This is a genomic window from Thermosulfurimonas sp. F29, assembly GCF_019688735.1.
Classification (GTDB): Bacteria; Desulfobacterota; Thermodesulfobacteria; order Thermodesulfobacteriales; family Thermodesulfobacteriaceae; genus Thermosulfurimonas_A.
In genome coordinates, this window is the sequence record NZ_JAIFYA010000001.1 from 724,970 (window position 1) to 838,680 (window position 113,711).

105 protein-coding genes, 4 tRNA genes and 1 pseudogene (2 of these 110 running past the window's edge) are annotated in these 113,711 nt (G+C 59.6%); 63 read left to right on the top strand and 47 right to left on the bottom strand.

Annotated features, from left to right (window positions below):
• On the top strand, positions 1-49 hold the final stretch of the coding sequence (locus K3767_RS03800) for a Crp/Fnr family transcriptional regulator (RefSeq protein WP_221172220.1). The gene continues 617 nt to the left of window position 1, outside the view; 49 of the gene's 666 nt are visible here — the last part of the coding sequence; the start codon falls outside the window, past its left edge; its stop codon occupies positions 47-49.
• On the top strand, positions 36-665 hold the full coding sequence (locus K3767_RS03805; RefSeq protein WP_304941222.1) for a TrmH family RNA methyltransferase: 630 nt from the start codon (positions 36-38) through the stop codon (positions 663-665). Before K3767_RS03800 ends, K3767_RS03805 begins: the two co-directional genes overlap by 14 nt.
• On the opposite strand, the gene K3767_RS03810 is transcribed toward K3767_RS03805, so the two are convergent.
• Positions 662-943 carry a hypothetical protein gene (locus K3767_RS03810; protein WP_221172221.1) on the bottom strand — a complete coding sequence of 94 codons (282 nt, stop codon included), beginning with the start codon at positions 941-943 and terminating at the stop codon, positions 662-664. The genes K3767_RS03805 and K3767_RS03810 overlap by 4 nt on opposite strands.
• Before the next feature lie 82 nt (positions 944-1,025).
• Between K3767_RS03810 and K3767_RS03815 the strand changes: the two genes are divergently transcribed.
• The 5 genes from K3767_RS03815 (at position 1,026) to K3767_RS03835 (ending at position 7,009) form a co-directional block, all read left to right on the top strand.
• Positions 1,026-2,762, top strand: a complete 1,737-nt coding sequence (locus K3767_RS03815; RefSeq protein ID WP_221172222.1) for an SLC13 family permease — start codon at positions 1,026-1,028, stop codon at positions 2,760-2,762.
• A gap of 9 nt (positions 2,763-2,771) precedes the next feature.
• Complete coding sequence (locus K3767_RS03820; protein WP_221172223.1) at positions 2,772-3,710, top strand: universal stress protein; 939 nt, start codon at positions 2,772-2,774, stop codon at positions 3,708-3,710.
• Between the two features lie 62 nt (positions 3,711-3,772).
• Positions 3,773-4,747 (top strand): sulfite exporter TauE/SafE family protein, encoded by a 975-nt coding sequence (locus tag K3767_RS03825; RefSeq protein ID WP_221172224.1) that lies wholly within the window; start codon positions 3,773-3,775, stop codon positions 4,745-4,747.
• Between the two features lie 23 nt (positions 4,748-4,770).
• Positions 4,771-5,181, top strand: a complete 411-nt coding sequence (locus K3767_RS03830) for a hypothetical protein (protein WP_221172225.1) — start codon at positions 4,771-4,773, stop codon at positions 5,179-5,181.
• A 97-nt stretch (positions 5,182-5,278) separates the two neighbouring features.
• On the top strand, positions 5,279-7,009 hold the full coding sequence (locus K3767_RS03835; RefSeq protein ID WP_221172226.1) for a chloride channel protein: 1,731 nt from the start codon (positions 5,279-5,281) through the stop codon (positions 7,007-7,009).
• On the opposite strand, the gene K3767_RS03840 is transcribed toward K3767_RS03835, so the two are convergent.
• The 3 genes from K3767_RS03840 to trpD are packed head-to-tail and all read right to left on the bottom strand — an operon-like array spanning position 7,006 to position 10,054.
• The gene (locus K3767_RS03840) at positions 7,006-7,665 is read right to left on the bottom strand and encodes a TrkA family potassium uptake protein (RefSeq protein WP_221172227.1); all 660 of its coding nucleotides are present in this window, start codon (positions 7,663-7,665) and stop codon (positions 7,006-7,008) included. The genes K3767_RS03835 and K3767_RS03840 overlap by 4 nt on opposite strands.
• Positions 7,665-9,017, bottom strand: a complete 1,353-nt coding sequence (locus K3767_RS03845) for a TrkH family potassium uptake protein (protein ID WP_221172228.1) — start codon at positions 9,015-9,017, stop codon at positions 7,665-7,667. The genes K3767_RS03840 and K3767_RS03845 overlap by 1 nt, the downstream gene beginning before the upstream one ends.
• On the bottom strand, positions 9,014-10,054 hold the full coding sequence (gene trpD, locus K3767_RS03850) for an anthranilate phosphoribosyltransferase (RefSeq protein WP_221172229.1): 1,041 nt from the start codon (positions 10,052-10,054) through the stop codon (positions 9,014-9,016). Before trpD ends, K3767_RS03845 begins: the two co-directional genes overlap by 4 nt.
• Positions 10,055-10,200: 146 nt before the next feature.
• On the opposite strand from trpD, the gene K3767_RS03855 reads away from it, so the two are divergent.
• From K3767_RS03855 to K3767_RS03910, 12 genes are all read left to right on the top strand, one after another.
• A complete protein-coding gene (locus tag K3767_RS03855) occupies positions 10,201-11,904 on the top strand; it encodes an FAD-dependent oxidoreductase (protein WP_221172230.1) in 1,704 nt (567 codons plus the stop codon).
• A 2-nt stretch (positions 11,905-11,906) separates the two neighbouring features.
• Positions 11,907-12,281, top strand: a complete 375-nt coding sequence (gene crcB, locus K3767_RS03860) for a fluoride efflux transporter CrcB (RefSeq protein WP_221172231.1) — start codon at positions 11,907-11,909, stop codon at positions 12,279-12,281.
• A complete protein-coding gene (locus tag K3767_RS03865; RefSeq protein WP_221172232.1) occupies positions 12,278-12,619 on the top strand; it encodes a DUF190 domain-containing protein in 342 nt (113 codons plus the stop codon). Before crcB ends, K3767_RS03865 begins: the two co-directional genes overlap by 4 nt.
• Positions 12,612-13,874 (top strand): histidine--tRNA ligase, encoded by a 1,263-nt coding sequence (gene hisS, locus K3767_RS03870; protein WP_221172233.1) that lies wholly within the window; start codon positions 12,612-12,614, stop codon positions 13,872-13,874. The genes K3767_RS03865 and hisS overlap by 8 nt, the downstream gene beginning before the upstream one ends.
• Positions 13,874-14,587 carry a sulfite exporter TauE/SafE family protein gene (locus K3767_RS03875; RefSeq protein WP_221172234.1) on the top strand — a complete coding sequence of 238 codons (714 nt, stop codon included), beginning with the start codon at positions 13,874-13,876 and terminating at the stop codon, positions 14,585-14,587. The genes hisS and K3767_RS03875 overlap by 1 nt, the downstream gene beginning before the upstream one ends.
• A gap of 67 nt (positions 14,588-14,654) precedes the next feature.
• On the top strand, positions 14,655-15,251 hold the full coding sequence (locus K3767_RS03880) for a CBS domain-containing protein (RefSeq protein WP_221172235.1): 597 nt from the start codon (positions 14,655-14,657) through the stop codon (positions 15,249-15,251).
• A 15-nt stretch (positions 15,252-15,266) separates the two neighbouring features.
• The gene (locus K3767_RS03885) at positions 15,267-16,466 is read left to right on the top strand and encodes a homocysteine biosynthesis protein (RefSeq protein WP_221172236.1); all 1,200 of its coding nucleotides are present in this window, start codon (positions 15,267-15,269) and stop codon (positions 16,464-16,466) included.
• A complete protein-coding gene (gene larE, locus K3767_RS03890) occupies positions 16,463-17,263 on the top strand; it encodes an ATP-dependent sacrificial sulfur transferase LarE (protein ID WP_221172237.1) in 801 nt (266 codons plus the stop codon). The genes K3767_RS03885 and larE overlap by 4 nt, the downstream gene beginning before the upstream one ends.
• Positions 17,264-17,352: 89 nt before the next feature.
• The gene (gene phoU, locus K3767_RS03895; protein ID WP_221172238.1) at positions 17,353-18,675 is read left to right on the top strand and encodes a phosphate signaling complex protein PhoU; all 1,323 of its coding nucleotides are present in this window, start codon (positions 17,353-17,355) and stop codon (positions 18,673-18,675) included.
• Positions 18,676-18,685: 10 nt separating this feature from the next.
• Positions 18,686-19,883 (top strand): peptide chain release factor 2 gene (gene prfB / locus K3767_RS03900; protein WP_370630430.1). Its coding sequence is split into 2 segments (ribosomal slippage): positions 18,686-18,760 and positions 18,762-19,883, totalling 1,197 coding nucleotides; the frame shifts between segments, so codons are not numbered across the junction.
• A 22-nt stretch (positions 19,884-19,905) separates the two neighbouring features.
• Positions 19,906-21,000, top strand: coding sequence for a glutamine-hydrolyzing carbamoyl-phosphate synthase small subunit (gene carA / locus K3767_RS03905; RefSeq protein WP_221172392.1), 1,095 nt, complete (start codon positions 19,906-19,908; stop codon positions 20,998-21,000).
• A gap of 30 nt (positions 21,001-21,030) precedes the next feature.
• Positions 21,031-21,924, top strand: coding sequence for a bifunctional riboflavin kinase/FAD synthetase (locus tag K3767_RS03910; protein ID WP_255592200.1), 894 nt, complete (start codon positions 21,031-21,033; stop codon positions 21,922-21,924).
• On the opposite strand, the gene K3767_RS03915 is transcribed toward K3767_RS03910, so the two are convergent.
• From K3767_RS03915 to argJ, 4 genes are all read right to left on the bottom strand, one after another.
• Positions 21,921-22,157, bottom strand: coding sequence for an HTH domain-containing protein (locus K3767_RS03915; RefSeq protein ID WP_221172240.1), 237 nt, complete (start codon positions 22,155-22,157; stop codon positions 21,921-21,923). The genes K3767_RS03910 and K3767_RS03915 overlap by 4 nt on opposite strands.
• 68 nt (positions 22,158-22,225) lie before the next feature.
• Complete coding sequence (gene surE / locus K3767_RS03920) at positions 22,226-22,978, bottom strand: 5'/3'-nucleotidase SurE (protein ID WP_221172241.1); 753 nt, start codon at positions 22,976-22,978, stop codon at positions 22,226-22,228.
• On the bottom strand, positions 22,953-23,108 hold the full coding sequence (locus K3767_RS03925) for a hypothetical protein (RefSeq protein ID WP_221172242.1): 156 nt from the start codon (positions 23,106-23,108) through the stop codon (positions 22,953-22,955). The genes surE and K3767_RS03925 overlap by 26 nt, the downstream gene beginning before the upstream one ends.
• 13 nt (positions 23,109-23,121) lie before the next feature.
• Complete coding sequence (gene argJ, locus K3767_RS03930; protein ID WP_221172243.1) at positions 23,122-24,285, bottom strand: bifunctional glutamate N-acetyltransferase/amino-acid acetyltransferase ArgJ; 1,164 nt, start codon at positions 24,283-24,285, stop codon at positions 23,122-23,124.
• An 88-nt stretch (positions 24,286-24,373) separates the two neighbouring features.
• Between argJ and K3767_RS03935 the strand changes: the two genes are divergently transcribed.
• Complete coding sequence (locus K3767_RS03935; RefSeq protein WP_221172244.1) at positions 24,374-24,526, top strand: DNA repair protein RadA; 153 nt, start codon at positions 24,374-24,376, stop codon at positions 24,524-24,526.
• 64 nt (positions 24,527-24,590) lie between these two features.
• Here K3767_RS03935 and K3767_RS03940 read toward each other — a convergent pair whose 3' ends face one another.
• The 6 genes from K3767_RS03940 to K3767_RS03965 all read right to left on the bottom strand — a co-directional run bounded on the left by K3767_RS03940 (position 24,591) and on the right by K3767_RS03965 (position 31,385).
• On the bottom strand, positions 24,591-25,178 hold the full coding sequence (locus tag K3767_RS03940; protein ID WP_221172245.1) for a class II aldolase/adducin family protein: 588 nt from the start codon (positions 25,176-25,178) through the stop codon (positions 24,591-24,593).
• Entirely contained in the window at positions 25,175-26,029 is an 855-nt protein-coding gene (locus K3767_RS03945; protein WP_221172246.1) for a thiamine pyrophosphate-dependent enzyme, read from the bottom strand. Before K3767_RS03945 ends, K3767_RS03940 begins: the two co-directional genes overlap by 4 nt.
• Entirely contained in the window at positions 26,026-27,681 is a 1,656-nt protein-coding gene (locus tag K3767_RS03950) for a 2-oxoacid:acceptor oxidoreductase subunit alpha (RefSeq protein WP_221172247.1), read from the bottom strand. The genes K3767_RS03945 and K3767_RS03950 overlap by 4 nt, the downstream gene beginning before the upstream one ends.
• Positions 27,674-28,645, bottom strand: a complete 972-nt coding sequence (locus K3767_RS03955; protein ID WP_221172248.1) for an NAD-dependent epimerase/dehydratase family protein — start codon at positions 28,643-28,645, stop codon at positions 27,674-27,676. Before K3767_RS03955 ends, K3767_RS03950 begins: the two co-directional genes overlap by 8 nt.
• A gap of 62 nt (positions 28,646-28,707) precedes the next feature.
• Complete coding sequence (locus tag K3767_RS03960; protein WP_221172249.1) at positions 28,708-29,916, bottom strand: hypothetical protein; 1,209 nt, start codon at positions 29,914-29,916, stop codon at positions 28,708-28,710.
• A 143-nt stretch (positions 29,917-30,059) separates the two neighbouring features.
• Positions 30,060-31,385, bottom strand: a complete 1,326-nt coding sequence (locus K3767_RS03965) for a cytochrome ubiquinol oxidase subunit I (RefSeq protein WP_221172250.1) — start codon at positions 31,383-31,385, stop codon at positions 30,060-30,062.
• 138 nt (positions 31,386-31,523) lie between these two features.
• On the opposite strand from K3767_RS03965, the gene dnaX reads away from it, so the two are divergent.
• The 5 genes from dnaX to K3767_RS03990 all read left to right on the top strand — a co-directional run bounded on the left by dnaX (position 31,524) and on the right by K3767_RS03990 (position 35,638).
• Positions 31,524-33,041, top strand: coding sequence for a DNA polymerase III subunit gamma/tau (dnaX, locus tag K3767_RS03970; protein WP_221172251.1), 1,518 nt, complete (start codon positions 31,524-31,526; stop codon positions 33,039-33,041).
• Positions 33,038-33,361: a YbaB/EbfC family nucleoid-associated protein gene (locus K3767_RS03975; RefSeq protein WP_221172252.1), complete on the top strand. Its 324-nt coding sequence runs from the start codon at positions 33,038-33,040 to the stop codon at positions 33,359-33,361. The genes dnaX and K3767_RS03975 overlap by 4 nt, the downstream gene beginning before the upstream one ends.
• 1 nt (position 33,362) lies before the next feature.
• Positions 33,363-33,971 (top strand): recombination mediator RecR, encoded by a 609-nt coding sequence (gene recR, locus K3767_RS03980; RefSeq protein WP_221172253.1) that lies wholly within the window; start codon positions 33,363-33,365, stop codon positions 33,969-33,971.
• A 117-nt stretch (positions 33,972-34,088) separates the two neighbouring features.
• Positions 34,089-34,913: a sulfotransferase gene (locus K3767_RS03985; RefSeq protein ID WP_221172254.1), complete on the top strand. Its 825-nt coding sequence runs from the start codon at positions 34,089-34,091 to the stop codon at positions 34,911-34,913.
• 20 nt (positions 34,914-34,933) lie between these two features.
• Complete coding sequence (locus K3767_RS03990) at positions 34,934-35,638, top strand: SapC family protein (protein ID WP_221172255.1); 705 nt, start codon at positions 34,934-34,936, stop codon at positions 35,636-35,638.
• Here K3767_RS03990 and K3767_RS03995 read toward each other — a convergent pair.
• A complete protein-coding gene (locus K3767_RS03995) occupies positions 35,607-37,787 on the bottom strand; it encodes a methyltransferase domain-containing protein (RefSeq protein WP_221172256.1) in 2,181 nt (726 codons plus the stop codon). The two genes, K3767_RS03990 and K3767_RS03995, sit on opposite strands and share 32 nt — an antisense overlap.
• A 144-nt stretch (positions 37,788-37,931) precedes the next feature.
• Between K3767_RS03995 and K3767_RS04000 the strand changes: the two genes are divergently transcribed.
• From K3767_RS04000 to K3767_RS04025, 6 genes are all read left to right on the top strand, one after another.
• Positions 37,932-39,512: a flagellin gene (locus tag K3767_RS04000; protein WP_221172257.1), complete on the top strand. Its 1,581-nt coding sequence runs from the start codon at positions 37,932-37,934 to the stop codon at positions 39,510-39,512.
• 64 nt (positions 39,513-39,576) lie between these two features.
• Positions 39,577-39,990 (top strand): flagellar protein FlaG, encoded by a 414-nt coding sequence (locus tag K3767_RS04005; protein ID WP_221172258.1) that lies wholly within the window; start codon positions 39,577-39,579, stop codon positions 39,988-39,990.
• Between the two features lie 151 nt (positions 39,991-40,141).
• On the top strand, positions 40,142-40,669 hold the full coding sequence (locus K3767_RS04010) for a hypothetical protein (protein WP_221172259.1): 528 nt from the start codon (positions 40,142-40,144) through the stop codon (positions 40,667-40,669).
• 89 nt (positions 40,670-40,758) lie between these two features.
• Entirely contained in the window at positions 40,759-42,087 is a 1,329-nt protein-coding gene (gene fliD / locus K3767_RS04015; RefSeq protein ID WP_221172260.1) for a flagellar filament capping protein FliD, read from the top strand.
• Positions 42,084-42,536, top strand: coding sequence for a flagellar export chaperone FliS (gene fliS / locus K3767_RS04020; protein ID WP_221172261.1), 453 nt, complete (start codon positions 42,084-42,086; stop codon positions 42,534-42,536). Before fliD ends, fliS begins: the two co-directional genes overlap by 4 nt.
• A complete protein-coding gene (locus K3767_RS04025; RefSeq protein ID WP_221172262.1) occupies positions 42,502-42,783 on the top strand; it encodes a hypothetical protein in 282 nt (93 codons plus the stop codon). Before fliS ends, K3767_RS04025 begins: the two co-directional genes overlap by 35 nt.
• Positions 42,784-42,967: 184 nt before the next feature.
• Here the strand turns inward: K3767_RS04025 and K3767_RS04030 are convergent, their stop codons facing one another.
• From K3767_RS04030 to K3767_RS04085, 12 genes are all read right to left on the bottom strand, one after another.
• Entirely contained in the window at positions 42,968-43,909 is a 942-nt protein-coding gene (locus tag K3767_RS04030) for a flagellin (RefSeq protein WP_221172263.1), read from the bottom strand.
• Between the two features lie 15 nt (positions 43,910-43,924).
• Positions 43,925-47,782, bottom strand: a complete 3,858-nt coding sequence (flgK, locus tag K3767_RS04035) for a flagellar hook-associated protein FlgK (RefSeq protein WP_221172264.1) — start codon at positions 47,780-47,782, stop codon at positions 43,925-43,927.
• A 3-nt stretch (positions 47,783-47,785) separates the two neighbouring features.
• The gene (locus K3767_RS04040) at positions 47,786-48,112 is read right to left on the bottom strand and encodes a flagellar protein FlgN (protein ID WP_221172265.1); all 327 of its coding nucleotides are present in this window, start codon (positions 48,110-48,112) and stop codon (positions 47,786-47,788) included.
• On the bottom strand, positions 48,112-48,441 hold the full coding sequence (locus K3767_RS04045; RefSeq protein ID WP_221172266.1) for a rod-binding protein: 330 nt from the start codon (positions 48,439-48,441) through the stop codon (positions 48,112-48,114). Before K3767_RS04045 ends, K3767_RS04040 begins: the two co-directional genes overlap by 1 nt.
• A gap of 11 nt (positions 48,442-48,452) precedes the next feature.
• The gene (locus K3767_RS04050) at positions 48,453-49,544 is read right to left on the bottom strand and encodes a flagellar basal body P-ring protein FlgI (protein ID WP_221172267.1); all 1,092 of its coding nucleotides are present in this window, start codon (positions 49,542-49,544) and stop codon (positions 48,453-48,455) included.
• Positions 49,545-49,557: 13 nt separating this feature from the next.
• Positions 49,558-50,232 carry a flagellar basal body L-ring protein FlgH gene (locus K3767_RS04055; protein ID WP_221172268.1) on the bottom strand — a complete coding sequence of 225 codons (675 nt, stop codon included), beginning with the start codon at positions 50,230-50,232 and terminating at the stop codon, positions 49,558-49,560.
• Positions 50,233-50,249: 17 nt separating this feature from the next.
• Positions 50,250-50,990: a flagellar basal body P-ring formation chaperone FlgA gene (gene flgA / locus K3767_RS04060; protein WP_221172269.1), complete on the bottom strand. Its 741-nt coding sequence runs from the start codon at positions 50,988-50,990 to the stop codon at positions 50,250-50,252.
• An 8-nt stretch (positions 50,991-50,998) separates the two neighbouring features.
• Entirely contained in the window at positions 50,999-51,781 is a 783-nt protein-coding gene (flgG, locus tag K3767_RS04065; protein WP_221172270.1) for a flagellar basal-body rod protein FlgG, read from the bottom strand.
• Between the two features lie 16 nt (positions 51,782-51,797).
• Positions 51,798-52,565 (bottom strand): flagellar basal-body rod protein FlgF, encoded by a 768-nt coding sequence (gene flgF / locus K3767_RS04070; RefSeq protein WP_221172271.1) that lies wholly within the window; start codon positions 52,563-52,565, stop codon positions 51,798-51,800.
• Between the two features lie 207 nt (positions 52,566-52,772).
• Positions 52,773-54,380, bottom strand: a complete 1,608-nt coding sequence (locus K3767_RS04075; RefSeq protein ID WP_221172272.1) for an AsmA-like C-terminal region-containing protein — start codon at positions 54,378-54,380, stop codon at positions 52,773-52,775.
• A 2-nt stretch (positions 54,381-54,382) separates the two neighbouring features.
• Positions 54,383-55,456, bottom strand: a complete 1,074-nt coding sequence (locus K3767_RS04080; RefSeq protein ID WP_221172273.1) for an LptF/LptG family permease — start codon at positions 55,454-55,456, stop codon at positions 54,383-54,385.
• Complete coding sequence (locus tag K3767_RS04085) at positions 55,453-56,529, bottom strand: LptF/LptG family permease (protein WP_221172274.1); 1,077 nt, start codon at positions 56,527-56,529, stop codon at positions 55,453-55,455. Before K3767_RS04085 ends, K3767_RS04080 begins: the two co-directional genes overlap by 4 nt.
• A 17-nt stretch (positions 56,530-56,546) precedes the next feature.
• On the opposite strand from K3767_RS04085, the gene K3767_RS04090 reads away from it, so the two are divergent.
• The 14 genes from K3767_RS04090 (at position 56,547) to pnp (ending at position 69,542) form a co-directional block, all read left to right on the top strand.
• Positions 56,547-58,097 (top strand): hydantoinase B/oxoprolinase family protein, encoded by a 1,551-nt coding sequence (locus tag K3767_RS04090; RefSeq protein ID WP_221172275.1) that lies wholly within the window; start codon positions 56,547-56,549, stop codon positions 58,095-58,097.
• Positions 58,097-59,224: a radical SAM family heme chaperone HemW gene (gene hemW, locus K3767_RS04095; protein ID WP_221172276.1), complete on the top strand. Its 1,128-nt coding sequence runs from the start codon at positions 58,097-58,099 to the stop codon at positions 59,222-59,224. The genes K3767_RS04090 and hemW overlap by 1 nt, the downstream gene beginning before the upstream one ends.
• A gap of 25 nt (positions 59,225-59,249) precedes the next feature.
• Positions 59,250-59,324, top strand: a tRNA-Gly gene (locus tag K3767_RS04100).
• Between the two features lie 84 nt (positions 59,325-59,408).
• On the top strand, positions 59,409-59,885 hold the full coding sequence (gene rimP, locus K3767_RS04105) for a ribosome maturation factor RimP (RefSeq protein WP_255592213.1): 477 nt from the start codon (positions 59,409-59,411) through the stop codon (positions 59,883-59,885).
• Positions 59,886-59,895: 10 nt separating this feature from the next.
• Positions 59,896-61,140 (top strand): transcription termination factor NusA, encoded by a 1,245-nt coding sequence (gene nusA / locus K3767_RS04110; protein ID WP_221172277.1) that lies wholly within the window; start codon positions 59,896-59,898, stop codon positions 61,138-61,140.
• Positions 61,133-61,447 carry a YlxR family protein gene (locus K3767_RS04115; protein ID WP_221172278.1) on the top strand — a complete coding sequence of 105 codons (315 nt, stop codon included), beginning with the start codon at positions 61,133-61,135 and terminating at the stop codon, positions 61,445-61,447. The genes nusA and K3767_RS04115 overlap by 8 nt, the downstream gene beginning before the upstream one ends.
• The gene (infB, locus tag K3767_RS04120; protein WP_221172279.1) at positions 61,425-64,025 is read left to right on the top strand and encodes a translation initiation factor IF-2; all 2,601 of its coding nucleotides are present in this window, start codon (positions 61,425-61,427) and stop codon (positions 64,023-64,025) included. The genes K3767_RS04115 and infB overlap by 23 nt, the downstream gene beginning before the upstream one ends.
• A gap of 261 nt (positions 64,026-64,286) precedes the next feature.
• A complete protein-coding gene (locus K3767_RS04125; RefSeq protein ID WP_221172394.1) occupies positions 64,287-64,577 on the top strand; it encodes a DUF503 domain-containing protein in 291 nt (96 codons plus the stop codon).
• Between the two features lie 2 nt (positions 64,578-64,579).
• Positions 64,580-64,942, top strand: a complete 363-nt coding sequence (gene rbfA / locus K3767_RS04130; RefSeq protein WP_221172280.1) for a 30S ribosome-binding factor RbfA — start codon at positions 64,580-64,582, stop codon at positions 64,940-64,942.
• Positions 64,917-65,897 (top strand): bifunctional oligoribonuclease/PAP phosphatase NrnA, encoded by a 981-nt coding sequence (locus tag K3767_RS04135; protein WP_221172281.1) that lies wholly within the window; start codon positions 64,917-64,919, stop codon positions 65,895-65,897. Before rbfA ends, K3767_RS04135 begins: the two co-directional genes overlap by 26 nt.
• The gene (truB, locus tag K3767_RS04140) at positions 65,894-66,826 is read left to right on the top strand and encodes a tRNA pseudouridine(55) synthase TruB (RefSeq protein WP_221172282.1); all 933 of its coding nucleotides are present in this window, start codon (positions 65,894-65,896) and stop codon (positions 66,824-66,826) included. Before K3767_RS04135 ends, truB begins: the two co-directional genes overlap by 4 nt.
• A 76-nt stretch (positions 66,827-66,902) precedes the next feature.
• On the top strand, positions 66,903-67,172 hold the full coding sequence (gene rpsO, locus K3767_RS04145) for a 30S ribosomal protein S15 (RefSeq protein ID WP_221172283.1): 270 nt from the start codon (positions 66,903-66,905) through the stop codon (positions 67,170-67,172).
• Positions 67,173-67,190: 18 nt separating this feature from the next.
• Positions 67,191-67,379 (top strand): hypothetical protein, encoded by a 189-nt coding sequence (locus K3767_RS04150; protein WP_221172284.1) that lies wholly within the window; start codon positions 67,191-67,193, stop codon positions 67,377-67,379.
• Between the two features lie 33 nt (positions 67,380-67,412).
• The gene (gene pnp / locus K3767_RS04155) at positions 67,413-69,542 is read left to right on the top strand and encodes a polyribonucleotide nucleotidyltransferase (RefSeq protein WP_221172285.1); all 2,130 of its coding nucleotides are present in this window, start codon (positions 67,413-67,415) and stop codon (positions 69,540-69,542) included.
• Here the strand turns inward: pnp and argF are convergent.
• Entirely contained in the window at positions 69,531-70,436 is a 906-nt protein-coding gene (gene argF, locus K3767_RS04160; protein ID WP_221172286.1) for an ornithine carbamoyltransferase, read from the bottom strand. The two genes, pnp and argF, sit on opposite strands and share 12 nt — an antisense overlap.
• Before the next feature lie 88 nt (positions 70,437-70,524).
• Here argF and K3767_RS04165 point away from each other — a divergent pair, with 88 nt between their 5' ends.
• Positions 70,525-71,133, top strand: a complete 609-nt coding sequence (locus K3767_RS04165) for a 5-formyltetrahydrofolate cyclo-ligase (RefSeq protein ID WP_221172287.1) — start codon at positions 70,525-70,527, stop codon at positions 71,131-71,133.
• A 444-nt stretch (positions 71,134-71,577) separates the two neighbouring features.
• Positions 71,578-73,548, top strand: a complete 1,971-nt coding sequence (locus K3767_RS04170) for a bifunctional diguanylate cyclase/phosphodiesterase (protein ID WP_221172288.1) — start codon at positions 71,578-71,580, stop codon at positions 73,546-73,548.
• Between the two features lie 719 nt (positions 73,549-74,267).
• Here K3767_RS04170 and K3767_RS04175 read toward each other — a convergent pair.
• From K3767_RS04175 to K3767_RS04215, 9 genes and pseudogenes are all read right to left on the bottom strand, one after another.
• Positions 74,268-75,164, bottom strand: coding sequence for a hypothetical protein (locus K3767_RS04175; protein ID WP_221172289.1), 897 nt, complete (start codon positions 75,162-75,164; stop codon positions 74,268-74,270).
• A 232-nt stretch (positions 75,165-75,396) separates the two neighbouring features.
• A complete protein-coding gene (locus K3767_RS04180) occupies positions 75,397-76,839 on the bottom strand; it encodes an efflux RND transporter permease subunit (RefSeq protein WP_221172290.1) in 1,443 nt (480 codons plus the stop codon).
• Between the two features lie 61 nt (positions 76,840-76,900).
• A pseudogene (locus K3767_RS12245) lies at positions 76,901-78,517 on the bottom strand (efflux RND transporter permease subunit); the annotation flags it as partial.
• Positions 78,514-79,629, bottom strand: a complete 1,116-nt coding sequence (locus K3767_RS04190; RefSeq protein WP_221172291.1) for an efflux RND transporter periplasmic adaptor subunit — start codon at positions 79,627-79,629, stop codon at positions 78,514-78,516. The gene K3767_RS04190 and the pseudogene K3767_RS12245, both read right to left, overlap by 4 nt.
• Positions 79,616-80,941: a TolC family protein gene (locus K3767_RS04195; RefSeq protein WP_221172292.1), complete on the bottom strand. Its 1,326-nt coding sequence runs from the start codon at positions 80,939-80,941 to the stop codon at positions 79,616-79,618. The genes K3767_RS04190 and K3767_RS04195 overlap by 14 nt, the downstream gene beginning before the upstream one ends.
• On the bottom strand, positions 80,938-81,180 hold the full coding sequence (locus K3767_RS04200; RefSeq protein WP_221172293.1) for a thioredoxin family protein: 243 nt from the start codon (positions 81,178-81,180) through the stop codon (positions 80,938-80,940). Before K3767_RS04200 ends, K3767_RS04195 begins: the two co-directional genes overlap by 4 nt.
• A 22-nt stretch (positions 81,181-81,202) precedes the next feature.
• Positions 81,203-82,492, bottom strand: coding sequence for a permease (locus tag K3767_RS04205; protein WP_221172294.1), 1,290 nt, complete (start codon positions 82,490-82,492; stop codon positions 81,203-81,205).
• Positions 82,479-82,904, bottom strand: coding sequence for a helix-turn-helix transcriptional regulator (locus K3767_RS04210; protein WP_221172295.1), 426 nt, complete (start codon positions 82,902-82,904; stop codon positions 82,479-82,481). Before K3767_RS04210 ends, K3767_RS04205 begins: the two co-directional genes overlap by 14 nt.
• A 202-nt stretch (positions 82,905-83,106) precedes the next feature.
• On the bottom strand, positions 83,107-83,868 hold the full coding sequence (locus tag K3767_RS04215) for a prenyltransferase/squalene oxidase repeat-containing protein (RefSeq protein WP_221172296.1): 762 nt from the start codon (positions 83,866-83,868) through the stop codon (positions 83,107-83,109).
• A 216-nt stretch (positions 83,869-84,084) separates the two neighbouring features.
• Between K3767_RS04215 and K3767_RS04220 the strand changes: the two genes are divergently transcribed.
• The 6 genes from K3767_RS04220 to K3767_RS04245 are packed head-to-tail and all read left to right on the top strand — an operon-like array spanning position 84,085 to position 91,851.
• Positions 84,085-84,876: an N-acyl homoserine lactonase family protein gene (locus tag K3767_RS04220; RefSeq protein WP_221172297.1), complete on the top strand. Its 792-nt coding sequence runs from the start codon at positions 84,085-84,087 to the stop codon at positions 84,874-84,876.
• A gap of 48 nt (positions 84,877-84,924) precedes the next feature.
• A complete protein-coding gene (locus tag K3767_RS04225; protein WP_221172298.1) occupies positions 84,925-86,904 on the top strand; it encodes a DNA translocase FtsK in 1,980 nt (659 codons plus the stop codon).
• Positions 86,846-87,556 carry an outer membrane lipoprotein carrier protein LolA gene (locus tag K3767_RS04230; protein WP_221172299.1) on the top strand — a complete coding sequence of 237 codons (711 nt, stop codon included), beginning with the start codon at positions 86,846-86,848 and terminating at the stop codon, positions 87,554-87,556. Before K3767_RS04225 ends, K3767_RS04230 begins: the two co-directional genes overlap by 59 nt.
• Entirely contained in the window at positions 87,504-88,421 is a 918-nt protein-coding gene (gene nadA / locus K3767_RS04235; protein ID WP_221172300.1) for a quinolinate synthase NadA, read from the top strand. The genes K3767_RS04230 and nadA overlap by 53 nt, the downstream gene beginning before the upstream one ends.
• Before the next feature lies 1 nt (position 88,422).
• Positions 88,423-88,773: a hypothetical protein gene (locus K3767_RS04240; protein WP_221172301.1), complete on the top strand. Its 351-nt coding sequence runs from the start codon at positions 88,423-88,425 to the stop codon at positions 88,771-88,773.
• Between the two features lie 12 nt (positions 88,774-88,785).
• On the top strand, positions 88,786-91,851 hold the full coding sequence (locus tag K3767_RS04245; protein ID WP_221172302.1) for an AIR synthase-related protein: 3,066 nt from the start codon (positions 88,786-88,788) through the stop codon (positions 91,849-91,851).
• Here K3767_RS04245 and K3767_RS04250 read toward each other — a convergent pair whose 3' ends face one another.
• Positions 91,852-92,151, bottom strand: a complete 300-nt coding sequence (locus tag K3767_RS04250; protein WP_221172303.1) for a type II toxin-antitoxin system RelE/ParE family toxin — start codon at positions 92,149-92,151, stop codon at positions 91,852-91,854. It abuts the gene before it with no gap.
• Complete coding sequence (locus tag K3767_RS04255; RefSeq protein ID WP_221172304.1) at positions 92,148-92,360, bottom strand: addiction module protein; 213 nt, start codon at positions 92,358-92,360, stop codon at positions 92,148-92,150. The genes K3767_RS04250 and K3767_RS04255 overlap by 4 nt, the downstream gene beginning before the upstream one ends.
• Before the next feature lie 52 nt (positions 92,361-92,412).
• Here K3767_RS04255 and K3767_RS04260 point away from each other — a divergent pair, with 52 nt between their 5' ends.
• A complete protein-coding gene (locus tag K3767_RS04260) occupies positions 92,413-92,598 on the top strand; it encodes a hypothetical protein (RefSeq protein WP_221172305.1) in 186 nt (61 codons plus the stop codon).
• 20 nt (positions 92,599-92,618) lie between these two features.
• On the opposite strand, the gene K3767_RS04265 is transcribed toward K3767_RS04260, so the two are convergent.
• On the bottom strand, positions 92,619-93,674 hold the full coding sequence (locus K3767_RS04265) for a phosphotransacetylase family protein (protein WP_221172306.1): 1,056 nt from the start codon (positions 93,672-93,674) through the stop codon (positions 92,619-92,621).
• Positions 93,675-93,883: 209 nt separating this feature from the next.
• Here K3767_RS04265 and K3767_RS04270 point away from each other — a divergent pair, with 209 nt between their 5' ends.
• Positions 93,884-95,068, top strand: coding sequence for an IS110 family transposase (locus K3767_RS04270; protein WP_221171521.1), 1,185 nt, complete (start codon positions 93,884-93,886; stop codon positions 95,066-95,068).
• Positions 95,069-95,095: 27 nt separating this feature from the next.
• Here K3767_RS04270 and acs read toward each other — a convergent pair whose 3' ends face one another.
• Positions 95,096-97,183, bottom strand: a complete 2,088-nt coding sequence (gene acs, locus K3767_RS04275; RefSeq protein WP_221172307.1) for an acetate--CoA ligase alpha subunit — start codon at positions 97,181-97,183, stop codon at positions 95,096-95,098.
• Positions 97,184-97,418: 235 nt separating this feature from the next.
• Here acs and ybgF point away from each other — a divergent pair, with 235 nt between their 5' ends.
• Both ybgF and K3767_RS04285 read left to right on the top strand, forming a co-directional pair.
• Positions 97,419-98,240, top strand: a complete 822-nt coding sequence (gene ybgF, locus K3767_RS04280) for a tol-pal system protein YbgF (RefSeq protein WP_221172308.1) — start codon at positions 97,419-97,421, stop codon at positions 98,238-98,240.
• A gap of 1 nt (position 98,241) precedes the next feature.
• On the top strand, positions 98,242-99,288 hold the full coding sequence (locus tag K3767_RS04285) for an ABC transporter substrate-binding protein (protein WP_221172309.1): 1,047 nt from the start codon (positions 98,242-98,244) through the stop codon (positions 99,286-99,288).
• Here K3767_RS04285 and waaC read toward each other — a convergent pair.
• Both waaC and uvrA read right to left on the bottom strand, forming a co-directional pair.
• Positions 99,236-100,279: a lipopolysaccharide heptosyltransferase I gene (gene waaC, locus K3767_RS04290; RefSeq protein WP_221172310.1), complete on the bottom strand. Its 1,044-nt coding sequence runs from the start codon at positions 100,277-100,279 to the stop codon at positions 99,236-99,238. The genes K3767_RS04285 and waaC overlap by 53 nt on opposite strands.
• Positions 100,276-105,534 (bottom strand): excinuclease ABC subunit UvrA, encoded by a 5,259-nt coding sequence (uvrA, locus tag K3767_RS04295; protein WP_221172311.1) that lies wholly within the window; start codon positions 105,532-105,534, stop codon positions 100,276-100,278. The genes waaC and uvrA overlap by 4 nt, the downstream gene beginning before the upstream one ends.
• A 234-nt stretch (positions 105,535-105,768) precedes the next feature.
• On the opposite strand from uvrA, the gene K3767_RS04300 reads away from it, so the two are divergent.
• Both K3767_RS04300 and K3767_RS04305 read left to right on the top strand, forming a co-directional pair.
• Positions 105,769-107,289 (top strand): GGDEF domain-containing protein, encoded by a 1,521-nt coding sequence (locus K3767_RS04300; RefSeq protein WP_221172312.1) that lies wholly within the window; start codon positions 105,769-105,771, stop codon positions 107,287-107,289.
• Between the two features lie 98 nt (positions 107,290-107,387).
• Entirely contained in the window at positions 107,388-108,953 is a 1,566-nt protein-coding gene (locus K3767_RS04305) for a methyl-accepting chemotaxis protein (protein ID WP_221172313.1), read from the top strand.
• A gap of 28 nt (positions 108,954-108,981) precedes the next feature.
• On the opposite strand, the gene K3767_RS04310 is transcribed toward K3767_RS04305, so the two are convergent.
• The 3 genes from K3767_RS04310 to K3767_RS04320 form a co-directional block, all read right to left on the bottom strand.
• Positions 108,982-109,054: transfer RNA gene (locus tag K3767_RS04310), tRNA-Thr, on the bottom strand.
• Between the two features lie 13 nt (positions 109,055-109,067).
• Positions 109,068-109,160, bottom strand: a tRNA-Ser gene (locus K3767_RS04315).
• 46 nt (positions 109,161-109,206) lie between these two features.
• A tRNA-Ser gene (locus K3767_RS04320) sits at positions 109,207-109,295 on the bottom strand.
• A gap of 146 nt (positions 109,296-109,441) precedes the next feature.
• Here K3767_RS04320 and K3767_RS04325 point away from each other — a divergent pair.
• Positions 109,442-109,918 (top strand): tetratricopeptide repeat protein, encoded by a 477-nt coding sequence (locus K3767_RS04325; RefSeq protein WP_221172314.1) that lies wholly within the window; start codon positions 109,442-109,444, stop codon positions 109,916-109,918.
• On the opposite strand, the gene K3767_RS04330 is transcribed toward K3767_RS04325, so the two are convergent.
• Positions 109,915-110,985, bottom strand: coding sequence for a branched-chain amino acid aminotransferase (locus K3767_RS04330; RefSeq protein ID WP_221172315.1), 1,071 nt, complete (start codon positions 110,983-110,985; stop codon positions 109,915-109,917). The genes K3767_RS04325 and K3767_RS04330 overlap by 4 nt on opposite strands.
• Positions 110,986-111,050: 65 nt before the next feature.
• Between K3767_RS04330 and ftsY the strand changes: the two genes are divergently transcribed.
• The 3 genes in view from ftsY to K3767_RS04345 are tightly spaced (at most 27 nt apart) and all read left to right on the top strand, a layout consistent with a single transcriptional unit that may run on beyond the window.
• The gene (ftsY, locus tag K3767_RS04335; RefSeq protein WP_221172316.1) at positions 111,051-112,076 is read left to right on the top strand and encodes a signal recognition particle-docking protein FtsY; all 1,026 of its coding nucleotides are present in this window, start codon (positions 111,051-111,053) and stop codon (positions 112,074-112,076) included.
• Entirely contained in the window at positions 112,073-112,711 is a 639-nt protein-coding gene (locus K3767_RS04340; RefSeq protein WP_221172317.1) for a nucleoside monophosphate kinase, read from the top strand. Before ftsY ends, K3767_RS04340 begins: the two co-directional genes overlap by 4 nt.
• Positions 112,712-112,738: 27 nt before the next feature.
• Positions 112,739-113,711 carry the 5' portion of an acyl-CoA dehydratase activase gene (locus K3767_RS04345; protein WP_221172318.1) on the top strand. It continues 3,191 nt past the right edge of the window, so 973 of the gene's 4,164 nt are visible here — the first part of the coding sequence; its start codon is at positions 112,739-112,741; its stop codon lies beyond the right edge, outside the window.

Below are 113,711 nucleotides of genomic sequence, written 5' to 3' on the forward strand. Positions count from 1 at the left end.
GATCCGGATCCTCAACGAGGAGGGATTGCGAAGCCTTGGCCGTCAATAACCGGGAGTATCTGGTCCTCCCCCGCCGACTCTCCCGGATGCGGGAGGTGCTGGCTCGCCGCCAGAAGGACCTGGTCCTCTTTATGGATCGGGTCCGAAACGAACACAACTTTTCGGCCCTGATTCGCACCGCCGAGGCCGTCGGCGTGTTGCGCATCATTTACGGTCTCGTGGAGGGGGATAGGGTCCCCATCAATGAGGCCGTCACCCAGGGAGCGCACCGCTGGGTCTTTCTGGAGGAGACCCGTAATCCCGCGGAAAGCCTTCGACGCTTACGCGAGGAGGGCTTTCAGGTGGTGGTGACCTGGCTCGGGGCCGGGACGCTGGACTTTCGGGAGGTGGACTACACCCGTCCCACGGTCATCGTGGTGGGAAACGAGGCCGAGGGGGTCTCCCCGGAGCTCCTGCCGATGGCCACCCATCGTATCCGGATCCCCATGGTGGGAATGGTGCGCAGTCTGAATGTTTCCGTGGCCACGGGCATCATCCTTTACGAGGCCTTTCGACAGAGGGAGGCCGCCGGCCTCTACGAAGAATCCCGTCTCTCCGGAAGCGAAATGGAAGAAATCCTGAGACGCTGGGCCTACGAGGATGTCATCCGGGAGCGCAGACGCTAGGGTCCCGGATCGTCTCTTTCCCCGAGATCGTCGGCATAGAAGACCTCGAGCTCGATCCCGGTGGCGGCGAGTTCCTCCACCAGGAGATCCACCTGATGGACCCGGATGAGGTTCCCCTCCGAGTGAGCCGGGATAAAAAGCGCGGCCCGGGGCGGACGCACCGAAAGCACCTTCGCCTCGATCCGGAATTCCGGGGGAAGCCCGCGAAGGTGTTCCCGAAAGAACCAACGGAGGAAAAGACGCAGGTCTTTGGCGGAACGGAAACCCCTTTTCTGCACCGTTTAAGGGATTTACAGGAAAAGAAAAATTTAGTAAAGCCAGAAAGGGCTTCAAGAAAACACCGCCGGAGGGAGAGCGATCATGAGAAAGGGCTGGTTCGTCTTTATCGTGCTGGCTGTCCTCCTGGGAAGAGGAGCGGTCGGGGCTATGGCCGCTCAATCGCTCGTCAATCTCCATGTTTCCGGACGCGTGCTGGATTCGCACAAGGAACCGGTGGACGAGGCCGAGATCAAAATCCTCCTCAACGGAAAACCCCTGACCTTCCGGAAGGGCGAACACGGGCACCACGAATTAACCAGCATTGAGACCGAGGCCGACGGTTCCTTCCAGGTGGTGGCCCAGGTCCCCGGAGAGGCCCTGCGAAACGGAAGGCTCGAGATCGAGGTCTTCAAGAGCAGCTTTCGCCCGGTAACGCTTCCCGTCGATCCTTCGGAAGTGGCCTTCCACGGCGAGGATGCCTTCGTGGTGAAGAATGTCCTGCTTGAGCGTTACCTGGGGCCGGCCTTCTGGATCGCCACGGTGATCTTTATCCTGGCCTATGTGCTCATCAGTTTCGAGCTTCTGCACCGCACCGTGGCGGCCATGCTGGGAGCGGCGATCATGCTCGCGGTAACCTATACCCTGGGGGCGTGGGATCCGGCCTTCCGGATCATCTCCTACGAACGGGCCATCGCGGCCATCGACATGAATGTGATCTTTCTCCTCATGGGCATGATGATCATCGTGGGGGTGCTCAAGCGCACCGGAGTATTTCAGTGGTGTGCCTACAAGAGCTACCAGCTGGCCCGGGGAAATGTGTTCCTCCTCTGCGTGATCCTTTCCGCCTTTACCGCGGTAACCTCGGCCTTTCTGGACAATGTCACCACCATGCTGCTCCTTACCCCGGTTACCATCGAGATCGCCCTATCTCTAGGGCTTTCTCCTCTGGTTCTCCTCATTCCCGAAATCCTGGCCTCCAACATCGGGGGCACCGCCACCCTCATCGGGGACCCCCCCAACATAATGATCGGTTCCTATGCCGGTCTTACCTTCATGGACTTCGTGGAGAACCTGGGGCCGGTGGTGGCCCTTTCCATGGTGGCGCTATTCGTCTTTTCGCGTCTGGTTTACGGGAAGGACTATGCCCGGGCCAGAGTAGAAGATGTGGAAGCCTTCATCGCCAAACTTCGGGAGGAATACCGCATCACCGACGGCACGCTTCTCACCGTGGGCCTCATCATCATGACCATCGTCATTTTCTTCTTCGTGACCCACGGGATATTCCACATGGAGGTCTCGGTGGCGGCCCTTTTCGGAGCCTCCCTTCTCTTCACTTACGCCCTGGTCACCAAGAAGGTGGATCTCCTGGAGGTGGTGGAAAAGGACATCGAATGGACCACCCTTCTCTTTTTTATGTTTCTATTCATACTGGTGGGGGCGGTGGAGGAAACGGGGTTGCTGGCCATCGTGGCTGACGGGGTGTACAAACTTTCACACGGCTCCCTTACCGCAGCGATCTGTCTTATTTTGTGGGTAGCGGCCATAATGAGTGCTTTCGTAGACAACATTCCTTTCACCGCCACCATGCTTCCCATTACCGCCTATCTCACCCGGGTCATCCCCGGGGCGGAGAGCAATGTCCTGTGGTGGGCTCTGGCCCTGGGGGCCTGTTTCGGCGGAAACGGCACCATGATCGGAGCCAGTGCCAATGTGGTTACGCTGGGGATTGCCGAGGCCGCGGGACACCGGGTGAAGTTCTTTGAGTACATGAAGGTGGGTTTCGTGTACATGGTCATAAGCGTAGCCATAGCCAATATCTGGCTTTTGATCTTTTATTAGGAGGTGGAGATGCCGGTAAGATTTTTTCCACACCTGGAAAAGATAATGGTTCCCCTGGGGAAGGACGGGGCCTCGGAGGCCCTCCTTAACTTTTTGACCTGTCTTCTGCGGGGGCTTCCCGAGGATCTGGTGAAGGTGGTGTATCTGGTGCATGTGGTTTCCTCCGACGCTCTCAAAAGGGCCTCCCGGAGGGATCTGCGGCTGGAGGCCCTCTTTGAGGAGGAGGACCTACTGCGCCGTCTCTATCAGGAATATCTCAAGCGGGAGGCCGAACCCTTTCTGGCGGAGGCCCGAGACAAGCTCCGTGAGGTCCTGCCGAACTTGCCGGTAAAGGAAGTGATTCTCAGCGGAAATCCCCCGCGGGTTCTTTCCAGGTTTGCCTACGAGGAGGGGTGCGGCGCGGAGATCATCGCCCGGCGGGGGCGTTCACACATCGCGGAACTCGTTCTGGGGAGCTGTACTCACGCCCTTCTGCATCGTCCGGGCGAACACTCCACCTATGTGGTGGGGAGAAAATTCGTGGAGAGTGGAGCCTGTCGGCAGCCGCGATTTCTGGTGTGTCTGGACGGATCGAAGGCGAGCTGGAAGGCTCTCGAGGAGGCTGCGGGGCTGGCTATGCTCTGGAAGGCCCTGGAGGTGGTACTCTTTCATGTGGTAGACCTCTTGCCCGAGGAGGAGGACCGTAAGGGTGCCGTGGCGGACGAGATTCTGCGCACGGCGGAGGGCTTTCTGCGGGAGAGCGGGGTGCAGAGCCGGATTTCCGCCCGGGCCGTGGTCGGGGATCCCGCCGAAGAAATCGTTAAGGAGGCTGAAGAGGGAGATTACGACCTGGTGTTTCTGGGGAGGCGGCCCCGAAGCCCCTTTGAGGAGTTCTTCCTGGGGAGCGTTTCCGAAAAGGTGATGCACAGGTTGACCTTCCCCACCCTGGTGGTGGCCACCCGCGGTTGAGGCTTGCAAAAAGGATTAAAAGCGTTAAAGAGGGTCAAAAAGTTATGTTAAGGAGGGAGGGGATGAGGTTAATTAAAAGATTGTGGTTTCCGGCATTGGTTGTGGGTACTCTGGTATGGCTTTATTTTAGCAGGGACACCCTGGCGGCCGAGGTGCCGGCCAAGCCCGGGTGGCCCTGGTGGGTTTGGCCCACCATCCTTTTCCTTTTCACCTTCACCATCGGCATCATTTCTCCCATGTCCGGGGTGGGGGGAGGAGTGCTCTTCGTGCCCCTTTCCACGGCTTTCTTTCCCTTTAGCGTGGACTTCATCCGGGGGGCCGGTCTCATCATGGCCGTGACCAGCGCCTATTCCTCGGTGCCCAGCTTCGCCCGCACGGGCCTGGCCAACATCCGGCTGATGGCCGCGGTGGGCTGGGTGGTCATGGTCTCCTCCATTATCGGGGGATTTGTGGGGCTCTGGGTGAGTAACGCCTTCCCCAACGGGAAGTGGTACATCATCTTCGCCCTGGGCCTCATCCTTCTGGCCGTTTTCATCATCATGATCACCTCCAAGCGGGTGGAATATCCGGAGGTGAAGGAACAGGACGGAATCTCCAAGGCCCTGGGGCTTAAGGGGAGCTGGTTCGAACCCACCCTGGGGCGGGTAGTGGAATACAAAATCACCCGTTTTACCCTTTCTCTTTTTCTCTTTGCCGGGGTGGGATTCATAGCGGGTATGTTCGGTTTGGGGGCCGGCTGGGCCAATGTGCCGGTGCTGAACCTGGTGATGGGCTGTCCCATTAAGGTGGCCGTGGCCACCAGTATGGCCATCATAATGGTAAACGCGGCAGCCATCTGGGTTTACATGGCCAAGGGGGCCACGCTTCCCCTCATCGTGGTCCCGGCGGTGCTGGGGATCACCATCGGGGCTCGCGTGGGGGCCTGGCTCACCGTGCGGGTGAAACCGGCCTTCATCAAGTACCTGGTTCTGGGGATCATGTTGCTGGCCGCAATACTCAATGTCATCAAGGCCCTGAAAGGGCTCCATGTGATTTAAAATTCCTTTAAGGAGGGAGGATCATGGAAAATAAGGTACAGATTGATCCGGTAAACGAGGCCTTCGCCAAGGCCACGGAGATTTTTACCTATCTGGGAATCGCGGTGATGATCGTTTTCGGTTTGCTTTACCTGGTAGGGCTTCCGGGCTTCGTGGACATGAAGCAGGCGGTGGCCCACTGGCAGCTTTCGGTGGACGAGTTCTGGCGGCAGATCAAGGGAGCTCCTCTCTACGGATATTCCTGGTTCCTCTCGCACCTCAACAAGATGGATTGTCTGAGCATGATCGGGATCGCCATCCTTTCCTTCGTGCCGGTGTTCGGGTTTCTGGCCGCCATTCCCAAGAGCCGCTCCAAGGCCTACACCATCTTCTTCCTCATCCTGGTGGCCGGTTTCGTGTTTGCGGTGATTCAGCCCATAGTGATGCCCAAGTAGAGTTTCTTACGGGCCTTTGAGGAGGATTTTCACCGGGGCGATCCGGTACGGATCGCCCCTTCTTTATTTTTGGAGACGGGGCGGGCATAATAGGGGTATGCCCTGGTGGCTCCGTCGGCTTTCCCGCATCAACGAACATGTGATTAATGCGGCCCTGGCCATTTTGATCGGATTCGTAGGCGGGGTCGGGGCCATTGCCTTCCGTTTCATGATCAAGTTTTTCCAGGCCCTCTTCTATCATGACACCCGGGACTTTCTCCTCTTCTATCATAAGGTATCCCCCTGGGCCAAACTCTTTCTCCCGGCTCTGGGCGGGCTCATCGTGGGGCCCATTATTTTCTTCTGGGTGCGGGAGGCCAAGGGGCACGGAGTGCCGGAGATAATGGAGGCCCTGGTGGTGCGGGGCGGGCGCCTTCGGCCCAGGCTCACCTTTTTTCAGATGCTGGTTTCGGCCATCTGTATCGGCTCCGGTAGTTCCGTGGGCCGCGAGGGTCCCATCGTAATGATCGGTTCCTCGGCCGGCTCTGCGGTGGGACAGCTCCTGCGGGCCCCGGAGGAACGCCTGCGCACCTTCGTGGGTTGTGGTGCCGCGGCGGGAATCGCCGCCACCTTCAATGCCCCCATCGCCGGGGTCCTTTTTGCCGTGGAAATACTCCTCAACGACTTCCGCCTGGAGAAGTTCAGTCCCATCGTGCTATCCTCGGTGGTGGCCACCGCGGTGGCCCGAAAGTATTACGGGGATTTCCCCGCCCTCCAGGCCCCGCCCTACCACCTGGTGAGCCTTCAGGAATTCGTCTTTTACGGGTTCCTCGGAATAGCCGCGGGGCTTGCCGCGGTTCTCTTTATTCAGGTCCTCTACTGGTGTGAGGATTTTTTCGACCGCTTGCCCTTCCCCGAATACCTTAAACCGGTCCTCGGCGGTCTCATCATGGGACTTTTCCTGCTGAAGATCCCTCACCTCTTCGGGGTGGGCTACGGAGCCGTCAACCGGGCCCTTCACGGGGAGCTTCCGGCAAGGCTCCTCCTTCTTCTCATCTTTGCCAAGATCCTGGCCACTTCCATCGTGCTCGGTTCCGGACACTCCGGAGGGGTCTTCGCCCCTTCGCTTTTCATAGGGGCCATGACCGGTGGACTGGTGGGTTGGATAGTGCACTCCATGTTCCCGGCTTTAACCGCCTCTCCCGGAGCTTACGCCCTGGTGGGGATGGGGGCGGTGGTGGCCGCCGCCACTCACGGCCCCATTACGGCCATACTCATCATCTTCGAGCTTACCGGAGACTACAGCATCATCCTTCCCCTGATGCTCTCCTGCATAGTGAGTACCTTCGTGAGCACTTTCCTCAAGGAGGGCTCTATCTATACCATCAAGCTTCTCCGTCGGGGACTTACCTTAAGACGGGGCTGGGAACAGAGTGTCCTTGCCGGAACCCTGGTGAAAGAAGTTATGGATTCTCACTTTCAGACCGTTCCCGAAGACGCTTCCCTTTCCAGGGTGATCGAGGCCCTGGGGCGCAGCCCGCATTCTTACCTCCTAGTAGTGGACGAGCGGGGGGAGCTTTCCGGAATCATATCCTTTCACGATGTGCGGCTGGCCCTCCTTAAGGGACGGGAAGAAGCCGCCAGGCTTACCGCCGGGGACATAGCCACCAGGGAGGTGATCACCATCACCCCTGAAGACACCCTCCTTGAGGCGCAGCATCGCCTGGCCCGCCTGGGGGTCTCCCAGCTTCCGGTGGTGGACCCGCGGAATCCACGCCGCATCGTGGGAATGATCTCCATGCGGGACATCTTGAGCTTCCACGAAAGGGCCCTGCTGAAACACCTCTAGCTTTCGGAGGTGAAGAAGGAGAGATCCTTCTGGTGGCCAACGAGGTACAGCAGATCGTCCCTTTCGATTACATAGTCCGCCGGGGGAAGGAGCTGAATTTGATCGGAAAAGGCCCTTTTCACCCCTATGACATAGACCCGGTGTTTGCGCCGCAGATCCAGTTCCTTGAGACTCTTGCCCACGAAATCCGGGGGAGGCTTGACCTCGGTAATGTAGAAGTCCGGAAGAAGGGGCAGGAAGTCCAGGAAATTGGGCATGACCAGAGATCGGGCCAGCCGGATGGCCGAATCCCGTTCCGGAATGATGACCCGGTGGGCCCCGATCAGGGAAAGGATCTTGGCCCCTTCCTCGTTGAGGGCCTTGGCGATGATGTTCCGGGTTCCCAGTTCCTTGAGAAATAGGGTGACCAGGACACTCTGGGCCAGGGACCCGATGGCCACCACCACCGTATCCATCTGATCGAAGCCCAGATGTTCGAGGGTTTCCCGCCGGGTGGCGTCAGCCACCACCGCCTGAGATACGAAGGGACTTATCTCCTCCACCGCCTTCTCCGAACGGTCCACCGCCACCACTTCCTGTCCCTGTTCCGCAAGGGTGCGGGCCAGGTAGCTTCCGAATCTTCCCAGACCGATTATGCCGAACTGTTTCTTGCCCATCAGCCCAGCAGGACCTCCTCCTTAGGATAATAAAACTCTTTAGGCCGGGAGGAAAGCCCGGTGAGGAGGACCGCCAGGGAGAGCACCCCCACCCGTCCGGCGTACATGGTGAAGATCAATACCACTTTGGACCAGGGGGAAAGTTGGGGGGTTATTCCCGTGGAAAGCCCCACCGTTCCCAGGGCGGAAACGGTTTCAAAGAGGCGGGCCAGGAATTCCGTGCCGGAGGAGGCGAAGGTGTGTCCGGGGGCCGAGAGGATCAGGAGGAACTGAGCCAGAAAGATGGTAAAGGCGTAGAGGGACACCAGGGTCAGGGCTTTGAAGACGATGTCCTGGGGTATGGTGCGCCGGAACACCGTGGCCCGGCTGTAGCCCCGCAGTCTACTCCACACCGAGGCCACCAGAACCCCGAAGGTGGTGGTTTTTACCCCTCCTCCGGTGGAACCGGGACAGGCACCTACGAACATGAGGAAGATGAGTACATAAAGACTTACCTCCCCGAAGCGGGAAAGATCGATGAGATTGAAACCGGCGGTGCGGGCACTCACGCTGAGGAAAAAGGCGTTGAGGATCTTCTCCGGGAGGGAAAGCCCGGTAAAGGCTCGATTTTTTTCGAAGATCAGAAAGAGAAGACCCCCCATCAGAATGAGAATCAGGTGCGTGGTCAGGGTCAGCCGGGTGTGGAGCGACCACTTCCGTATTCCCCTGGAGCGGAGACGCTGGACGGCTTCGAATACTATCGGGAAGCCGGTGTTCCCCGCCAGGATGGCCAAAGCGATCACTGTCGGGAGGTAGAGGTTGCGGCTGTAAGAGGTGAGCCCGGCAGGGAGATCCGAAAATCCCGCGTTACAGAAGGCGGAAACCGCGTGAAAGAGGGCGTGGAAGAGGCCCTCGCCGGGGTTCGAGCTCCAGAAGGCCGGGATCAGGAGGAGGGTAAGGACGAGCTCCGTACCGAGGGTATAGATCACGATGGTGAGGATGAGAGAACCCAGGTGGACACCGTGATAGGGGGCGAAACTCTCCTTCAGGGAGAGACTTTCGATTACGGGGACGGAGCGTCCCATCAGGATGAAAAACAGGGTGGAGAAGGTCATGATCCCCAGACCTCCCAGCTGGATGAGAGCCAGGATGACCAGTTTCCCGGGCAGGGTAAAGGTGGTGGCGGTATTGACCACGGTGAGCCCGGTGACGCATACGGCGGAGGTGGAGGTGAAGAGGGCGTCCAGAAAGGAGAGCTTTTCCCCGTGCATCCAGGGGAGCCACAGAAGGATGCCTCCGATCAGGGCCGTTACGGCGAAGGAAAGGGCCAGGTAAAGGGCGGAGCGCAGGGGCGGACGGTTGGCGGATTTCATTGACGGACGAGCTTAAAGAAGTGTCGGATCTCCTCGAGTTTCCGGAGGGCCGCTCCGGAGGAAAGGATTTCCCGGGCCAGGGCCACCCCTCCCCTGAGATCCAGGGTCTTTTCGGCGGCGTAGAGGGCCGCCCCGGCATTGAGCAACACCATGTCCCGTTTGGGGCCTTCCTCCTTCCCGGAGAGGATGGCCTCGATGAGGCGGGCGTTTTCCTCCGCGTCCCCTCCCTTGAGTTCTTCGGGATCCTCACAGAGCTCGAGCCCCACATCCTCGGGATCCACATAGTAGGTGGTGATCCGGCCCTCCCGCAGTTCGGAGACCTTGGTGGAGCCGGTTACGGTGAATTCGTCGTAGCCGCCCTCCCCGAAGACCACCAGTGCTCTCCGACACCCCAGCGCGTCCAGGGCGTAGGCCATTTTTTCGGTCAGACGGAAGTCGAAGACCCCCAGGACCTGGGTGTTGGCCCCGGCGGGATTGGCCAGAGGCCCGAGAAGGTTGAATATGGTGCGGAAACCGAGCTCCCGCCGGGGGCCCATGACCGCCTTTACCGCCGGATGATAGGCCGGGGCGTAAAGGAAGCAAAATCCCACCTCTTCCAGCGCGCGGGCGGAAACCTCCGGGGGGACCTCCAGGGGAATCCCCAGGGCCTCCACCACATCGGCGCTTCCGGAGCGGCTGGTCACGGAACGGTTCCCGTGTTTGGCCACCGGTACCCCCGCCGCGGCCACCACGAAAGCGGCGGCAGTGGAGACATTGAAGGTGCCCTTGGCGTCGCCACCGGTACCGCAGGTGTCCACCAGGGGGCTCTTATCGGAGAGGCCGTGAGGCACCCTCACCATACGTTCCCGCAGGGCCCGTGCGGCTCCGGCCACCTCCTGCCAGGTCTCTCCGCGCATACGCCAGGCGGTAAGCAAGGCCCCGATCTGGGCCGGACTGGCCTGGCCGTCCATGATCAGCCCTACCACCTGCGCGGCCTCCTCCTCGGAAAGCTCCTTCCCCTCTGCCAGGGCGGCGAGATAAGGTTTAAGCCGCTCCACCGAACCCTCCCCTTCCGGAAAATTTTTTCCATAACTTACCCTCTTCCCGGCACTTATTAAACCCTCGATTCCGCTAAATTGAGGATGGTTTGCGCAATCCCCGAGACGGTGATAAGAAAGGGGAGAAGCCAGAAGGGAGGTGCGCAATGGGCAAGAGGATCGTGGTAATAGGTGCGGTGGCTTGCGGCCCCAAGGCGGCCTGCCGGGCCAAACGACTCATGCCCGAGGCGGAAATCACCCTCATCGACAAGGACGATCTCATCTCCTACGGAGGCTGCGGAATCCCCTATTACATCTCTGGGGACATTCCCGACGAAAATCAGCTCCGGGAGACCTCCTTTCACATGCTCCGGGACGAATACTTTTTCGAAAACGCCAAGGGAATCGACCGGGTGCTTACCCGCACGCTTGCCACGGACATAGACCGGGAGCGAAAGGTGGTGAGGGTCAAACACCTCGATTCCGGGGAGGAAGAGGAGATCCCTTACGACAATCTGGTTCTGGCCACGGGGTCCACTCCTTTTATTCCTCCCATTCCGGGCCGGGACCTCGATGGGGTTTACGCCATCGCGAATCTTCACAAGGCCATAGAGATCAAGAACCGCCTGGCCCGGGGGCAGGTGGAACGCGCCGTTATTATCGGAGCCGGTCCCATAGGGCTTGAGATGGCCGAGGCCTTTGCCGACCTCTGGGGGGTGGAGACCACGGTGCTGGAATACTTCGACCAGGTGCTGCCCAGGCTGATCGATCCACCGCTCGCCCGGATGGTGGAGCATCATCTCCGGGAGAAGGGCGTTCGGGTGGTGGTGAACGCCCGTATCAAGGAAATTCGCGGAAAGGACGGCCGGGTTGTCGAGGTGGTGGAGGAACGGGGGAGTTATCCCGCCGACATAGTGGTCTTCGCCACCGGGGTGCGTCCCAATGTTGACCTGGCCCGGCGGGCCGGTCTCCTGGTGGACCGGGGCATCGTGGTGAACGATCGCCTCCAGACCTCGGACCCCAACATATACGCCGGGGGCGACTGCATCGAGACCGTGCATCTGGTCACCGGAAAGAGGGTGGTGCTTCCCCTGGGATCGCTGGCCAACCGTCAGGGCCGGGTCATCGGGGACAATCTGGCCGGGCGTCCCACGCGTTTCCCGGGCGTGGTGGGAGCCTTTATCATGAAGTGTTTCGATCTGGCCATCGGAGCCTGCGGGCTTTCCCTCTCCGTGGCCCGCGCCGAGGGATTCGACGCCGATTACGCCCTGGGGAATCAGACCGAACGGGCGCACTACTATCCGGAGGCCGAGTTCATCTTCGTGGAGCTGGTGTTCGACCGGAGAACCCGACGGGTGCTGGGCTTCCAGGCCGTAGGTCCCAAAACGGACGGAACGCTCGCCCGGATCCACGCCGTCTCCTCCGTCCTGCCCCATCGCCCCACGGTGGAGGACCTCATCTCCCTCGAGCTGGCCTACGCTCCTCCCTTCAATTCCGCCCTGGATCCCATTCACGATGTGGCCCACACCGCGGAGAACCTCCTTGACGGGATCCTGGTCCAGATGGACTGGGAGGAGGTCCTGCGGAGACTCCGGGAGGGGGATCCCGATACCGTTTTCGTGGATACCCGTCATCCCCGGGAGGCCGAGCCCCTGGTCAGGAAGTATCCCGGCCGCTGGATCCATGTGGAATACGACAAGGTGCGCCGCGAGATGGATCGCATCCCCCGGGACAAGGATGTGATCCTCATCTGTAATTCCAGCCGCCGGGCCTACGAGGCCCAGAGGTGGTTGACCGCCGCCGGCTATACCCGGACCTTCGTACCTCCGGGGGGACTCAACTTCCTGCGACGCTGGGGAGTGGAGCTTTAAAAGTGAAATTTCTTTACATTGCGCTGGGCGGAAGCCTGGGGGCGGTCTGTCGTTATCTGGTTAGCGGCTGGTTCCTGCGCTTCGGAGCCGATTTCCCCCTGGGAACGTTGGTGGTTAACCTGCTGGGGGCACTCCTTCTGGGGTTTTTTATGGAACTGTCCACCCGGACCCTCCTTATACCCCCGGAAATCAGGCTGCTGGTGGCGGTGGGATTCCTGGGCTCCTTTACCACCTTTTCCACTTTTGCCTACGAGACCGGAGAGCTCCTCAAGGAAGGGGAATGGATTTTCTTCGTCCTTAATGTAAGTCTGAGTGTGGGGCTGGGGCTTTTCGGAGTAAAATTGGGGGAAGCTCTGGCCCGGGTTCTGGTGCGATGAACGGCCGCTGCGTACTCCTTTCCATATACCTGGACGAGGACGAGAAGGTGGGGCGCAAGCCCCTTTACCGGGCCATTTTGGATTTCCTCTGGGAAAAGGATATTCACGGCTTGACCATGTTTAAGGGGGTTTACGGTTACGGACCGGACAAGAAGGTCCACTCGGCAAGGCTCCTGCGAGCCTCGGAGAATCTGCCCCTGAAGATTGAAGTGGTGGAAACCTGGGAAAAGGTGGAGAGTCTTCTTCCGGAACTCGAGAAATTGATTACCCGAGGGATGATCACCGTAACCGAACTTTATACCATCTGTCACAAGAGGCCTCCCTGCGGCGATGATTAAGGGGATAAGGGGATTCAAGGACATCCTGCCGGAGGAGACCCCGGCCTGGAGCTGGCTTGAGAGCCGGGCCCGGGAACTCCTGCTTCGCTACGGTTTTTCCGAGGTGCGACTTCCCATTCTCGAACGCACGGAACTCTTTGCCCGAAGTATTGGGGAGGCCACCGACATCGTGGAAAAGGAGATGTACACCTTCGTGGATCGCAGCGGTGAGAGTCTCACCCTGCGTCCGGAGGCCACGGCGGGCATGGTGAGGGCCTTTATCGAACACGGTCTCCATGTGCGTCCCCGACCGCTCAGGCTCTTCACCATAGGGCCCATGTTTCGGCACGAGCGTCCCCAGAAGGGACGCCTGCGCCAGTTCCATCAGGTCGATGTGGAGGTGTTCGGGGAGGCCTCTGCCGGGGTAGATGCCGAGCTGGTGGCTCTCGCCCTGGAGATTCTCTCCGCCGGGGGAGCCCGGGATCTTCGCCTGGAGATCAATTCTCTGGGGTGTCCGGAGTGCCGGAAGCCTTACCGGGACGAACTGAGGAAGTTTCTTCTGGCCCGAAGGGACCGTCTCTGCGAGGACTGTCAGCGGCGGGCCGAACGAAATCCCCTGAGGGCGCTCGACTGTAAAAAGGAGTCCTGTCAGGCGGAATTCCGGGAGGCCCCCGGTCTTTCCAGTTTCCTTTGCGAGGACTGCCGGGAGCACTATCAGGCCTTCAGGGAGTATCTGCGGGAAGCCGGAATTCGTTTCGAGGAGAACATCCGTCTGGTTCGGGGGCTCGACTACTACACCAGGACCATTTTTGAGATTAAGGCTCCGGGCCTCGGGGCTCAGGATACGGTGGCCGCCGGGGGGCGTTACGATGGTCTGGTTTCCGCTCTGGGAGGACCGGAGACCCCGGCGGTGGGCTTTGCCATCGGCATGGAAAGATGGTTGCTTACGGCAAGACCGCCGCAGGATCTCCGTCCCGCTCCGGAACTTTTCATCGCCCCCCTGGGAGAGGAGGCCCTGCGCCGGGCCCTGTGGCTGGCCCTCCACCTGCGCAGGAAAGGTCTTCGCGTCGAAACCGATTACGGAGGAAGAAGCCTTAAGGCCCTCCTGCGTCAGGCCGACCGTCTGGGGGCCCGAATGGTGCTGATCCTGGGCGAGGAGGAACTCCGCAGCGGGCGGGCCATCCTCAAGGATCTTTCGAGCGGGTTTCAGCAGGTGCTCCCCTTTTCCGACCTTCGTGATCTGTCCAATCGGATTCTCATCGAGATCCTTTTCTGATGCTCGAGGCCTTGGTTCTCTTTCTGGCCGCTTTCGTTCAGGGACTGGCCGGTTTCGCCTTTGCGCTTCTCGCCGTTCCTCTTCTTTCCCTGGAATGGCCTCTTTTGCGCGTGGTGCCCCTGGTGGCCCTCTGCGGATTCACCCTCAATGTGCTCATGTTATGGCTCCTTCGGCGGAGTTTCCACTGGCGTCCGGTGGCGGGACTGGTGCTTGCCGCGATTCCGGGAGTTTTCGTGGGAGCTAAGGCTCTGGGGTTTTTCCCGGAGAAGGTCCTGCGCTGGGTGCTTTTTGTGGCGGTTTCGGGGTACGCTCTGTGGGAAACGCTGAACCCTGGGGCCCGCAGGATAAGGCTTTCTCCCCGCTGGGGCCCCCTTTTCGGCTTTGCCGCCGGCTTCCTGGGAGGAATGCTCAATACCCCCGGACCCCCGGTGGTTGTTTATGTGAGTCTTTTGCGCATGGATAAGGACACCCTGAAAAGCGCCCTTCAGGGCGCCTTCCTTTGCATCGCCGCCTTTATGGTGGCGGCCCACGGTCTTTACGGACGCCTGAGCCCGGAAATTTTAAGACTTTACGCCACTTACCTCCCCTTCATCGTGGGAGGAATGTTCCTCGGGCAATGGATCTATCTCCGCCTGGGGGAAAGGTCCTACCACCGGCTCGTTCACCTCTTTCTGGTGCTTTCGGCCCTGGCCTCCCTTCTCAAGGTCTTTTAAGGTCTTTTCCCTTGCCGAAAGGATTTAACCGGAATAGATTGATGGGAAAACGCCGAGGGGAGGGGTTTTGAAGGTCAAGCACTGGATGGTCAAGGAGGTCATCACCGTTTCCCCGGAGGAGAGCCTGGAGGAAGCGGTAAGGCTCATGGAGCGGCACGCCATCCGGCATCTTCCCGTAACCGAGGGGGATCGTCTTCTCGGCTTTCTCACCGAGAGCACCATTCGCCAGTACACCAGGCCCGGAGAACTCTCGCGTCCGGTACGGGAGGTGATGATTCAGAATCCCATTACCGTATCCCCGGAGGCCACCATCGACGAGGCCGCCCGCATCATCTATCGCCACAAGATCGGAGGACTTCCGGTGGTGGAAAAGGGCCGTTTGGTGGGTATAATTACCATTACGGATTTGTTGGAGGCCTTTATAGAGCTTATGGGCCTCTTACGGTCGAGTTCGCGGGTGGATGTGATTCCGAAGGAACCGGAGGGGCTGGACGGGGTGCTGGAGATCATTCGGGCCCACGGGGGGCGGGTTATTTCCATAGGCATGGATGTGGATCCCTGCGGGGAGCGGGTATATTACATCAGGCTGGAAAAGATGCCGGTGGAACCCCTGGCTTCGGCCCTGGAGGTGGCCGGCCATCGGGTGATCGCCGTAGTAGACTGAGAAAGGAGGGGCATCATGGGAGAGTTTAAGGTGCGTAAGACCATCGACGAGATCAACGAGCGGATTCGGCGGGGTGAGGCCGTGGTGGTCACGGCCGAGGAGATGGTCAGAATCGTTCGCGAGGTGGGTCCGGAGGAGGCCGCCCGCGAGGTGGATGTGGTGACCACCGGGACCTTCTCTCCCATGTGTTCCTCCGGGGCCTTCATCAACTTCGGGCACACCGTGCCCACCATAAAGGCCTATCGGGTGTGGCTGAACGGAGTGCCGGCCTACGCGGGACTCGCCGCGGTGGACATCTACATAGGGGCCACGGAGCCTGCCGAGGACGACCCTCTGAACAAGGTCTTTCCGGGTGAGTTCCGCTACGGCGGGGGGCATGTGATTCACGATCTTGTGGCCGGAAAGAAGGTTCACCTTCGGGCCATCGCTTACGGCACGCATTGCTATCCCCGCAAGGAGTACGAGGCCGAGATTACGCTTGCGGATCTGCCCTATGCGGTGCTCTGCAATCCCCGTAACGCCTATCAGAACTACAACTGCGCCATAAATCTTTCCGAAAAGACCCTTTACACCTACATGGGGGTGTTGCGTCCGCACGCCGGAAACGCCAATTATGCCACCGCGGGGCAACTTTCCCCGCTTCTTAAGGATCCCTATCTCAAGACCATAGGGATCGGGACCCGGATCTTTCTGGGGGGAGCCAAGGGATATGTGGTGTGGGCCGGGACCCAGCACAATATGGAGGTAAAACGCACCGAGAAGGGGGTTCCTCTTACCCCGGCGGCCACCCTCATGGTGCTCGGCAACCTCAAGGATATGGATCCCCGGTGGGTGGTGGGCACCAGTCATATCGGCTACGGCTGCTCCATGGCGGTGGGGCTGGGGATACCCATCCCCGTCTTGAACGAGGAGGTGGCCCGCTGGACCGGTCTCGGGGACGACGAGCTCTTCACTCAGGTGGTGGACTACGCTTACGATTACCCCAACGGGATCAAGCGCAATTACGGAATCGTGAGCTATGCCGAGCTCAAGAGCGGCAAGATCAAGGTCCTGGACAAGGAGGTACCCACCGTCCCCATCTCCAGTTATGTCCGGGCCAGGGAGATAGCCGAGATTCTCAAGGGGTGGATAAAACGCGGGGAGATGCTTCTTACCGAACCGGTGGCCCCGATTCCGGGGGCGGAGCTCTTCCCCTTCCGTCCTCGCGGCGGGTGATCCCGGAGGCCCTGGAGAGTATTCTGCGCCCCCTGGAGAGGGTGGCGGTGGCCCTTTCCGGGGGGGTGGACAGTGCCGTGCTGGCGGCGGCCGCCGCCCGGATTCTGGGGCCGGAGCGGGTCCTGGCCCTGACCGCCACGGGACCTATTTTCCCTCCCGGCGAAGCGGAACTGGCCCGGGAAACGGCCCGGATCCTGAAAGTCGAGCACAAAGAAGTATTTTTTGACGCCTTATCTCTTCCGGAATTTCGGGAAAACCCTCCGGATCGCTGTTATCACTGCAAGAAGACCCTTTTTGAATTATTCCTGAGAGAAGTACGGAATTTCGGAGCGAAAGCCCTTCTTGATGGAACCCAGGCGGACGACCTCCTGGAGGATCGTCCCGGGCTTCGCGCCCTTTCGGAACTCGGGGTGAGGAGTCCCCTTGCGGAGGCTGGATTGACCAAGGGAGAGGTAAGGGAACTTGCCCGCGGCCTGGGGCTCCTCCAGGCCGAGAGGCCCTCCTCCCCCTGTCTGGCCACCCGGTTTCCCCCGGGGGAGCCTGTCACCCGGGAAGGACTTGAACGGGTGCTGAGGGCCGAGGATTTTCTCCTGAAGCACCTGAACCTGGCCCCCATCCGGGTGCGTCTGGTGCGCGGCGAGGCGCGGATCGAAGCCCCCCCGGAGGCCCTGGATCAGTTATTTGCCGCACGGGAGAAGATAATCCCTGTTCTCAAAAGACTGGGGTTCAAGCGGGTGGCCCTCGATCTCGAGGGTTATCGGACCGGTTCGCTTGTGATTCGGGAAAAATTAAGGTAATTTTCACAAAAAGATCCCGGATTGTTTTCAATTTGGTCCTTGTAAAGGATTAAAGAAATCCGTGAGAATTTTTGATAAGGAGAGAGGAAATGAGCACCCTCGTGGATAGGGATCTTCAGGAGATTCGCAATCATCTTCTGGAGATGTGTCGTCTGGTGGTGGAGATGGTGCGATCCGCGGTGACCGCCTTTGAGAAACGGGATCCCCGGCTGGCCGAAAGGGTCATAGAGCAGGATTCCCGCATCGACGCCCTGGATCTGGCCATAGACCGGATCTGTCTGGAGACCATCGCCCTTAAACACCCCGTGGCCAGCGATCTGCGCTTCGTGGTCTCCACCCTGGACATGATCCGGGATCTGGAACGCCTCGGGGATCAGGCGGTGAACATCGCCGAGCGGGTTCCCCGACTGCTCGCCCTGCCCCATGTGTTTACCTGTCCGGTGGACCTTTCCGAGATGGCCAGAAAGGCCCTGCGCATGCTCGAGGAGGTGATCAACGCCTTTGTGGCCCGGGATACCCGAAAGGCCAGAGAGATCAAGACCTGGGACGATGAGGTGGATCGGTACAAGAAGCTGGTCATCGACAGGATAGTGGATTGTATGGAGAAGAAACTGGAGGTGGTCCGGGTGGGGGTGGAATACATTATCGTGGCCCAGAATCTGGAACGGGTGGCGGATCTGGCCACGAACATCGCCGAGGAGATCATCTACATCGTGGAGGGTAAACTGGTCAAACACGAAGAGATCTGGCCGGAACTGCCTCCGGTGGAAAGGCCGGATCTCTTCGGATTGCTTGAGCGACACGCCCGTCTGGTGATTGAATGTACGGAGCGTTTGCCCCTGGCCCTTGAGGCCTATTTTCAGCGTGATTCCGGGAGACTTCGGGAGATTTCCGAAGACATCATAGCCATCGAAAGGGAGGCGGACCGGCTCAAACAGAACATCCGGGGGCATCTTCCCTACGGGATCATCACTCCGGTGGACAAGTTCGAGCTCTTTCTGTTTCTCAAGGAACAGGACGCCGTGGCCGACGCCGCCGAGGACATCCTCAAGTGGCTTACCTTCAAGCAGGTGGAGGTGCCGGAGGATATCGCCGGGGAAATCCTCGGGCTTCTCGAGGAAAATGTAAAGACGGCGGAATATCTGGTGCCGCTCATCGAAAAGTCCAAGAGCTACATCGAGAGGGGGGACGATGTTTCCCGGCAGGATGCCAAAGAAATTGTGAGAGACATCCGGCGTCGGGAGCATGAAAACGACCTTCTGGCCACCGAGATAAAGCGGAAGGTCTTCGCCCTTGATTCCGATTTCCTGCAGGTTTATTTTCTATTAAAACTTTTGGATTATATTGGAGAGATCTCCGGACGGACTGAAAATGCGGCGGATCTGATGCGTGCAATGATTGCCAAAGCGTAGGAGGAGGCGTATGAGACCGGTGACCCTGCAACCCTCGGAGGTAAAGGCCGAACTCGAACGGCTTGAGGATAGACTCTTCGAGTTAAGGAGGTGTCTTTGACCCGGATCGAGTTAAGGCTCGTCTGGAGGTTCTGGAAAAGGAGATAGTCAATCCGGGATTCTGGGAGTCTCCCGAATCCCGGGAGATTTTGAAGGAACGCTCCCGTCTGATGGACCTCCTATCCCGCTGGAAGGAACTCTCGCGGCGAATGGATGATCTGCGGGTTCTTTTTGAACTTGCGGTGGAGGAGGACGACGAGGAGACCCTGAGGGAGGTGAAATCCGAGCTTTCCGAGCTCGAAAAGATCCTTTCCGAGGAGGAATTGAGGGTACTTCTTTCCGGGGAGCACGATGCCTCCAACGCCATCGTTACCATTCACGCCGGGGCCGGGGGAACCGAGGCCCAGGACTGGGTGGAGATGCTTCTGCGCATGTATACCCGCTGGGCCGAGCGCAAGGGCTTCCGGGTTCGGGTGGTGGATTTGCTGGCCGGGGAGGAGGCCGGTCTAAAGTATGTGACTTTTGTGGTGGAGGGTCCTTACGCCTACGGGTACTTAAAGGCCGAGAAAGGGGTCCATCGGCTGGTGCGGATTTCTCCCTTTGACGCGAGCGGTCGCCGGCACACCTCCTTTGCCTCGGTCACCGTGATCCCGGAGATTGAGGAAAACATAGAGATCGAAATCCGTCCCGAGGATTTGCGCATAGAGACCATGCGGGCCTCCGGGCACGGCGGACAACATGTGAACAAGACCGAGACCGCGGTGCGGATAACCCATCTTCCCACCGGTATCGTGGTGACCTGTCAGAACGAACGCAGCCAGCATCTTAACAAGGCCATGGCGCTGAAGATCCTAAAGGCCCGGCTCTACGAATTAGAAAGACGCAAACTGGAGGAAAAGAAGGCCCAGCTCATGGGGGAGAAGAAGGAGATCGCCTGGGGCAGTCAGATCCGTTCCTATGTGTTACAACCTTACCGTCTGGTCAAGGATCACCGAACCGGGTACGAGACCGGGAATGTAGAGGCGGTGCTTGACGGAGAGATCGATCCCTTTATCCGGGCCTATCTTCTGGCGCGGGTTCGCACGGAAAGGGGATCTTCCGGTGAGACTCCTCCGGAGGTGCCCGCATCCGGAAAGACTACCGAAGAGGGGGTCAGAGTTGGCGCGTAAAAAAGGTCCCAGGGTTCTTCTGATGCTTGAGGACGGCACTCACTTCTGGGGCCGGTCCTTTACCGGTCCCGGGGAGGCTTTCGGAGAGATGGTCTTCAACACCGCCATCACCGGCTATCAGGAGATCCTTACCGATCCCTCCTACAAAGGCCAGATCGTGGCCATGACCTACCCTTTAATCGGAAACTACGGGGTGAACTCCGAGGATTCCGAGAGCCTGGGCATCCATGTGGAGGCCTTCGTGGTGCGGGAATATCAGCCCCGCTACAGCAACTGGCGGGCGGAGAAGTCTCTGGCGGAGTGGCTCATCGAAAACGGAGTGCTGGGCGTGGAGGGGATCGACACCCGGGCTCTCACCCGACACCTTCGCCTTTACGGGGCCATGAAGGCCGGTCTCACCACCGAGGACCTTGATCCCAAGCGTTTCCTGGAGAGGGTGAAGGAGAGTCCGGGGCTGGTGGGACGGGATCTGGTGAAGGAGGTGACCTGTCGGCGTCCGTATCGCTGGCGCAATGGGCGCCTGGAAGAGGCTTCGGAGTTTTCGGGGGACGGGCGTTTGCGCATTGCGGTACTCGATTGCGGCCTCAAACTGAACCAGCTTCGTCTTTTCGAGGAGAGGGGCTGTGAATGCCTGGTTTTCCCGGCCCACACCCCGGCCGAGGAGATCCTGCGCCGGGATCCGGACGGAATTTTTCTCTCCAACGGTCCCGGGGATCCGGCGGCGGTACCTTATGTGGTGGCCACGGTGCGGGAACTTCTGGGGCGCAGGCCTCTCTTCGGGATCTGTCTGGGGCATCAAATGCTGGGACAGGCCCTGGGGGCCTCCACCTACAAACTGAAGTTCGGTCATCGAGGGGCCAATCACCCGGTCAAGGACCTCACCACCGGCCGAATCGAAATCACCTCCCAGAATCACGGTTTCTGCGTGAGGGCCGAGGAACTGCCCCCCGAGGTGGAGGTTACTCACATTAACCTCAACGACGAGACCCTGGAGGGAATTCGTCATCGGGAGATCCCGGCTTTTTCGGTTCAGTATCATCCGGAAAACGCTCCGGGTCCGCATGACGCCGTGTATCTTTTCGACCGCTTCGTGGAGACCATTAAGGCCTATCTTTAAATGAGACTCTATTATCCCCGGGATTTTCCTTTGAGGTTGAGGAATCCGGTGGGGACCCTGGGCAATTTTGACGGGGTCCACCTGGGGCACAGGGCCCTTCTTGAGGCCACCCGGGATCTTGCCCGGGAGCTTTCCGGGGAACCTCTGGTCATTACCTTTGAGCCTCATCCCCGTCTGATTCTTCGTCCCGAGGCCGGCTTGCACCTGCTGACCACCTTTGAGGAGAAACTCCGGCTTATTGAGGAGGCGGGGATTTCCTCGGTGCTGGTAATCCCTTTTGATCGCGAGGTGGCCGATCTCCCGGCCGAGGAGTTCGTGGAGGAATATCTGGTTTACGGTTTGGGGCTCAAGGGGCTGGTGGTAGGGTTCAACTATCGTTTCGGCCGGGGGCGGGGTGGCGATCAGGAACTCCTGAAGCACCTGGGGGAGCGTTACGGTTTTCGGGTGCGGGTAATCCCTCCCCGGGTGGTGGAAGGGCAGGTCGTTTCGAGCACCCTGATTCGGGAACTCCTGGAGAAGGGGGAGGTTCGCCGGGCGGCACTTTTCCTGGGGCGTCCCTACTTCCTCTCCGGGCGGGTGATCCGGGGAGAGGCTCGCGGACGAACCCTGGGGTTTCCCACCGCCAATCTGGAGCCTCCCCCGGAAAAGCTTCTTCCGGCCAGAGGCGTTTACGCCGTAAGGGTGTGCCTGAAAGGAAAGATTTTTTTCGGGGTAATGAACATAGGAGAAAAACCCACCTTCGGCGGTCATCGATTGAGCCTGGAGGTGCATATTTTCGAATTTGAATCCGATATTTACGGAGAGAGGCTCTCGGTGGAATTTATAGACTTTCTGCGGCCGGAAAGAAAATTCCCCTCTCCGGCCGCTCTAGCCGAACAGATTATAAAAGACTGTCAAAAAGCGAGAGAATTGTTGAAGCTTTAAGACTTCTTGCTTTTCTTTAATTCCTCTACGAATTCATCTATGGGATTTTTGCGCTTTCCGGCTTTCTTGGGCACATCTACTCCCCGTTTCCTGAGTTCACTGACCGTCTTAGTTACCTGAAATCGGCTGATACCGAGTTTTTCCGCAATTTCTGCGGAGGTCATTTTATGATAGTTTTCGTAAATAAACTTTACATCTTCCTTGGTCAGAGGTCTGCTTCTTTTGCGGGCCATAAGCCTCCTCCTTTAGAAAGATTTTATTCTTCTGATATGATAAAAAGCAATAAATTTTTGTCAAGAGCTTAGAAAGAAACTTCAGTATTCCTAAGAAGATGCAGAACTTTGTGTTGGGTAAGATCGTGATACAAAGGGGTTATGCTTATGAAACCCTGTTTAATGGCTACGACATCGGTTTCCTCATCTTCTTCCTGAAACTCCTCCCCGCACTGCCAGTAATAAATGTGCCCATGCGGATCAACCCGTTTTTCAAAGCGTTCTCTAAGTTTCCGTACTCCCTGTCGGGTAAACTTTACCCCTTTGATCCGATGGGCCGGAAGGTTGGGAATGTTTATGTTCAGGCAGAAGGGTCGGGGGAGGGGCCAGTTGAAGATGTCTTCGAGGATGGTGGCCACGAAGTAGGCGGCGAAACAGTAACTTTCGTTTCGGTAGGCGGCGAGAGACACCGCCAGGGCCGGGAGCCCCAGGATGGCGGCCTCGGTGGCGGCGGATACCGTGCCGGAGTAAAGCACATTTATGCCCACATTGGCTCCCCGGTTTATACCGGAGACGACCAGGTCCACCGGTCCCACCAGCTCGTAGAAGGCCAGCTTTACGCAATCGGCCGGGGTGCCGTTTATGGCATACCCCCAGAAATCCCTTCCCCGCCGCACCACCCGGACCCGCAGGGGTTCGGAAAGGGTGATGGCGTGCCCCACCGCGCTGCGTTCGGCCTCCGGCGCCACCACCACTACCTCGTGATCCAGAGAAAGACACCGGTAAAGGGCGCAGATCCCCTCGGCGTAGATGCCGTCATCGTTGGTCAGAAGGATCTTCATCTTTTATCTTTTCCTTCCAGATGAGATAGAGCATGCAGCCCTGACGGTGAGGACAGTAGTCCCTAGGGTGGCGGCATCCCTCCTCAAGGGGCACCTCTTCCTGATATTTCATGCAATAGCCCTTTTCCATGGTTCTTTTCTCCTCAGGTTCGGTATTCGGCATTGATCCTTACATATTCGTAGGAAAGATCGCAGGTGAGGACCTCGGCCGAGGCCGAGCCCTGCCCGAGGTGGATCCGCACGGAGAACTCCGGGCGGGCCAACCTTTTCCGGGCGGCTTCTTCCTCCGGTACCCCCCGGCCCCCGCGCACCAGGGGCACACCGTCTATGAATATCTCCACCCTCTCCGGTTCCAGTCCCCGTCCCAGCTTGCCCAGGGCCACGAGAATTCTTCCCCAGTTGGGGTCTTCGCCGAAGAAGGCGGTCTTTACCAGGGGGGAATCGGCCACGGCCCGGGCCAGTTCCTCGGCCGCCTCCGGGCTCGGGGCCCCCTCCACGAGGATACGCACCGTCTTGGTGGCGCCCTCGCCGTCCTTCACTATGAGATAGGCCAGTTCCCGGCACACCTCGGTGAGCACTTCCTGAAAGGCGGGCCAGACCTTTCGGTCCAGTTTTCCGGCCCGTCCGTTGGCCAGGAGGTAGACCGTATCGTTGGTGCTGGTGTCTCCGTCTACGGTGATCCGGTTGAAAGAGGAGTCCACGGCCTGTCGCAGGCTTTCCCGGAGCACCTCGGTGGGGAGGCCGGCGTCGGTGAGCACGAAGGCCAGCATGGTGGCCATGTTGGGGGAGATCATACCGGCGCCCTTGGCGAGCCCCAGGATCGAGGCGCCGGTTCCGGGGAGATCCCGGCGGACCAGTTTGGGAAAGGTATCCGTGGTCATCATAGCCCGGGCCACGAGAGGAGCCCGGTCAGGCGAGAGCCCGGAGACTAGATCCGGAAGGCAGGAGGTCAGGCGTTCCACCGGGAGGCGGGTTCCGATCACCCCCGTGGAGGCGGGCAGGATTTCCTCCGGCGAAATCCTGAGGAGGTCGGCCAGGCTTTTGAGGACCTTTTGGGCATCGGACAATCCCTCCGATCCGGTGCAGGCGTTGGCACAGCCGCTATTTACCAGGATGGCCCGGGCCGGTGAGCCGGATCGGAGCCGTTCGAGCCCGAGGATTACCGGAGCAGCCTTGAAGTCGTTCCGGGTGAAGACCCCGGCCCAGGTGGCCGGGACCTCGGAATAGATAAGCCCCAGGTCCGGACGCCCCCGGTACTTGATCCCGGCCTCCACCGCCGAAAATAGATATCCCGCCGGCGCACGCATGCCTTTCAATATACCGCGGAGGAGAGGGCTTGACAAAGTAGAGAATGTAAATTAACTTATCTACAGAAATCGAAAAAGGAGGTAAGGCATGGCGGTCTGGAAGTGTGATAAGTGCGGGTTTACCAAAGAGAGTCGTTGTAAGCCACGGAAGTGTCCGGAATGTGGCGAGGCCGGAACCTTCGTAAAGGAGGGTGCCGAGGCCAAGTCTTCCGCAAAGGGCGGATGCAGGAAGTGTAAGTGAGGGCTTTCTCCCCGCACCCCCTCCCTGCCTCCCTCCTCCTGGGGGCCCGCAAAGGGCCCCCTTTTTATGTCTCCAGAGGAACGGGATCTGCGCCCAGGGTTTTGGCGAGATATACCACCCGACAAACCTTTTCCAGAATAAGACTCAGGTTCACCGCCTCGTGGAGGTCCCTTCCCGCGGTGACGGCCCCGTGTCTTTCGAGCACCGCTACCCGGGTCTCGTCCAGGACTTCGGCCACCGCCCTGGCCAGTTCCTCACTACCCGGGGGAAGATAGGGCACTACGGCGATCTCCCCCAGGAGGAGGGCTCCTTCGGCGAGATAGTGCTTGCGAAAGTCGAATCCCGAAAGGCTCAGGGCCAGGGTGTAGGGGGGATGGGTGTGGACCACGGCCCGGATTTCGGGGTTTTGCCGATACACGGCCAGGTGCATGGGAAGTTCCGAGGTGGGACGACCGCAAAGGATCGTGCCCTCCGGAGAGACCTCCGCCAGGTCTTCGACCGAAAGTTCAGCCTTAAGTCTTCCGGACGGGGTGATGAGGATGCGGTCTCCGAGATGGAGCGAGAGGTTCCCCTCGCTCCCGGTGATGAGTCCCTCCCGGGCGAGCCAGCGCGTGTAGCGCACTATTTCCCGACGGGGATTCCTGGCCTTCACCGGTGGTGGCGTTCCAGATGCGCCGCGAGGTCCGGTTCCCTCTCGGGTACCCGCACGGCCTCCTCGTAAAGGGGTCTGGAGACGCGGTAGAAGATGCCGATGGGGATCTCCTCGGCCTCGTAGGTGTAAGCCCAGCGCCGGGCCAGATGCATGGCTGATTCAAAATCTTTCGGATCGTGCTCCGGACCGATCTCGCGTACATGTTTGTTGTAGAAATCGTAGGTATTGAAAAAGGTGTAGCAGGGCTGGAGTACATCCACAAAGGCAAACCCCCGGTGAGCGAAGGCCTGACGCAGGAGCTCGGCCAGATGTCGGGGGCGTCCCGCGTATCCCCGGGCCACGAAGGTGGCCCCGCTGGCCAGCATGAGCTCGACGGGATTGAGGGGGCTTTCCGGGCTGCCCTTCGGGGTGGAGCGCCCCTTGAACCCCTTCGGACTGGTGGGGGTGAATTGTCCGGTGGTGAGCCCGTAAACGGAGTTGTTGTGCACCACGAAGGTAAGATCCAGGTTGCGTTTGGCCGCGAAGATGAGATGAGCCAGCCCCTCCCCGTAGGCGTCTCCGTCGCCGGCGTGTCCGATCACGAGGAGCTCCGGCCGGGCCATCTTGAGTCCCCAGGCCACCGGGAGGACCCGCCCGTGAATGGAGTAAAAACTGTTTACCGCCAGATAGTCCACTATCTTGGCGTGACACCCGATTCCGGAGACCAGAACCACCCGGTGAAGCTCGTCTCTGACCAGGAGCTCCTTTAGTACCGTCTTTACCGCGGTAAGGATGCCGAAGTTTCCGCAACCGGGGCACCAGGTGATCTCCGCGTAGGTCTTGAGGGGATCCTTTTCGCTTCGCAGACTCATGGAGAGACCCCGTACAGTCTTCTTTCCAGATCCTCCACGGTAAAGGGGCGTCCGTCGTAACGGAGAAGGACCTCCTCCACGGGGAATCCGTGGGCCTCGAGCCTGCGGGCCAGCTGTCCGGTGGCGTTGGTTTCAGCCACCACCAGGTGCCGCACCCCGCGCAGGGCCTTCCGGAGGGTCGTTTCCGGAAAGGGTTCGAGTACCAGGGGCTGCACATAACGCAGTCCCAGCTTGCGGGCCACCTCCAGGGCCGCTCCCCGCGTGGACCCCCATACGCAGAGGGCCCGTTCCCCATCCCCCTCCACCGCCACCATTTCCGGACGATCCAGTTCTTCCCGAAGGCCACGGACCTTGCGCAGGCGTTTGTCCTGCATCCGGACGATGTCCTCGGGTTCCTCCGTGGTGATCCCGTAAGAATCGTGCTCGTAGGAGGTGACCTTGACCACGGCTCGCGGATCACCCGGGAAGGCCAGGGGGGAGATCCCGTCCCCGGTTACGGCGTAGCGCCGGTATTCTCTCTCTCCGTTCCAGGATTTGAAGCTAACCCGGGGGACCTCGACCAGGGGAAGTTCCTGATTGAAGAGGCTTTCGCTGAGGTGTTTGTCCGAAAGAAGGAGTACCGGAATCTGATAGTGCCAGGCCAGCTTGAGGGCCAGGGCCGCCAGGTGGAAGGCCTGCGCCGCGTCCCCCGGGGCGAGCACCACCCGGGGGAACTCCCCGTGTCCGGCCGAGAGCACGAAGTCCAGATCGGCCTGCATGGTGTAGGTGGGCACTCCGGTGCTGGGCCCGGGGCGCTGACACTCCACTACCACGATGGGGATTTCGGCCTGCCCCGCCAGACTCAGGGCCTCCACCATCAGGGCGAACCCTCCGCCGGAGGTGCCTACCATCGCCGGTTTCCCGGCACAGGCCGCGCCCATGGCGCAGAGGATGGCCGCGATCTCGTTTTCCGGGTGGATGGTGGTTACCCCCAGGGTTTCTCCGTGCCGGGCAAAGTAATGAAGGATCGAGGAAGCCGGGGTCATGGGATAGGCCACATAGAAGCGTAATCCCGCCGCCACCGCGCCGAGAGCCAGGGCCTCGTTCCCGAAAAGGGTGGGCCAGACGGTCCCCTCCGAACGCGGAAGGGTTCGGCCCGGCGGAGGCGGAGTGAGTTCGTAGCTTTTTCGGGCCACCTCCAGGTTGACCTCCGTGGCCTTGGGGAGATCCCGGCGCAGGGTTTCGGCCAGTTCCTCAAAGGGGAGACCCAGGATCCGGGCCGCTGAGGCCAGGGCCGCGGTGTTTCTGGTGATGGGCGGGGCGGAAAGGTCCTTTACTATTCCGCTCCAGGGAACCCCGATCCCCGGGGCCTCGAAGGTGGAAGAGTCAAACAGGACCACATTTCTTTCGGCCAGAGTCCGGCGGTGTTTCTCCAGAGTGAAAGCGTTAAGGGCCACCAGAAGGTCCACCCGTTCCCGGTGGGCCAGAACCGGAAATTCCGCCGCCCGCACCACGGTAAAGTTGTGTCCGCCCCGGATGAGCGAGGGATAGTCGTCGTAAAGGAAAACCCTCAACCCCCGTCGGGCTAGCAAACGGGCCCAGAGCTGACCGAGCTGGCGAATGCCGTCTCCGGCCTTGCCCCCGAAAAGAACCGAAAAGTCAAAATTAGACACTTATCTCCTTAAGCCAGTGGCGGTTTTCTAAGTACCACTCTACCGTCCGGGCCAGCCCCTCGTCAAGGTCCACTTTCGGTTCCCAGGAGAGGAGTTTCTTGGCCTTTTCGATCTCCGCCCAGGTGACCTTCATGTCCGCCCGGTGAAATTCCCGGTATTCCACCCGGGCCTTTTTGCCGAGGATCTTTTCGATCTTTTCGATCAGGGTGTTTATGGAGACCGGGTTGCGGCCGCCTCCGAGGTTGATGATTTCGTAGCCCAGGGGTCTCAAGGCCAGAATCGTGCCCCGGGCGATGTCGTCCACATAGGTGAAGTCCCGGGCCTGGGTGCCGTCTCCGTAAACCACGACGGTGTGTCCCTCGTCGATCCACTTGATAAAACGGAAGTAACTCATGTCCGGACGCCCGGCCGGGCCGTACACGGTGAAGTAACGCACCACGGAGATGTCCAGTCCGTAAAGATGATGGTAACTGTAGGCCAGCACCTCGGCGGCCTTTTTGCTGGCCGCGTAAGGAGACAGGGGACGATTTACCGGAAGGTCCTCCCGGTAGGGGAGAGGCGAACCCGCGTAGACCGAGGAGGTGGAGGCCAGCACCATCTTGCGCACCCCGTAGCGACGCATTAGTTCCAGGAGGTTCAGGGTCCCCTCCACATTGGTGCGATAATAAACCCAGGGATCCTCTATGCTGGCCCGCACGCCGGCCCGGGCCGCGAGGTTGATGACCGCCTCCACGGGGAAGGTCTCGAAGAGCAGGCGCAGGGCCCCGTAGTTTTCTATGTCGAGCTCGAAGAACCTGAATCCCGAATGGCGGAGTAGTTGGTCCCGACGCCACGCCTTGAGCCCGGGGTCGTAATAGTCGTTTAAATTGTCCACCCCCAGGACCCGGCGTCCTTCCCTGAGGAGGAACTCGCAGGTCTTCCAGCCGATAAAACCCGCCGCTCCGGTCACCAGCACCCAGCCCATAAAAGAAACCCCCTGCGTGGACTCTGGCCATTATAGGGGGTCTTTGGACTTTTAGGAAGGTGTCAGGGCAGGACTCCGTTTTTGAAAGAGATGATCAGTCCCAGGGTTACCATTATTCCGATCCAGATCCAGCAGAGGGCCACGGCGAGTTTCCCCCAGCCGTGGGCTCCCACCTCCCTCTGTCCGCGGCCGGCCCGGTAGGCCACCAGACCCACATAACCCAGGATCAGAAGCCCCATCAGGAAAGAGAGGAAAAAGAGGGCCGTGGAGGACCAGCTCGGATTCACGGGATAATCGGAGAAACGGTAGCCCGCCCGGGAGAGATACTTCATGCGCAGGACTTCCCGGGCATAACTCATGAGAAATACGGTGAGACCGGCTACTACGGCTACTCTCAGGGAGTGGCGGGCGGGATCCCTTCGGGCCACGAAGAGAAGGAGGATCAGGAGCAGGGCGGAGAGCGCGGCCAGGAGAAAGAGCGGCTGGGTATAAAAGCGGAATTCCGCCGGAAGGGAGCCGAGCCACCAGAGGCCTGCTCCGGCCTGAAGCAGGGAAAAGACCAGGGCCGTGCGGACTCCGATCCTGCCCACCCAGGCGAGATAGGAGGGATCAAAGTCCTTCCGAACCTCGAAATAGCGGGCGTAAAGCATGAGGAAGATCCCGGTCACGGCCACCGAGGCCAGGATGAAGTGGAGGTAGCGCGGGAGAGAGAAGGCGTGGAGGCGTCCTCCGGTCTCAAAAAGGCCCCGGCTTTCGGCGGTCCACTCCGGCCACTTTTCCGGATGGACGGCCTGAAGGGAAAGGGCGTGAATGATGGCCGCCACCAGAAGAAGGGCCATAAGGGCCAGAAGGATCCAGAGGGGGTTTCCGGCCCCCTCGTAGCCGCCCCGGAGGTAATAAAGGTAGGCCAGGGAGAAGGCCAGGGCTATGAGGCCCAGGAAGGCCAGGGCCCACCAGGCCGAGATTACATTGGAGAAGTACCAGAAGGGGTCGTAAATGACCTGAATGAAGAGGAGGGGAGCCACGCCCAGCACGATGGCCCAGGACAGGGATATGGGAAGCACCCGGGAGAGTGATCGCGAGAGTCTCAGGCCGAAAGAACCTCCGAAGAGCCTTCCCCAGAGGAGAAACATCGTGCTTCCCAGAACCAGATTGACCACGAGAAGGTGAAGCGCCAGGGTCAGGACCAGGAGAAATTCAAAGAGCCAGGGATAAAAGGGAAGCCCGCTCAGGTCCCGCAAATGGAGTACATAGGGGGCCAGGGATTCCATGGCGTCCTCCGATAGAGTGTAGTTTTTTTATGGGACTTGGGTCTATACGATCATGCTGGTCTTTGTGGCCGCAGTGGGGGCGGTGGCGTTTTGTCTCGACCGGCGCAAACTGGAAACTAAACATTCTTAACTCCTGCAAAAATTTAGGGGTTAACCAGGGTGGACAGAAAGGCACCGGCGGCCAGCCTTTCCTCCTCCGTGCCCACGAAGGGGGGCATGTAGGGGTATCCATCGAGTCCCTCCAGGAATCCGGCCAGGTCCTCCGGGTCGGTCATGCCCAGGCCCTCAAGCAAACGGGGAAGACTTCGCACGCCCCTGCGGGTGAGGGCGTGGCAGTTGGCGCACTGATGGGCCACGAGGATCCGACCCGTCTCGAGACGATTCTCCTCGGTGGGATGCCGGAGGGCCGGGGGAAGGTATCCCAGCCTGGAGAGGTAGCCCCTTTCGTTTAGCTCCTCCACCTCGGACTTTATGCCCTTGGCCGGAAGATCCGTTCCCACGACCTGATGGCCGTACATGAAACCGGCGATGATGTAGGGGCGACGGAGTCCCTCCCGCAGCCCCTCCCCGGCGAATATCCCCAGAAAGAGTACCACCAGCACCGCAAGCGCCCCGAAAAGGGTGTTGGCCCGGGGTGCGGCAAGACCGAAGATCAGGAAGTAGAGCAAAGTTACCCCCCATCCGGCCACGGCCACATAAAGCAGGGTCTTAAGATAGGGAAGCGTGCCCCCGAAGAGAAAATCCGCGGCCTCTGGGGGCAGCTTTTTCAGGTACCAGGCGGAGAAAAGACCTCCCAGGAGAAGTCCTGCCGAGCCCCACAGCCCGGCCAGGCGGGTAATTTCCCGGCGCACCTCCGCGTGCTTAAGGGTGGCCACCACGGCCAGGGCGTAGAGACCGGCGATTCCGAACATGAGGGTGGTGCGAGCGGCCAGCTGCGGCCAATAGGTGGGATTGAAGAACCCGTCGAAGAACCTCCCGGTCTCAAGCCACCGTCCGGGGGTGAGCATGAAGGCGAGGATCCCGGTTATGATAATCATGCTGATCCAGGCCGCCACCGCGTAAAGATAACCGATGCGAAGGTGGGTGCGCTCGTCCACCTTGCCGAAGGTGTAGTAGTACACATAAATGGTGGCCACCTCGATGAGGAAAAAGACCCACTCCGTGGCCCACCCCCACACATAGTTGTGGATGAGGGCCGAGATGCCCCGGGGACTCGAGACCGTGGCCGCGTACCAAATCCCCACCCCGGAAAGGGATCCGAACACGAAACAGAAGATCAGGATGAGGAGGGTGTAGCGTTTTATGAAGGAGAGGAGTTCCGGGCGTTTCTCCCGGTAGGCCTTTCGTTCCAGATAGACATTGAACCAGAAGGCCCCCACGGCCAGATGCGAGGGCAGGATGTGAAAGGAGGCGATGAGACCGATAACCAGACCCGAGGTCAAATAGGGCACCACCCATACGGGATACATCCCCACCTCCACCAGAGCTTGTGAGATATTATTATAGCAAATTCGTTTTAACTTTAGAAGCGTTGTGTTTCATTGAAGCTGACGGCAAGAAGGGGTGGTTGGTTTCGGACGAAGGGAGATTTAAAATGAGAGTTTGAGATGGGCTATCTGGTTCTGGCGCGCAAATATCGTCCCCAGCGGTTCGTCGAGGTGGTGGGGCAACCCCATGTGGTGCGGACGCTTCAGAATGCTTTGCGCAAAGGTCGTCTGGCTCACGCTCTTCTCTTTTCGGGCATCCGGGGGGTGGGGAAAACCACTGTGGCCCGGATAGTGGCCAAGGCTCTCAACTGCGAGGCCGACGATCCCGGGGAACCCTGCAATGTCTGCTCTCCCTGCCGGGAGATTGCGGAGGGCCGCTCTCTGGATGTGATTGAGATCGATGCCGCCTCCAATCGTGGTATCGACGAGATACGGGAGCTTCGTGAAAATCTGAAGTTTATGCCGGCCCGGGGGCGGGCTAAGGTTTACATAATAGACGAAGCCCACATGCTCACCCGGGAGGCGGCTAACGCACTCCTCAAGTCGCTGGAGGAACCTCCGCCGCATGTTTATTTCATACTGGCCACCACGGAACCTCATCGGCTCCCGGTAACTATTCTTTCTCGATGCCAGAGATATGACTTCCGGCGAATACCGGTGTCCATTCTGATAGAACATCTACGGGAGGTGGCCCGTCGTGAGGGAGCGGAAATTGATGAGCAGGCACTTTACCTTATTGCTCGGGAGTCGGAAGGGAGTCTGCGTGACGCCCTGAGCCTTTTGGATCAGGCCCTGGCCTACGGGGTGCGCACCCGGGAGGAACTGATCGAGGCCTTTGGACTGGCTGAGAGAGGCCTGGTGGAGGCCCTGGCCCGGGCCATCATTCGCCGCGATCTCGCCGAGGCCTTCCGTGTCTCGGAGGAGGCCTATCGTCAGGGGGTGGACCTCCTCTATCTTTCCGAAAACCTGACCGAGCTCTTTCGACATCTTCTAGCGTGTAAGGTAAGTCCTTCCGGGCCTTCGGAGGATCTTTCTCCGGCCGAGACCGTACTCCTGCGGGAGCTCTCTGTGGAGGTGGAAGTCGAGGAAGCCCTTCTGTGCTTCCAGCATCTCCTCCGGGGAACTGAGGCCCTCAAGCGGAGTCCTTATCCTCACCTTACTTTTCAACTTACCCTGGCCCGTCTCTGTGAGATGGGTCGGCTGACCTCTCTTCGGGAAATCCTGCGCAAGCTTGAGGAACTGACCGAAAGAGGACCTATCCGGGGAATCCCGTCCCCTTCACAATCCCCGGATCGGAAGCCCGACGAGATCTCCTGGGAAGAGGTGGTGGAGGAGGCCCGGAGGGAAAAACCCCGCCTTGCGGCCTGGCTGGCCTCCTTGGATCCGCCCCGGCAGGAGGGAGACCGTTTGGTTCTTCGGATTCCTGCGGGGACCCTTCTTGCGGAAGATGACTTTAAGGAGGAGCTTCGCGGTTTTCTGACCGCGAGGTACCGCAGGTTAGTGGATATAGAGGTGGAAAGGGACCCGGAAAAGAGTTTTCGGGAGAAACTGGTTGAACGACCGGAGGTAAAGGAAACCCTGGCCATTTTCGGTGGTAAGGTGGCCTGGGTAAAACCCAGAGAAAGGAGAGAGACATGATTCCACCCCAGATGCAACAGTTGATGAAACAGGTGCAAAAGATTCAGAAGAAGATGATGGAACTTCAGGAGGAGCTTGCGGAAAGGACCGTGGAGGCCAGTGCCGGGGGTGGTATGGTCACCGCGGTGGTGAACGGGCGTCAGGAGGTGGTATCCATCAAGATCGATCCCGAGATTTTTGAGAGCGGTGATCGGGAGATGCTCGAGGATCTGGTGGTGGCGGCCGTAAACGAGGCTTTGCGGCGTTCGCAGGAGATGGTTCAGGAGGAGATGGCCAAGATTACCGGAGGACTTAAAATTCCCGGGCTTTTCGGGATGTAAGATGGATGTTGTATTCCCGGAGCCCCTGCGCAGGGCCATTCGGGCGCTGTCGGCGCTTCCCGGACTGGGGGAAAAGAGTGCTACTCGATTGGTTCTGTATCTCCTCTCTCACCCCGAACGGGCCGAGGAACTCGCCGTGGCGCTCACGGACCTCCCCCGGATAAAACTCTGCCGGGAATGTGGCAACTTTACCGAGGAGGATCTGTGTCGTTTCTGTCGCGATCCATCCCGGGATCCGACGGTGATCTGCGTGGTGGAGGATCCGGCTTCACTTTCGGTAATTGAGTCCGCGGGGGTCTTCCGGGGTCGCTATCATGTGCTCCACGGATTACTCTCGCCGCGGGATGGTCTTGGCCCGGAGGAACTCCGGCTTCCGGAACTCCTGATGCGGATTCGCAAGAACGGTGTGCGGGAGATCCTCCTGGGCCTTTCACCCACTGCAGCCGGGGAGGCTACCGCGGCTTATCTGGTGGAATTGCTGAGGGAGTTCCCGGTACGGGTTACTCGCCTGGCCTGCGGCCTGGCCCTGGGCATGGAGGTTCGTTATGCCGATCCTCTCACTCTGAAAAGGGCTTTACTTTGCCGGGAAACGGTGAAATCTTCTACTTGAATCTCGGAAGAGTTTTTTAGACTTTTGTGGCCGTTTTTTTTCGAGTTATAATACTGCTTTGAGGATGAAATAATTATTTCAAGATAAAAAAAGGCTTTTGATTAAGGGAAACTCGCTGTGATTCAGGAAGATAGAATAGTTTTTGTTTTCGGGTCTCCTAAGTCCGGGACGACTTATCTGCAGATGATCCTTGATGCTCATCCCGAAGTATCCTGTCCCCCGGAACACAATTTTATGCAATTTTTGAACGGACTTCGTCAGCTAATAGAGGGATATAATCGTTTACTCGTTTATTCTGATGAGATTACGGCTCGTCAAGGGGCAGTACTTTTTGAAAACGACGATCTGGAACATCTTTTTAAAGAGGCTGTAATAAGAGCAGCTTTAAAAGGAGCCCGTGGGCGGAAGGTAAGACTATACGGTGTGAAAGATAATCATTTTGTGGCTTGGATTTCTTTGATGGAGAGATTATTTCCTGAAGCTAGAATTATTTCTCCTGTGCGAGACCCTCGTAGTGTTGTTCTTTCCGGTTGGTATTTTAATTCTCGTATCGACCCTACTTTTAGGCGAACTCGGGGACGAACCCAAGAACTTTGGGCGCAAGATATGGGGAGTATATGGAGAAGAGATATAGAAGCTTTGCTGAAGTTTCGCAAGCGTTATCCGGATAGAATACTTTTTGTTAAATATGAGGAGTTGAGGAAAGATCCTGAAAGAGAGTGTGCGCGCATATTTGATTTTCTTGAAGTCAAAAGTGATGGATCTATTCTTGCAGATATAGTTAAAAAAACAAGCTTTGATAAGTTTAAGGACGGGCGTTTTTTCAGAAAAGGAAGTCTCGACGATTGGAAAAGGGAACTTGTGCCAGAGGCCATACGAATAATAGAGAAGCTGAACCTTCATCTTATGAAAGAATTCGGTTATCAGACTATTTTCTTTTAATTTTCTTTTAAGGAGGATTTATGTTTAAAATTTTAAAGAAAATGGTCCCTCTGGAGCCTCGTTTGCATAGTGGTCTGGGGTTGGTGCGTCCCCACGATTATGGATTTGCCCATAAAATAGAAATAGTTCCGATTGGATTTTCCGAAATCGTACCCTGTAGCATGTGGTATCCCGTTTTTATAGCTAAAAGAGGCGAAGACTTAGGAGTCTTTGTGTTTTTAGGAACTGGGGAAACTAACCTCTTTGTAAATCCTGACGGAACCTGGAAAACAATGGTGATTCCTAATCTTATTCGGACTTATCCCTTTTCCGTACGAAAAGAAGGAGACGAATATGTAGTTCTGGTGGACGAAGAATTCCTGCGCGAAGGAGAAGGAGCCCCCTTGTTTGAAGGGGAAACCCCCACGCCCTACCTGGAAAACATTCGAACTGAACTTACTAATATAGCTCTGGATCTGGAAAAGGCCGGAGGGTTTGCCCGTGAGGTTTTTGAGGCCGGTCTTCTTAAGGGACTAAATATACACCACAACTTCTCCTTCGGCACTCTTACTCTCCGAAACGCCCTTACCGCTGATATGCAGGCCTTTATAAAGATTCAACCTGAAAAGTTATATCACCTCAATGTTAAGGGATACCTTTCCCTGCTGTTTGCCCAAAATTTTAGTCTGCGTAATTTGGTTCTTTTCGAAGTGTTTAATTCGTTTGTCGGGACCCTCCCTTTTTAGGTGTTTCGTCAAAACCCCATATACTTTGTATAGCAGAAAATCGTAGCGCTCTTTTAAGAAGAGAAGGAAAATCTGAGACAGGAAATTTTTCTTTAGCAGCGAAAACATATTGAAAGTTTCCTAGCGTAGGGGCATTTAGGTAAAGTGGTTTCATAGATTCAATCAATACTCCGGCGCTTACCTGGGATGGAACCTGTAATTTTTGCCCTCCAGAAAGTTCAAGGGTGAAGGGGATGGGATGAATTCCTTCTAAAAGAGTGCCTGGAAGAAAGGGTTCTGTGGAGAAATATATCTGAGAAAAGCCCGCCTTTTTCAAGGCTTCGTAAAGGGTCCAGGGTTTCCAGCGGGTGAGATGATGGGGGGGGTAGTCATTGCGCCACCATTTGTATTTTTGATATCCCTTAGCCAGATTTTCGAACTTATAGTAAGGAGGGCAACTTAAGACGAGGAGTCCTTGGTGGTCTAAAAGATCCTTTAACCCCTTGAGAAAGTTTAGGGGATCGGGAAGGTGTTCGAGGACTTCCAGGGCAGTGATAACTCGATAGGGTCTCCGAAAGTCCTGAGGTAATTCAGTAATACTTTCGGCCTTAACCACCCTTAGACCGAATCTCTGTCTAGCTATCTCGATGGCCTCATCTGAGACCTCCGTGCCGTAGACTTCGAATCCCAAACGCTGGGCCATCAAAAGAAGAAATCCAGTCGAACAACCCACATCCAAAAAGGGACCTCGCGGCAAGGCGTCCAGAATAGGAAGTAAAAATCGAAACCGGGGAAGGTTTTCCCATCGGGCTATCTCTTTCTCTGGCGTCTTCTCTACTGCTTTATAATCTTCATAGGCTAGATCTATGACAAAACGGAGTAAATTGTCTCGTTCTCCTTTGTAGATTGTGTCGTAATCTTTCCCTTGAAGGGGCCAAGCAAACTGTAACCCGCAGGAAGGACATTCGAAAATGGGAAATCCATTGATAATCTCAAACAGCCAGAAATCTTTTCCTTTATGTGCACAGGCAGGACAGTTTTCCGGGCGTTCGTATCTCCCTGCAACGAGCATCTCTGCATCTTCAAGAGCACGGGCAATTACTTCGGCCGGAATACTGTCCAGGCAGGGACTGTAAAACTGTCCCTTGCGTTTGGCCTCGGGACAGGGTTCGAGTGTGGCGTGTTGTCCGCACGGTGCAATACAGGTTTCCCCTCGATAATAAGGACGAACCGGAATGACCGTGGGATAGGTGATGGAACGCAGGTCAGCTTCGATAGGACCGGCAATAAAGACCGTGGGTTTACCCAAGCCGGCGGCCAGGTGGAGGGTGGCCGTATCCGCGGTGATGACCGCATCCGAGAGTTTAATGGCCGCTGCCAGATGTTTAACCGATTTCATGTAAGAGGAGAGATTGGCCGCCCGTATACCATAAACATCTAAAGAAACCTCAACCGTGATGTCCTCGCTGGGCAGGGAACATATTACGGGAACATATTCCCGGGAGAGCAAGTCCTCTAATTCTTTAAGGAGACGGGGAGGAAGAGTGCGATGAACGGAACTGGCCAGATAATGAAAAAGAAGGATCTTTTTTCCAGGGACCAGTTGCCGAATTTCTTCGAATAGGGGGGCCACTTCCTTTTCTACTTCTTCAGGAACAAAAACATCCGGGACTTCTTTTTCTGCTCGAATAATGCAGAACTTCCAGAGGAAATATTCCACCAGGTTTAAGTTGTCGAATTGGGGTTTGCCGACCATCTCCACGCACTTCACCAGGAAGTCCGCCTGTTTAACCTTCTCGTAAGGGAGTGGCATGGGAAGAATCTCGTCTAGGTAAGGGAGCCCTTCCAGAACCGGTCGGGCTCTGCCGGATATAGATACCATAAGGGTCATTTTTGGATAACGCCTTTTTATTTCCCGCAGGGCCGGGGTCATGCACAGGGCGTCGCCTATGGCCGCCTGAGCCACCACGAGTAGGGTGCGTCCGTTGAGATTTTCGCCTCTGTAGAAAGGAGGAAGTTTACCTTCCGCTCGGGCAAAAAGTTTACGGAAATTAGGAGGAAGAGCGCCGAAAACATCATCCGCAAAAAGATATTTTTTTCCTTTCTGAATTTCTAGATGATAGTCGTTAAAATCCATAGAAAAAGTTTCTAGAGCCTTTACTACGAGCATGAGCGCCTCCGGATTTGTTATGATTTCAACCCTTATCCTTAACCCGAAAGCCGCCCCTATGTAAATAGCCTTTTAAAGTTTTTCAGGAAGCATCCGAAAAGATTACTGAGATAGGAAAAGAAAACAAAGCTAGGAGGTGTAGCCATGGCTCTGAGGATTAACTTCAACTACGAAAGCGCGGCCACGCACACCGCGCTAAAGGTGAACGAAAGGTTGATGAACCAGTCGCTCCTGCGCCTGTCCACGGGTCTCAGGATCCTTTCGGCGCAGGACGACGCGGCGGGGCTTTTCATCGCCGACCAGCTCTCGGTGGTGGCCAGCGGTCTCTACCAGGGCAACCAGAACATCCAGACCGGAATCTCGGCCCTGCGGATCGCGGAGAATAACGCCGGACAAATCTTCACCAAGCTGCAGGAGATCTATGTGCGGGCCGAACGGGCGGCCAACGACATCAACGACCCCAACGCCCGTCAGTCCCTCCAGCAGGAAATCAACAACTTCATAGACGCTATCCAGAAGATCGGGACCGACACCGAGTACAACGGCATCAAGCTCCTCGACGGTACCTTCCAGGGTAAATACATACATTATGGTGCCCGGAGAGGGCAGGTAGTTACGGTTACCATTGGTGATCTTCGCGCTCAGAGCTTGGGGGCTTATCTTGTTTCGGGATCGGATACCGTTGACGAGCGGGCCTATTCTAGTGCCACTACTTATTCGGCTATGATCTCGGCTACAAGTAATGCCGCTCTGCAGTTTGCTTCTGGAGAAAGTGTCAGTATAGGAACCGAAAGCCTTACCGCGAGTTCTGACATGGTGACCGATGCTAAGTACTTCGCTGATTGGATTAACAACAATACTAATTTACAGGAAGCCGGCGTTTCTGCTCAGGCCACCAACCGGAGTGTGGCTTCAGACTGGAGTGACATTACCGTTCAAACTAACGACCAGGTGGTGATTAAGTTTTATGTAGGGACTTCTACCGCCAATGTGGCGGCCTCTTACACCGCTAATGCCGGTGAAACCATAACTCTCAGCGAGCTGGTTTCGGCCATTAACGGTCAGGCTCAGGCTAATGGTTACAACCTTACCGCTACCGCCGAGAACGGGAGGCTGGTGCTGCAGACCAACGGAGAAACCATTGGTATAGAGGTTCAGATAAACCATTCCGGAACTACGGGTGGAGGAACGGTCGTGGATCTGGGACAATTTGTGCAGGGTCTTACCACCAGCCTTACGAGTGGTACGGCGGCCGGTGCTACCGGAGCGGGTATTCTGGTGGGGGATCTTACCATCGCCGGTTTGGAGAACTTTACCTACGATTTCAGTGCCGTTAGTGGTACTGCTGCGCCCTACGGTTTGGCCCTGAAATCCACCACCGGTTTCGTGCCCACCGGAAGCGCGGGATTCAAGAATCTCTATCAGATTGATGTTACTACCAACTCCGGAGCAGAAGATGCTCTGTTGATAGCAGACAAGGCCCTTAAGCAGGTGGACAAGGCCCGCTCCCAGATCGGGGCCATCATGAACAACCTCCAGTCCATCTACGACGCGCAGAAGGTGGCCTACGACAACACCAAGGAGGCGGAAAATGTCATCCGCAATGTGGACTACGCCGAGGAGATGAGCCGGTTCACCACCTTCCAGATCCGGATGCAGAGCGGTATCGCCATGCTGGCGCAGGCCAACCAGCTTCCGCAGCTGGTTCTCCAGCTCCTCCGATAATCCGCTAACCCCGGCCCCGTCCGGCGCGGGGCCGGGTTTTAAATATTGAAGCGGGGGTGAACCCATGAAAATCAATGTCAGGCTTCCAAGGTCCGTCGCCCCCGAAGTATCGTCGGTGGTGCGAAACAGGTCCAGCCCCGGCGGAAAGGAGCTTTCCAATATCCTGAACCGGATCCCGTCCTCCGCTCCCTCGGGGCGGAATTTTTATCTTCGGGAGGCGGGCGAGGAGGCGGAAGGCCGTTCGGTGGAAAGGAGACCGGACGAACTCAAACGACTCCTCGAGGAACTTCAAAAGAGGTTTGACCTCTTCAATACTCAGCTTCGCATCGAAATCGACCGGGAACTGGACATCCCGGTGGTCAAGATCATCAACAAGGAAACCAACGAGGTGGTGCGGCAGATACCGCCGGAATATCTGCTGAAGATAATGAAAAACATAGACCAGATGCTGGGGTTGCTGGTGAACGAACGGATCTAGGTCGGCCCCGGGCGGAGAGAAAAGTCCCTTTCCCTCGGCCCCGAGAAGGGGAGGAGGGATTTTCTGTTTTTCCGCCGTCGAGTTCCTCCGGCCCGCGAGACATTTAAAGTTGTGTTAAAATTGGTATATCACGTAATGGCGGGAGGAAAAAATGAGGGAAGCGGCCTTCGTCGTGTGGGTGGTCTTTTTCTTCCTCATTTCGGGGGCCCGGGCACAGGCGGGGGAGGGGATCAGGGTCACCAACGAGATGATCTACGCCAAACTCCTCGAGATAGAAAAGAGACAGGCCGTTCTTGAAACCCAGTTCAGGGAATTCAGGGAGTCAGTAAACAAACGATTTGAAGACATGAACAAACGATTTGAAGACATGAATAAACGATTTGAGGATGTGAACAGACGATTTGATGAGATGAGGGATGATGTGAACAAGCGATTTGATCAGTTATACACCTTTCTATGGGTCATCACAGGGATATTTTCGGCGCTGGTGGCGGTGGTCATCGGTTTTGCGCTATGGGACAGACGGACCACCATCAGGCGGGCCAGGGAGGAGAGCCTGGAAGAGGTAGAGAGAGTCTTCGGGGTGAGCCGCCTGGAAAAACTTCTTCGGGCCCTTCGAGAACTGGCGCGGGAGGACGCCAGGGTTGCCGAAGTCCTTAGAAATTTCGGACTGCTTTAAATCCCGGAAACAGCCCCGGACAGAAGAAGCTTCAAGTTTTTCCGCCGGATGCCGATAAGATAGGTAGAGATTACTCGGAGGGGCTGGAGATGGCCGGGGAAATTTACCTGAGCAACCTCACCGGGGCCTTCGATGCGGCGGGCATGGTGCAAAAGATCATGCAGCTCAAGTCGAAGCCGCTCGAGGCCCTGGCTCAGAAGGAGAAACTGCTCCAGGCCAAGAAGAAGGCCCTGGACGAGCTGAAGTCCACAGTGGATTCTCTCCAGAGTTTCTTCGAGGGGGCCGGCATAGAGGAGCTCTTTCAGGCCAAAAGTGGTTCCTCCTCGGATCCGGATGTGGTGAGCATCTCGGTGGATCAGACGGCCCCGGACATATCCTTTGATGTGACGGTGTCTCAACTGGCGCAGAAGGAAATCCGCCTAACCACCGGAGGCGTCACGGACCTGAACACTGTCCTCAGTCCGGCCACCTTCACCCTGCGCTACAACCTCAACGGCACCTCCTACGAGGAGACCACCATAAACTTCGGCGGCGGTACGCTGGAGGATCTGGTAAACGCCATCAATTCGGCTCAGAGCCGCGTGGAGGCGAGCGTATACTTTGACGGAAGCACCTACAAGCTCCTTCTTTCCGAGGCCGACGAGGGGGCCTCCACCGTGGAGACCGACACCGTGGGGGGGACCTATGCCATCGAGATCTCCTCCGGGAGCCTTCCCACCGAGCTGGGCACCCTTGACACCGCGGTGCTTCAGGAAGCCAGGAACGCCCAGCTCCAGATAGGGACCGGGAGCCCGGTTTACAGCCCCACCAACACCTTCCAGGACATCGTAAGCGGCGTGGACCTTACCGCTCAGACCACGGGCTCGGCCCACATTTCCATCACCGAGGATTATTCCAAGGTGAGCACATTTCTCAACAACTTTGCCTCCAACTACAACAAGATCATCGACAAGATTCGCGAACTTACCGACCTAAAGACCGGGATCTTTCTCGGGGAAAACTTCGTCAATTCCCTGGAGTCCACTCTGTCAGGACTCCTTCAACCCCTGATCGACAAGGGACTCATCAACTTTGACGACACGGGCCACATCTCCATCAATTCCGACACCCTGGATCAACTCCTTCAGGAAAATCCCCAGGAGGTGGAGACCACTCTCTCCCGTTTTAAGGAGGCTTATAGTAATTACCTCTCCGTGGAGACGGATTACTTACAGAGCCTGTCCACCCAGTACGAGGATCAGATAAACGACATCGAGGAGGAGAGCAGGAGGATTCAGGAGAGGCTTGCCCGGGAGGAGGTTCGTCTGCGCGAGGAATACGGCAAGCTGGAGATATTCATGAACAAGGCCCAGGAGACCATAAAGCGTCTCCAGGACTACATCGTGACTCTATCCGAGATGTACGGAGGTAAAAAATGACGAAGGGAGACCGGTATCTTGAGAATCTGGTGAACACGGCCAATCCGGTGCGGCTGGTGATTCTTCTCTACGACAAGGCCATTACCAGTCTGAAGCTCGCCGCGGAGATCATGGAAAAGGCCGATCCCACTCCGGAGGAGGTGGACCGGAAGTATCGGGCCCTGGGACGGGCCGGCGAGATTCTGGCCGTGCTGGACGGCACCCTCAACTTCGAAAAGGGAGGGGAGATCGCCGCCAGGCTTCACGAGATTTACGAGTCCCTCACCGACGAGCTTCTCCGGGTGACCGCCAAGGACGATCCCGCTACCGTGCGCCGCATGGTAAAGGTGCTTGAGGATCTGCGGGCGGCCTGGGCCGAGGCGGAGACCAATCTCAAAAAGGAGGGCCTTCTGGCCACCGCCGGAAAGAACACCCGTGAAAAGTCTTCGGGACTGGCTGCTACGCTGTAAGGAGGACCTCTCCCGCAGGGACTTCGATCGGCTCCTTGCGGATTTTCGCGAGGTCCAATTACTCTCGCCGGAGCGGTTGTCCCCCGAGGAGGCCCGTGAGGCTCTGAGCCTTCTTGATGAGCTTCTGCAGGAAGCCGAAGAGCTGAAAAGCGACTATCAGGCGGGTCTCCAGGGCCTGGCCGAGATTCGGGAGGGCCTTCAGACCTTTTTTCAGCAATTGCGCTATCTCCTTCTGGCGTTTAAATAGACCTGATGGCCGATTCCCGCAGGATCGCCACCCTCGAGGATCTGAAGACCTTCCTGAAGGAATTTTTCCGGGGCAAAGAGGTGGAAGTGTACCTCTCACACCCATCATGAAGATGTAGCCAACGAAATCTTTCGGCGGCTGGGTGAATATATCGGGCTTCTGGAAAAGGTCTTAAGCCTTTGCGCTAAAGGAAGTTCACCAGGCTAAGGCCCATGGTCTGGGTGGCGGCTTTGAGGGCGGCCTCGTAGGCGGTGCGTTTGGCGTTGAGGTTGGTCACGGCCTCCAGGTAGTCCACCTCCTCCACCTCGCCCAAGTTTCCGATCAGGGTGTCGTGAAGGTCGCGATACAGGTTCTCCTTGACCTCCAGGTGGTCCAGCCGGGCTCCCAGGGCCGAGCGTTCCTCCAGGATGTGATTCAAAACCCGATCCAGGCGTCCGATCTGGGTCTGGATGTCCTCCACTTCCTTCCGGGGATCGGCGGCGTTGTCGTTGGCCAGCGTGTTGCGCAGACCGATTAGGGCGCCGAAGAGATCCGAGGCCATGAGGGCCTCCTCCCCGTTCCGTCCCGTGAGGATCCGGGACCCCGGAGCGTATCCCATGTAGAGATCCTCGGTCCCCCCCCGGTAAACCACGCGTTCCACCACCTGGCCGTCGGGAAGGGTCTCTTTCACCAGCTCGAAGGGCTTTTCTCCCTCGGCGTAGCCGGTGGGACGATTCCCGGCGAATACATACCGGTCCCCGTGCCGGGTATTGGCGAGAGCCAGGGCCTCCTGGATGAGGCCGTCCAGTTCCGCGGCGATGGCCTGGCGGGTGGAGGCGTTCTGAATGTCGTTGGCTCCCTGAAGGGCGAGTTCCTTGGCCCTTTTTATCAGGTCCTTCAAACTCTTAAGGGCCCCCTCCGCGGTGCGCATGTAGCTCCTGGCCTCCCGAATGGACTCCTGATAGCGATCTATCTCGGCCAGGGCCTTGCGGTATCCCAGGGCATAATTTAATTCCACCGGGGCCTCGGAGGGGCGTGAGTACTTCCTGCCGGTGGCGATCTGTTTCTGATAGGTGTACATGGCTTCGGTGAGGTGCTCGAGGTCGGTGAGCAGTCCTCCGTAAAGGGTCCTGAGACTAAGGCGCATGGCTTCTCACCCCCTTTAGCGTTTGGCCTCGATGAGGGTCATGAGCATTTCGTCCGAGGCCGTGAGCACCTTGGCCGCGGCGGCAAAGGCCTGCTGATACTTCATGAGGTTGGCCATCTCCTCGTCCAGCGAGACCGCGGAGATGGAATCCCGCATGAGCTGGAGCTGCTTGAGGAGGTCTTCGAAGAAACTCTTGGCCTCGGAGACCCGTTTTCCGGCCACCCCCACCTCCGCCACCACGGAGGCGTAGTAGTCGGAAAGGGAGGCCTGTCCCAGGGCCTCCCGGCGGGAATCGGAAAGATCGGAAAGCCTCAGGGCGTTGCGGTTGTCTCCGGGCGCGAGATCGAACCCCTGGAAGGAGGCCGTAAGCCCTTTCCGCCGGTCGCGAGCGTAAAGAAGTCGCCGGGCAAGGTAGGTGGCCAGATTGCCCGCCTGGCCCGTAAGATCGGAGCTCAGGGTGAAACGGACCCAGTCCGGGGTGCCGTCTCCGTCGAGATCCGGATCGTTCACCCGGATGTAGAGCCTCCCGGAATCGTCCACCCCGGCGGAGAAGTCGGCGGTACCGTCGCCGTCGCTGTCCAGGGCGTTCAGGGCGGTGAGAAAGTCGTCCAGGGAATCCCCGTCGTTCAGGGTGAGGGTTTCCGTGCGCACCGCGTTTCCGCCGGCGTCCCGGTAGGTGATGGTAATGGTCTGAGCCGAAAAGGTGTCCGTCCGATCCACGGGAAGATCGGTTAAGAGGTACCAGCTGTTGGTGGAGGGATCGAAGCTCCGGGGGGCCACCTCGCCGTCGAAGGCGTGCCGGGCCGCGGCGTCGCGCACCACGAAACTACGGGTCTCGTAGAGACCGGTGGTCTTCACCAGGAAGCGGCCGTTTTCGTCTATCTCCGCGGCCAGGCCGAATTTTTGGTTCTCCGGAGCGTTGTACTTCGTGACCAGCTGGATGAGCCCCTTATTCGTGGTGAGATCGATGCGGAAGGGATCCACCCTGGCGTTTCCCGTGTCGGCGTCCAGGGGCCGACCGGTCTCGTCGTAGAGCCAGTTCTCCAGGGCCCCCACGGTAAAGGTGAGCTCGAAGGGCTCGTCGTCCGCGGTGGAGGAGGTGCCCTTGGTATCGGTGAGATGAATTCGTCCCCAGGAACGGATGTCACCGTGCTCGATCACGAAGTAGGCCGTGCCCGAAGGGGGGCTGTCATCCAGGGCAATTGCCACCTGACCGTTGTCCACATAGGCCCTTAACTCTCCCGTTCCGTCTAACGCCCGGAGGAGGTCGTCCAGATCCACCAGGCCGTTTCCGTTGGAGTCCGAAACCGTAACATCGGGAGAGCCGGAGGTCCCGAAGGTCTTCGTTCCGATCTGGTTCCCCTGTGCATCGAAAAAACGCACGGTGATCGTACCGGAAAATTCCAGATTCTCGGGATTAAGGCCTCCCAGGTCAGCCCCGTAATGGGTGGGTTTCACCAGAGGTTCAAGTCCGGAAAAAATTTGAGACCCGTCGGTTTTGAACTGCGGCACCCACAGGCCCTTTTCCCGGAGGTAGGACAGGAAGGAGCCCTGGGTTGCGGGATCCTCCACCCCCAGTTCGAAGTGGGCGTAGGGGCGGGAGGTGTTGGGGTCTATTTTCATGACCAGGTGCCCCTCGCCGTCCACATAGGCCCGCAGACCCTCCTCCTCGTCCAGGCGGGAAAGCACCGTTTGAAGCGTATCCCCCTGGCGCACATCCACCCAGAGCCGATCCTCCTGGGTGAGACCTAGGGAGAACCGGCTATTCAGGGAGGTTTGCACCTCGCTCAATCGCTCCGCCTGCCCCGGATCCAGGTAAACCTTGAGCCCCCATTCGCTTCCGTTGAGTCTGAAGGTCTCCAGGCGATAACGCAGGTCCGGGTACTTTTCCGAAAGAAAATCGGCGACCTCGTCCCGGAGGGCGGTGATTTCGGCCTCGGTCGTCCGGAGGTTGTAGCCCACCAGAAAGGGGACCCGGACCTCGTTTCCCTTCGCGTCGAAAAAGCGCACGAAGAGTCTGTAGTCCAGCCCGCTTTCCCCTACGGTGGTCGTCCCCGATACCGTATCCCGGCTCCGGTAGGTCTTGAAGATGTCGGAGTCGCTTCTCCAGGCCTCCCGATCCAGCCTCGCCGCGGCCACATACTCCGGATGGACCGAAAGCAGGGGATTGACCTCGATGCTGGCTGCGTCCACCCCGGCAAAAAAGGTGTTGATCCCCGCCGAGGCCAGGATTCCGGAGGTGTCGTTGGAGAAGGCGAAGGCCCAGCCCTCCCGGGCCTGAAAGACCAGATGCCCGTCGCGCACCAGGGCCCGGACGCTCGCGGCGGGGGTAAATCCCGCGGAGCTAAGGGCGTCGTTGATCTGGCGGACCACATCCTCAAGGGTGGCGTCTGCGGGAAGCGCAAACTCTACCCTCACCGGCGTAATGTTCCCGTCCGGATCCTTCACCCACAGGAAAAGGCTTCCGTTGCGGTTGAGATCCCGAAAGAAAGGGAGGTTCTTGAGGTAATCCGCGGTCTGATAAAGTCCCTTCAGTTCTCCGGTAAAGAACTCAAGGCCCACCCCTTCGGAATGGACCTGATTTACCGCCCGGATGAATTCCTCGGCAAATCGGGAGAGCTTACCGACCAGGTTGAGCTCCTCCACCCGGTAGTTCAGGGAGGGGTCGTCGAACCGTCCGAAGTCGAGGGCGGTCCGGGTGAAGGTAAAGGAGAGTTGCCCGGAACCCCGGTAGGCATCCCTTATGAGGAGCCGGCCGTCGTGGATTTCGGCGGTTACGGTGAAACCGAAGGCCCTTTCGACTTCGTCGAGGAGGTCCCGCACGGTCTGCCGCTCCGGGTCGGTAACGGTGAAGGAACCGGAAACGGCATTTCCGAAGTGATCCGTTCCCTCGAAACGAAACACCTCTCCCGAGCCTATTCCCAGTTCCCGGAAGGTGGTGTTCTCGGTGAGGGGGAGACCGTCGGGGCGGATTACCGCCCGGGTGGAGGAGACATACTCGTGGTTCCACTCGTCGGAGATCTGTTCCACGATGCGGAGCCAGCCCCCCAGTTCTCCTCCGGCGATCTCCTTTCCGGTGAGTCGGGCTCTCTCCCCCTGGTGCCCCACCCAGTAGACCTCCGTTCCGGAGATCTCGAGCTGCCAGGCCCGATCCACATCCACCAGGTTGAAACCCCGCCCCAGGATCACATTGTAGGCCCCGTCCTTGTTTTCGAAGTAGCGGATGGGGGCCAGCTTGGCCAGTTCGGCCACCAGACGGTCGCGCTGATCCCGGAGGTCGTTGGCCTCGTGACCTCCGGTTTCCGCGGCGGTGATCTGAAGATTGATCTCGGCGATCTGGCGGGCCAGATCGTTTATGCGATCCACGGTGTTGCGAAGCTTGAGTCCGATGTTGTTCTCCAGATCCCGCAGGGCCTGGAACTTGGAGCGAAGACTTTCGGCCACGAGTTTCCCCTTCTCCACCACGAGACGCCTTTCCGCGAAGCCCTCGGGGCGATTGGAAAGAGTCTGCCAGGCGGAGAAGAAGTCGTTTACGAGCTTGGAAAGCCCGAGGTCCCCGGTTTCGTTAAAGATGCTCTCCACCAGTCGCAGACCCGTTTCCTCCGCGGAGACCAGGCCCAGGTCCGAGCGTTTGAAGTTCAGGTTGGCCTCGATGAAGGCGTCGAAGTAGCGTTTGATCTGATCTATCTTTACCCCGCTTCCGATGGGCCCCACCGGAGAGGGCGAGGGGGGATAGGGGGTGGTGATCACCTTCTGACGGCTGTAGCCCTCGGTGTCCACATTGGCCACATTGTGGCTGGTGACCTGAACCTGGGTCTGGAAGGCCAGGAGAGCGTTCTTGGCGATGTTGAGGGCGCTGGAAAGCCCGGCCATTTCTCAGGCCTCCCGGGAGATCAGGCGGGCCTCGCCGGAAGCGGCCTTGCCGTAGCCGGCCTCCGGGGTCATGGCCCGCCGCAGGATGGCAAAGGCCTCCTCCACGAAAGAGAGCCCCGCCTCGATCAGGGCCTTGTTGCGTTCGTTCAGGTGCAAGATTTCTTTAAGAAGCTCCCGGTCCTCCTCCGAAAGGCCTTCCTCCCGGGCCTTCTCCACCAGACGGGCCTTGTAGGAAGCCGTCCGGAGCACGCTCTCGATGGCTCCCCTGAGCAGAGCCTCGCGCTCCTCCTCCAGGGCCTTTTTCAGTTCCATCAGGGTCTTTTTAGCCATCACCTACCTCCTTTTTCGGCATGTTGAGAAAGATCCTTTAATTCCGCGTACTTGGCGAGCTGACGATAGAGGAGATCCGCAATGCCCAGGCCGTGGCCGGAAAGGTCCCGGGCCAGCTCCTGATAGTAAAAATCGCGGTAAATCCTGGCCTCCAGGGTCTCGGGAAAGAATCCGCTGCGCATGACCGTGCGCTCGAGCCCCCGGAGAAGGGTTTCCAGGAAGATGGCCTCGAATTCCCGGCAGGCCTCCCGCAGGGCCCGATCCGGATCCCGGCGGGCCAGGTTTTCCAGACGATAGAGGTCTTCAAAACCTTCACCTCGTACCCTCACGATCTCCTCCCTCAGATGATTACCAGTTCGGCCTGGAGGGCTCCGGCGGCCTTTATGGCCTGAAGCACGGCGATGAGGTCTCTGGGGGTGGCTCCCACGGCGTTGAGCGCCCGCACCAGCTCGCCTATGCTGGCCCCCTCCTCGAGCACCACGATGCGGGCCTTCTGCTCCCGGGCCCGGATCTGGGTTCGCGGCACCACCGCGGTCTGTCCCCCGGCGAAGGGTTGCGGCTGAACCACCTGAGGGGTCTCCCGTATCTCCACGGAGAGGTTGCCGTGGGCCACCGCCACCCTGGAGATGCGCACATTCTCCCCCATGACCACCGTGCCGGTGCGTTCGTCGATGACCACCCGGGCGGGCATATCCGGTTCCACCTCAAGCTCTCCCACCCGGGCCAGCAACTCCACCACCCGCCCCCGGTAGGCCGGGGGCACCGCGAGCCGCAGGGTGCGTCCGTCGAGGGCGCTGGCGTAAGGGCCGTGAAGGGCGGCGTTGATGGCGGAAACCGCCCGGGAAACCGTGGTGAAGTCGGTTACCCGAAAGGAAAGGAGGAGATGATCCCTTCCGTTGAGGTTCACCGGGACGGCTCTTTCCACCACGGCCCCGTTGGGGACCCTTCCCACGGTGGGATGATTGACCTGCACCGCCGCCCCGGCCCCGGCGGCCCCGAACCCCCCTATGGAGACCGGTCCCTGAGCCAGGGCGTAGACCTTTCCGTCCGGCCCCCGAAGCGGGGTGAGAAGAAGCGTTCCCCCCTGGAGGCTCTTGGCATCGCCTATGGAGGAGACCAGCACATCGATCCTCTGTCCGGGTTTCACGAAGGGAGGCAGCTCCGCCGTGACCATCACCGCCGCCACATTCTTGAGCTTGACCTGGGCCCGGGGGACACGGATCCCGAAACGCTCGAGCATGTTCACCACCGATTGCACCGTGAACTTGGTCTGGTCGCCGTCACCGGTCCCCTTGAGCCCCACCACCAGACCGTAGCCCACCAGCTGATTGGCCCGCACCCCCTCCACGGTGACCAGGTCCTTGATGCGGGCCCCCTGAAGCGTTCCGCAAAGGATCAGGAGGGAAACTATGACCAGAAGTCCCTTGCGCATACCGCTTCCCTCCTCAAAAAAGCCATATCCAGTGGAGGATCTGGGCCACCCAGCCCGGGCCCCGGACGATCTCCTTGTTCGGACCGCGACCGCTGTACTCCAGCGTCACATCCGAAAGCTGCGTGGAAAGGACCGAGTTGTCGGCGTCTATGTCCTGGGGACGCACGATCCCGGTGAGCACGATGTATTCCAGGTCGGCATCCTGCTTGACCACCCGTTTGGCCTGCACCACCAGGTTTCCGTTGGGAAGCACCTTCACCACCCGGGCCGTGATGGTGGCCTTGATGTCGGTCTTGCGGCTCTGCTGGCTCTGGGCGTTGAGGTTGTATTGATAAGAGGAGTCGAACATCTGGCTCGAGGAAAAACGCGGGTTGTGCTGTTCCACATACTTTTCGAAGCCCAGAAGTCTGGCTATTCCCGCCTTGAGACCGGTGGAGCGGCTGCCCTTGTTGGCCACCTGCTGGCTGCTCTGGTAGTTTTCCACGATCTTGATGGTTACGAGATCCCCCACCCGCCGGGCCCGGTGATCCTCGAAGATGTAAACCCCTCCACCGGAAAACAGGGACCCTTCCGAAAGGGGTTTGCTCTCCCCGGTGGAGGCGAGTTCCGGCACCTGCGGCGGCGGAGGGGGAACGATGGCCGCGGGTTGCCGGTAGGCGCAGGAGGCCGCAAGCACCAGTACGAGCATAAGTCCTCCGAGCCTCATCAGAAGCTCACCTCCACGGTCTGGGAGTCCACCACCCGGGCGTAGATCTCCCGTTTGCTCGATAGGTTTCTCACCCGGATGATCTCTCCGGGCCGTCCGTCCTGACGGGCCAGGCCCTTGGCGGTTACGGTAAGGAACCGTCCCCGGGCCACGATCTTTACGATCTGGTTGCGCCGGATCACCGGGGGCACCTCGAGCTGGGAGGCCCGGAGGGGACGGCCCGCGGGAATACCGTAGCGGGCCATCTTGCCCACCGCCTCCCGGGGATCAGAGAGCACATCCTGAGGCAACCCGGTGAGCGGCCTCTTCTCCACGGCGAGATCTCCGGCCCCGAGCACCGTGCCCCGGGCCACCGGCCGTTTGAGAACCACCACCGGTACCCGGACCTCCACATATCCCAGGACCCGCACCCGGGCCACGAGCCGACCGCCCACCAGATAGTCCACCAGGAGGGTGTTGGATCCGGGTCGGGGAGGGGAGACCGGATGTACCTTCTCCACCGCCCCGTCCGGGACCTCCAGCGGGGTGGGCTCCGCGGAAAGACGCACCACCTCCACATCCTCGGCCGGCCAGGGCAGGGCCTCCACCACCACCCTGCGGAAGAGGGCCCGAAAGTGGTCTTCATCCAGGGTTTCCGCCCTCACGAAACTTCCGGTCCAGACCAGAACCAGGAAGGTCCAGGCCCCAAGGAAACCCAGGAAAGCGAGCACTTTCAGCAGTTCAAGGGTTTTCTCCCTCATGGTGAACCCTACCTCTTGAGGTTGTTGGCCATCTCAAGCATCTGGTCCGCGGTGAGGATGCCCTTGGAGTTGGCCTCGTAGGCCCGCTGGGTGATGATCATCTTCACCATCTCCTCCACCACATCCACATTGGACATCTCGAGGTATCCCTGGGCGATGGTGCCCAGGCCCTGGGTGCCGGGGTTGCCCTCGATGGGGTCTCCGGCGGCGTCCGTGGCCCGGTAAAGATTGCGTCCGATGGGTTCAAGCCCCGCGGGATTGACGAAGTCGTAGAGAAGGAGCTGGGTCTGGGCCAGGGTGTTTCCGTTGGCGTCCAGGGCGGAGATCATCCCGTCGGGGGTTACCTCTATACGGACCGTCCCCGCCGGGACCACGAACTCCGGCTGCAACCGTGCCCCGTTCGCGGTAACGATGTAACCGTCCCGGTCGATCTTGAAATTCCCGGCCCGGGTGTAAAGCTCCTCCCCGTTCACCAGGACCTTGAAGAAACCCCGGCCCTCGATGGCCCAGTCGAGCTCCTGATTGGTCTGCTGGTACTCGCCCTGGGTGAAGAGTTTGTGCACCGCCACGGGTCTTACCCCCAGTCCGATCTCCATGCCCACCGGCACCTGCGTGCCCTCCGCGGTCATGGCTCCGGCCATCTTGAGCTTCTGGTAGAAGAGGTCCTCGAAGTCCACCCGGCTTTTCTTGAACCCGGGGGTGTTCACATTGGCCAGGTTGTTGGCGATGGTGTCGAGCTGAAGCTGTTGCCCCTGCATCCCGGTGGCCGCGCTCCACAGGGCCCGAATCATGGGTTCACCTCCTTTATTAGACTCGTCCGGCGGTCTCAAGCAGACGGCCCGTGGCCTCGTCCGAGGACCGCAGGGCCTTCTGCACCGCCTCGAATTCCCGGTGAATCTCGATGAGGTGGACCACCTCCGTCAGGGGATTGACATTGGACTTTTCCAGATACCCCTGACGGAGCTGGAAGTTTTCCGCGGGTCTTTCCCGGGCCCCTTCGGCCCGAAAGAGATTCCGTCCCACCTTGCGGAGCTTTCCGAGGTCGTCGAAGGTGACTATGTCCAGCCTGGCCACGGTGGTTCCGTCCACGGAGATGGTCCCGTCGTCGTGGATCTGGATCCTTTCCTCGGGGAGGGTAATGAGGCCTCCGCGGGCCAGTCCCGGATCCAGGATCACCGGCGCACCGTTAGCCAGGACCGGGTACCCCTGGGGCGTAACCAGGCGGTGTTCCCGATCCAGGACGAAGTTTCCGGCCCGGGTGTAAGCCACGCCCTCCGGGGTGAGGACCTTGAAGAAACCCTCCCCCACTATGGCCACATCCAGGGGATTGCCCGTGTGCTCCACCTCTCCCTGGGAAAAGTCCGTGTATTCCCTGATTTCCTTGTAGATGCGACGATATCGGGGACCGATCTTGCGCATGAGGTATTCGTGAAAGGTGACCCCGTCGCGCTTGAAGCCCGGGGTGTCCACATTGGCCAGGTTGTTGGTGGTCACCGCCAGCCGCCTCTCGAGAAGCCTTCCGGCCTCAAGCCCCTCCAGTAACCCCAGCTGTGGATTGACCTTCAACCCGCGCATGGCGTAGAAATGTTTCGCAACCTTCGTGCCATACCCTCCTCAAAAATAGGATCCGATCCCATTTTTATGTATTAGTGGGGTAAATCCGTTCTAAATAACGGGGTTTATCCTCCAGAATTCCTGGAAGAGGGGACTAATGAAAATAGGATCCGATCCTGTTTTTGAGGGAAGGGGAAGGGTTTTCCGGGGGAGGGTGGAAAATTTTTCCTACCGGAGGGGAAGGATCCCGCGGAGGGGAGGCGGAAGGATCTCCCGGAGTTTTTCCCTGATACGCTCCTCCGCGGGACGGGAACGCAGGATCAACCGGGGGTGCCGGTAAGGCCCCTTGAGGTGCACGGTGAGCTGGACTTCTCCCCGTGCGTTCAACAGATTGACGGCCAGGGGCCAGCGGGCCGTCAATTTTTTGGATAGCGTCGGGGATAGGGTCAGTTCCAGGGGAAGATCGAGCTCTCCCGCGAAAGAAACGGTGCCTCCGGGAACCTCCACCGAGAGGGTTTCTCCGGAGCCCCGGGCCGTGAGCTCCGCTCGGCCGCGGCGTACCCTGAAGGCGCCCCTCACCGAGTCGAAGATCACCACCCGCAATTCCTCAAGACCGAGAAGCTCGGAGAGCTTCCTCGTGGCCGGTATCCCGGAAAGTTTCAGGGGACTCAGGGCGAAAACACCCGCTCCGGAAAGCGTGTCGGGCCACAGATCCGGGCTGAGACCTCGCAGGGTGAAGTTTCCCCCGCCGGAAAAGATTCCCTGAATCTCTCCGGGCAGATCGGGGGAGAGGCCCGACAGAAGGGTTTCCACCCGGAGGGCCTCCACTTTTTCTCGAAGCCGGGTCAGGGGAGGATGGACGGCTAGATCCGCTTCGGCCCGACCCTGTACGCGTCCCCCGGCCACGGCGAAGGAATGCTCCAGGATCAGCCTCCGGGGCGTTCCCGTGAGGGAGATGTGCACCCCGGAAAGCCTCAGCCGGCGATAAAGGACCTCGTCCAGGGAAAGTTCCGCCGAAAGCGAACCCACGGGAAGCGGGGGAACCGGAACGGGCTTTTCCGCTTCGGGCCGCCGGGACGACCGGCCCGGTGTCTTCCCCCGGGGGGTCTCCGAGCTCCCGATCAGGAAGGGGGTCACATCCAGGCGTTTTCCCGTAAGGCGAAGCCTGACCTTCGGGGTTCGGCGGAAGTCCTCCACCCGCACCTCGAGGGCGTAGGGTTCGCCGAGGAGGACGAAGTTCAGCGTGCCCTCCAGAGCCTTCGGAGAAAGGGAGGCCCGAAGGTCGAAGGGAATGTCCAGGCGGGGAAGCTTTCCCGTCCGATCCAGAAACAGAAGGCGGCCCCGGTGTACGGAGATCTCCGGAACGAGGAGCGTGAGAAACCTCCCCCCGGAGGGGGTCTTCCCCCCGGAGGAGGGGCCCTTCCCCGGGGAAATCTCCCTTCCTTCTCGCCGGGCCAGGAAACGGAGACTCTCCCAGTTGAAGGAGCCGTCCTTCCGGCGCACCACCCGGAGGAAGGGGGCTTCGATCCGGACGCCGGTGAGGACCACCTTTCCGCGAAGAAGGGCCCGCAGGGAAGGGCGCACCCTCAGGGCCCCGAGGCGCAGAAAGTCCGTCCGGCCGTCCTCCTCCTTTATCCGGAGCTCCCTCAGATAAACGCCACGAAAAAGTCCCACCCGCACCTCCTCAAGGGTGACCCTGCGTCCGGAGAGCCTCTCCAGCTCCCTTACCACCAGAGGGCGGATCCTTTCGGGCTTGAGGTAGTGATGCACCAGGAAGGCGGCCCCGCCCACGATAACCACACCCAGAATGAGGAGAGCCAGGAGAAACCTCTTCATCGTCAATAAGCGTACCTTTTGAGGACCAGGATAGCAAAGGCCGCGGGGAGGACCAACCCCAGAAAATAGGCGATTTCTGGAGGGATGCGGCCTCCGGCGGAAAGCACCTTTATCCCCAGAAACCAGGCGTAGGTCAGGATCACCGCCGCGAGTCCCGCCGAAAGTCCCTTGGCCAGCGCCCGTTTCCCGCGAAAGGAGAGAAAGACGGCCAGGGCCGGAGCCAGCACCAGAACTCCTATAAGGGGATAGAAAAGCCGAAAAAGGATCTCCGAAACGGGTTCCGCCGGCGAAAGGCCGCTTTCCCTCAGAAAACGATATCTTTCCCGGAGGGCCCGGAGGGAGAGGGTTTTAAGGGGTTGTTTTACCGAAAGGAGGACTTCCGGGGAGAAGGGGATGCGGAAGATCTTTTTCCGGAAGACCCTGGGGGTGAATCGACCGGCTCGTTCCGCGTATATTCCTTCCTCGAGGAGCCACCGGTTTCGTTTAAGATAGCGTGCTTTCCGGGCGTAGAGGTAGGCCCGGGGACCGGTGCGGCCCTTTTTAAGGTAGAAGAAGTCCGCGAGGTATTCCCCCCGGGGCTCGAGGGGGGTGGCGGAGAGGAGGAAGTCCGGTCCGGCGAAGAAGAGACGGCCGGAGGAGAGGACGGTCTGGGGACGGTGTCCCTTGATGCGGACCTCCCAGGTGTAAAGCGCCCGGTAGGAGGCTCCGGGAAGGCTCAGGGCCAGGAATCCGGAAACCGCAAGGGAAAGAAGGAAACCGGCCGCCAGATAAGGGGCGACGATTCTGGAGGGAGAAAATCCCAGGGTCCTTAAGGCCAGGAGTTCCTGTCCCCGGGAGAGCATGGCCAGCGAGGCCAGGGCCGCAAGCCCCAGGGCCGGCGGCCAGACCTGCATAAGGATCTCTGGCAGCCGATAGGCCAGGTAGAGGAAAAAGACCGATACCGGGGCCCTGGCCACGAGCACATCTTCCAGGCGTTCGAAGAATTCCACCAGGAAGTAGATCCCGGAGAGGGCCACAAGCATCAGGGGAAGAAACAGATAGAGCGGGCTTAGGAGGTAGCGCTGGTAGGTTTTCATGTTCCCTTCCTGAAACGCAGGTATAGGATGAAGGCCGCAAGTCCCGTGGCCACCGGGGGAAGGGCCAGGGCCGCCGGGGGTGGAAGATATCCGCTTTCGGCAAGGGTGGTGGCCAGGGAAAAGAGCAGGTAATAGGCCAGGTAGAGAAAGAGGGCTGCACCCAGGGCGAGTCCCCGGCCCGAGGTGCGGAGTCTGGTTCCGAGGGGCGGGGCCAGAAGGGGTAGCACCAGGGCCGCAAGGGGATAAAAGAACCGCTGGTAAAATTCCGTGAGGTACTTACGCCGTTTGCGCGGGGGGAGCACCCTCCGGTGCCCCCGCGTCCAGAGTTCCGAAAGACCCATTTCCCCCCGCTTGAGTTCTCTTTCCACGGAAAGTCGAAGCGGAAGGCGATAGCGGTATTCTCCGAAGTAGAAGTTTTCCACCTCCCGAAGATCCGGAGAGAAGAAGTGCCCCTCACCTCTTTCCATAATCAGCTCGGCCTCGTGTCCTTTCACCAGAAGGCGTCCCTTTTCGGCGTAAAGAATCCCCTTTTTTCCCGAACGAGTCTCCTCAAAAAGATAGAACCGTCGAAAGTGGAATCCCTTTTTCACTTTTTCGGCGTAGAGGAGAAGGCCCGGGAACCAGTCCACCGGTGTTTTCTCGGGAAGCCCCCTCTCGAGCCTCCGGGTGGCCAGGGAGTAGAGGAGGTCGCGCATGGCCCGTTTGGCCCGGGGGAGAAGAAAGAGATTGAGTCCCAGGGTGATCAAAAAAACGGCCAGGGCGAAGAAAAGCACCGGTCGATAGAGCCGCCCCGGGGAGACCCCCAGGGCGGAAAGGGCCAGGAGCTCCTGATCGTGGGAAAGGCGCATAAAGGAAAGTAATACTCCGGCGAGGGCCGCAAGGGGCAGGGCAAAAGGCACGAGAAAAACGGCCAGATTTACGGAAAAGAGGAGGAGGTCACCGGGGCCTCCGCCTCGTGCGGTGATTTCCGGGCCGAAGTCGGCCATGCGGGTGAGCATCAGAAGAAGGAGGGCCACCAGCAACACGGTGAGGAAGTTTGAAAGGATTTCCCGCAGGAGGTATCTTGTGAGCACGGAAAGAATTTTAGCCCATGCCCGGTTTTTCGGCTACGGAGATAACGGTCTTCTACGCCCTTTTTTCCTCGGTGGCCGAGGAGATGGGGGTGGTGCTTCGCCGCTCGGCCTTTTCCCCCAACATAAAGGAACGACAGGACTTCTCCTGCGCTCTCTTTGACGGGGAAGGACGGTTGCTCGCCCAGGCCGCCCACATTCCCGTCCATCTGGGAGCCCTTCCGGATACCGTGGCCGAGATACGGAGGCTCTTCGAGCTTCACCCCGGAGATGTGATCATCACCAACGATCCCTATCGGGGAGGCACGCACCTTCCGGACCTCACCCTGGTCAAACCGGTGTTCGTGGAGGGGCGACTGGCCTTTTTCCTGGCCGTGCGGGCCCATCACGCCGATGTGGGAGGGAGGTATCCCGGCTCCATGGCGCTTTCCCGGCACATCGAGGAGGAGGGAGTGCTCATTCCCCCCACCAGGCTCGTTGAGGCCGGCCGGTTCCGCCGGGATTTCTGGGAGGACTTTCTCTCCCGGGTGCGGGGGCGAGAGGAGCGGGAGGGGGACCTGCGGGCGCAACTTGCCGCGCTGGAAAGGGGCGAAAAACGCCTGCTGGCCCTGGTTTCCCGGTACGGGCTTTCCGAGCTTTTGAGCCGGGGGGAGGAGCTCCAGCGCTACTCCGAGAACTACATGCGCGAGGTCCTGAGAGAGATACCCCGGGGCCGTTACTACTTCGAGGACTACCTCGACGACGACGGGGAGGGAGGCCCCCCGGTGCCCATAAGGCTTACGCTTACGGTGGAGGATGGCCGGGTGGTTCTCGACTTTCGGGACTCGGCCCCGGAGCTCGAGACCGGGCTCAACGCCGTGCGGTCGGTGACCCGGGCGGCGGTCTTTTATGTGTTCCTTTCCCTGGCCGGAGGACTCGTTCCCCCCAATCAGGGGGCCCTGGCCCCTCTCGAAGTCCTCACCCGGCCCGGCACGGTGGTGGACGCCCGTCCACCGGCCCCGGTGGCCGGAGGCAATGTGGAGACCTCCCAGCGCATCGTGGATGTGATTCTGGGGGCCCTGGCCCAGGCCGTGCCGGAGAGGATTCCCGCCGCCTCCTGCGGATCCATGAACAATGTGGCCTTCGGCGGGGAGGACTTCGCCTACTACGAGACCATAGGCGGGGGGATGGGCGGGCGTGCGGGAGCCCCCGGACTTTCCGGCGTGCACACCCACATGACCAACACCCTGAACACCCCGGTGGAGGCCCTGGAGCTCGGCTACCCCCTGGTGGTGGAACGCTACGGATTGAGGCCTCGCTCCGGAGGGGGCGGACGGTTCCGGGGGGGAGACGGGCTGGTGCGGCGTTTCCGGTTCCTGGCTCCGGTAACGGTAAGTCTCCTCACGGAAAGGCGGAAACTTTCGCCTTACGGTCTCTTCGGAGGCAAACCGGGGAAGCGGGGGCGGAATTTGCTTTTTGATCGGAATGGCCGTAAGAGGGTCCTCCCCGGGAAGGGGGTTTTCGATCTCAAGCCCGGAGAAGTTCTGGAGATCCGTACCCCCGGAGGGGGTGGTTACGGCCGCAGGGACTGATGGAGGCGGCCCTTTACCTCCATGTTCCCTTCTGCCGGGGAAAGTGTCCCTACTGCGACTTCTACTCCGTTACCGAGCCCCCGGACGAATCCCTTTACCTTTCCGCGGTGCTGGCCGAGGTCCGTCTCTGGCGTGAACGGATCCCCCGCAAGACCGTCTTCGTGACCTTCTACGCCGGAGGAGGCACCCCTTCCCTTCTTTCCCCGGACTTTTATGCCCGGCTCTTTGAGGAACTTTCCCGCCTTCTTTCTTTTTCTCCGGTGGAGCTCACCCTGGAGGCCAACCCGGAGGGACTCTCCCTGAAGCGTCTCGAGGGGTATCTCCGGGCCGGTTTTAATCGGCTAAGCCTCGGCCTTCAGAGTTTGCAGCCCGAGGGACTTCTGGCCCTGGGACGCCGGCACGGCCCGGAGGAGGCCCGGGCCGCGGTGGAGGCGGCCCGCCGGGCCGGCTTCGAAAACCTCTCCCTGGACTTCATTTTCGGCTGGCCGGGTGAGACCCCCGCACACCTGCAGAAGGACCTGGACGAGGCCCTTCGCCTCGCTCCGGAACATCTCTCCTGGTACGAGCTCACCCCGGAGGAGGGGACTCCCCTTTTCCGGGCCCTGGCCGAGGGACGGGTCCGCCTTCCCGGGGAGGAGGTGCTGGTGGACATGCACCGGACGATCCACGAGAGACTTACGGGGGAAGGATTCGAGCACTACGAGATCTCCAATTACGCCCGGCCCGGTCGGCGCTGTCTTCACAACCTCTTCTACTGGAAGGCCCTTCCCTATCTGGGCCTGGGTCCGGCCGCGGCCTCTTTCCTCGGTAAGCGGCGCTACCGGAATCCCGAGGATCTGAAGACCTATCTTTCCACCGTAAGGAGCGGCACCCTGGCCGCCCGCCTGGAGGAGGTCCTCTCCCCGGAGGAGGCGCTGCGGGAGGCGGTAATCCTCTCCCTCCGCCTCTCCGAAGGGGTTAGACGGAAGGAATTCCGGCGACGCTTCGGAAGGGATCCCCTGGAGTCGTTTTCTAAGGAAATAAAAGATCTCGAGCGTAAGGGTCTGGTTGAGGCGGACGAGGAGGGCTTCCGGCTCACCTTTGCCGGAAGACTCCTGGCCAATCAGGTGCAGTTGCATTTTGTTTGAGGTTGTATTATATTTCGACTAACGGGCGGGCATAGCTCAGGGGTAGAGCATCAGCTTCCCAAGCTGAGGGTCGCGGGTTCGAATCCCGTTGCCCGCTCCAGTAAAATTTTGGAAAGGGCCGAAAGTGGGCCTTAGTGCCCACTTTTTTGTTATGGTCCCCGGAAAGGGGCCCTGATGACGAGGGATGCACGCCGTGGAGAGGGAGAAACTCATACGGGAGGTCTGGGAGCTGGCCGAGCCGGTGATTATGGCCCGGGGGCTCGAGCTGGTGGAGGTGGAGTGGCAGAGGGAGCCCCGGGGCTGGGTGCTACGGATCTACATCGACAAACCCGGGGGGGTGACGCTCGGCGACTGCGTGAAGATAAGCGAGGTGGTGGGAGACTTGCTCGATGCCCGGGACCTCATCCACCATTCCTATCATCTCGAGGTATCCTCTCCCGGACTGGAGCGTCCTCTGCGCAAAAAGGAGGACTTTGATCGTTTCGCCGGGGATCGGATCAAGGTGATCCTGAAAGAGCCTCTTTCGGGGCGTAAGACTTTTACCGGTCTTTTGAGGGGGCTTGAGGGGGAGGAGGTCCTGATCGAGGTGGCCGAGGGGGTGATCCGGATTCCTTACGGGGCCATCAAAAAGGCCCGGCTCAAGCCGGAAATCCAGTTTTAGGAGCGAGACCATGGCCGAGGATGTAAGGAAGATCGTGGAGCTGATGAGCAAGGAGCGGGGGCTTCCCAAGGAGGTGATCGTTTCGGCCCTGGTGGAGGGGATGCGCACGGCGGCCCAGAAGAGGCTGGGCCCCCAGGCCGAGGTGGAGGCCATCTACGACGAGGATCGCGGCGAGATCGAGGTTTTTCGTCTCTACGAGGTGGTGGAGGAGGTGCGCAATCCGGAAAAGGAAATCTCTCTGGCGGAGGCCCGCAAGAAGAATCCCTCGGCCCGGGTGGGAGACACCATCGGCGAGCCGGTCAACATTCGCGATCTGGGGCGTATCGCCGCTCAGCTCACCAAGCAAATCCTCACCCAGAAGATCCGGGGAGCGGAAAGGGAACTTATCTATCAGGAGTACAAGGGCAAGATCGGGGAGATCGTGAGCGGGTTCGTGCACAGGTTTAGCAAGAGGGATGTAATCCTCTCCTTGGGGAGGGCCGAGGCCCTGCTTCCGGAAAAGGAACAGATCCCCACGGAGAGGTATCACCGGGGCGAACGCCTCAGGGCCCTTCTCATAGAGGTGCGCCGCACCGGGGATCCCCAGCTGGTGGTCTCCCGCACGCATCCGGAATTTCTCAAGAAGCTCTTCGAGCGCGAGGTCCCGGAGATCCGGGAGGGTATCGTTAAGATCGTGGCGGTGGCGCGGGAGCCCGGTCGTCGGGCCAAGATGGCGGTTACCTCTACGGATCCGGAGGTGGATCCGGTGGGGGCCTGCGTGGGGCTGCGGGGTTCTCGCGTCCAGGTGGTGGTGCAGGAGCTCAAGGGGGAGAAGATCGACATCATTCCCTGGGATCCGGACCCGGCCAAGCTCGTTTACAACGCCCTTTCCCCGGCGGAGTGCACCCAGGTGATCGTGGACGAGGAGACCAAGACCCTCGAGGTCATCGTGCCCGACGATCAGCTCTCGCTGGCCATCGGGCGGGAGGGCCAGAATGTGCGCCTGGCCTCCAAGCTTCTCGGCTGGCGCATCGATGTGTATAGTGAGACCCAGTACGCCCGCAGGCAGGATCCCGAATTTCTCCGGATGCTCGAGGTGGAGGGGCTTTCCGAGGAGGTGGCCGGGAGGCTTTACGACCAGGGTATCAATTCGGTGAAGGCGCTTGCGGAGGCCGATCCGCAAAAAGTGGCGGAGATCGGTCGGTTGCGTCTTTCCGAGGCGGAGGAGGTGGTGGCCCGGGCCCGGGAGAAGCTTTCCACGGGAGACGATGGGTAGGAAGGGGCATGTGCCGATACGGATGTGCGTATTTTGCGGGAGAAGAGCGCCGAAGGGCGAACTTTTGCGGCTGGTCCTCGACGGGGAGGGGCGGCCGGTTTACGACGCCGCGCAGAGGCTTCCCGGGCGCGGGGCCTACCTCTGCGGGGAGGAGAGGTGTTTAAGCAAACTTGCGACCCCAAAAGGACAGCGACGCCTTGGGCGGGCCTTTCGGGGAAGGATGAGGGGCTTTTCCCCGACCCTCATACAGGTCCTTTTGGGGGCAAGAGGAGGCCGGAAAAACGATGAGCAAGATTCGGATCTATGATCTGGCGAGGGAACTCGACCTCGGACCCAAGGAACTGGCCGAAAAGGTCAAGGCCATGGGCATAGAGATCAAGAGTCACTCTTCGACCATTTCCGAGGAGGAGGCCGCGCGGGTACGGGCGGAGCTCGGGCGTCACCGGGAGGGGGATGAAAAGCGGCCCGCGGAATCTTCTTCGTCGGAGGAGGCTCCCCAGGCGGTGATCATACGCCGGCGCGAGGAGAAGGAGACCCGGCCCAAGCGGCTTAAACTGAAGATCCGCAAACCCAGGCCCCGGGCCGAAGAACCGTTGCCTCCGGAGGAAACGGCCGCGGAAGAGAAGGAGGAACGCCGGGAGGAAACCGCGCCTGAGTCCCCGGCACCGGAACCCCCTCCGGAGTCCCGGGAGGAATCCGGTCCCGAGGAGACCCCCCGGGAGACCATAGGCCTTAAGGCCAGGATCGTTTCGCGAATCGACACCGAGAAGATTTCTCCCAAACCCAGGAAGCGGGTGGTCAAAGACTTCAAGCCCCGGCGTGCGGCGGCTCCTCCTCCGCCTCCCCCCAAGCCCGAGGAGACCGAGGAAAAGAAGGCCCGCAAGAAGAAAAAGGTCCGGGAGGAGACCGAGGAGCGTCCCAAGAAGAAGGCCAGGAAGAAGGTGGTGGCCGAGGCCAGGAGCGAGCGGGAGGAGATTCTGGAAGAGCTGGAGCTGATGGAGGAGCTGGAGAAAGGCCCGGAGGGGCTGGAGATGCTTCCGGAGGAGGAGCCGGGGGAGGAGAAGGCGGAGGGAAGACCCGAACGGGAGGAAAGGGAGAAGAAGACCGAAAGACCGCCCACCCTTCCCCCGAAAAAGAAGAAGATCAGGGTTCACGGGACCATTCAGGTGGGCGAGCTGGCCCGGGAGATGGGGGTGAAGGCCGCGGACATCATCCGCAAGTTCATGGAACTGGGGACCATGGTCACCATCAATCAATCCATAGACGCGGAGACCGCGGCCATCGTGGCTTCGGAGTTCGGCTACGAGGTGGAGACGGCCACGGTCGAGGAGGAGGCCCTCCTCGAGTACACGCCGCCCTCTCCGGAGGAGCTCGAGCCCCGTCCCCCCATCGTGACGGTGATGGGTCATGTGGATCACGGGAAGACCACCCTTCTCGATGCCATCCGCAAGACGGATGTGGCCTCGCGGGAGGCCGGGGGAATCACCCAGCACATCGGGGCCTACAAGGTGAGGCTTCCCGACGGGCGGGAGATTACCTTTATCGACACTCCCGGACACGAGGCCTTCACCTCCATGCGGGCCCGGGGAGCCCAGGTAACGGACATAGTCATTCTGGTGGTGGCCGCGGACGACGGAGTGATGGATCAGACCCGGGAGGCCATCGATCACGCGCGGGCCGCCGGGGTGCCCATCGTGGTGGCCATCAACAAGATCGACAAGCCGGAAGCCAATCCTGAAAGGGTTAAGAGCGAACTTGCGGAGCTGGGCCTGGTGCCGGAGGAGTGGGGTGGCGAGACCCTGGTGGCGGAGGTCTCGGCCAAGAAGCGGCAGGGGATAGAGGATCTCCTCGAGCTGGTTTTGCTTCAGGCGGAGATGCTGGAGCTCAAGGCTGCTCCGAGGCGTCCGGCCCGGGGCCGCATCATCGAGAGTCGTCTCGATCGGGGTAAGGGGCCGGTGGCCACGGTGATCGTCCAGGAGGGGACCCTGCGGGAGGGCGATCCCTTCGTGGCGGGGCTTACTTACGGACGCGTGCGGGCCATGCTCGACGAGTACGGCCGGAGGGTAAGGGAGGCCCCTCCGGCCACCCCGGTGGAGGTCCTGGGTTTCGAGGAGGTGCCCGGAGCCGGTGACGACTTCATCGTGATGCCGGACGAGACGGCGGCGCGGCGGGTGGCCGAATACCGGCAGCGCAAGGCCCGCGAGGCGGAAGCCGCCCGGGAGGCCCGTCTCTCCCTGGAAAAGGTCTTCGAGAAACTCAAGGAAGGCGAGATCAGGGAACTCAAGATCGTGCTCAAGGCCGATGTCCAGGGAACGCTCGAGGCCCTTTCCGAGGCCCTGCGCAAACTTTCCACCGATGAGGTCCGGGTGAACATCATTCGCTCCGGGATCGGGGCCATCAGCGAGAGTGATGTCATGCTGGCCGCGGCATCGGAGGCCATCGTGATCGGTTTCAATGTCCGGCCCACAGCCAAGGCCAAGGAGATCGCCAAGCAGGAAAAGGTGGACATCCGTTACTACGATGTGATTTACCAGGCCATTGAGGAGGTGAAGAAGGCCCTCTCCGGGTTGCTCGAACCGGAATACGAGGAGCGGATCGTGGGCGTGGCCGAGGTGCGGGCCACCTTCAGGGTGCCGAAGGTGGGCACGGTGGCCGGTTGCTATGTCAAGGAGGGGAAGCTGGTGCGCGGAGGAAGCGTGCGTCTGCTGAGGGAGGGGGTGGTGGTTTACACCGGAAAGATCTCCTCGCTCAAGCGCTTCAAGGAGGATGTCCGTGAGGTGGCCGCGGGTTACGAGTGCGGCGTGGGCCTGGAGAACTTCCAAGACATAAAGGAGGGGGACATCCTCGAGGCCTACGAAATGGTGGAGGTGAAGAGGGAACTCTGATGCGCAGGTTCGATTTTTTGAAAAACAATGCCCGGTACCTTCCTACGAATTATACCGCAAAAGAGGTGCAGAGAATGTTAAGTTTAGCGGAGAAGCTTGCCGCGAGGGTGGGCTTTACGAACGAAGTCGGATCTGGATTGAGTTTCTCAGGGCCATCGGGGATCTTGCGGCCCCTTTTGAGGTTCACTTCGCCCGGCCCGAGGAATTCGAGAATTACTATCGGCCCCTGGCCCGGAAGTTCAGAAAGATAGAGTGATAGAGATGGTGGTGGGCGTGGTGCGGATGGAATTTTTCATTCCCGGCAACAATTCCCTTAAGGGGAAGAGGCAGGTGGTAAAGAGTCTGGTCCACAGGCTGGAGGCCCGGTTCAGGAAGATCTCCGTGGCGGAGGTGGACGAGCAGGACCTCTGGCAGAAGGCGGTCATCGGGGTTTCCACCGTGGGAACGGACCGGGCCCTGGTGGATCGGCGCCTGAACGAGGTGCTCTCTTTCGTGGAGGGGTTTGACGGGCTGGAACTCCTTTCCGCGGAGATAGACTTCATTTCCTATTAAAGATGCACTATCGCCATCTCCGGGTAGCGGAACTCATACGGGAGGCCCTTTCCGTGATTCTGCTGGAGGAGGTGCGGGATCCGGACCTGCAGGGGTTCATCACCGTTTCCGAGGTGGAGGTTACTCCGGATCTCCGGAGGGCGCATGTCTATTACCGGGTCCACGGAGGGGAAGAGGAGTGGCGGCGGGCGGAAAGGGGATTTCGCCGGGCCCACCGCTACATAAAGCATCTCCTGGGGGAACACCTCTTCCTGAAGTACATTCCGGAGCTCGAATTTCATCCGGATCGGCGTCCGGAGGAGGCCGAGGCCCTGGAGGAACTTTTCGCGAGGATACGCCATGAAGGGGATAAGGGAGATTCTTGAAAACACGGAGACCTTTATTTTGGCCACCCATGTTAATCCGGATGCCGACGGTCTCGGATCCATGCTGGCCATGCACCTGGTGCTCCGGGCCCGGGGTCTGCGGAGCGTGCCCCTGGTGGAGGAAACCCCCCCGGGATTTCTGGACTTTCTGCACGGTTTTGAGGACCTGGTTCCGGTGAAGGATTTCCGGCGGAAGGACTTTCCCGTGGGCGAGAGCGTGGCCCTGGTGTTCGATCTTTCCGAGGCGGACCGTTTGGGAGAGGTGGCCCCCCTCGTTCAGTCGGCCCGGGAGAGGATCGTTTTCGATCATCACGATCGTTCCGGGGATCCCCTTCCCGGGCACCTCGTTCTCGAACCCGGGGCTCCGGCCACGGCCCTTCTGGTTTTCAGGCTTCTCCGGGGATTGCGCTGGGCCATTCCTCCCGGGGCGGCGGAAAACCTTTACGCCGGACTTTACAGCGACACGGGAGGGTTTCGCTTCGAGAAGACCGGGGAGGAGAGTTTTCTCGTCGCCGCGGAACTGGTGCGTCTGGGGGCACGGCCGGCGGTGGTGGGGGAAAAACTCCTGGAGAATCATCCTCCCGCCCGCTTTGAGCTTATGAAGCGCGTGCTCGAACGCCGGGAGTGGCTCGCCGGAGGCCGGGGGGTCCTTTCCTTTCTGACCCTGGGGGATTTCGAGGAGGCCGGATGTGGCCCCTCCGAGGCCGAAGACCTGGCCACCTTCCTGAGGAGCATGCGCGGGGTGGAGGTGGCGGTGGTGGTCAAGGAGATCCGACCGGGGGAGGTGGGGGTGAGCCTCCGGAGTCGCGGGGCCGTGGATGTGGCGGAACTGGCCGCCTCCGAGGGGGGAGGCGGCCACCGTCGGGCCGCGGGTTTCCGGAAAAGAGATCTTCCGCTGGAAAAGGTGTTATCTTTGGTAAGAGAGAAAGTAACTCTGGCGCTGGAGGGGTTATGACGGTTGAGGGTGTTCTGGTGCTCGACAAACCCAGGGACATGACCTCCACGGAGGCGGTGGAGAGGCTCAAGCGTCTGCTGCGGGTGCGTAAGGCTGGCCACGGAGGGACGCTGGATCCCTTTGCCACCGGGGTGCTTCCGGTGTGTCTGGGACGGGCCACCAAGATCGCTCAGTTCATCCTGGAGGGAGACAAGCGTTACGAAGGGGTCTTCGAGCTGGGGATCATCACCGACACCTACGATCTCACCGGAGAGGTGGTGGAGCGGCGGCCGGTTCCGGAGCTTTCCGCCGAGGAGGTGACCCGGGTCATGGAGGAATTCGTGGGGATCCTCGAACAGGTCCCTCCACCTTACTCCGCAGCCAAGTACAAGGGGCGTCCCCTGTATCAATGGGCCCGAAAGGGGGTGGCCGTAAAAAAGGAGCCCAAGCAGGTGGAGATCCTGGAGTTTCGTTTAAAAAGTTTTGATCCCCCTCGGGTTTTCTTTGAGGTTTACTGCAGCAAGGGAACCTATGTGCGGTCGCTGGTTCACGAGGTGGGGCTAAGGCTGGGTTGTGGGGCCACGCTGGTGGAATTGCGCCGCACCCAGAAGGGGCCTTTTCGTCTGGAGGAGGCCCTCACCCTGGAGGAGGTGGAAAAACTTCATGCGGAGGGGAAACTCGCGGAAAGGATAAGGTCCGTGGAGGAGGCCCTTTCCTTCATTCCGGCCATCGTGGTTTCTACGGAGATGGCCCGGCGCCTCCGCCAGGGCCGTCCCCTGTCCCTGAATGTGCTGGGCAATCTGGTGCGGCTTCAGAAGGTTCCGCGCCGGCCGCGGGTTCCCTGGCTCAGAATCGTTACCGAGGAGGGAGATCTGGTGGCGGTGACCTATTATCCGGAGAGATTTTCCGGGGACGGATGGGCGGAAATGTTGCGGGTTTTCGTTTCCTAGGTTTAGATAAAGCTAGGCTCCCGGGTTGGCCCGGCCACCCGGGGGCTTAAATCCATATTAACAGGGAGGGAGGAAGATGCCTCTGGATCCGGAAATCAAGACCGAGATCATTAAAAAGTTTCAGCGTCACGAGGGGGACACCGGTTCCCCGGAGGTGCAGATAGCTCTGCTTACCGCCCGCATCAAGCAACTGGAGGAGCACTTCAAGGTCCACAGGAAGGACCATCATTCCCGCCGGGGTCTTCTCAAGCTCGTGGGGCGCCGGCGCAGGCTTCTAAATTATCTGCGGCGCACCGACTTTCAGCGCTACCGCGAGCTGGTTCAGGCCCTGGGACTGAGGGGTTAGCGGTCCGGGGGGCATAGTATGGGGTATGCCCTGAAACTTTACGAAGCCTTTCAGGATCTGGGGAGGGATAAGGCGGCCATTCTGGCGGAGTTCGCCGAATGGGTGGAGAGTCAAAAGGCGGCCACCAGGGAGGATCTCGCCGAGACGGAGAAGCGACTGGAGTTGAAGATCTCTCAAGTGGTTGCTGGGGTGAAGGGTGTAATTTGAGGGAATTTGAGAACAGAAAAGGAGCGACGGGTTATGTACAGGGTGGAAACGGAGATTAACGGACGGCCTTTCGTGCTCGAGACCGGGCGCGTGGCCAGGCAGGCCCACGGGGCGGTCCTGGTGAGCCACGGGGACACGGTGGTCCTGGTCACGGTGGTGGCCTCCGAGGAGACGCGGGACATAGATTTTCTCCCCCTGACGGTGGAGTATCAGGAGATGTATTACGCCGCCGGGCGCATACCCGGGGGTTACTTCAAGAGGGAACTGGGGCGTCCCAGCGAGAAGGAGGTCATCACCGCCCGCCTCATCGACCGGCCCATAAGGCCGCTTTTCCCCAAAAAGTGGCGCTACGAGACCCAGGTGATCGCCACGGTGCTTTCCATGGATCCCGAGGTGGACCCGGACATCCTGGCCATTACCGGGGCTTCGGCGGCGTTGGAGCTCTCGCACATTCCCTTTAAAGGGCCCATTGCCGCGGTGCGGGTGGGCCGCGTTGAGGGTCGGCTGATCCTTAATCCCACGGCCTCGGAACTCCGGGAAAGCGATCTCAATCTGGTGGTGGCCGGAAGCGAGGAGGCCATCGTGATGGTAGAGGGCATGGCCCGGGAGGTGCCGGAAGAGGTGATGGAGGAGGCCCTCTTTTTCGCTCACGAGGGACTCAAGCCCCTTCTTGCCCTCCAGAGGGAGCTTCGGGAGAAGGCCGGGCGCCCCAAGATGGTCTTCGAAGAGCCCGAGCCCGATCAGGAGTTGCGGGAACGGGTCTTTCACCTGGCCGGGGAAAAGATGGCCGAAATTCTTTCCACCCCGGGCAAACAGGAGCGCAATCGCAAACGGAGGGAGCTTTTCGAGGCGGTGCTTTCTCTGTTGGGGGAGGAGGCGGCCGGGCGGGAGAGCGAGGTCCGGGAGTATCTGGAGGAGCTCGAAAGGGTGCGCATGCGGGAGATGATCCTTGCGGAGGGCCGGCGCATCGACGGGCGAGGTCCGGAGGACATCCGGCCCATCTCCTGCGAGGTCTCGGTGCTCCCCCGGACCCACGGCTCAGCCCTTTTTACCCGGGGCGAGACCCAGGTGCTGGTGGTGACCACCCTGGGAAGTCCCGAGGAGGAACAGCGCCTGGATCTTCCTGGGGAGGAGATCTTCAAGCACTTCATGTTGCACTATAACTTTCCTCCCTTCTGCGTGGGGGAGGTCAAACCCCTGCGGGGGCCGTCCCGTCGCGAGATAGGGCACGGGATGCTGGCCGAAAGGGCCCTCACCCCGGTGGTTCCCGGGGAGGAGGAGTTCCCGTACACCATTCGGGTGGTTTCGGATGTGCTGGAGTCCAACGGTTCCTCCTCCATGGCCACGGTGTGCGGGGCCACCCTTTCCCTCATGGACGCCGGGGTCCCCATTAAGGACATGGTGGCCGGCATCGCCATGGGCCTGGTCAAGGAGGGAGATCAGGTGGTGGTGCTCACGGACATTCTGGGTGACGAGGACCGCATGGGCGACATGGACTTCAAGGTAGCCGGGACGGAAAAGGGCATCACCGCCTTCCAGATGGATGTGAAGGTGCCCGGGATTACCCGGGAGATCATGGCCCGGGCGCTTTCCCAGGCCCGGGAGGCCCGTCTTAAGATCCTCGCCCGCATGCGGGAGACCCTGGATCGCCCCCGGGAGAGCCTTTCCGTGTACGCCCCCAGGGTCATCACCCTGGAGATCAATCCTGAAAAAGTGGGGCAGGTCATCGGTCCGGGGGGTAAAACCATCAAGGGTATTATTGCCGCCTGCGGGGATGTGAAGATCGACATAGACGATCAGACCGGTCTGGTGCGCATCTACTCCTCGGATCTGGAGACCGCCCGCAAGGCCGCCCGCATGATCGAGGAACTCACCCAGGAGGCCGAGGTGGGGAAGCTCTACCTGGGGAAGGTAACCCGGGTGACGGACTTCGGGGCTTTCGTGGAGCTCTTTCCGGGCACGGTGGGGCTGGTGCACATCTCCCAGCTCGATCACCGCAGGGTGCGCAGGGTTACGGACATTCTCAACGAGGGCGACGAGGTGCTGGTGAAGGTCATCGACATCGACAAGGCCGGTCGCATCAAGCTTTCCCGCAAGGCCGCCCTTGAGGAATCGGTGCGGGAAATGGGGAAGGAGACCGGGGGAGAGGGCTCAGGCGAGTAGTTTTTCGAGAACGGCCGCGTGTAGCCACATCTTGTTTTCGGACTGATCCCACACCACCGACTGCGGCCCTTCCAGAACCTCCTCGGTGATTTCCTCCCCCCGATGGGCCGGCAGACAGTGGAGGACTATGGCCTCCGGAGCCGCGTGCCGAAGGAGCCGGCTATTCACCTGATAGGGTTGAAACACCCGTCGTCTTTCCTCGGCCTCGGCCTCCTGGCCCATGCTGGCCCAGACATCGGTGTTTACCACCTCGGCACCCCTTACGGCCTCCACCGGATCCCGGAGAAGGGCTATGCGGGCTCCCCGGCTACGGGCCTCCTCCAGAACCTCCGGATCGGGATCGTAACCCTCCGGACAGGCCAGGCGCAGCTCGAACCCGAAAAGGGCTGCGGCCTCGATCCAGGAGTTGGCCATGTTGTTCCCGTCTCCCACCCAGGCCACCACCAGATCCCCGAGTTTCCGTCCGGTTTCCACCACGGTCATGAGATCCGAAAGGACCTGACAGGGGTGAAAGCGGTCCGAAAGACCGTTTATGACCGGGACCTCGGCGTAGGCGGCCAGTTCCTCCACCACCTCCTGACCGAAGGTGCGCACCACTATCCCGTCCACATAGCGGGAGAGCACCCGGGCGGTGTCCTTGAGGGGTTCCCCCCGGGCGAGCTGAAGGTCCCGCGAGGAGAGGAATATGGTCTGCCCCCCGAGTTTCATCATGGCGGCCTCGAAGGAAACCCGGGTGCGGGTGGAGGGTTTCTCAAAAATGAGGGCCAGAATTTTGCCCAGGAGGGGACGATGAGGAACCCCGGCCCTGAGCCGTTTCTTCAGCTCCAGACCCCGACGAATAAGTCCTTCGGCCTCCTCCGGCCGGAGATCCAGAATCCGTTTTAGGTGTTTCATTTTCCTATCCCGCCGGTGAACTTAATCGGATTTTAGGCTCTGTTTCCCAAGAGGTCAACTTGAAGTAAACTGCTCCCCGGAGAAGATGATGATTAGCGAAGCACCCCCGGACATTATGGAACTGAAAAAACAACTTCGAAAGGAAATGCTTCAAAAAAGGAGCGAGCTTTCCCCTGAAGAAAGGGAGAATTTATCCTTGTCTATCTGTCATCGTTTTCTTAAAACTGAACTTTTTGAAAGGTCTCGTACTATTTTATTTTTTGCCTCTTTTGGCACCGAAGTGAATCTTTTTCCTGCATTGGGAGCAGCTCTTCTACAGGGAAAAAGAGTAGGTCTTCCCCGCACCGTGATCTCCCGGCGGACTTTATTCTTCCATCAAATTTTTACCCTTGGAGAGTTGGTTCCGGGGCCTTATGGAATTTTAGAGCCTCCCCCGGAAAATCCTTTGATTTCGCCGGATGAAGTTGATCTCGTACTGGTTCCGGGGCTTGCTTTTGACCGGAGTGGTTATCGCCTAGGCTACGGAGGGGGATTCTACGATCGTTTTCTCCGGGAAATTCGTGCTATTAAGGTGGCTCCGGCTTTTTCTTTTCAGGTGGTGAAGAACCTGCCCCACGAGAAACACGACCTCCCCGTAGATTTCATTATTACAGAGAGGGAGATTATAATACCGGAAATCTCTCCTCTCGCACCTTAAATCAGCCTTCTTTTTTTAAGTGCGGGCGATGGTATCTGAGCTTCTGGGAGTGGAATATTTTTTCCGCAAATGATTGTTGGGAGATTTTTCACAAATTACTGAAAAAATTTCGAGAAAAATTTTGAAAACTCCGTTAATGAATTGTTTTGGTAATTGATATTCTTTTAAGAACGATGTAGAAAAGGATAAGAAGGTGGTGGAGTTAGTGGGATTGTAGACGAGCTGTCTTTTCGGCGTAAGCTTTGGGAGGTTATTTCTCTCACTCCTGAGGATTTCTGGATTTCTCTGCCTTTTTGTTCCTCCCCGCGAGGATTTTTTGCTCATCGAATAGGAGAATTTTTGAGGAAATTTTTTCTTGATCCGGAAAGTTCCGAAATTAACGATATCATTAGGGAACTGGGGGAACATCATTACAGAGTTGGGGTAAGTCCGTCAGAATTCAATATGGCATTATTTGAGCTGTGGCGACGGATTGTGCAACTTATTTCTTGTAAAGGGGCCCGGCAGCTTGAGGACCTTCTGGGACAACTTTTCTTTGAGCTTTCGGCCCGGGTCTTTCAGGCCTATTTTGAGGCCCGGGAACGGGATCTCCGCGAAGCCCGAGAGGAACTGGAGGTTCTAACCAGGATATATGCCCTTTTGCGGGAAATTAATCTTCTCATTTTTGAGGAACGTTCTGACCCCCGGAAGCTCTTTCAGGAGGCCTGTGGGATTATGATTCGTACCGGGGGGTTCGCCCTGGCCTGGGTGGGTTTGGCTGGGGAGGTGGTAGCCGCTGCAGGGGAGACCGCGGTACTGGAAGGGGTGCCCCCCCTTAAAGAAATTGCAGAGGGAAAAAATCCTCATCTTGTGACCCTTAAGGAAGGAAGATCGGTAATTGTACTGGATACCCGAGATGAAGATATATTTGCTGTTTGGGCCGAAAAGGTCCGAGATTTTGGATTTGGTTCGTTTGTAAGCCTCCCCTTGTATCTTGACGGGCTTAAGGGAGTTCTGGCTCTTTATGCGGAGGCCCCTTTACATTTTACCGATCGTGAGGTCAGGCTTCTTGAGGAGATAGCACGGGATCTCTCTCTGGGGTACCTACACATTGTAAAGACCCGGGAACTTGAGAAGGCGCTTTTCCGGGATCTTCTCACCGGGCTTCCGAACCAGCGGTTTTTACTGGCTGCCCTGGAGCACGAAATAGAGGTGGCTCGAATCGAAAAGCTTTCCCTGGCTCTGGTAAAACTGGATCTGGATCACTTCAGTTCCCTAAATATGGAATTGGGACGACTGAAGGGGGACAGGATTCTTAAGGTTGTGGGTGAACGTTTGTCCCGTTTGGTGAACCAGGCTGGAACTCTGGCCCGAATAGGTTCTGATGAATTTGCTTTCTCGTATTTGCTTCAGCGAATATCACCGGCCTTGCTTCTCACCCATCTTGAGAATTTATTCCAGGAACCCATAAGAGTTGAGCAGGAGGAGGTCAAGGTTTCTGCTTCTGTGGGAATAGCCCTTTTTCCGGAAGACGCCTCTTCTCCAGAGGATCTCATGGAGGCGGCTTCTGTAGCCCTCAGAGAAGCCAAAACCAGGGCTCCTCACGGGGTAGCCTTTTTTTCTCCAAATTTATCCAAAAAAGCTTTTCGGCATTTTGCTTTGATAAGAGAATTGGAAAAGGCTTTAGGGGAGCAACAATTTGAGCTATTTTTTCAGCCACGCATTCGTCTCCGTGAACGCAGGCCTGCGTCCTTGGAAGCGCTTTTGCGCTGGCGTCATCCCGAAAGAGGACTGGTAATGCCCGGAGAGTTTATTCCTGTACTGGAAGAGTCTGGCTTAATTGTGGAGGTAGGGTGCTGGGTTATACTCGAAGCAGCCCGTTTTCTGAGGGCTTGTCGCGAAAGTTTTCCGAAAATGCGCATTTCTTTCAATGTCTCGGTTAAGCAGTTTCTGGCTCGAGATCGCTTAATTCGTGTATTACAGGAGATCTTAGAGGACGGATTCTTGCCGCCCGGGGCTTTGGAGGTGGAAATTACCGAAAGTCTTCTTCTTGAGGCTGGTCCGGAGGCCAAGAGCTTGCTTAGCCGTATTCACGAATTAGGAATTGAGATTGCTCTTGATGACTTTGGAACGGGGTATTCGTCTTTCGCCTATCTAAAAGAGATTCCCGCCCGCACCCTTAAGGTGGATTATTCATTTGTGAGGGGGCTTCCCGAAAGCCGAGAGGATGCCGAGGCGGTGATGGCCATTGTATCCATGGCTCGGAATTTGGGTAAACGCGTGGTGGCGGAGGGGGTGGAGCGGAGGGAACAGTTGGCCTTTCTGGCGGGTTTGGGAGTGGATGAAGTTCAGGGTTTTCTTTTTTCGCGTCCTCTGGTAGCTGAGGAAACACTGAAATTTTTGAATAATTTCCGCTCTGAACGGTTCTTTTGGTAACACGAGGTTGACCTGCTCCCCCCATTTTTCGAACCACCCGGGATGTTAGGATTTATAGGAATGACAACTCAAAATAATGGATGTGAGCCACGAAAAAGTTTGCTATCGACCGGATCATCAGAATCCTGGCCGAGGCCGACACCCCCGGTAACTCCGTAGCCGCTATCGCAAGAAAATACGGTGTATCGCGAGACCATCTACCGGTGGCGCAAAAAATACCGCGGGTTTTTTTTCCTCCTCAGAGGCCAAACGTCTCAAAGCCCTGGAAGAAGAAAATGCCCGGCTGAAACGACTGCTGGCCGAAAAAGAACTCGAAATCTTTATGGCCTGTATCGAAAGCTTGGTCTTAGTCTTTGTCTTCGCAAGAAGCGAGGCTGGCGGAGGACCCCGAGAACGGAAGAAGCTTTTCCCGTTGAGGTTGCCAGAAAGCCTTTGAAACGATGGAGCATGGATTTCAGTTTCGCTCCGGGGAATTCCGGAGGGTTTGTCGGAGGTGGAGGGTCAGGCAGAGGGTAATTCCTCCGGGCAGTCCTTATTGGAATGGATTCATGGAGAGCTTACACGGTAAAGAGGAAGTTGAGTGGCTTTCCAGGGAGGAGATCGAGAGGGACCGCTTACATAAAAAAACGATTAAAACCCTCACAGAATTTACCCTGCACATAGGAGGCCAAAAAAGGGATCACCGGAAAAATTCCAGGGGGCCGGAGGCCCCCCGATTATTACGAGACCCTTAGGCGGCGCCGCACCCCCACCAGAACACCCAGCCCCGGAAGGAGAAGGAACCCCGCCGGCGGAAGAGGCACCGCGCTGAGGTGAAGACCCCCCTCGGCCGAAATAGTGTCCCCCTGATAAGCCCTCCCCGAGAGGTTGAAGGTGGCGGAAATGGAATACCAGCCGGGCTCGAGAAAATAGGTGTAGGTGTACACATAATCACTCTCCGAGGTTATCCCCCGTCGGTTAATCTCGTCATGGACCCCCCACAGCTGGCCCTTCAGGGTATCCGGTTCCCCGTCCCCGTTAGAATCCTCATAGCGGTAGAGACTGAGGTCCCACCGTCCCTGGAGATAGTTCGCGTAGTCGAATTCCTCCTCGTTGAAGTTTTCCCCTCCGTAGTGCAGGAATTCGGTAACCCGCAGGGTGAGGGGCCTATCCAGGAAAAAGTAACCGTACTGCTGGGAGGTTCCGTAGAATCCGGCATAGTCGTGGGCGTTTACAAACATATTGGTGGAGGCCCCGCCGGAGATGGAAAGACCGCTCACCCCTCCCTCGTTGAGGAAACTCCGGACATTAAGCGAGGCCGCCCAGGTCTTCTCCACCGGACCGTAGGGCTTTGACTGGTGCTTCGAAAGGGATTTCTCCGCCGGGGGATCGTGTGCCCAGATTCCCACCGCGGTATCCGCGTGGTCACCACCCGACACATTGAACACATATTCGTTGGCGCTGTGATCGTAGGCCGTCACGCTTCCATAGGCATAAAAGCGAGCGATGTGATAGGGCCAGTTGTCATCCCAGTAGTAGGGGATGGGCGAAGCCCGAAGCCCCGTTCCTAAAAACAGCGCCAGGAGAAACACCAGAGCCATCATCTTAGTGGAGAAGAATCCCTTAAGCCTTTTCATGTCCCCCCTCCAAGGAAATTTTTTAATCAATTATTAAAACATGATGGAGTGGAATGTCAAGCCATAAGGCAGGATTTTATGCCATAAATTGCCCATAACATTCGATTTTTCTGCATCCTATTGCGCGATTTTTTGGTTTTCTGTCAATGCGGAGCACGGAGGTACGGTGACAGGGACGGCGAGCGGGGCAATTTATGAAGGGAGGGTGTTCCCCGGATCCGTTGGAGGCCGGTCAAGCTCGGTTTTTCGGTGGTAAGGGTATTATTTTGGTCAGTTCTTTGCGCAGATCTTCGAAAAAAGTATAGAAGAGGGGCACATAGAGGAGGGTAAGAAGGGTGGCCACGATCAGTCCTCCGATGGCCACCACCGCCAGGGGGGAGAGCCTTTCCAGCCCCAGGGCCCTTTCCGCGGCTATGGGAAGCATCCCGGTGATGGTCCCCAGGGCGGTCATTACGATGGGCCGGGTGCGCACCCGGATAGCCTCCTCAATGGCCTCGTGGAGGTCTTTCCCCCGGGCCCGGGCGCGCCTGATAAAGTCTATGAGGAGAATGGAGTTGTTGACCACGATCCCGGCAAGGAGGATCATGCCCATGGCCGCGGGCATGCAGAAGTGCCTCCCCACGAAAAGGAGCCCCCAGACCGCCCCGATCACCGAAAGCGGAATGGCCACCATGATGGTGAGGGGATCCAGGAAGGAGCGAAAGGTCGGAACCAGGGAAAAATAGAGAAGCATCAGGGCGAGGAGCAGGGCCCTGCGGAGCCGACCGAAAGCCTCCTTCATGTGTTTGATCTCCCCTTCCTGGGATATCCGGTAGCCGGGAGGAAGGGGAAGGACCGCAAGGAGGCGGTTCACCTGAGCCTGGAGGTGGGTGATGGCGGTGGTGTAACGATAGCCCAGGACATCCACCACCGGAGAGAGTCCCTGGCGCCTGTAAACGGTGAGAGTACGCGACTCCTCCAGACGGGCCATCTCGTTGAGGGGGATGGTGCCCCGGGGGGTATGTACCGGGAGGGTGTCCAGATCCGAGAGGGCCCGGCGTTCGCCATCCGGGAGACGCACCCGAATGACATAGCCGTCCTCCCCGGGCACCCGCAGGACGGAAGCGCGGGCTCCGCTGAAGGCCGCGCGCACGGTTCGGGCCAGATCGAGAGGGGAGAGCCCGTAGCGGACCGCCTTTTCCAGGTCGGGACGAATCAGGATTTCCACCCTGTCCGGGTACCAGTTGCGGGACACGGAGACCAGCCCCCGAACCTCGTGCAGCCGCACCACCACCTGATCCGCCAGTTGGTCGAGCACCCTCCGGTCCGGTCCGCTGATCATCACATCCACCGGAGCGGCGATGGAGGAGAGGGGCGTGGCCCCGAAGTCGTAAACATGTACATAACGCAGGCCGGGGATTTCCAGAAACCTCTCCCGAAGACGCCTTTCTATCTTCCAGATGCTTTCCTTCCGGTGAAAACGGTCCACGAAATGCACGGTGATGAGACCCTGCTGAGGCGTTCTCTCCGCCCCGAAGCTGATCACCCCGGGCTCGCTTCCCACCACGGTGGCCATGCGGATGAATCCCGGCGTCCTCCGGATAATCTCCTCCATGCGGTTTACGATTTCCTCGGTGCGGGAAAGGGAGGTATTGGCCCCGGTCTCGAAGGCGATCTTCACGATACCGGTGTCCATGGGGGGGCATGAGGTCCCGGCCCACAAGGGGCATCTGCCGGACACTGATCAGGAGAAGCCCTATCCCCAGGGGTCCGATGAAAAGAAATCTTTTCGTCACCGCGAAATCGAAAAGACGCACGAAGAAATTTCTGAGGGGTTCCAGCATCCCCTCGCCTACCCGGTGGAGCATCCGCTCCGGAAGGTTCCGGCTTCCGTCCCCGCGAAGGAGAAACCGGGAAAGCAGCGGGATCACCGTAACGGAGATTACATAGGAGGAGAGCAGGGCCAGGATGAGCACCGCGGCCAGCTGCCGGAGAATCTTCTCCACATAGCCCCCGATGAAGAGTATGGGCACCAGGACGGCCACGGTGGTGATGGTGCCGGCGAAGTCGGCCAGCATGATCTCCCGGGTGCCGTCCACCGCGGCCCGAAAGGGAGACTTGCCCAGGTGATGATGGCGATCGATGTTCTCAATCACCACGATGGCGTCGTCAAGAAGAAGCCCCACGGCTAGGATCACCGCGGTGAGGGTCACGATGTTGAGTTCGAAGCCGAACACCCTCATTCCGAAAAAGACCATAAAGTAGGTAAAAGGGATGGATATCGCGGCTAGCAGGGTCATCCGCAGACGGGCCAGAAGTACCAGGATCACGGCCACCGTAAGCACCACCGCATCCCGCAGGGCATCGATCATGTTGGCCACCGAGGTGCGGATGAGGTCCTCCTGGGTGTCCACGATCTCGAAGGTCAGATCCGGAAACTCGCTTTCGATCCGCGGAAGGGCCCGATGAAGGGCCTCGAGCGTGTCGGTGACATGTCCCTTTTCGGGACGCAGGATGTTGATCCCGATGGCCGGATGGCCGTTTCCGTGAAAGAAACTCTGTCTCTCCGTGTAGAGGACCCTCACCCGGGCGAGGTCCCGCAGGTGGATCTCCCCCCGCGGGGTGCGGGCCACCACCAGATCCAGAAGCTCTTCCGGTTTGAGCCTTTCCCCGGCCACCTTAATGAGGATCTGGTCCCGATCCCGGATAAGGAGCCCTCCGGGGATGTTGAGGTTTTGAGCGTAAAGAGCGGAGATCACCCGGGAGAGACTTAAACCGTAGCGGGCCAGCCGGTCGCGATCCACCTCCACCCTTATCTCCGGGAGATATCCGCCGAAGACCTCCACCTGGGCCACCTCCGGGATGCGCAGGAGGGCCTCGCGCAGTTCGTTGTCTGCTATCTGCCTGACCTTGGCGAGATCCAGAGGCGAGCCCGGGCGGGGACGGACCGCAAGCGTGCAGACCGGGGTGGTGGCGTCGCTCACCCGGAAGATCCGCGGGGGAAGAAGCCCCCGGGGAAGCTTCGCCCATATACGGTCAAGAGCGGCCGAAACATCCACCTCCGCGGAGTCCAGGCTCTTCTCGTATTCGAACTCCACGGAGACCACGGCCACCTCGTCCCGGGAGGAGGACCTGACCTTCCGTACCAGATCCAGGGTGGCCAGCTCCTTCTCCACCGGGCGGGCCACCTTGTCCTCCACATCCCCGGCCGAGGCCCCGGGCCAGACCAGCACCACCGCGATCTTCGGATAGTTGGCATCGGGAAAGAGGTTGAGCGGCATTTCGCGAAAGGAAACGATCCCCAGCACCACTCCGGCGAGGAGAAGAGAGGTGACCAGATAAGGATTGCGCAGGTAATCTTCCACGAAACTCATGAATTTTCCCTTTCGGGAAGGACCTCTTCTCCCTCGTGGAGCCGGAGGAGGGTGCTTTCCTCAGCCACCACCACCGGCACACCCGGGGAAAGATCCCCGGAAAGGACCACTTCCCCGCCGGAGCGCCCGCGCACCTTGACCCTCACCACCCGCACCCGGAATCCACCTTCCCCTCTTTCCACGGTGAAGACATAGGCGCCTTTCGTGGTTTCGAGGAGGGCCCGAAGGGGCACGATGAAGCCCTCGGCCTCGCCCGTGGCGAGATCCACCCCCACCCGGGCTCCGGAGGGAAGACCGAAGGGACGCGAGGGAAGCCTTATCTCCACCGTGGCCAGTCCTCCCTCTCCCACCGCGGGGTGAACCCGGAAGATCCGGACGGCCAGGCGCCTTTCCCCCTCGGTGAGAAAGGCCGGGGCCCCGGGTCGGAAGCGCACGGCCATGCGCTGGGGCACCCCCACCAGGACCCGATATCCCCGCGAGGGGGCCTCGATCACGAGGAGGGCCTTTCCCGGGACCACCATGTCCCCGGGTTCGGCAAGCCGGGCGGTCACCACCCCGGAAAAAGGGGCCCGGATAACCGTATAGGTGAGGTCGTTTTCCGCGGCGGAAAGCTCGGCCCGGAGGGTCTCGAGACGGGCCGCGGTCTCCCGAAAGGCGGATTCCGAAAGCTCGAAGGCCTCCTCCGAGATGGCCTTCTCCCGGTAGAGGACCCGATCCCGTTCGAAAATGCGCTTTCTGGTAAGGTAGCTGACCCGGGCGGCCTCGATCCGGGCCCTGAGCGAGGCGATGCGGGCCCGGATGGGAGCGTCGTCTATCCTGGCGAGCACCTCTCCTTTTTCCACCCTATCCCCCTCGTACTTGGTGAGGGAGAGGAGGTAACCGGAGAGCCGGGAGGAGATCCGGGCCGAAAGGAGGGGCCTTATTTCCCCCAGATAGTGTTCGGTGAGGAGGAGTTTTCCCCGCCGGATCGGGGCCACCTCCACCGGAAGGGGCGCCCTTCGCGGGGGAGGGAGCCGCCTGAGAGCGGCTCTTTTCTCCCTCACCTTTTGTACGGCGAAAACGATCGCGAGGCCGGCCACCAGAAGAACCAGGAGGGGTTTAATCCTGCGCATGACTCTCTCCTTCACAGGGAAGCTGGAGAAGACCCCGGGCGATCTCACCGGTGGCCCGCTGATAGGACACCACGGCACGGGCGTAACGGTAGAGAGCTTCCCGGTAGGCGGCCTCGGTCTCGGACCAGGCCGCCTGGGCGGCGAGGAGATCCGTCACGGTGCCGGCCCCGGTGCGATAGCGCAGGCTTTCCACCCGGAAGGCCTCCCGGGCGGCCTGCCGGGCCGCCTCAAGGGCCCGCACCCGGGCCCTGGCTTCGGCAGCCTCGGAGAGGGCCGCAAGAACCCTTCTTCGCACGGAAAGCTCCACCTGCCGCAGCCTCTCCCGGGCGGAAAGCTCCCGGGCCCGGGCCGCGGCCACCCTGGCCGAAATTGTTCCCCCGCTGAAAAGATTGAGCCGCAGACGGAAACCGGCCTCCCAGACCTCCTCGTCGTCATGGAGACCGGAGCCGGCCCGCCGGCCGTAGTCGACCAGGAAATCCAGACGGGGGAGGTGCCCGGATCTCTCCAGGCGGACCCTCTCCCGGGCCGCTTCAAATTCCCTCCGGGCCGCCTCCACCTCCGGGAGACAGAAAAGGATCCTCTCCCACTCGGGCTCCCGCGGAAGCGGAATGAGGGTGAGATTTCCGGAGAGCTCGAAGTCGCTCCTGGGAGACTCCCCCATAAGGACGGAAAGGGCCTCCTTGACCCGGCGCAGGGCCTGACGGGCCGAGGCCAGGGCCGCCTCCTCACTTTTGACCCGACTCTTCATCCGGAGGAGGTCCAGGGGCGGAACGCGCCCCACCCTGAGGCGCAGGGCCGCGTCCTTCTCCTCGCGCTTCAGCGCCGCAAGGACCCGCTCCCGGGCCCGGATAAGGCCGCGGAGATAAAGCCCCATGAAGTAGGTTCCTTTCACATTGGCCAGAAGGTCCAGGGCGGTCTCCCGCCGCAGGCTTTCGGCAAGCACGGTCCGGATCCCGGAAAGCCGCACCAGGGAGCGCAGCCGCCCTCCCTCGTAAAGGGGAAGACGCAGCTCCACCCCGGCGTAATAGATGTCCCGGCTGAAGGCCGGGAATTTCCCCGGCCCCTTGATGGGGGTAACGGCCTGGGGGTCGCTCAGGCGCCTGGCCTCGGCAAGAAAGTCGAGCTGCGGAAGGAGGACACCCCGGGCGGCCCGGCGTTCTCCCTCCGCGGCCCGAATCTCGTGCGCCCGGGCCAGGATCTCGGGGTTGTTCCTGAGGGCCCGGGAAAGGGCCTCCTCCAGGGTGAGCCGTTCTCCGGCCAGAACCCCGGAGGAAAGAAGAAATATCGCCCCCCAAAGGAGAAGAACCCTCACCTGGACCTCAGCAGTTCCTTTATCTCTTCTACGGAAAGGACCTTCCCCTGGGAGACCACCCTTCCGTCCACCACGAGCCCCGGGGTCTGCATCACCCCGTGGGCGGCGATCTGCCCCAGATCCTTCACCTTCTCCACCGTGGCGTCGATCCCGAGTTCGTCCAGGGCGAGAACCACATTGTCGTAAAGGGCTTCACACCGGGGGCACCCCGGCCCAAGGACCCTGATTTCCCTGACCATATCGCCACCTCCCTTTTGATAATTAAAGGCTTACAAGAAAATGCCCGTAAAACCACCCGCAGAGGGTGGAGATCATCACCACCAGGGCCACATAGGCCAGGGTCTTTCGGGTACCAAGGACCGAACGGATGACCAGCATGCTGGGAAGGGACACCGCCGGCCCGGAAAGAAGAAGGGCCAGAGCCGGGCCCTTGCCCATCCCGGCCCCGAGAAGTCCCTGAAGGATGGGGACCTCGGTCAGGGTGGCGAAGTACATGAAGGCCCCGGAGACGGCAGCAAAGAAGTTGGCCGCAAGTCCGTTCCCACCCACCAGCTCGGCCACGAGGTGCGAGGGGATGAGGGCCTCGTGGCCGGGACGGCCCAGAAAGAATCCGGCCCCGAGCACCCCGAGAAAGAGAAGGGGAAGGATCTGGCGGGCCAGCCAGTAGGAGGACTCGAACCATTCCCGGGCCTCGCCTCCGGTGCGCCAGAGGGCGAACGAAAGCACCACCACCCCGGAAAGAAAGGCGATCTCGTGGCCCCGGGAGAGGACTTCCCCCAGGGTTGCCGCAAGGGCCGCGGCGACAAGCCAGGGGGTTTTTACCCCGAAGAAGAACCGCAGTTCCACCAGTAAGACCAGGGCCGCCGCGGCCACTAGCTTCCACTTGAGGGCGAAGATCCTTTCCCAGAGGCCGGTTCCGTGTCCCCAGGTGGCCAGGACCAGGATGGCCACCAGCGTAGCCATGAAAAGGACCGTTTGCCGGAGGGGGCGTCCTTCGGCCGGAGGCTCGGCGGCGAACTCCGCAAGCCGTGCGGTCTCCTCCCGCCGGAAGAAAAAGGCCATGAGAAGCCCGATGAGAAGGCTTGCTCCGATGGCCGCTATCGCTCGCGCCAGACCCAGCCCGGCCCCGAGCACCCGGGCCGTGAGCACGATGGCCAGCACATTTATGGCCGGCCCGGAGTAGAGGAAGGTGCTGGCCGGGCCGAGCCCGGCCCCGTTGAGATAGATTCCGGCAAAAAGGGGAAGCACCGTGCAGGAGCAGACCGCAAGTACCGTCCCGGCCACCGAGGCCACCCCGTAGGCCACGGGTTTGGGAGCCCCCGGCCCCAGATAACGCATCACCGATTCCTTGGAGACGAAGACGCTTATGGCTCCGGCGATGAAGAAGGCCGGAATGAGACAGAGGATCACATGCTCGCGGGCGTACCAGTGGGCGAGAAGCAGGGCCTCCCGCGCCCCGGAAAGAACCCGCTCCCGGGCCGGGAAGAAATAAAACAGGAGAAATACGGCCGTGGCGATCCCTATCTCCCGGGCCCGTTTAAGGCTTCTCACCGGCGAACCCTCCCTCTTCCTCGTTATCGGTGCAGCGTGGTTTTTCGGCCGGGGCCCTCAGGAAAGGCGGCCCCACCTCGAGCCTTTCCAGCCTCTGCCGGAGCCCGGCCACCTCCGGGTCGTCAGAGAGTTCTCGGAGGGCCAGGGTTAGAAGGTTTTCGGCCTCGCGATCCGCCGGGGCCAGTCGGTAGATCTGGAAGAAACCCCGCCTCTCGAAGACCAGGAAACCGGCCTCGGCGAGCTTCTGGAGGTGTCGGGTTACGGTGGGCTGGGAGAGTTCCAGGGCCGCACTCAATTCGCACACGCAGCAGGGCCGCACCGCAAGGAGGGCCAGGATCTTGAGGCGCGTCCCGTCGGAAAGGGCCTTGAACCGCCGCACCCGCTGTCTCAATACACCGGCCCTCCGCGTCATCCCCTCACCCCACTTTTTATTTCTTGAACTATATAGCCAATTAGCCATAAAGTCAAGTAAGATCCTTCCTCCTTTTTAAAATAGGATCCGATCCTATTTTTCGGGGTTCCATAGATTATTTTTTTCGAATTTGGGGAGGATGTTGGGTAGTTTTTAGAGCTATTTTCTTTCTCCGAAATTTCTCCGAAAATAGGATCCGATCCTATTTTTCGAGGGCCGGGCGGCGGGCTAGGAGGTAAACCCCGTAGTAGGTGCTCTCCAGAAAGGGGATCCCCCCGGGAGCCCGGGCGAATCCCCCCCGACGGTAACACATCCGGATGAAGCGCAGGGTCGGATCCGGATCCGCGAGGAAACGCCCGGATCGCTCCAGCACCCGAAGGGCAAAGTAGGTGTTTTCCAGAAAAGAGGTAGTGCCCGGTCGAAAACCGAACCCCCCGTCGGGATTGCGAGAGGCGAGCACCCAGGACAGCCGCTCCGCATCCAGGGATTCCGGAAACATCTCGCTCCACCGGTAAAGATCACGAAGGGTGCGCAACGCGGGCCTTGCGGGTGCCTGAGGCAAAACCCCGTCCAGCCCCAGCCGTCGAACACAGAAGTAATAGGCGGCCCGAACTTCAGGGTCCCGCGACAGAGGCCTCCTCCGGCCAAGCAGAATCCTCCGTGCTCGAACCTGCACCTCCTCCCGGGAGAGAATCCCCGTGCGATCCGCCAGCCACAGCCACCGTCGCAGAGCCGGAAGCTGCGGAGGGGGAGGCGTGTGCTCCAGAAAGAGGCGCACCGAAGAGAGCACCTTCCCGGAGGGGGGAAACAGAAGCTCCCAGGTGCGCAGGGCGAAATAGGTGTCCTCCACCGTGGCGGGAAGCCTGGGCGTGGCGGCAAACCCTCCCTCCTCCTTGGCCCGCATTACCAGGAATTCGTGGATCTCCGGCCTTATCTCCTCCAGAAATCCCCCCTCACGGCCCACACCAAACCTCCCGTACGAAATCCTCCCCCACGCTATACCGCCTGCGGAGGAAGTCAAGGGCCCCCGGGCGGGCTCACGAGAAACGATCGTCTCCGGGATTAATTCCCGGCGATCTGAAGAAATCGCCGCATTTCTTTAATTTTCAACCTTAATTCCCTTTGACTTAGGGGACAAAGAGGGGGATAATGAAATAAATCCGTCGAGGGGGTGAGAGAGATGGCCCTTTATCGCATTCACCCGCTGGTGCTGGGGAGCAAGATCTTCGACAAGGGGACCATGACCTATCAGTACGGGTACGGGGAAGAGATTCATGTGCCGGTCTTCGGCTGGCTCATCGAGGGGGGTGAAAAGGTGGTGCTGGTGGACACCGGTTATCTGGGGCCGGTGATCACCGAGGCCCGGGAGAAGGCCCTGGGGGCCAAAATATATCGCTTTGAGGAGGCCCTCTCCCGTTTCGGACTTTCACCTGCGGACATAGACCTGGTGCTCCACACCCACCTCCACAACGACCACTGCGAAAACGACTTCAAGTGCGAGAACGCGGTGTTTTACGCCCACCGGCTGGAGTTCGAGGCCCTTTACGGGGGCCATCCTCTGGACTTTCGTTACGCCCCGGACTTCGTGGAGGAACTGGATCAGGAGGGGCGCTTCGTGAAGCTCGAGGAGGATCGGGAGATCCTCCCGGGGCTCAGGATGATCCACACCCCCGGGCACACCGCGGGAGGGATGACCGTGCTGGTGGAGACGGAGCGGGGAGTTGCGGCCATAACCGGGGTGTGTACCCTGTTTGAGAACTACTGGCCCCCGCGAAAGATCCGGGCCCTGGGCTGGGAGGTCATCCCCCCGGGGGTCCACACCGATGCCTATGTGGCCTACGAACAGACCCTGCGCATCAAAAAGATGGCGGACCTGATCCTTCCCCTTCACGAGCCGGAGCTCGCCAGGATTGAGACCGTCCCCGATCAGTGGGATCAGGTGAAGTTACCCGAGGGAGCCCGGGAGGAATAAGGAGCCCTTCTTGTCCGACTTTTACCTTTAAGGTATCGTTCCTATTAAATGAAAAGGTTTCACTTCACCCCTCTCGGGTTTTTTCTGCTGGCCACGGGTATTTTTTTGCTCCTTGCCCTTATTTCCTATCATCCGGGGGATCCCGGTTTCGGAAGAGCCGGAGGGGAAATCGTTCACAACTGGGAGGGTCTGGCCGGAGCCTATCTTTCCTCATTTTTTTTCGATCTTTTCGGTCTGGGAGCCTTTCTGGTGCCTCTTTTCGGATTACTTCTCGCCCTCAAAGTCTTTTCCGGAAGGCCTCCCCGCGGCCGGGAGGTCCTGGGGGCGGGGTGTCTTATTCTCGGTGCCTCTCTGGCCCTGGGATTCCTTCCGGAGGGGGGTCGCTGGTGGCGGTATCCCGCAAGCGGCGGGCTCGTCGGATTCCTGGGGCAGGCCCTGAGACCCTTTTTGGGCGTGCCGGGGCTGGTTCTGCTCGTACTCTTTCTGGCCCTGGGGGGACTCGCTCTCCTGGGAGTGCGCCCCGGGGAGGAGCCTTTGAGATCGTTTTCCGGACGAAAGAAAAAAAAGAGGACGCCCGAGGAGAAGGAAAAGGTTTCCGCCCGCACCCTCCCGGCGGAGCCCCCTAAGGGCTCGGGTTTTCCTCCGCCCCTTGACCTTCTTGAGGAGCCTCCGGCCCGCAGGAAGGGTCCCTCGCAGGAGATCCTGGGAAACATGGCCCGGGCCCTTGAGACCAAACTCCGGGAGTTCGGGGTGGAAGGGGAGGTGGTGGCGGTCAATCCCGGCCCGGTGATCACCGTTTACGAATTCCGGCCCGCTCCCGGGGTAAAGATCAACCGCATCGCGGCTCTGGCCGACGATCTGGCCCTGGGCCTTTCGGCCGAAAGCGTGCGCATCGTGGCCCCCATCCCGGGAAAGGATGTGGTGGGAATCGAGGTCTCCAATCCCGAACGGGAAACGGTCTATCTGAGGGAGATCATCGAGAGCGAGTCCTTCCGGAGGGCGAAATCCCCCCTTACCCTGGCCCTGGGCAAGGATCAATCCGGGGAGCCCGTGGTCACGGATCTGGCCCGAATGCCTCATCTCCTCATCGCCGGGGCCACGGGAACGGGAAAGAGCGTGTTCCTGCACTCCGTTATCCTCAGTCTTATCTACAAGAGCACCCCGAAGGACATCCGTTTCCTTCTCATCGATCCCAAACGGATCGAACTTTCCGTCTACGAGAACATTCCCTATCTCCTGCATCCGGTTGTACTGGAGCCCCGTCTGGCCACCCGGGCCCTGCGCTGGGCGGTGGCGGAGATGGAACGCCGCTATCGGCTCCTCGAGGAGACCCGGGCCCGCAATCTCGAGTCCTACAACCGACAGGGGGAGGAGAAACTTCCCTACATCGTCATCATCATCGACGAGCTGGCGGACCTCATGGTGGTGGCCTCCAAGGAGGTGGAGACGCTGCTCACGCGGCTCGCCCAGATGGCCCGGGCCTCGGGGATTCACCTCCTGCTGGCTACCCAGCGCCCCTCGGTGGATGTCATCACCGGAATCATCAAGGCTAACTTCCCGGCCCGGATTTCTTTTCAGGTCTCCTCCCGCACCGATTCCCGGACCATTCTGGACACCCAGGGGGCGGAAAGACTCCTCGGAGCCGGAGACATGCTCTTCATGCCGCCGGGGGCCTCGAAGCTCCGGCGCATCCACGGCCCCTATGTCTCGGAGGCCGAGGTCCGCAGGGTGGTGGAATATCTCAGGGCCCGGGGAGAACCCGAGTACCTGGCCGATTTCGAGGCTCTGGAGGAGGAAGGAGAAGAGACCGGAGTCTTCGGAGAGGAAGAGGCCGACGACGAGCTCTACCGGGAGGCGGTCCGCATCGCCATTCAGCAGGGCAAGATCTCGGTCTCCATGCTCCAGAGACGCCTGCGCATAGGTTATAATCGAGCCGCCAGGCTCGTAGAACGCATGGAGGAGGAAGGCATTGTTGGTCCGAGTGACGGTGTTCGTCCTCGCCCTGTGCTGGTGGACCGCAAGCCTTAGGGCCGGAACCCTCTCTCCGGAGACGGTCCTCTCCCGGGTGGAGGCCTTTTACCGGGAGATCCGCACCCTTTCGGGTAGCTTCTCTCAGGAGGTTTACTGGCGCAAGGGCTACCGGGTGGAGGTCTCGGGGGGAAAGTTCTGGTTCAAAAAAACGAATCTTCTGCGGTGGGAGTACCGTTACCCCGAAAGGATACTCATCGTCTCCGACGGAAGGCGGGTTTACTACTACTCCGAGGAGGATCGACAGGTCCTGATTCTCTCTCCCGAAAAGGCCTTCTCCAGGGTAATGCTCGCCGTGATTTCGGGAAAGGCCAGGCTTTCCGAGGAGTTTGAGCTTATCTCCGGCACCCCGGGCGAAAACGATTTTTACTTCCTGGAGCTGAAACCGCAAAACGACTCCAGCGTCTCACGCCTGAAACTCAAGGTAAGGGTTTCCACCGGAGAAATAAAGGAACTCTGGTTCTGGGATCCCCTGGGCAACCTCACCCACATGACCCTGGAAAATCTCCGGATCAATCCTAAAATTGATAAAACTCGATTTGCTTTTCGGATTCCCAAGGGAGTGGAGGTCATTGATGAAACCCGGAGAGGTGAAAGGGATGGAAAAGGAGCAGCTTCAGGTCGAAATACGGAAACTCGCCCGGGACCGTAAGGCCCTCATCCTGGCCCACAACTACCAGCCTCCGGAGATCCAGGAGATCGCCGATCTGGTGGGGGACTCGCTGGAACTAAGCCTCAAGGCCGCGCGCACGGAGGCCCGCGTGATCGTTTTCTGCGGGGTGCTCTTCATGGCCGAGACCGCGCACATCGTATCCCCGGACAAGACGGTTCTATTCCCTGCACCGCAGGCCTGCTGTGCCATGGCCAGCATGATCACCCCGGAGGATGTGCGGGTCCTGCGCGAGAAATACCCCGGAGCCCCGGTGGTCACCTATGTGAACTCCTACGCCGAGGTGAAGGCCGAAAGCGACATCTGCTGCACCTCGGCCAATGTGGTGCGGGTCATAGCCAGTCTCCCCGAAAGGGAGGTGATCTGTCTTCCGGACATGAATCTGGCCCGTTACGCGCAGAGGCACTTTCCGGACAAAAAGATTATCTATCACCAGGGGTTCTGCCCCTTTCACGATACCCTTACCCCGGAGGATGTGCGGCGGGCGCGCGAGGCTCACCCCGGGGCCCTTTTCGTGGCCCATCCCGAGTGCCGTCCCGAGGTCATAGACCTGGCCGATCATGTGGCCTCGACCAGCGGAATGCTCAAGTTCTGCCGGGAATCGGAACACAGGGAGTTCATCATCGGGACTGAGGTGGGGTTGCTTTACCCCCTGCGCAAGCAGAATCCGGACAAGAAGTTCTACCCGGCCTCGGAGAAGATGCTCTGCGAGGCCATGAAGCTCACCACCCTGGAGCTGGTCTATCGGGCCCTTGAGACCCTGGAGCCCCGGGTGGAGGTGCCCGAGGAGATTCGAAAGCGGGCTTTGCGGGCGGTCAAACGCATGCTCGAGATCCCGAGGGGGTAGGATGGCACAACTAAATCTCAAACCCCTTGCGGAAACCGTGGAGGCCCCGGAGCCCTACTTTCGGCGCTGGCGGGAGGTGCTCTCGGAATTCCGGGAGGAGTTTCGGAGAAGGACCGGGAGGGAGGTTCGCCTCCTCGTGTTCGACTTGATACTTGAGGCGCGGGCCCACCCGTCCCTCTCGGACATAGATGTCCTGGTCCTTTCCGAAAAAGGAACGGTCATCCGTCCCCTCTTTCTAAGACTCTTTAGGGAACGGCATCCCCTGCATCCCTTTGAGTTTCACTTTGCCGATCAAAAACTTTTCGAGGAGTGGTATACTCGGTTCGTATCCCGATGGGAGGAAATCGCTTAGGGAGGTCTCGCGGTGGCGGAGGTCTTTCGCATAGAGGTAGCCCTTAAGCCGGATCTCCGGGACGCCCGGGGGGAGAAGGTAGCCCGCCGGGCCCGGGAATTTCTGGGACTGTCGGTGGAGGCGGTGCGCACGGTGCGGGTCTATCTGGTGGAGGGGAACTTTCCGGAGGACCTTCTCGAACGGTATGCCCGCGAGGCCCTGTGGGATCCGGTTATCCAGCTGGTGAGTCTCGGCCGGCCTCTGGCCCCGAAGCTCGACTTCCCCTACGACTGGCTCATCGAGGTGGGGTTCCGCCCCGGGGTGACCGACAACGAGGGCCGGGTGGCGGCCGAAGCCCTCTCGCTTCTGCTGGAACGCCCCCTCGCCCCCGACCGCGAGGGAGTCTATTCCGCCGTCCAGTACCTGGTGCGGGGGGCGCTCTCCCGCAAGGATTGCGAGCGCCTGGCCCGGGAGCTTCTGGCCAACGAACTCATCGAACGCTGGTGGATCCTTTCCCGGGGGGAATACGAGGCGCAGGGGCTGCGTTATCCGGCCCCCCGCGTGACCGAGACCACCGAGGCCACCGTGGAGAGCTGGGACCTGGCCCGGCTTTCCGACGAGGAGCTCCTGGCCCTTTCCCGCGAGAGGCTGCTGGCCCTTTCGCTTGAGGAAATGCGCACCATCAGGGATTACTTCGCCCGGCCCGATTTCATCGCGGAAAGACGCAAACACGGCCTCGGGCCGGAGATCACCGATGTGGAGCTGGAATCCCTGGCCCAGACCTGGTCCGAACACTGCAAGCACAAGATCTTCAACGCCCGCATTCACTACCGCGACCTCGAGACCGGCGAAGAGTTTACCGTGGACAGCATCTTCAAGACTTACATCCGCGGAGCCACGGAGAAGATCCGGGAAAAACTCGGAGAGCGGGACTTCTGCCTTTCGGTCTTCGTGGACAACGCCGGGGTCATAAGGCTAAACGACCGGTGGGCCCTGGCCTTCAAGGTGGAGACCCACAACAGTCCCTCGGCGCTCGACCCTTACGGCGGTGCGCTTACCGGTATCGTGGGGGTGAACCGGGATCCCTTCGGCACGGGCAAGGGGGCCCTTCTGGTCTTCAACACCGATGTCTTCTGCTTTGCCCCGCCGAACTGGGACAAACCCCTACCGCCGAGGCTGCTTCACCCCCGGCGGATCTTCGAGGGGGTGCGCGAGGGCGTGGAGCACGGGGGCAATCAGAGCGGGATCCCCACGGTGAACGGATCCATCGTCTTCGACCCCCGCTATCTGGGAAAGCCCCTGGTTTATTGCGGAACCGGAGGGATCCTGCCCCTTGAGGTCTGCGGCGAGCCCTCCTGGAAGAAGGGGGCCCGTCCCGGGGACCTGGTGGTCATGGTGGGGGGGCGCATCGGCAAGGACGGGATCCACGGGGCCACCTTCTCCTCCGAGGCCCTGCACGAGGGGAGCCCCGCCACCGCCGTCCAGATCGGAGACCCCATCACCCAGAAGAAGATGACCGACTTCCTGCTGCGCGCCCGGGACGAGTGCCTCTACACCTCCATCACCGATAACGGGGCCGGGGGACTCTCCTCCTCGGTGGGGGAGATGGCCCGGGAGGCCGGAGGGGCGGAGCTCGACCTCGAAAGGCCACCCCTCAAGTACCCGGGACTCAAGCCCTGGGAGATCCTTCTTTCGGAGAGTCAGGAACGGATGACCGTGGCCGTGCCTCCGGACAAGATCGACCGTTTCCTGGATCTCGCCCGCAAAATGGATGTGGAGGCCACCGTGGTGGGGCGTTTCACCGATTCCGGTTACTTCCATCTCCGTTATCGAGGTCGCACGGTGGGGCTTCTTCCGCTCGACTTTCTCCACGGGGGTGTCCCCCAGATGGAACTTCGGGCCGAGTGGCAGCCGCCGAAGGTCTCGGAACCGGATCTTCCCGAACCCGAAGACCTGGGGGCCGTCCTCAGGGAGATGCTTTCCCGCCTCAATGTTTGCTCCAAGGAATATGTAGTGCGGCAGTACGACCACGAGGTCCAGGGCGGGTCCGTGGTGAAACCGCTCACCGGGGCGCAGGACGACGGCCCCAGCGACGCCGCGGTACTCCGGCCGGATCTCTCGCGCCCGGACGGAATCGCCGTGGCCCACGGGATCTGCCCCAAGTTCTCGGACCTCGACACCTACTGGATGGCGGCCAACGCCATTGACGAGGCCATCCGCAACGCGGTCTGCGTGGGTGGGGATATTGAGCACATGGCCGGGCTCGACAACTTCTGCTGGTGCGATCCCATCGAGAGCGAAAAGACCCCTGACGGGCGCTACAAGCTGGCCCAGCTGGTAAGGGCGGCCCGAGCGGTGCACGACTTCACCCTGGCCTACGGGGTGCCCTGCATATCGGGCAAGGATTCCATGAAAAACGACTACCTCATGTCCCTGGGACTGGATCCGGAGGGCGAGAACCCTTACGGCGTGGGCGTAATCCTTCCCGACGGAAGCCTCAAGATCTCGGTTCCACCGACGCTTCTTTTCTCCGTGGTGGCCCGGGTGCCGGATGTGAGCAAGGCCTGCACCATGGATGTGAAACGCCCCGGGGATCTCCTCTACATCCTGGGTCTCACCCGGGACGAACTCGGGGGCTCGGAGTACTATGCCAGCAGGGGCTTCCTCGGGGCCTCGGTACCGAAGGTGGATGCCCGTGAGGCCCGGAGGCGCTACCTGAGACTTCGCGACGCCATCTACTACGGCCTGGTGTCCTCGGCCCACGACGCCTCCGACGGGGGCCTGGGGGTGGCTCTGGCGGAGAAGGCCTTTTCCGGGGGTTACGGTCTTTTCGTGGATCTCTCGGCGGTACCCTACGAGGGCTGCGGTCGGCCGGATTTCATCCTCTTTTCCGAATCGGCAAGCCGCATCCTGGTAACCGTGCCGCGCGACCGCCAGCGGGACTTCGAGAAACTCATGGAGGGCACCACTTACGCCCTCATCGGAGAGGTGATCGCCGAGCCGGAACTCATCGTCCGGGATGGCCTGGGCCGCGACCTGGTGAAGGAACCCCTTTCCGAACTCAAGGCCGCCTGGAAGGCCCCGCTGGCGGAGGTATAGTCAAGAGAAACGATCCTCCCAGTAAAAGGGACGGCGATGGTGATGGGCAATAGCCAAAATCAGAATGACTTTTTCATCTTCAAGAACAGTATAAAAAATACTGTAAGGAAATGTATGAAGAATACATCGTCTAATGCTTTCACTCACTATCGGATACATATAGGGATTAAGGAAAATCCTCTGTAAAGCTCTCTTAACCTCTGTGTTAAACCTTAACCCCAATCCTTTTTGTTGGATTTCATAATATTCAATCGCTTCTTCAAATTCCTCCTTTGCTGCTTCTAAAAACTCGATCTTCATTGGTCAAATACTTCCTCAAGAGGAACAGATCTCATAGCTCCCTCTCGATAAGCTCTCAACCGCCTTTTAGACTCTTCTATCCAGGCCTTTTCGATCTGCTCATCTCTTTCTTCAAGACTCCTCATCAAGACTTCCACTAAAAAATATCTTTCAGAAGGCTTAAGTTTCAAGGCTTTCTCAAGCAGATCATCTATAAGTTTCTTTTCCATTCCCGATCCTCCTTTTTAAAGGTTAAGGTTAAGGAAATTATACCACATCCTGGTGACCGTGCCGCGCGACCGCCAGCGGGACTTCGAGAAACTCATGGAGGGCACCACTTACGCCCTCATCGGAGAGGTGATCGCCGAGCCGGAACTCATCATCCGGGATGGCCTAGGCCGCGACCTGGTGAAGGAACCCTTTTCCGGACTCAAGGCCGCCTGGAAGGCCCCGCTGAGCAACTTGTAACCGGAGGTCCCGGAAAGAGGTTAACTCAGAAGCTGATCCAGTAGTTCTTTTCGAAGATAAGTCCTGCCCAATTCTCTAGCCCGCTGTACCTTCCGGGGGTGTCTTATCCTGGTTTGCAGGGGTAAATGTTCCACTTTGCGGGCCACGGAATAGGTGTCCTCGGGAAGCACTAGCACCGGGATCCCTGCCTCCTCGGCCCGGGTTAAAATGATTTCGTTAGGATAGAGCCCTCCCGTGAGGATGAGACATATTGCTCCGGTTTCGATGGCTGCCAATTGAATATCGGAACGGTCTCCTCCTACAATAACTCCAAAGTTGGGGGTCTTGCGAAAATATTGAATGGCTTTGTCTACCTGCATGCCCCCGATCAAAAAGTGCTCTACCAGTCGATCCTCCCCGGTGTTCCCCAGGAGTTTGGCTCCTAAATACTCTCTAAGTTCCCCTACAGAAACCGCAGCCAGGAGATCGTCATGAGGGAACTCTCCCAGAATCGAAATACCTCTTTTTTCAAGAAAAGGGCGAATTAGGTCATTATAGTTGGGAAAGTCCGCCGGAGAGATATCATTAAAAATTACTCCCAGAAGAAGATCTTCCAGATCCTCTGCGGCTTTGAGAACATAATCCAGGACATCTTCCCCTTCATAGCGCACCACCAGAACCACACGGGCATGTAGAGATTTTGCCAGAGTTAGACCGGAGATTCCGAGGAATGTTCCGGAATAAAGACTTCCGTAGCCTCCCAGAAGTAAAAATTCATCCTTTTCTCCTGCCTGTTTGCAAAAGTCCAGTATCTGATGGAAAAACCCTCCGGTTTCCCCCCTCAGGGCCTTCACCAGAACATCTTGAGTAAGTAGTACGGAGGAAAGCTCAGAGGGAGAGATGGTTAGATTCAGGGTGCGGGCTACAAATAAAGCGTCATCGTCCACCAGTGTTCCTTCTATCATGGTGGGGCGGTTTCCTACGGGTTTGCGGTAGGTGAAGGAGGTCCCCTTTTCTCTGAGGTAATCTCCCAACATCAGAGTGGTCAGGGTCTTTCCCGCAAAAGGTGTGGTTGAACATACATAGATGGTCTTCATTTTTCTCCTCCTGCAATGAATTATGTTATATCCATTCCCGAGATAAAGTTTATAGAGGGACAAGGACTCCATTTTTCGTAGGCTTGGAAGCCTCTATAGGAGTCTGTCCCTCTGTCCCTCAACTCCCAATTGGTTGGTTGGGCGCAAAAGCCCCTGCCAAACGGGAGGATGGAGCTGAGGGACATATACCTTATCCCAGGAGGTAGCCTATGTTCTACATAGGTATCGATGTCGCCAAAAATTCCTTCCAGTTCTGTATCCTTCACCCACAAAAGGGAAAGCTCGTATCCAAAAACCTCCCCATGTCTTCCAAAGGCTTCGAAGACTTCCTCCAAACTCTCTCCGCCTATACCCCAAACCATATCGTCCTTGAATCCTCCGGACGCTTCCACCTCCCTCTCCTCGCCTTCCTCCTGGACCAGGACTTCCGGGTATCCCTCCTCAACCCTAAAATGGTTCATCACTTCGTCCGGTTCGTCTCCGCTAACAACCCCTCTAAGTCCGATAAAAAAGACGCCTTCCTCCTGGCGCTCTTTGCCCTCTCCAATCCCCACCTCCTTAAACCAGCTACCCTCCCCTCCGAAACCAAACTCCTGGCCCGACAAATCCAAAAACTCAAACAGGAAATCGCCGAGGCCAAAACCCAAATCAAACACTCCCTCGCCGCCCTTTTCCCCGAAGCCGAAAAACACTTCAATGTCTTCTCTCGGGCCTTCCTTGAAATCCTCAGCCGCTACCCCTCCGCTAAAAGAATTGCCAAAGCCGGTTGGGGAAAAATAGACTATATCCTCTCCCGACTGCCGGGCCGTAAACCTTCCTTCTCCGCTCAAGACCTCGTGCAGGTGGCCCAAAACTCGGTGGGGATCTCTCATAAAGGCCTGGAAAAAATCCTCCAAATTTACATCCAAAAGATCTTCTTCCTCCAATCCATGATCGAAAAACTGGAAAAAGACCTCCAGACGGAGATCGAAACTACCATGAAAACTCAGCTGGAATGCCTCTCCTCCATAAAAGGCATCTCCCGCGACCTCGCCTCCAGGTTCCTGGCCGAAGTCGAAAACATAAAACGCTTCAGTAACGCCAAAAAACTGATCAAATATGCCGGAACAGATCCCGTGGTCAAACAATCCGGAAAATGGAAGGTCCGTATGAACATCTCCAAACAGGGAAATCCTTACCTTCGAAATATCCTCTTCCAGATGGCCGTAGGAACGGTCAAGTGGGAGAAAACTTTTCAGCATTACTTCCGAAGGAAATACACCCAGTTCAGAAGCTATAAAAAAGCCATGATAGCCGTAGTTAACAAACTGATCCGGGTAATCTATGCCCTCTCTACTCGTAATCAATTCTTCGATCCTTCTAAACTTGCTCCTGCGGGGGTGCCCCATGCCTAGCTATCAATTCCTGATAGTTGACTCCTCTTAAACTCCCAAACTGAGGCGGGCGTCTACGGCCACAACTCCTTGGCCTTTAGGGCAAACTATTAAAGGATTTATTTCTCCTTCGTTTAATTCCGGAAAATCGGTGGCCAGTTGGGCCAAATTTACGATGCTTTTTACCAGAGCGGGGATATCGCTCTCGGGCTCTCCCCGTATTCCCTTAAGCAATGGATACGCCTTGATTTCACGCACCATCTCCAGCGCTTCCTCCGGAGACAGGGGGGCCAGCCGAAAGCTCACATCTTTCAAAATTTCCACATAGATACCCCCCAGGCCAAACATTACCAGAGGACCGAATTGAGAGTCGCGTGTGAATCCCACGATGGTTTCCTTTCCCCGGGAGACCATTTCCTGGACCAGAACTCCCAATACCGTAGCCCCCGGAACAGCCTGCCGGGCCCGCATAGTCATGGCTTGAAAAGCCTGGATCAATTCTTCGTCACTGCGAATATTGATCTTGACTCCCCCGACATCGCTTTTGTGGATTATCTGAGGGGAAACGATCTTCAGGACTACCGGATAGCCGATGGCTCGAGCAGCGATTACGGCCTCGTCGGTGGTACGGGCTATAAGAGACTTGGGAAAGCGAAAACCGTAAGCCTGAAGTATTTCCTTGACTTCGTAATCAAATAGCTGGGAGCGATCCTCGGCACGCACTTGCTGGAGTATGGAAGCAGCTCGCTTAAAATCTACCGATGGCCGATGACGGGAAGCCGAAGGTTTACTACATCGGTATTGATAGAGCCATACTTTCTCAAGAGAGGTTATCGCTTCTTCAGGATAGGTAAAATGGGGAATTCTGTGTTTCAGGAGTTTTCGTCGGGCCTTCTTAATGCTTTCATGGCCTAAAAAACAGGCAACTATGGGTTTTGGACTCTTTCTTTTTCCCAGGTGTTCAGCAACCTCCTCGGGATCAACGGTGGCGGTGCGGGAGAGGATTACGAGGAGGCTATCCAGGCGTTCGTCCTCAATGAGAATTTCCAGGGCTCCGGCATACCGCTGAGCATCGGCGTCACCGGTAATATCCACAGGATTAAAAAAAGCGGCATAGGGCGGGAGGATCTTCCGTAGTTTTTCCACCGTATCCGTGGAAAGAGTGGGTAATTCCAGAGTCGAGTGTTCGCAGGCATCTGCCGCCACGATACCCGGTCCTCCCGAATTGGTTAGAATGCCCAGATTGGGTCCCCGGGGCAGAGGCTGAAAAGCGAGGAGGAGAGCCAGATTGAAGAATTCACGGAGGGTATGGGCCCGAATGATTCCCGCCCTTCGCACCGCCGCCTCGAAGGCCACCTCCGAGCCGGCGAGAGACCCGGTATGTGAAGAAGCCGCCCGCGCTCCGGCAGCGGTCACCCCGCTCTTGAAGATGATTATAGGTTTTTTGCGGGCTATCCTCCTGGCTACTTCGGTAAAAGTGCGCCCGTCCTCGACGCCCTCCAGATATCCCATTATTACTCTGGTGTGGGGATCATCTCCCAAAAGACGCAAACATTCCAGCTCCGAAACATCACACTTGTTTCCCAAACTGATGAATCTTGAAAGTCCCACTTTTTCCGCTTTTGACCATTCCAGAAGGGCCAGGCACAGGGCTCCGGATTGTGAAAAGAAACCTATGTGCCCCCTGAGGGGTTTCAGGGCGGCAAAAGTGGCATTAACCCGATGATAGGTGTCCAGAATCCCTAAACAGTTGGGACCTATGACCCTGATACCGAACCTTTTAGCAACTTCACCAAGCTCCTGTTCCAGTCTGGCTCCCTCCCGTCCGGATTCCTTAAAGCCCGCCGAAAGAACTACCGCCGCCCCGATACCTTTATGGCCACACTCTTCTAGAATCCTGGGTACGAGAGGAGCCCTTACCGCTACTACAGCCAGATCAATCTTATCCGGTACCGCTGTGACTGAGGGATAAGCTCTGAGCCCCGCGATTTCTGAGGCCTTGGGATTTATGGGATATATCCTTCCCGAAAACCCACTCTCAAGAAGATTGCGAACCACATCGTGCCCTACCTTGCCGGGCTCACGCGCTGCTCCGATAACAGCAATGGATTCGGGATTAAAAAATTTTTCCATCATTGAGCGTCCCCTTGTCTCTTCCGGTAGGATCCTCTCCGGATCAATTATAGCTGTTCACCTTCGAAATGAAAGGATGAATTTTATTTGCGGAAAAGCGATTGTAGCTGAATAATCCCTTCTCGAAACGACCGCCTATTAACCAGTTCACCCGGAAGGGGGGATCTGGATGGCCTCTGAACAGACCGAGCTTTTTGCCCAGGAGTTTTCGGGGTAAAATGCCCGTGAGGAGGGCAAAGTGCGGTTGACCTTGTTTTTATTTTTGATGGTGATTTTTACCGGTTGCGTGGCCTCTCAGGAGCAGTTGCAGGATCTCTCCGTGCGGATCTCCGCGCTGGAGACTCAGGCCTCCCTTCAGGAAAAGCGGCTTTCGGCCCTGGAAAAGGCCCTTCGCGAGCAAAAACAGAGGCTCGCCGCTCTGGAAAAGCGTCTCTCGGCCCTGGAGAAGGCCACCGGAACCCTTACCGAAAAGAGGGCCGAGATCCTGGCCGAGATAGACAGGACCCGGGCCGAAATAGCTCGACTTAACGGTCTCCTTGAGGAGTTATCCTATCAGCAGAAGCAGGATCGGGAGGCCTTCTCCGAGTTTCAGGGGGAGGTTCTTCGTCGACTGAGCGCCCTGGAGAAGGGGAAGACCCCGTCCGGCGAATCCGCCCGGGTGCAGAAGAGCCCCCCGGAAAAGCCTTCGGAGGAGGACCTCTATAAAGAAGGACTCTCCGCGTTAAAGCAGAAAGACTACGAAGCGGCACGCCGGGTCTTCCGCCGGTACCTGGAACTCTATCCCCGGGGGAAGTACGCCGCCAACGCCTACTTCTGGATCGGCGAGACCTATTACGCGGAGAAACGCTACGAGGAGGCCATTCTGGAATACCAGAAGGTCATCGACCGGTACCCCAAGCACTACAAGGTTCCGGCGGCGCTTCTCAAGCAGGGGCTTTCCTTTCTCCGCATCGGGGACACCGAGGCCGCCCGGATCCTCTTCCGCAAGATCGTGAAGCAGTATCCCCGCAGCGAACAGGCCCCCCTCGCCCGGAAATACCTGAAGCGTTTGCGTCGTTGAGGTGCGTCTTTCCGCGGTCTTCTTTCTCATCCTGACCCTCCTTTCTCCCGCCCGGGGAGCCAAGGTGGGTCTTCTCTTCTCCGAGAAGAACCCCTTAACCCCCCGGGCCGTGGCCCTGGCCTGGGAGATGGCCTCGAGTTTCCGGCTGGAGGGGCTTCCCCTGGGGCTGGCCGTTTACGATCCCGGGCCGGGAGGTAAGAAGGCCCTTTCGGCGGTGCGCCGGGCCCGCAGCGAGGGGGTCTCCCTTCTCATAGGTCCCCTGGACCCCGCCGCAAACGAAGCGGCCCTCACCGCGGCCCGGGCCTTCGGCCTCCCTATCGTCCTCCTGGCCGGTGATCTGGACCCCCTCAAGATACCGGGGGAACCCTTCCGGGGAGTCTTCCGCACCGGTCTCTCCCCCCGCCTGGCCGCCAAGGGAATCCTCCGGTGCCTGGCCGCCCGGGGGGTAAAGCGGGTAGGCCTCCTCCTTTCCCTGAACCGTGAAGGGCGCACCGGCCTCAAGTGGCTCCGCATATACGCCTGGGAATACCGCCTGCGGATCCAAAAGACCGTCTGGTTCGGGCCGGAGGACACCTACCTCTACCCCAAGTTCGAGGACCTCCTTTCCGCCGAGGCGGTGATCGTGTGGAGCGATCGGAAAAGCGCGGCCAAGGTGGCCCGGGCCCTCAGGGATTACGGGCTCCGCATCCCGGTGGTGTTCGGGCCGGAGGTGGCGGACGAGGAATTTCTCGCCGCCCACGGGGAACTCACCGGTTATCCCTTTCCGGCCACCGCCCTGTATCTTCCGGCGAGAGTCCGGCTGACCGGTGGCAACCTTAGCCCGGAAACGGCGGCCCTGGTGGACGCCCTTTACCTGATCCGAACCGTGCTGGCGAAGGGCCTTCCTCTTACGGAGAGGTCCCTCGAGGAACTAAAGAAGGTCCGTCTTCCGGGAGGCACTTACTACCTTTCCTCGGACGACCACTACGGTCTCCTTCCGGAAAGTGTGGGTCTTTTCACCTACGGTCCCGAGGGCTTCCGCGTCTACTGCGCTCCAGAGTTTCCGTGAGGGCCTGCAGGACTTCCTCCGGGGAAATTCCGGACATGCAGCGGGGTTCGGGACAGGATCTGCGGAAGCAGGGACTGCAGGGAAGCCCCGCGCGGAGCACCCGGTGTCCCTCTCCGAAGGGGCCGGTGCGCCACGGGGCGGTGGGTCCGAAGAGAGCCACCACCGGCCTTCCCAGGGCCGCGGCCAGGTGCATGGGGCCGGTGTCCACGGAGACCACCGCCGCGGCCCCGGAAAGGATTCCCGCAAGTTCCTTCAGGCTCAGCCGACCGGAGAGATCCGTGCCCCTCAGGGCCAACCCGGCCAGGTAGTCCCGATCCCCGGGACCCCCTATCCAGAGCAGGGGAAGCCCCAGGGCACACGCTCTCCCGGCAAGGTCCCTCCAGTGCTCATCGGGCCAGAGCTTGGTGGGCCATCGGGTGGCCGGGATAAAGACCAGCCAGGGCGGAGGCGGAAGACGGAGCCTTCGCCCCACGGTCTCTGCGGAGGGATGCGGGGGCAGGGGGAATTCCACCGGTTCGGGCCTTCCTCCCAGGTGTTCCGCCGCGGAGAGGTAACGCCTTACGGCGTGAAGATCCGGATCGTAAGGCGGGAGCTTCTCCGTAAGCACCAGAGGGCTTCCCTCCCGGTGGTTGGCAAAGCCGATCCTGCGCCGGGAACGGGCCAGAGCCACCACCAGAGCGCTCTTGAGAAGCCCCTGGAGGTCTAGCACCGCGTCGTAGCGCTCGGCACGGAGGTCCTGCAGGAACTTCCGCGCCAGGGACCATCCCCGGGGAAGGGTGCGGGGGTTGCGGAGACAGCGAAGAATCCGCCGTCGGGGGAAGACCAGCAGCCGTTCTATCAAAGGGTGTCCCGCAAGCAGCTCCGCCTGCTCCTCCTCCACCACCCAGTGGATGGCGAGTCCCGGATGCACCCGCTTGAGCGCGGCAAGCACCGGAAGCGTCTGCACCACATCCCCCAGAGCGGAAAGCTTCACCAGGAGGAGTTTTTTCATCGTCCTCTATCCAGGTACTCTCGCAGGGCCCGGGCCGTGGGGGTGTCCAGGGAGAGCAACCCCTCCGGCGGGCCCTGGTAAAGGAGTTTCCCACCGGCTTCCCCTCCCTCCGGCCCCAGGTCCACGATCCAGTCCGCCTCCCTGACGACCTCGAGATTGTGTTCGATCACCACCACGGTGTGTCCCCGGTCCACCAGACCGTGAAGGAGGCGCATGAGCTTTTGCACATCCGCCAGGTGCAGTCCGGTGGAGGGTTCGTCCAGCACATAGAGGGTGCCGCCGCGTCCGCCCTTTACGAACTCCGTAGCGAGCTTTACCCGCTGGGCCTCGCCCCCGGAGAGGGTGGGGCTGGGCTGTCCCAGGGTGAGGTAGTCCAGCCCCAGGTCGCACAGAATTTCCAGAGGGCGCCGGATCTCGGGCACCGCCTCGAAGAACTCCCGGGCCTCCTCCATGGTCATCTGAAGGACCTCGGCGATGTTGCGTCCCCGATAACGCACCGCCAGCGTCTCCTCGTTGTAGCGCGTCCCGCCACACAGGGCACAGGTCTGGTACACCTCCGGCAGAAACTTCATCTCCACCCGGATGAGCCCCTGCCCCTTGCAGGCCGGACACCTTCCCTCCTCCACATTAAAGGAGAACCGGCTTTCGGTGTAGCCCCGGGCCCGTGCTTCCGGGAGACCGGCGAACAGTCGCCTTATGGCGGTCATAAATCCCACATAGGTGGCCGGGGTGGAGCGAGGGGTGCGGCCGATGGGGGAATGATCCACGGAAAGGACCCGGCGCAGGTTTTCGTGACCCTCGATCCGCCGGCACCCCACCGGTTTCCCGCGGCCGGAAAGGATCCGGTGGAGACTCTGAAAGAGCACCTCCATGACCAGGGTGGACTTGCCGGAGCCGGACACTCCGGTCACCACGGTAAGGGCCCCCAGGGGGAAACGTACGGTGAGGTCCTTGAGGTTGCGGAACCGGGCCCCGTGAACGGTTACGAACCGTTCGGGACGGCGTGCGCGGCCGGAAAGCCGGTAGCGTCCGCGATCGGAAAGCACCCGGGCGGTCACCGAACGGGAGGCCCGGGAAAGTCCCTCCGGAGGACCGCAGTAGACCACCTCCCCGCCCCGACGACCGCCACCGGGACCCAGGTCCACCACCAGGTCCGCGGCCCGGATGGTGTCCTCGTCGTGTTCCACCACGATTACGGTATTGCCCCGGTCGCGGAGGCGTTTGAGGGCCGCGAGCAGCCGTTCCGTGTCCCGGGGATGGAGCCCGATGGTGGGCTCGTCCAGTATGTAGGCCACCCCGGTGAGGTTGGAGCCGAGTTCGGCGGCCAGCCTCACCCGCTGGGCCTCGCCCCCGGAAAGGCTTTCCCCCGGACGGGAGAGACTCAGGTAGGGCAGCCCCACCTCGATCAGGAATTCCAGCCGGGAAGTGATCTCCCGTACGAGGGGGGCGGCGATCTCCGCCGCCCTTCCGGAAAAGGACAGCTTCCGCAGAAACTCCCGCAGCTCCGCCGCGGAAAGATCGGACAGTTCGGCGATGTTCCGTCCTCCCACGCGGAAGGCCAGGGCCTCGGGGCGAAGGCGGCTTCCCCCGCAGGAGGGACAGGGGTTCCCGCTTTTCTCTCCGAGCCCTCCGCATTCCGAACAGGCCCCGGCCCTGGTGTTGAAGGAAAAAAGGAGGGGATCCGGCTCCGGGAGGCTCACCCCGCAGGCTGCGCAGCTCAGCCTCTCGCTCAGGAAAAGCTCCCCCTCCGGAGACCAGATCACCGCCTCGCCCCCGCCCCCGGAAAGCGCCTCCGCCAGGAGATCTCGCAGGTGATCCGCCCTCTCGGGCCTCACCTCCACCTCCCCCACCACCACCTCGATGGTGTGTTCCCGGAAACGGGAGAGTTCCGGAAACGGGGGGATGGAAAGGAACCTTCCGTCCACCCGCACCTCGTCGTATCCGGCCCGGTGGGCCCTTTCGAAGACGGGACGATGGTACCCCTTGCGCCGGCGCACCCGGGGGGAGAGGATCTTTACCGTGCGGCCGGAAAACTCCGAGAGGATTCTTTCGGCCAGATCCTCCCGGCGGACCCTGGAGAGGGGGCGTCCGCAGCGGGGGCAGTGGGGTTCCCCCACCCGGGCGAAGAGAAGACGCAGGTAGGGAAGGATCTCGGTGAGGGTCCCCACGGTGGAGCGGGGCCCGGGGCGGCTGGAGCGCTGTTCCAGGGCCGCGGTGGGGGGAAGCCCCGCGATGAGGTCCACCTCGGGTTCCTCGTGGAGTTTCACGAACTGTCGCAGGTAGGCCGGAAGGCTCTCTAGATACCGCCGCTGGCCCTCGGCGAAAATGAGATCAAAGGCCAGAGTGGATTTACCCGAGCCGGATACGCCGGTCACCACGATGAGCTTTTCCCGGGGCAGATCCAGATCGATGTTTTTCAGGTTGTGGTGCCGGGCTCCCCGAAGGCTGATCACCCGCGGGGAAGGGGATTCCCTTTCCGGAGAACCCTTTCCTTCCAGGCGGATTTCTCCGGAAAGATAGCGTCTCAGCCAGACCCCGGTGGGCGTATCCTTTTCCAGGAGTTCCCGGACCGGCCCCTGATGAAGGAGGTGTCCTCCGGCCTCGCCACCCTCCGGACCGAGCTCGATCACCCAGTCCGCGGAAAGGACCACCTCGGGATGGTGTTCCACGGCCACCACGGTGTGCCCGCGACTTACCAGCCCCCGTAAGGCCGAGAGGAGTTTTTCCACATCCCGCAGGTGGAGTCCCACGGTGGGTTCGTCCAGGATGAGGAGGGCTCGCCTGTTCTCGGGCAGGGCGAAGACGCGGGCCATTTTGAGACGCTGGGCCTCTCCACCGGAGAGGGTGGAAAGGGCCTGTCCCAGGCGCAGATAGGAAAGCCCCACCTCCGCCGCGGCCCGAAGCCTCCGGACCATCTCGGAATGGCCCCCGAAAAACTCCAGGGCCTCCTCCACGGTAAGATCCAGGATCTCCGAGACATTGCGTCCCCGCCAGCGCACCGCGAGCACCTCCGGACGGAAGCGCCGGCCGCCGCAGGCCTCGCAGGGGAAGGTGAGGTCCGAAAGAAACTGCATCTCCACCACCTGATAACCCAGCCCCTCGCACTCCGGACAGCGCCCCTCCGGGGAGTTGAAGGAAAAGTGACTCTCGGAAAACCCCCGGGCCCTAGCCTCCGGTGAGGAGGCCAGGAGACGCCGGATGAGACCGTAGACCCCCAGGTAAGTGGCCACGGTGCCCCGAGGGGTGCGGGCCAGGGGACTCTGATCCAGGAGTTCCACCGCGTCGAAGACCTCGTGTCCGGAGAGAGAGGAGAAGCGACCCGGAGGCTCCGTGGCCTCCCCGCGCAGGCGCCTGAGGCCCCGCCAGAGACACAGCTCCACCAGGGTGGACTTTCCCGAACCCGAAACCCCGCAGACCACCGTGAGGGTCCCGTGCGGGATCCGAACGGTGAGGTCCTTGAGGTTGTTTTCCCTCGCCCCGGAAAGAACGAGGGCCGGCCGTGCCGCGAGATCCGGAGGGGGTTCGGGAGGGGCCGTCCTCCGCCTCTCCCGCTCGCGCAGGGCCTCCCCCGTGGGGGTCCCGGAGGAAAGCAACTCGCGGGGGGACCCCGCGAAGAGGAGCCGACCTCCCTCACGACCCGCCCCGGGGCCCAGGTCCACCACCAGGTCCGCCGAAAGGATCACCTCGGGGTCGTGCTCCACCACCACGGCGGTGTTCCCCCGCCGGGAAAGTTCCCGCAGAAAGTTCACCACCCGCGCGGTATCCCGGGGATGGAGCCCGGTGGTGGGTTCGTCGAAGAGGTAGAGGGTCTCGGTGAGATCCGAGGAAAGGGCCCGGGTTAGAAGCACCCGGGCCACCTCGCCCCCGGAAAGGGTCCGGCTCTGCCGATCCAGGGTGAGGTAGGAGAGCCCCACCTCGTCCAGGTACCGCAGGCGCCGGTGGATCTCCCGGGCGAGCACCTCCTCGGCCCGGGGAAGATCCCGGGAAAGGAGTTCCTCTTCCAGGAAACGGCGGGCCTCGGCCACCGGAAGGGCGTAGAATTGTCCCAGGTTGAGTCCCCCCAGGAAGAACTGCAGGGCCTCCCGGCGAAAACGGGTCCCCCGGCAGAGCGGACACTCCCGGTAGGCCCGAAAACGGGAAAGCAGGATGCGCACATGGGCCTTGTAGCGCCTGGACTCCAGCCAGTCGAAGAGTTCGCGCACCCCGTACCAGTCTCCGTCCCCGAAAAGGATCTTCCGGCGTACCTCCTCGGGCAATTCCCCCCAGGGTCGATCAAGAGGGATCCCCTCCCTACGGCAGTACTCCAGCAGGTCCTCCCGGACCTCCCAGGCGAAGGGCATGGTGAGCACGGTGATGGCCCCCTCCCGGAGGGACTTCCGCGGATCCGGCACCACCAGGTTCCAGTCGATGTCCAGCACCCGTCCGAACCCCCGACACTCCGGACAGGCCCCCAGGGGGCTGTTGAAGGAGAAGAGGTTGGGCGTTCGCCGGGGCACGGAAAGCCCGCAGTAGGGACACCTCTGGCGGTCGGTGAAGCGGAGTTCCCTTCCGTAGGAAAGGTGCACCCGCACCTCTCCGGCCATGGAAAAACCCCGCTCCAGGGCCTCGATCAGGCGTTCGCGACTCTCCGGGCCGATGGGGAGACGGTCGAGAACCACCTCCACCTCCTCGGGGAAACGCTCCACCTCCTCGATCTCGCACACCCGGTCGGCGGCAAAGACCCGGGTGTAGCCGGCCTGAAGAAGTCCCTTCCGGAGGAGTTCGGGGTCGCTTTCGGCCCGGACGGGCGCGGTGAGGACCGCCCGCTCTCCGCTTGTCTCCCGGAGGATCTTTTCCGCCGCCGTGGCGGGATCGGTACTTATCACCGGTCTTCCGCAGGCCTCACATCTGGCTTCCGCGGCCCGGAAGTAGAGCATCTTGGCGAAGTGGGTGATCTCGGAAAGGGTCCCCACCGTGGAGCGGGAGCTTCTCACCGGATTGATCTGGGCTATGGCTATGGCCGGGGGGATGTTTTCCACCAGATCCACCCTGGGGCGGGGCAGACGCTCGAAGTACTGCCGCACATAGGTGGAGAAGGTCTCGAGATAGCGCCTCTGGCCCTCGGCGAAAAGGGTGTCGAAGACCAGGCTGGACTTCCCCGATCCGGAGACCCCGGTCACCGCCACCACCCGGTAGAGGGGAATCTCCAGATCGAACCCCCTGAGATTGTGTTCCCGGCAATTTCGGAGGACTATTTTTCGATCCATTCCTTTCATGTTTTCAAATCCTCTGAATGTGGTAAAAAGATTGAAAGATTTATGAACGGCACCGGGTTCTATTATGGAAAAAGATCCTATTTTGTTGAAAATAATCAAACCGTGGAATAAAAAAAGAAATTAGGGGTCTTGACTTCCTTGATGAAAAGTATTGGAAGATGTATTTGGTAAATCCTGTGTCAGAATACACGGGAAGAACTTTAACCCAAATTTGAAATCTTGCAGGGGGGTCCCATGAATTTCAAGAAGGTGGAAGAGTTGCTTGACAAACGACGGATTAATCTTCCCTCTCCCCCGGCGCTAGCCATAAGACTGCTCGAGTCTGTACGGGAGGAGGATTACAAGAGGCTGGCCGAGACTATCCGTCTGGATCCGGCCCTGGCGGCACGGGTACTGGGCCTGGCCAACTCTCAACTTTACCGTACCGGGGCCACGGAGATTACTTCCATAGAAACGGCCCTCTCTCTTTTGGGCACGGATGTGATCAAGAATATGGCTCTCTCCTTTGCGGTGGCCCACAGTTTCCCCCGTAAGGGACGATCTTATGGATTTGATCTGGAGAGATTCTGGAAGAGGGCGGTAACCAATGCGGTCTCCGCCCGGCTCCTGGCTCAGAGAATCTCTCTCGAGGATGATCACCTTTTCACCGCAGGGCTTTTAATGGATCTGGGGGTTTTGCTTCTCCATCTGATCTTGGAGGAGGAATATGCCCGCGTGTTCGACGAAAAAGAGGTGAGCGAAAAGCCCCTGTGGGAGGTGGAGCAGGCACTTTTGGGATTTACCCATGCCGAAGCCGGAGCTTACCTCTTTCGGAGATGGCACCTTCCCGAACACATCATTCAGGATGTCTGTTTTCATCACAGATGGGAGGAGGCCCCGGAGGAATTTCGGGAACATGCCCGTTTGCTTTCTATGGCTGCTCTTCTGGGAGGTATTTATTTTAGTGAAAAGAAAACGGTGAAGTATAACCGTGCCCTAAGGGAAATACCCAAATTTCTGGGGATTTCCGGAGAGGACACGGAAGCCCTCATTGACCAGGTGGCCCGGGAGTGCCAGGAAATCTTCTCCTTTTTTGATCTGCCGGTTGAAAACATTCCCCCTTATTCTGAGCTGGTGGAGGAGGCCCATCAGGAACTGGAAAGACTGAGCCTCAACTGCGCGCTCATCCTGCGGCAACTCAAGGAGGAGAAGGCCCGGGCCGAGGAGCTGGCTCACAGACTCAGGGAGGCCAACGAGCGTCTGCGGCTGCTGAGTATTCTGGACGGTCTTACCGAACTCTACAATCACCGTTACTTTCAGGAACGCCTCAGGGAGGAGTTTGAGCGGGCCCGACGCTACCGGCGTTCTATTTCGCTTATTATGCTGGATATCGATCACTTCAAAAAGATAAATGATACCTACGGGCATCTTGCCGGCGATTTTATTCTGCGGGGACTTTCGCGTCTCATCCGCGAGAACATTCGTAAAAGTGACATACCGGCCCGATACGGAGGGGAGGAGTTTGCCATTATTCTTCCGGAGACCGATCTCAGGGGGGCCAGTGTGCTGGGTGAGAGATTGCGCGAAAAGGTGGCTCAGGAACCCTTTTATTTTGAGGAACACGCCATACGGGTGACCATAAGTGTGGGGGTGGCCAGTTGTTTTCCATCCATGAACGGCACCGATCCGAGAAAGCTTCTGGAAACCGCCGACAAGGCCCTTTATTATTCGAAAACTCACGGACGCAATCGGCTTACCGCGGTGATCGTCCACTGAGCGTTCGTAGCACCGTTTAATCTTGGTTGACACTCAAGTCCCCTTTACTCTATTCTTGCTCTATTCTTGAAGCCATCACGGAGTGGAGGGTTGAACCTATGCATCGCCTTGGACTGGTGTGGCGAATGGGACTGGTTTTTACCATCATTGTCATTTTCAATTTGTCGGGCCTTATAGCCCTCTTCTGGGCCAAAAAGGAATATCGAGAGGTCCAGAGGAGAGTGAATGAGAAGGTGGAAGACATCCAGCGCCTCCAGGATCTAAAGTACCAGTTCACCCGCTGGAAAGTAAACATTCTTTCGGGCATGTTCAATCTGGCCGAGTTCCGATTCTCCACCACCCCTCTGGAAAAGGATCTGAAGGGATTTGTCCCTCACACGCAAGAGGAAAGAACATTTTTAAAGAAGATTCGAGATCGTTTTAGCAGAGTCAGGACCATATCTTCTCGTGTGCTGGATATGCTCTCCCGGGCCGACGAGTGGGAGGACGAGGACGAGCTGCGGGACGCCCTTCTCGATCTCTACAACGAGGAACTGAGCCCCCTCACCAAGGACACCTACAGGTTGCTGGATCAGGGTCTGGAGGCGGCGAAAACCGATCTTCTGGCCTATCAACGCCTTGCGGAGGAGAAGTTGCGCCTGGTCTCCCTTCTTCAGGCGATAAGCGTGGGGCTTTCGGTGTTGCTCCTGATACTTTTCGGGGTTTACTTTCATCGGAAACTTAAGGGAGGTTTTACCGTTCTCGACACCGTGCTCTCCCGCATGGCGCAGGGGGACTTTTCGCAGCAGGTGGAGGTGAAAGGGCACGACGAGATCGCCGAAATGCTCACCAAGATCAACCGGACCATAGCGGAACTGCGTCCGGTGGTGGAGAAGATCCGGGGCATATCCGGGGAGCTCGAGGGCGAGGCCCGGGAGATGAAGGCCGCGGCCGAGGAAGGGATGGAGATAAACGAGCGTACCCGTCTGCGGGCCGAGGCCATGGAGCGGGGGGCCAAGGACATTCTGGGCAACACCGAGGCCGAAGCCCAGGCGGTAAACGAGATCTCCTCGGCCATTCAAGAGATCAGCCAGAACACCGCCAAGGCCAGTCAGGTCACGGGCGAGGCCGTGGAGAAGGCCCGGCTGGCCCAGGAGGTCATTCACAAGGTGGGGCAGGTCTCCCGGGAGATCGAGTCGGTGATCCAGCTCATCACCGGGGTGGCCGAGCAGACGAAGTTTCTGGCCCTCAACGCCACCATCGAGGCGGCCCGGGCCGGGGAGGCCGGAAAGGGATTCGCCGTGGTGGCCAACGAGGTGAAGGAACTGGCCCGGCAGACCGCCGAGGCCACCGGGGACATCACCCGGAGGATCCGGGCCATGCAGGCCGAGGCCTCCCAGGCCGTGCAGGCCACGGACGAGATCGTGAACATCATCGAGGAGCTGAACCAGATCGCCTCCACCATCGCCGCGGCGGTGGAGGAGCAGTCCGCGGTGATCTCTCAGATTGCCGAAAAGCTCGAGGCCACCCGGGGCAACGCCGAGGAGCTTTCCTCGGAGGCCCGGGAGGCCTACGAGGCGGCGGTGCAGGCCGTGGAAAGCGCCCGCAGGAACCTGGAGCAAGCCCGGGGCCTCTCCCGACTGGCTCAGGAACTGGCCTCCCTGGCCGGACAGTTCCGGGTCTGAAGGGACTGCCTTTCCGGCTCCCCCTGAAAGCCGGCGGTGGGACTTGAACCCACAACCCTCGGATTACAAATCCGATGCTCTGCCGATTGAGCTACGCCGGCGGGAGAACCTGAATGGCGGAGGGGGTGGGATTCGAACCCACGGTGCCCCTTTTGGGGGCACACTCGCTTAGCAGGCGAGCGCCTTCGACCACTCGGCCACCCCTCCAGGTTCCTTCCAGTTTAGCCAGACTTTTTCCCTCGATCAAGCCCAGCGGAGGGGGAGGGATTCGAACCCCCGGAGGGCGCTGAGGCCCTCAGCGGCTTTCAAGGCCGCCCCCTTCGACCACTCGGGCACCCCTCCTCCAATCGAATTTTACTCAAGAACCATTCCTTCTCAACCTCTCAAGACCCCGGACTTAACCGGAAATTTTGGCTGCTTTTGGGGAAAGCTTGTAAGGGGGGAGATTTGACGGTAACTTTTTTCCAAACTTCGTTCGGGAGGCGGCCATGGGTCCGCAGGAACTCTTTGAGGAAGGGGCTTTTCTCCTGATGAAGCAGCGCTTCGAGGAGGCCATAGAGTATCTTTCCCGGGCCATCGAGGCCGATCCCGGGATGGTCAAGGCCTATCATGCGCGGGCTGCGGCCTATCTCAAGCTCGAGCGTCTTGACGAGGCGGAGGCCGACCTTCGCAAGGCCCTCTCCCTGGAACCGGAAAACCCCCGTCTCTACTTTCGCCTGGGGCAAATCTTCTATCGCCGGAGTCAGCTCACCGAAAACGAGGCGGACAAAAAGGCTCTTCTGGAAAAGGCCCTGGAGCAGTTCAACCGGGCCATCGACATAGAACCTCTTTACGCCGCGGCTTTTATGGCCCGCAGCCAGGTTTATCGCGACATGGGGGAGGAGGAGCTGGCTGACTTCGATCTGGACAAGGCCGCGGCGGTGCAGCGGGAGACCGCCAAGGCTCGAAAGATCATCGACTTTTAGTCCAGGATCACCGTCCAGTCGAAGGGGTCCTCCTTCTCCCCGTACTGGATGGCGGTCAGCTCGTCGAAGAGCCTGCGGGCCAGGGGCCCGGTTTCACCATTGTTTATCAGGTATTCCCGCCCCCGATAACTCAGGGCCCCCACGGGGGAGATCACCGCGGCGGTGCCGGTGCCGAAACACTCCCGCAGGCGGCCACTCTCTATCCCCTCGATGACCTCCTCGATGCTCACCCGTCTTTCCGAGACCGGAAGCCCCCAGTGGCGGGCCAGGCGAAGAACCGAATCGCGGGTGATTCCCGGGAGAATGCTTCCGGAAAGGGCCGGGGTGACCAGCTCGTCCTTGAAATAGAAGAAGATGTTCATGGTGCCCACTTCCTCCACATAGCGCCGCTCCACGGCGTCGAGCCACAGGACCTGGGTGTAGCCCTTTTTTCTGGCCAGCTCCGCGGCCTTGAGACTGGCCGCGTAATTGCCTCCGGCCTTTACCTCCCCCGTGCCTCCCGGAGCGGCCCGGACGAACTCGTCGGTAACATAAATCTTCACCGGGTTGAAGCCCTCCTGGTAGTAAGCGCTCACCGGGGAAAGAATGACCAGGAAGAGGTAGGAATGGCTGGGTTTCACCCCCAGGGAGGGTTCGGTCCCGAACATGAAGGGGCGAATGTAAAGCGCGGCGCCCTTTTCCCGGGGGATCCAGGCCCGATCGATAAGGACCAGCCTCTTGATGGCCGAAAGAACGAACTCCTCGTCCACCCGGGGCATGCAGAGGCGCTCGGCCCCCCGATTGAGCCGCCGCATGTTCTCCCGGGGTCGAAAAAGGCGGATGCGCCCGTCCACCCCGTAATAGGCCTTGAGCCCCTCGAAGATGGTCTGGGCGTAATGCAGAACGATGGCCGCGGGATCCAGTTCTATGGAGTGATAGGGCTCAATGCGGGCCGAATGCCAGCCCTTTTCACAGTCGTATTCCATCACGAACATGTGCTCGGTAAAGAGCCTCCCGAAGACCAGGTTCTTAAGCTCCGGTACCGGCCGTCGCCGATCCTCCGGAAGAACGCGAAGTTCTATTTCCATTTTTCTTGCTCCGTTTAAAAATTGAATATAAAGTATTGGTCCAACCTTTAACCCAAGGCGGAAAAATGCTCAAGTGGTTTCGCCGCAAAAGAAAGGAAGGCCCTCCGGAGGAACCTCCCGCCGAACGGGAGAAGGCCCCGGTCTCTCGTGAGGAAGCCCCGGAAAGGTCCCCCGAGGCGGAGAAGGGGCTCTGGCAGAAATTCCGTCGGGGGCTCGCGAAGACCAGGGATCGCCTTAAGGACACCCTGGGGGATCTTTTCGAGGTGGATCGGCTGGTGGATCAGGCCTTTATGGAGGAGCTCGAGGAGATCCTCGTCACCGCCGACATCGGAATAGAGACCGTCGATCGCCTGCTCGAGCCCTCCCGCCGGAAGCTTCTTCTGGGTGAACCCCTCAAGACGGGGGAGCTCAAGCGCAGTCTTCGGGAAGAGATGTTGAACATGCTCTCGCTGGAGTCCCCGCCCTTTCCTCCGGAGGAGAACCCGGCGGTGATCTTTTTTATCGGGGTAAACGGTGTGGGCAAGACCACCACGCTGGCCAAGGTGGCCTGGCACCTTAAGAACCGTGGATTTTCGGTCCTCGCGGTGGCGGCGGATACCTTTCGGGCTGCGGCCATAGAACAGCTCGAATCCTGGGGGGAGCGGGTGGGATTCGAGGTAATCAAACAGGCTCCGGGGGCCGATCCCGGAGCGGTGGTCTATCAGGGGCTTGAGGCGGCCCGGGCCCGGAAAACCGATGTCGTCCTGGTGGACACGGCCGGTCGTCTTCACACCAAGTACAACCTCATGGAGGAACTCAAAAAGATGGTCCGGGTGGCGGGCAAGGTCATTCCCGGGGCCCCGCACGAAAACATCCTGGTGCTCGACGCCACCACCGGACAGAACGCCGTAAGCCAGGCCAAACTCTTCGGGGAGGCCGTAAGGCTCCACTCCATGATCATTACCAAGATGGACGGAACGGCCAAGGGAGGGATTGCCGTAACCGTGGCCCACCTCTTCAAACTGCCCATCCGTTTCGTGGGACTGGGCGAAAAGATGGAGGATCTGGCCCCCTTCGAACCCAAAGCCTTCGTGGACGCGCTGCTGCCATGAAGGCGCTCCACCTCCTCGGCCCCACGGGATCGGGAAAGACCCCCCTCGGAGAAGTTCTGGAGGCCCGGGGACTCTACGGGGTGCGGGTGATTCACTTCGACTTCGGGGCGGAGCTCCGGAGGATCGCCGGGGGACTCCCCGCGGAGGGAATAACTCCCCGGGAGGTTTCCTTCATAAAGAGGGTGCTTGAGGAAGGGCTTCTTCTCGAAAACGAACACTTCTACCTCGCCGAAAAGATCCTCCGGGGGGTTCTCTCCCGAAAAGGGGCCTCCGAGGGGGACCTCCTTCTGCTGAACGGTCTTCCCCGCCACGAGGGACAGGCCCGGGATGTGCTTCGTCTGGTGGACCTGCGTCTGGCCGTGGAACTCTCCGTGGAAGAGGAGGTCCTCCTGGAGCGACTTCGTCGGGATCCCGCCGGGGACCGGCGACACCGCACGGACGACACCGCGGTCCTGGTGCAGAAGAAACTGCACTGGTATCGGGAAAGGACCCTTCCCCTCAGGGAGCTCTACCGGAAGAAGGGAATTCCCCTCATCTCTCTTTCGGTGGAGGCCGGGGATACCGGGGAAACGCTCCGCCGGAAACTCCTTCGAGCCTTGCCGGAAACGCAATTTAAAACTATTTTTGGTTTTTAAGGGATCTTTCCGCGCAAAGGGGGTCTTATGGGGCGTCTTTATGTGGGGCTTGATGTGGGTTCCGGAACGGCCAAGGTGGTGGTTCTCGACGAGGCCAGGAACCTGCTCCACAGGGTATATCGCAAGACTCACGGCCAGCCGGTGGAGACCGCCGAGCGGCTCCTTTCCGAGGTGGAGGAGCGTTTCGGTTCCGCCCTTTCCGGTATAACCTGCACCGGAACCGCGGGCAAGTTTATTGCCCGTATTCTCGGCGTCGCCTTCGTCAACGAGGTGATCGCCCATGCCCGGGCCGTGGAACACTTCCATCCCGAGGCCCGGACCATCATTGACATCGGAGGCGAGGACTCGAAGCTCATCTTCATCAAACACGAGGGAGGCAAATTTCGCATTGCCGACTTCGCCCTGAACACCCTGTGTGCCGCGGGGACCGGGGCTTTTCTGGAACAGCAGGCCGCGCGCCTCGGATATTCCATCGAGGAATTCAGTCGGCTGGCCCTTAAGGCGGAAAACATTCCCCGCATCGCGGGCCGCTGCACGGTCTTCGCCAAGTCGGACATGATCCACCTCCAGCAGGCGGCGGTGCCGGATCACGAAATCATCGCCGGACTGTGCTTCGCCATCATCCGCAACCTCAAGAGCAATCTCGCCAAGGGGCGCAGGGTGGAGCCTCCCGTGGTCTTCCAGGGCGGGGTGGCGGCCAACCTGGGGGTGCGGCGGGCCATAAAGGAGGTCTTCGGTCTCTCGGACGAGGAACTCATCATCCCGGAACATCACGGCATCATGGGGGCCATAGGGGCCGCCCTTTACGGTCTGGACGGAAAGGCCACCTCCCCCTACCGGGGGGCGGAGTTGCTCCGGGCCTATCTCCGGGAGAGGCGTCCCTCGCCGGAGCGTTTCCCGAAGCTCTCTCCCATGCGTTCGGTTTACCTTTCCCCGAAGGCGGCCCCCGTCGGGGTGCGGAGGATCTATCTCGGGATCGATGTGGGTTCGGTGAGCACCA

Excerpts from the sequence above, each read along its gene's own strand:
- K3767_RS03815 (WP_221172222.1), top strand. The coding sequence starts at position 1,026 with ATGAGAAAGGGCTGGTTCGTCTTTATCGTGCTGGCTGTCCTCCTGGGA.
- K3767_RS03820 (WP_221172223.1), top strand. The coding sequence starts at position 2,772 with ATGCCGGTAAGATTTTTTCCACACCTGGAAAAGATAATGGTTCCCCTG.
- K3767_RS03825 (WP_221172224.1), top strand. The coding sequence starts at position 3,773 with ATGAGGTTAATTAAAAGATTGTGGTTTCCGGCATTGGTTGTGGGTACT.
- K3767_RS03830 (WP_221172225.1), top strand. The coding sequence starts at position 4,771 with ATGGAAAATAAGGTACAGATTGATCCGGTAAACGAGGCCTTCGCCAAG.
- K3767_RS03835 (WP_221172226.1), top strand. The coding sequence starts at position 5,279 with ATGCCCTGGTGGCTCCGTCGGCTTTCCCGCATCAACGAACATGTGATT.
- K3767_RS03840 (WP_221172227.1), bottom strand. The coding sequence starts at position 7,665 with ATGGGCAAGAAACAGTTCGGCATAATCGGTCTGGGAAGATTCGGAAGC.
- K3767_RS03845 (WP_221172228.1), bottom strand. The coding sequence starts at position 9,017 with ATGAAATCCGCCAACCGTCCGCCCCTGCGCTCCGCCCTTTACCTGGCC.
- K3767_RS03855 (WP_221172230.1), top strand. The coding sequence starts at position 10,201 with ATGGGCAAGAGGATCGTGGTAATAGGTGCGGTGGCTTGCGGCCCCAAG.
- K3767_RS03865 (WP_221172232.1), top strand. The coding sequence starts at position 12,278 with ATGAACGGCCGCTGCGTACTCCTTTCCATATACCTGGACGAGGACGAG.
- hisS (WP_221172233.1), top strand. The coding sequence starts at position 12,612 with ATGATTAAGGGGATAAGGGGATTCAAGGACATCCTGCCGGAGGAGACC.
- K3767_RS03875 (WP_221172234.1), top strand. The coding sequence starts at position 13,874 with ATGCTCGAGGCCTTGGTTCTCTTTCTGGCCGCTTTCGTTCAGGGACTG.
- K3767_RS03885 (WP_221172236.1), top strand. The coding sequence starts at position 15,267 with ATGGGAGAGTTTAAGGTGCGTAAGACCATCGACGAGATCAACGAGCGG.
- phoU (WP_221172238.1), top strand. The coding sequence starts at position 17,353 with ATGAGCACCCTCGTGGATAGGGATCTTCAGGAGATTCGCAATCATCTT.
- carA (WP_221172392.1), top strand. The coding sequence starts at position 19,906 with ATGCTTGAGGACGGCACTCACTTCTGGGGCCGGTCCTTTACCGGTCCC.
- K3767_RS03915 (WP_221172240.1), bottom strand. The coding sequence starts at position 22,157 with ATGGCCCGCAAAAGAAGCAGACCTCTGACCAAGGAAGATGTAAAGTTT.
- surE (WP_221172241.1), bottom strand. The coding sequence starts at position 22,978 with ATGAAGATCCTTCTGACCAACGATGACGGCATCTACGCCGAGGGGATC.
- K3767_RS03925 (WP_221172242.1), bottom strand. The coding sequence starts at position 23,108 with ATGGAAAAGGGCTATTGCATGAAATATCAGGAAGAGGTGCCCCTTGAG.
- argJ (WP_221172243.1), bottom strand. The coding sequence starts at position 24,285 with ATGCGTGCGCCGGCGGGATATCTATTTTCGGCGGTGGAGGCCGGGATC.
- K3767_RS03935 (WP_221172244.1), top strand. The coding sequence starts at position 24,374 with ATGGCGGTCTGGAAGTGTGATAAGTGCGGGTTTACCAAAGAGAGTCGT.
- K3767_RS03945 (WP_221172246.1), bottom strand. The coding sequence starts at position 26,029 with ATGAGTCTGCGAAGCGAAAAGGATCCCCTCAAGACCTACGCGGAGATC.
- K3767_RS03955 (WP_221172248.1), bottom strand. The coding sequence starts at position 28,645 with ATGGGCTGGGTGCTGGTGACCGGAGCGGCGGGTTTTATCGGCTGGAAG.
- K3767_RS03960 (WP_221172249.1), bottom strand. The coding sequence starts at position 29,916 with ATGGAATCCCTGGCCCCCTATGTACTCCATTTGCGGGACCTGAGCGGG.
- K3767_RS03965 (WP_221172250.1), bottom strand. The coding sequence starts at position 31,385 with ATGTATCCCGTATGGGTGGTGCCCTATTTGACCTCGGGTCTGGTTATC.
- dnaX (WP_221172251.1), top strand. The coding sequence starts at position 31,524 with ATGGGCTATCTGGTTCTGGCGCGCAAATATCGTCCCCAGCGGTTCGTC.
- K3767_RS03975 (WP_221172252.1), top strand. The coding sequence starts at position 33,038 with ATGATTCCACCCCAGATGCAACAGTTGATGAAACAGGTGCAAAAGATT.
- recR (WP_221172253.1), top strand. The coding sequence starts at position 33,363 with ATGGATGTTGTATTCCCGGAGCCCCTGCGCAGGGCCATTCGGGCGCTG.
- K3767_RS03990 (WP_221172255.1), top strand. The coding sequence starts at position 34,934 with ATGTTTAAAATTTTAAAGAAAATGGTCCCTCTGGAGCCTCGTTTGCAT.
- K3767_RS03995 (WP_221172256.1), bottom strand. The coding sequence starts at position 37,787 with ATGCTCGTAGTAAAGGCTCTAGAAACTTTTTCTATGGATTTTAACGAC.
- K3767_RS04000 (WP_221172257.1), top strand. The coding sequence starts at position 37,932 with ATGGCTCTGAGGATTAACTTCAACTACGAAAGCGCGGCCACGCACACC.
- K3767_RS04005 (WP_221172258.1), top strand. The coding sequence starts at position 39,577 with ATGAAAATCAATGTCAGGCTTCCAAGGTCCGTCGCCCCCGAAGTATCG.
- K3767_RS04010 (WP_221172259.1), top strand. The coding sequence starts at position 40,142 with ATGAGGGAAGCGGCCTTCGTCGTGTGGGTGGTCTTTTTCTTCCTCATT.
- fliD (WP_221172260.1), top strand. The coding sequence starts at position 40,759 with ATGGCCGGGGAAATTTACCTGAGCAACCTCACCGGGGCCTTCGATGCG.
- fliS (WP_221172261.1), top strand. The coding sequence starts at position 42,084 with ATGACGAAGGGAGACCGGTATCTTGAGAATCTGGTGAACACGGCCAAT.
- K3767_RS04030 (WP_221172263.1), bottom strand. The coding sequence starts at position 43,909 with ATGCGCCTTAGTCTCAGGACCCTTTACGGAGGACTGCTCACCGACCTC.
- flgK (WP_221172264.1), bottom strand. The coding sequence starts at position 47,782 with ATGGCCGGGCTTTCCAGCGCCCTCAACATCGCCAAGAACGCTCTCCTG.
- K3767_RS04040 (WP_221172265.1), bottom strand. The coding sequence starts at position 48,112 with ATGGCTAAAAAGACCCTGATGGAACTGAAAAAGGCCCTGGAGGAGGAG.
- K3767_RS04050 (WP_221172267.1), bottom strand. The coding sequence starts at position 49,544 with ATGCGCAAGGGACTTCTGGTCATAGTTTCCCTCCTGATCCTTTGCGGA.
- K3767_RS04055 (WP_221172268.1), bottom strand. The coding sequence starts at position 50,232 with ATGCTCGTACTGGTGCTTGCGGCCTCCTGCGCCTACCGGCAACCCGCG.
- flgA (WP_221172269.1), bottom strand. The coding sequence starts at position 50,990 with ATGAGGGAGAAAACCCTTGAACTGCTGAAAGTGCTCGCTTTCCTGGGT.
- flgG (WP_221172270.1), bottom strand. The coding sequence starts at position 51,781 with ATGATTCGGGCCCTGTGGAGCGCGGCCACCGGGATGCAGGGGCAACAG.
- flgF (WP_221172271.1), bottom strand. The coding sequence starts at position 52,565 with ATGCGCGGGTTGAAGGTCAATCCACAGCTGGGGTTACTGGAGGGGCTT.
- K3767_RS04075 (WP_221172272.1), bottom strand. The coding sequence starts at position 54,380 with ATGAAGAGGTTTCTCCTGGCTCTCCTCATTCTGGGTGTGGTTATCGTG.
- K3767_RS04080 (WP_221172273.1), bottom strand. The coding sequence starts at position 55,456 with ATGAAAACCTACCAGCGCTACCTCCTAAGCCCGCTCTATCTGTTTCTT.
- K3767_RS04090 (WP_221172275.1), top strand. The coding sequence starts at position 56,547 with ATGCCCGGTTTTTCGGCTACGGAGATAACGGTCTTCTACGCCCTTTTT.
- hemW (WP_221172276.1), top strand. The coding sequence starts at position 58,097 with ATGGAGGCGGCCCTTTACCTCCATGTTCCCTTCTGCCGGGGAAAGTGT.
- rimP (WP_255592213.1), top strand. The coding sequence starts at position 59,409 with ATGCACGCCGTGGAGAGGGAGAAACTCATACGGGAGGTCTGGGAGCTG.
- nusA (WP_221172277.1), top strand. The coding sequence starts at position 59,896 with ATGGCCGAGGATGTAAGGAAGATCGTGGAGCTGATGAGCAAGGAGCGG.
- K3767_RS04115 (WP_221172278.1), top strand. The coding sequence starts at position 61,133 with ATGGGTAGGAAGGGGCATGTGCCGATACGGATGTGCGTATTTTGCGGG.
- infB (WP_221172279.1), top strand. The coding sequence starts at position 61,425 with ATGAGCAAGATTCGGATCTATGATCTGGCGAGGGAACTCGACCTCGGA.
- K3767_RS04125 (WP_221172394.1), top strand. The coding sequence starts at position 64,287 with ATGGTGGTGGGCGTGGTGCGGATGGAATTTTTCATTCCCGGCAACAAT.
- rbfA (WP_221172280.1), top strand. The coding sequence starts at position 64,580 with ATGCACTATCGCCATCTCCGGGTAGCGGAACTCATACGGGAGGCCCTT.
- K3767_RS04135 (WP_221172281.1), top strand. The coding sequence starts at position 64,917 with ATGAAGGGGATAAGGGAGATTCTTGAAAACACGGAGACCTTTATTTTG.
- truB (WP_221172282.1), top strand. The coding sequence starts at position 65,894 with ATGACGGTTGAGGGTGTTCTGGTGCTCGACAAACCCAGGGACATGACC.
- rpsO (WP_221172283.1), top strand. The coding sequence starts at position 66,903 with ATGCCTCTGGATCCGGAAATCAAGACCGAGATCATTAAAAAGTTTCAG.
- K3767_RS04150 (WP_221172284.1), top strand. The coding sequence starts at position 67,191 with ATGGGGTATGCCCTGAAACTTTACGAAGCCTTTCAGGATCTGGGGAGG.
- pnp (WP_221172285.1), top strand. The coding sequence starts at position 67,413 with ATGTACAGGGTGGAAACGGAGATTAACGGACGGCCTTTCGTGCTCGAG.
- argF (WP_221172286.1), bottom strand. The coding sequence starts at position 70,436 with ATGAAACACCTAAAACGGATTCTGGATCTCCGGCCGGAGGAGGCCGAA.
- K3767_RS04165 (WP_221172287.1), top strand. The coding sequence starts at position 70,525 with ATGATTAGCGAAGCACCCCCGGACATTATGGAACTGAAAAAACAACTT.
- K3767_RS04170 (WP_221172288.1), top strand. The coding sequence starts at position 71,578 with ATGGCATTATTTGAGCTGTGGCGACGGATTGTGCAACTTATTTCTTGT.
- K3767_RS04175 (WP_221172289.1), bottom strand. The coding sequence starts at position 75,164 with ATGAAAAGGCTTAAGGGATTCTTCTCCACTAAGATGATGGCTCTGGTG.
- K3767_RS04180 (WP_221172290.1), bottom strand. The coding sequence starts at position 76,839 with ATGGACACCGGTATCGTGAAGATCGCCTTCGAGACCGGGGCCAATACC.
- K3767_RS04190 (WP_221172291.1), bottom strand. The coding sequence starts at position 79,629 with ATGCGCAGGATTAAACCCCTCCTGGTTCTTCTGGTGGCCGGCCTCGCG.
- K3767_RS04200 (WP_221172293.1), bottom strand. The coding sequence starts at position 81,180 with ATGGTCAGGGAAATCAGGGTCCTTGGGCCGGGGTGCCCCCGGTGTGAA.
- K3767_RS04210 (WP_221172295.1), bottom strand. The coding sequence starts at position 82,904 with ATGACGCGGAGGGCCGGTGTATTGAGACAGCGGGTGCGGCGGTTCAAG.
- K3767_RS04220 (WP_221172297.1), top strand. The coding sequence starts at position 84,085 with ATGGCCCTTTATCGCATTCACCCGCTGGTGCTGGGGAGCAAGATCTTC.
- K3767_RS04225 (WP_221172298.1), top strand. The coding sequence starts at position 84,925 with ATGAAAAGGTTTCACTTCACCCCTCTCGGGTTTTTTCTGCTGGCCACG.
- nadA (WP_221172300.1), top strand. The coding sequence starts at position 87,504 with ATGGAAAAGGAGCAGCTTCAGGTCGAAATACGGAAACTCGCCCGGGAC.
- K3767_RS04240 (WP_221172301.1), top strand. The coding sequence starts at position 88,423 with ATGGCACAACTAAATCTCAAACCCCTTGCGGAAACCGTGGAGGCCCCG.
- K3767_RS04250 (WP_221172303.1), bottom strand. The coding sequence starts at position 92,151 with ATGAAGATCGAGTTTTTAGAAGCAGCAAAGGAGGAATTTGAAGAAGCG.
- K3767_RS04255 (WP_221172304.1), bottom strand. The coding sequence starts at position 92,360 with ATGGAAAAGAAACTTATAGATGATCTGCTTGAGAAAGCCTTGAAACTT.
- K3767_RS04265 (WP_221172306.1), bottom strand. The coding sequence starts at position 93,674 with ATGAAGACCATCTATGTATGTTCAACCACACCTTTTGCGGGAAAGACC.
- K3767_RS04270 (WP_221171521.1), top strand. The coding sequence starts at position 93,884 with ATGTTCTACATAGGTATCGATGTCGCCAAAAATTCCTTCCAGTTCTGT.
- acs (WP_221172307.1), bottom strand. The coding sequence starts at position 97,183 with ATGATGGAAAAATTTTTTAATCCCGAATCCATTGCTGTTATCGGAGCA.
- waaC (WP_221172310.1), bottom strand. The coding sequence starts at position 100,279 with ATGAAAAAACTCCTCCTGGTGAAGCTTTCCGCTCTGGGGGATGTGGTG.
- uvrA (WP_221172311.1), bottom strand. The coding sequence starts at position 105,534 with ATGAAAGGAATGGATCGAAAAATAGTCCTCCGAAATTGCCGGGAACAC.
- K3767_RS04300 (WP_221172312.1), top strand. The coding sequence starts at position 105,769 with ATGAATTTCAAGAAGGTGGAAGAGTTGCTTGACAAACGACGGATTAAT.
- K3767_RS04305 (WP_221172313.1), top strand. The coding sequence starts at position 107,388 with ATGCATCGCCTTGGACTGGTGTGGCGAATGGGACTGGTTTTTACCATC.
- K3767_RS04325 (WP_221172314.1), top strand. The coding sequence starts at position 109,442 with ATGGGTCCGCAGGAACTCTTTGAGGAAGGGGCTTTTCTCCTGATGAAG.
- K3767_RS04330 (WP_221172315.1), bottom strand. The coding sequence starts at position 110,985 with ATGGAAATAGAACTTCGCGTTCTTCCGGAGGATCGGCGACGGCCGGTA.
- ftsY (WP_221172316.1), top strand. The coding sequence starts at position 111,051 with ATGCTCAAGTGGTTTCGCCGCAAAAGAAAGGAAGGCCCTCCGGAGGAA.
- K3767_RS04340 (WP_221172317.1), top strand. The coding sequence starts at position 112,073 with ATGAAGGCGCTCCACCTCCTCGGCCCCACGGGATCGGGAAAGACCCCC.